Source organism: Methylopila jiangsuensis, assembly GCF_027922305.1.
Taxonomy (GTDB): domain Bacteria; phylum Pseudomonadota; class Alphaproteobacteria; order Rhizobiales; family Methylopilaceae; genus Methylopila; species Methylopila jiangsuensis.
This window is the reverse complement of the sequence record NZ_BSFK01000002.1, coordinates 56,926-137,960: the sequence shown is the minus strand read 5'-3', so window position 1 is coordinate 137,960 and position 81,035 is coordinate 56,926. Positions and strand designations below refer to the sequence as shown.

Annotated in this window: 64 protein-coding genes (1 of these 64 running past the window's edge); 31 read left to right on the top strand and 33 right to left on the bottom strand. The window is 71.1% G+C overall.

The window, feature by feature from the left end; genetic code table 11:
• Window positions 1-572 precede the first annotated feature (572 nt).
• On the bottom strand, window positions 573-1,691 hold the full coding sequence (locus tag PKE85_RS00600; protein WP_271202849.1) for a zinc-binding metallopeptidase family protein: 1,119 nt from the start codon (window positions 1,689-1,691) through the stop codon (window positions 573-575).
• Window positions 1,692-1,910: 219 nt separating this feature from the next.
• Between PKE85_RS00600 and PKE85_RS00595 the strand changes: the two genes are divergently transcribed.
• The 3 genes from PKE85_RS00595 to PKE85_RS00585 all read left to right on the top strand — a co-directional run bounded on the left by PKE85_RS00595 (window position 1,911) and on the right by PKE85_RS00585 (window position 8,831).
• Window positions 1,911-5,225, top strand: a complete 3,315-nt coding sequence (locus PKE85_RS00595; protein ID WP_271202848.1) for a transglutaminase family protein — start codon at window positions 1,911-1,913, stop codon at window positions 5,223-5,225.
• A 109-nt stretch (window positions 5,226-5,334) separates the two neighbouring features.
• Window positions 5,335-7,803: a circularly permuted type 2 ATP-grasp protein gene (locus PKE85_RS00590; protein ID WP_271202847.1), complete on the top strand. Its 2,469-nt coding sequence runs from the start codon at window positions 5,335-5,337 to the stop codon at window positions 7,801-7,803.
• Window positions 7,800-8,831: a transglutaminase family protein gene (locus PKE85_RS00585; protein ID WP_271202846.1), complete on the top strand. Its 1,032-nt coding sequence runs from the start codon at window positions 7,800-7,802 to the stop codon at window positions 8,829-8,831. Before PKE85_RS00590 ends, PKE85_RS00585 begins: the two co-directional genes overlap by 4 nt.
• On the opposite strand, the gene ubiG is transcribed toward PKE85_RS00585, so the two are convergent.
• Window positions 8,786-9,547: a bifunctional 2-polyprenyl-6-hydroxyphenol methylase/3-demethylubiquinol 3-O-methyltransferase UbiG gene (gene ubiG / locus PKE85_RS00580; RefSeq protein ID WP_271202845.1), complete on the bottom strand. Its 762-nt coding sequence runs from the start codon at window positions 9,545-9,547 to the stop codon at window positions 8,786-8,788. The two genes, PKE85_RS00585 and ubiG, sit on opposite strands and share 46 nt — an antisense overlap.
• A 118-nt stretch (window positions 9,548-9,665) precedes the next feature.
• Here ubiG and PKE85_RS00575 point away from each other — a divergent pair, with 118 nt between their 5' ends.
• The 6 genes from PKE85_RS00575 (at window position 9,666) to clpB (ending at window position 19,327) form a co-directional block, all read left to right on the top strand.
• On the top strand, window positions 9,666-10,922 hold the full coding sequence (locus PKE85_RS00575) for an aspartate kinase (protein ID WP_271202844.1): 1,257 nt from the start codon (window positions 9,666-9,668) through the stop codon (window positions 10,920-10,922).
• Between the two features lie 61 nt (window positions 10,923-10,983).
• Entirely contained in the window at window positions 10,984-13,260 is a 2,277-nt protein-coding gene (gene ptsP / locus PKE85_RS00570) for a phosphoenolpyruvate--protein phosphotransferase (protein ID WP_271202843.1), read from the top strand.
• Window positions 13,257-14,345, top strand: coding sequence for a peptide chain release factor 1 (prfA, locus tag PKE85_RS00565; protein WP_271202842.1), 1,089 nt, complete (start codon window positions 13,257-13,259; stop codon window positions 14,343-14,345). Before ptsP ends, prfA begins: the two co-directional genes overlap by 4 nt.
• Window positions 14,342-15,199: a peptide chain release factor N(5)-glutamine methyltransferase gene (prmC, locus tag PKE85_RS00560; RefSeq protein ID WP_271202841.1), complete on the top strand. Its 858-nt coding sequence runs from the start codon at window positions 14,342-14,344 to the stop codon at window positions 15,197-15,199. Before prfA ends, prmC begins: the two co-directional genes overlap by 4 nt.
• A gap of 354 nt (window positions 15,200-15,553) precedes the next feature.
• A complete protein-coding gene (locus PKE85_RS00555; protein ID WP_271202840.1) occupies window positions 15,554-16,447 on the top strand; it encodes a DUF4167 domain-containing protein in 894 nt (297 codons plus the stop codon).
• A 282-nt stretch (window positions 16,448-16,729) separates the two neighbouring features.
• Window positions 16,730-19,327, top strand: a complete 2,598-nt coding sequence (gene clpB / locus PKE85_RS00550) for an ATP-dependent chaperone ClpB (protein ID WP_271202839.1) — start codon at window positions 16,730-16,732, stop codon at window positions 19,325-19,327.
• Window positions 19,328-19,373: 46 nt separating this feature from the next.
• On the opposite strand, the gene PKE85_RS00545 is transcribed toward clpB, so the two are convergent.
• Both PKE85_RS00545 and PKE85_RS00540 read right to left on the bottom strand, forming a co-directional pair.
• Window positions 19,374-20,165, bottom strand: coding sequence for an SDR family NAD(P)-dependent oxidoreductase (locus PKE85_RS00545; protein WP_271202838.1), 792 nt, complete (start codon window positions 20,163-20,165; stop codon window positions 19,374-19,376).
• A complete protein-coding gene (locus PKE85_RS00540; protein ID WP_271202837.1) occupies window positions 20,162-21,478 on the bottom strand; it encodes a capsule polysaccharide biogenesis protein in 1,317 nt (438 codons plus the stop codon). The genes PKE85_RS00545 and PKE85_RS00540 overlap by 4 nt, the downstream gene beginning before the upstream one ends.
• 383 nt (window positions 21,479-21,861) lie before the next feature.
• Between PKE85_RS00540 and PKE85_RS00535 the strand changes: the two genes are divergently transcribed.
• From PKE85_RS00535 to PKE85_RS00525, 3 genes are all read left to right on the top strand, one after another.
• On the top strand, window positions 21,862-23,238 hold the full coding sequence (locus PKE85_RS00535) for a capsular polysaccharide export protein, LipB/KpsS family (RefSeq protein ID WP_271202836.1): 1,377 nt from the start codon (window positions 21,862-21,864) through the stop codon (window positions 23,236-23,238).
• A gap of 95 nt (window positions 23,239-23,333) precedes the next feature.
• The gene (locus PKE85_RS00530; protein ID WP_271202835.1) at window positions 23,334-24,701 is read left to right on the top strand and encodes an LTA synthase family protein; all 1,368 of its coding nucleotides are present in this window, start codon (window positions 23,334-23,336) and stop codon (window positions 24,699-24,701) included.
• A gap of 140 nt (window positions 24,702-24,841) precedes the next feature.
• Window positions 24,842-25,990, top strand: coding sequence for a polysaccharide biosynthesis/export family protein (locus PKE85_RS00525; protein ID WP_271202834.1), 1,149 nt, complete (start codon window positions 24,842-24,844; stop codon window positions 25,988-25,990).
• A gap of 34 nt (window positions 25,991-26,024) precedes the next feature.
• On the opposite strand, the gene PKE85_RS00520 is transcribed toward PKE85_RS00525, so the two are convergent.
• The 13 genes from PKE85_RS00520 to PKE85_RS00460 form a co-directional block, all read right to left on the bottom strand.
• Complete coding sequence (locus tag PKE85_RS00520) at window positions 26,025-27,044, bottom strand: TraB/GumN family protein (protein WP_271202833.1); 1,020 nt, start codon at window positions 27,042-27,044, stop codon at window positions 26,025-26,027.
• Window positions 27,041-28,003 carry a YncE family protein gene (locus PKE85_RS00515; protein ID WP_271202832.1) on the bottom strand — a complete coding sequence of 321 codons (963 nt, stop codon included), beginning with the start codon at window positions 28,001-28,003 and terminating at the stop codon, window positions 27,041-27,043. The genes PKE85_RS00520 and PKE85_RS00515 overlap by 4 nt, the downstream gene beginning before the upstream one ends.
• Entirely contained in the window at window positions 28,000-28,527 is a 528-nt protein-coding gene (locus PKE85_RS00510; RefSeq protein WP_271202831.1) for an SRPBCC family protein, read from the bottom strand. The genes PKE85_RS00515 and PKE85_RS00510 overlap by 4 nt, the downstream gene beginning before the upstream one ends.
• A gap of 8 nt (window positions 28,528-28,535) precedes the next feature.
• On the bottom strand, window positions 28,536-29,507 hold the full coding sequence (locus PKE85_RS00505) for a vWA domain-containing protein (RefSeq protein WP_271202830.1): 972 nt from the start codon (window positions 29,505-29,507) through the stop codon (window positions 28,536-28,538).
• Window positions 29,504-30,061 (bottom strand): hypothetical protein, encoded by a 558-nt coding sequence (locus PKE85_RS00500; protein WP_271202829.1) that lies wholly within the window; start codon window positions 30,059-30,061, stop codon window positions 29,504-29,506. Before PKE85_RS00500 ends, PKE85_RS00505 begins: the two co-directional genes overlap by 4 nt.
• The gene (locus PKE85_RS00495) at window positions 30,058-31,101 is read right to left on the bottom strand and encodes a vWA domain-containing protein (protein ID WP_271202828.1); all 1,044 of its coding nucleotides are present in this window, start codon (window positions 31,099-31,101) and stop codon (window positions 30,058-30,060) included. The genes PKE85_RS00500 and PKE85_RS00495 overlap by 4 nt, the downstream gene beginning before the upstream one ends.
• Window positions 31,098-32,003, bottom strand: coding sequence for a hypothetical protein (locus PKE85_RS00490; protein WP_271202827.1), 906 nt, complete (start codon window positions 32,001-32,003; stop codon window positions 31,098-31,100). The genes PKE85_RS00495 and PKE85_RS00490 overlap by 4 nt, the downstream gene beginning before the upstream one ends.
• Window positions 32,003-32,881 carry a DUF58 domain-containing protein gene (locus PKE85_RS00485; protein WP_271202826.1) on the bottom strand — a complete coding sequence of 293 codons (879 nt, stop codon included), beginning with the start codon at window positions 32,879-32,881 and terminating at the stop codon, window positions 32,003-32,005. Before PKE85_RS00485 ends, PKE85_RS00490 begins: the two co-directional genes overlap by 1 nt.
• Entirely contained in the window at window positions 32,878-33,933 is a 1,056-nt protein-coding gene (locus PKE85_RS00480) for an AAA family ATPase (protein WP_271202825.1), read from the bottom strand. Before PKE85_RS00480 ends, PKE85_RS00485 begins: the two co-directional genes overlap by 4 nt.
• Window positions 33,934-34,175: 242 nt before the next feature.
• Window positions 34,176-34,487: a methanol dehydrogenase gene (locus PKE85_RS00475; protein ID WP_271202824.1), complete on the bottom strand. Its 312-nt coding sequence runs from the start codon at window positions 34,485-34,487 to the stop codon at window positions 34,176-34,178.
• A 104-nt stretch (window positions 34,488-34,591) separates the two neighbouring features.
• Complete coding sequence (gene moxG / locus PKE85_RS00470; protein ID WP_271202823.1) at window positions 34,592-35,170, bottom strand: cytochrome c(L), periplasmic; 579 nt, start codon at window positions 35,168-35,170, stop codon at window positions 34,592-34,594.
• Window positions 35,171-35,223: 53 nt separating this feature from the next.
• On the bottom strand, window positions 35,224-36,075 hold the full coding sequence (gene moxJ / locus PKE85_RS00465; RefSeq protein WP_271202822.1) for a methanol oxidation system protein MoxJ: 852 nt from the start codon (window positions 36,073-36,075) through the stop codon (window positions 35,224-35,226).
• Window positions 36,076-36,250: 175 nt separating this feature from the next.
• Complete coding sequence (locus PKE85_RS00460) at window positions 36,251-38,146, bottom strand: methanol/ethanol family PQQ-dependent dehydrogenase (RefSeq protein WP_271202821.1); 1,896 nt, start codon at window positions 38,144-38,146, stop codon at window positions 36,251-36,253.
• Between the two features lie 481 nt (window positions 38,147-38,627).
• On the opposite strand from PKE85_RS00460, the gene PKE85_RS00455 reads away from it, so the two are divergent.
• From PKE85_RS00455 to polA, 6 genes are all read left to right on the top strand, one after another.
• Entirely contained in the window at window positions 38,628-39,113 is a 486-nt protein-coding gene (locus PKE85_RS00455; protein ID WP_271202820.1) for a hypothetical protein, read from the top strand.
• Window positions 39,110-40,564 (top strand): ATP-binding protein, encoded by a 1,455-nt coding sequence (locus tag PKE85_RS00450; RefSeq protein WP_271202819.1) that lies wholly within the window; start codon window positions 39,110-39,112, stop codon window positions 40,562-40,564. Before PKE85_RS00455 ends, PKE85_RS00450 begins: the two co-directional genes overlap by 4 nt.
• Window positions 40,561-41,202: a response regulator transcription factor gene (locus PKE85_RS00445; protein WP_271202818.1), complete on the top strand. Its 642-nt coding sequence runs from the start codon at window positions 40,561-40,563 to the stop codon at window positions 41,200-41,202. The genes PKE85_RS00450 and PKE85_RS00445 overlap by 4 nt, the downstream gene beginning before the upstream one ends.
• 103 nt (window positions 41,203-41,305) lie before the next feature.
• On the top strand, window positions 41,306-42,355 hold the full coding sequence (locus tag PKE85_RS00440) for an acyltransferase family protein (RefSeq protein WP_271202817.1): 1,050 nt from the start codon (window positions 41,306-41,308) through the stop codon (window positions 42,353-42,355).
• A gap of 150 nt (window positions 42,356-42,505) precedes the next feature.
• Window positions 42,506-42,895 carry a c-type cytochrome gene (locus PKE85_RS00435; protein ID WP_271202816.1) on the top strand — a complete coding sequence of 130 codons (390 nt, stop codon included), beginning with the start codon at window positions 42,506-42,508 and terminating at the stop codon, window positions 42,893-42,895.
• 166 nt (window positions 42,896-43,061) lie between these two features.
• A complete protein-coding gene (gene polA / locus PKE85_RS00430) occupies window positions 43,062-45,998 on the top strand; it encodes a DNA polymerase I (RefSeq protein ID WP_271202815.1) in 2,937 nt (978 codons plus the stop codon).
• A gap of 32 nt (window positions 45,999-46,030) precedes the next feature.
• On the opposite strand, the gene PKE85_RS00425 is transcribed toward polA, so the two are convergent.
• The 4 genes from PKE85_RS00425 to PKE85_RS00410 all read right to left on the bottom strand — a co-directional run bounded on the left by PKE85_RS00425 (window position 46,031) and on the right by PKE85_RS00410 (window position 49,857).
• Entirely contained in the window at window positions 46,031-47,806 is a 1,776-nt protein-coding gene (locus PKE85_RS00425) for a sensor domain-containing diguanylate cyclase (protein ID WP_271202814.1), read from the bottom strand.
• Window positions 47,807-47,981: 175 nt separating this feature from the next.
• Window positions 47,982-48,986 (bottom strand): TraB/GumN family protein, encoded by a 1,005-nt coding sequence (locus tag PKE85_RS00420; protein ID WP_271202813.1) that lies wholly within the window; start codon window positions 48,984-48,986, stop codon window positions 47,982-47,984.
• Window positions 48,987-49,054: 68 nt separating this feature from the next.
• Complete coding sequence (locus PKE85_RS00415) at window positions 49,055-49,471, bottom strand: type II toxin-antitoxin system VapC family toxin (protein WP_271202812.1); 417 nt, start codon at window positions 49,469-49,471, stop codon at window positions 49,055-49,057.
• Entirely contained in the window at window positions 49,468-49,857 is a 390-nt protein-coding gene (locus PKE85_RS00410) for a DUF7662 domain-containing protein (protein ID WP_271202811.1), read from the bottom strand. Before PKE85_RS00410 ends, PKE85_RS00415 begins: the two co-directional genes overlap by 4 nt.
• A 95-nt stretch (window positions 49,858-49,952) precedes the next feature.
• Between PKE85_RS00410 and PKE85_RS00405 the strand changes: the two genes are divergently transcribed.
• Complete coding sequence (locus PKE85_RS00405) at window positions 49,953-50,762, top strand: HesA/MoeB/ThiF family protein (RefSeq protein WP_271202810.1); 810 nt, start codon at window positions 49,953-49,955, stop codon at window positions 50,760-50,762.
• Window positions 50,763-50,825: 63 nt separating this feature from the next.
• Here the strand turns inward: PKE85_RS00405 and PKE85_RS00400 are convergent, their stop codons facing one another.
• The gene (locus PKE85_RS00400) at window positions 50,826-51,143 is read right to left on the bottom strand and encodes a hypothetical protein (protein ID WP_271202809.1); all 318 of its coding nucleotides are present in this window, start codon (window positions 51,141-51,143) and stop codon (window positions 50,826-50,828) included.
• A gap of 371 nt (window positions 51,144-51,514) precedes the next feature.
• Window positions 51,515-52,510, bottom strand: a complete 996-nt coding sequence (locus tag PKE85_RS00395; RefSeq protein ID WP_271202808.1) for a 2-hydroxyacid dehydrogenase — start codon at window positions 52,508-52,510, stop codon at window positions 51,515-51,517.
• Between the two features lie 181 nt (window positions 52,511-52,691).
• Here PKE85_RS00395 and PKE85_RS00390 point away from each other — a divergent pair, with 181 nt between their 5' ends.
• Window positions 52,692-53,255 (top strand): SH3 domain-containing protein, encoded by a 564-nt coding sequence (locus PKE85_RS00390; protein WP_428981298.1) that lies wholly within the window; start codon window positions 52,692-52,694, stop codon window positions 53,253-53,255.
• Window positions 53,256-53,423: 168 nt separating this feature from the next.
• Here the strand turns inward: PKE85_RS00390 and irrA are convergent, their stop codons facing one another.
• Entirely contained in the window at window positions 53,424-53,918 is a 495-nt protein-coding gene (gene irrA, locus PKE85_RS00385) for an iron response transcriptional regulator IrrA (protein WP_271202806.1), read from the bottom strand.
• Between the two features lie 235 nt (window positions 53,919-54,153).
• Here irrA and fabA point away from each other — a divergent pair, with 235 nt between their 5' ends.
• The 6 genes from fabA to ngg all read left to right on the top strand — a co-directional run bounded on the left by fabA (window position 54,154) and on the right by ngg (window position 61,892).
• Entirely contained in the window at window positions 54,154-54,660 is a 507-nt protein-coding gene (gene fabA, locus PKE85_RS00380) for a 3-hydroxyacyl-[acyl-carrier-protein] dehydratase FabA (protein ID WP_271202805.1), read from the top strand.
• A 117-nt stretch (window positions 54,661-54,777) separates the two neighbouring features.
• A complete protein-coding gene (fabB, locus tag PKE85_RS00375; RefSeq protein ID WP_271202804.1) occupies window positions 54,778-55,992 on the top strand; it encodes a beta-ketoacyl-ACP synthase I in 1,215 nt (404 codons plus the stop codon).
• Window positions 55,993-56,026: 34 nt separating this feature from the next.
• Window positions 56,027-56,869, top strand: a complete 843-nt coding sequence (fabI, locus tag PKE85_RS00370; RefSeq protein WP_271202803.1) for an enoyl-ACP reductase FabI — start codon at window positions 56,027-56,029, stop codon at window positions 56,867-56,869.
• Window positions 56,870-56,917: 48 nt separating this feature from the next.
• Window positions 56,918-58,174, top strand: a complete 1,257-nt coding sequence (locus PKE85_RS00365) for a beta/alpha barrel domain-containing protein (protein WP_271202802.1) — start codon at window positions 56,918-56,920, stop codon at window positions 58,172-58,174.
• 165 nt (window positions 58,175-58,339) lie between these two features.
• A complete protein-coding gene (locus PKE85_RS00360; RefSeq protein WP_271202801.1) occupies window positions 58,340-60,112 on the top strand; it encodes an N-acetylglutaminylglutamine amidotransferase in 1,773 nt (590 codons plus the stop codon).
• Window positions 60,113-60,161: 49 nt separating this feature from the next.
• The gene (gene ngg / locus PKE85_RS00355) at window positions 60,162-61,892 is read left to right on the top strand and encodes an N-acetylglutaminylglutamine synthetase (protein ID WP_428981297.1); all 1,731 of its coding nucleotides are present in this window, start codon (window positions 60,162-60,164) and stop codon (window positions 61,890-61,892) included.
• A gap of 12 nt (window positions 61,893-61,904) precedes the next feature.
• Here ngg and PKE85_RS00350 read toward each other — a convergent pair whose 3' ends face one another.
• From PKE85_RS00350 to PKE85_RS00340, 3 genes are read right to left on the bottom strand one after another with little or no spacing between them, the layout of a single operon-like run.
• The gene (locus PKE85_RS00350) at window positions 61,905-65,018 is read right to left on the bottom strand and encodes an efflux RND transporter permease subunit (RefSeq protein WP_271202800.1); all 3,114 of its coding nucleotides are present in this window, start codon (window positions 65,016-65,018) and stop codon (window positions 61,905-61,907) included.
• 4 nt (window positions 65,019-65,022) lie between these two features.
• Entirely contained in the window at window positions 65,023-66,276 is a 1,254-nt protein-coding gene (locus tag PKE85_RS00345) for an efflux RND transporter periplasmic adaptor subunit (RefSeq protein ID WP_271202799.1), read from the bottom strand.
• Window positions 66,273-66,902, bottom strand: a complete 630-nt coding sequence (locus PKE85_RS00340) for a TetR/AcrR family transcriptional regulator (protein WP_271202798.1) — start codon at window positions 66,900-66,902, stop codon at window positions 66,273-66,275. The genes PKE85_RS00345 and PKE85_RS00340 overlap by 4 nt, the downstream gene beginning before the upstream one ends.
• A 211-nt stretch (window positions 66,903-67,113) precedes the next feature.
• On the opposite strand from PKE85_RS00340, the gene PKE85_RS00335 reads away from it, so the two are divergent.
• Complete coding sequence (locus PKE85_RS00335) at window positions 67,114-67,812, top strand: tetratricopeptide repeat protein (protein ID WP_271202797.1); 699 nt, start codon at window positions 67,114-67,116, stop codon at window positions 67,810-67,812.
• Window positions 67,813-67,930: 118 nt separating this feature from the next.
• Here the strand turns inward: PKE85_RS00335 and PKE85_RS00330 are convergent, their stop codons facing one another.
• Window positions 67,931-68,635, bottom strand: coding sequence for an orotate phosphoribosyltransferase (locus PKE85_RS00330; RefSeq protein WP_271202796.1), 705 nt, complete (start codon window positions 68,633-68,635; stop codon window positions 67,931-67,933).
• 100 nt (window positions 68,636-68,735) lie between these two features.
• Window positions 68,736-69,062 carry a heme-degrading protein HmuQ gene (gene hmuQ, locus PKE85_RS00325; protein WP_271202795.1) on the bottom strand — a complete coding sequence of 109 codons (327 nt, stop codon included), beginning with the start codon at window positions 69,060-69,062 and terminating at the stop codon, window positions 68,736-68,738.
• 401 nt (window positions 69,063-69,463) lie between these two features.
• On the opposite strand from hmuQ, the gene PKE85_RS00320 reads away from it, so the two are divergent.
• Entirely contained in the window at window positions 69,464-70,144 is a 681-nt protein-coding gene (locus PKE85_RS00320) for a YggS family pyridoxal phosphate-dependent enzyme (protein WP_271202794.1), read from the top strand.
• Window positions 70,145-70,157: 13 nt separating this feature from the next.
• Here PKE85_RS00320 and galU read toward each other — a convergent pair whose 3' ends face one another.
• Window positions 70,158-71,030, bottom strand: coding sequence for a UTP--glucose-1-phosphate uridylyltransferase GalU (gene galU / locus PKE85_RS00315; protein ID WP_271202793.1), 873 nt, complete (start codon window positions 71,028-71,030; stop codon window positions 70,158-70,160).
• A gap of 268 nt (window positions 71,031-71,298) precedes the next feature.
• On the opposite strand from galU, the gene PKE85_RS00310 reads away from it, so the two are divergent.
• Window positions 71,299-72,504 carry a lytic murein transglycosylase gene (locus PKE85_RS00310; RefSeq protein WP_271202792.1) on the top strand — a complete coding sequence of 402 codons (1,206 nt, stop codon included), beginning with the start codon at window positions 71,299-71,301 and terminating at the stop codon, window positions 72,502-72,504.
• A gap of 52 nt (window positions 72,505-72,556) precedes the next feature.
• Window positions 72,557-73,915: an SGNH/GDSL hydrolase family protein gene (locus PKE85_RS00305; RefSeq protein WP_271202791.1), complete on the top strand. Its 1,359-nt coding sequence runs from the start codon at window positions 72,557-72,559 to the stop codon at window positions 73,913-73,915.
• A 4-nt stretch (window positions 73,916-73,919) separates the two neighbouring features.
• Here the strand turns inward: PKE85_RS00305 and bluB are convergent, their stop codons facing one another.
• Together bluB and PKE85_RS00295 are read right to left on the bottom strand one after the other, a co-directional pair.
• Window positions 73,920-74,567 (bottom strand): 5,6-dimethylbenzimidazole synthase, encoded by a 648-nt coding sequence (gene bluB, locus PKE85_RS00300; RefSeq protein WP_271202790.1) that lies wholly within the window; start codon window positions 74,565-74,567, stop codon window positions 73,920-73,922.
• On the bottom strand, window positions 74,564-79,369 hold the full coding sequence (locus PKE85_RS00295; protein WP_271202789.1) for an NAD-glutamate dehydrogenase: 4,806 nt from the start codon (window positions 79,367-79,369) through the stop codon (window positions 74,564-74,566). The genes bluB and PKE85_RS00295 overlap by 4 nt, the downstream gene beginning before the upstream one ends.
• A gap of 400 nt (window positions 79,370-79,769) precedes the next feature.
• On the opposite strand from PKE85_RS00295, the gene PKE85_RS00290 reads away from it, so the two are divergent.
• Window positions 79,770-80,552, top strand: a complete 783-nt coding sequence (locus tag PKE85_RS00290) for a lipo-like protein (protein ID WP_271202788.1) — start codon at window positions 79,770-79,772, stop codon at window positions 80,550-80,552.
• A gap of 5 nt (window positions 80,553-80,557) precedes the next feature.
• Here the strand turns inward: PKE85_RS00290 and PKE85_RS00285 are convergent, their stop codons facing one another.
• Window positions 80,558-81,035, bottom strand: partial view of a prephenate dehydratase gene (locus PKE85_RS00285; protein ID WP_271202787.1) — the 3' portion only. Its footprint extends 419 nt past the window's final position; the window shows 478 of its 897 coding nt (coding positions 420-897); the start codon falls outside the window, past its right edge — the gene reads right to left on this strand; the stop codon is at window positions 80,558-80,560.

The following is an 81,035-nucleotide window of genomic DNA, read 5'->3' as shown; positions in this document are numbered from 1 at the left end:
CCCGTCCGGAACAGGCGCCCCAAATCGACGCAAAAGCGCCTTCGCCTGATACTCATGTATGTTCATCGACGACTCCCCGTCGTTTCCGAAGGATGCGCGCAGCCCGCGCCGAAACGACCGCGCCGGCAGGCGCGGACGGCGGCCGACGCGGGCGACCGCAGCGAAGACGGTCGCGCCCGCGGCCAGGCCGCCCGGCGCTCCCGATGACGTTCTCGCGCCCGTGAGCCGAGGCCGCGCCGGAGGCGGGCTCGAAGCTCCCAAGCGGGCGCGACCGGCCCATGGTCCGACCCGTTGGCGCGTTTCCCGGCGCGGCCGCAATCCGCTTTTCGGCGAATACGGCCGGCGCGCAGAGCCTCGCGCCGCGATCCATCGGCTGCGTTTCTTGGGCCTCGGCGACGAGGCCGCCCACGCTGCGGCGGTTCGCCGCCTCAGCGCGACCGGCGGGGAGTTGGCATGCCAGAGCCCAGCCGTGTCAAGCGCGCAGGACGCCGCGACCGGGCGAAATCGTTCTTGCGCCGCAACATGTTAGCTGTTGCGGCGCGCAATCTTCGGGACAGGGGCGAGGCGCGGTATCAGGCGATCGCCTGCTCCGAGGGCTCCACCTGCGGCTCGGTCGGAGCCACGTCCGCCTGCACTCGGCCATGGACCAGATCGTGGATGAAGGCGAGCTTGCGGATCACCGCTTCCGACAGCACGAAGGGGTAGGCGTCCGCCGCGCCCATGGAGCGGTTGAGCGCGTTCAGCGCGCCTGCGAGCGCGATCCACGCCTCGACGATGCTCTCGATCGGAGTCGAGGCGGCGTAGGCGTTGAAGTCGATCTCGGCGGTCAGCGCGTCCTCCCGGTCGACGCGGGGGTCCACCTTGAAGCCCCAGGCCCGGCCGGTGTCGAGCGTGTCGGTGATGTGGAGGTAGTGCGCCCAGGTCTCGGCGAAGTCCTCCCACGGATGGGCGGCGGCGTAATGGGAGACGAACTCGTTCTGCCAGCCGGGCTTCGGCCCGTTGGCGTAATGGGTCTGCAGCGCCTCATTGTAGTCCTGGCTGTCGTCGCCGAACACCGCGCGGCACGGCGCCAGCAGGCCCGCGTCCCGCACCAGCCGGTCCCAGTACCAGTGGCCGACCTCGTGGCGGAAATGGCCGAGCAGGGTGCGATAGGGCTCGCCCATGGCGGTGCGGCGCGTTTCGCGCTCGGCGTCGTCCGCCTCGGCGAGCGCGATGGTGATCAGCCCCTCGTCGTGGCCGGTCATCACATGGCCGTCGGCGTTGGGATCCTCGCTCAGGAACTCGAAGCCGAGACCCTCCGGGTTCTCCGCACGGGTGACCAGCGGCAGCTTCAGCCGAATCAGCGAATAGAACAGGCGGCGCTTGGCCACCTCCATGTTGCGCCACAGCTCCACATTGGCGACGTCGGCGGTGTTGGGGACCACGAGGTTGTGGCGGCAGGCGAGGCAGAAGCCGTCCGCACCGTCGGCGGGAACCAGCCAGTTGCAGACGCCGTGCTCATAGTTCGCGCAGTAGCGCCACGGCCGGTCGTCGGCCTTGGCGCCGACGGACGCCCAGCCGCCGTCGGCGGGCTCCAGCGCGAGCATGACGTTGCTTTCCGGCTCGTAGCCGAGCGCGTGGTTGCAGCGCTCGCAGACCACGTTCTCGAAGAACACGACCTGGCTGCAGGACGGGCAGGCGAAGAGCTTCATGACGTTCCCCTCAAGGGCGGCTCGGCGCCCGCTTCATGTCGAACTGGCCCAAGAGCGCGCGAACGGCGGAAAGGTTCCCGGCTTTCCTCCGGCGCCGAGAGAATCAGCGCCTGTCGCCTGCATTTGAGGCGCCGCCTCGCGACGCGGCGCCCTCCCCTTGCTGCGCCGCCGGGGGCGGGTAAGCTGGCGCCGACCGAAACGTCAGGACGCTTTTCGCCGATGTCGATCCTCGCCGCGCTGCACCACGTCACGCATTACCAGTACGACCGGCCCGTGACGCTCGGTCCGCAGATCGTGAGGCTCCGGCCCGCGCCCCACTCCCGCACCAGGGTGCCGTCCTACGCGCTGAAGGTCACGCCCGCGAACCACTTCATCAACTGGCAGCAGGACCCGTTCGGCAACTACCTCGCCCGCTTCGTGTTCCCGGAGCCGGTGACCGAGTTCAAGATCGAGGTCGACCTGCTCGCCGACATGACGGTCTACAACCCGTTCGACTTCTTCGTGGAGGAGAGCGCGCAGAGCTGGCCGTTCGACTATGAGGAATCGCTCAAGGCGGACCTCAAGCCCTATCTGGAGACCGAGCCGCTCGGGCCGAAGCTGGAGGCCTTTCTGGCGGCGATCGACCGCAGCGAGACCCGCACGGTCGACTTCCTGGTCAACTTCAACCGCACGCTGTCGGACACCATCCGCTACCTGATCCGCATGGAGCCCGGCGTGCAGACGCCGGAGGAGACGCTGACGCTGCTGTCCGGCTCCTGCCGCGACACCAGCTGGCTGCTGGTGCAGACGCTGCGCCGCCTCGGCTTCGCCGCCCGCTTCGTCTCGGGCTACCTGATCCAGCTCAAGCCCGATCTGGTCGCCCTCGACGGCCCAGCGGGCACCTCCTACGACTTCACCGACCTGCACGCCTGGACCGAGGTCTACCTGCCCGGCGCGGGCTGGATCGGCCTCGACGCCACGTCCGGCCTGCTCACCGGCGAGAGCCACGTGCCGCTGTCGGCGACGCCGCACTACCGCACCGCCGCGCCCATCAGCGGGGCCGCGAGCTTCGCCGAGGTGGAGTTCGACTTCGACATGTCGGTCACCCGCGTCGCCGAGAGGCCGCGGGTGTCGTTCCCGTTCTCCGAGGAGAGCTGGGCGGCGCTGGACGAGCTCGGCGAAAAGGTGGACGCGGAGCTGAAGGCCCAGGACGTGCGCCTCACCATGGGCGGCGAACCCACGTTCGTGTCCATCGACGACTTCCAGTCGGCCGAATGGAACGCGGAGGCGGTCGGCCCCCAGAAGCGCGGCCTCGCCGACGACCTGATCCGCCGCCTGCGCGACCGCTTCGCCCCCGGCGGCTTCCTGCATTACGGCCAGGGCAAATGGTATCCGGGCGAGAGCCTGCCGCGCTGGACCTTCTCGCTCTACTGGCGGAAGGACGGCAAGCCGATCTGGAACAACGCCGACCTGATCGCGCGGGAGCGGCGAACCGCGCTCGCCAACCTGCCCGGCGCGGAGACGCTGACCCGTGAGATCGCCTCCCGGCTGGGCGTTCCGACCGAGAACGCGCTGCCGGCCTATGAGGATCCGTCCTACTGGCTGGTGCGCGAGGCGCAGCTTCCCGAGAACGTGGACCCCTCGAACCCGAAGCTCGAGGACGCGGAGGAGCGCGCCCGCATCGCGCGGGTGTTCGACCGCGGCCTGAACACGCCCACGGGCTACGTGCTGCCGATCCAGTCCTGGCAGGGGCACAGCGTGCGCTGGGCCTCGGAGCGCTGGTCCACCCGGCGCGGCAAGCTGTTCCTGTCGCCGGGCGACAGCGCGCTCGGCTACCGCCTGCCGCTGGGCGCCCTGCCCTATCTGTCGGCCGGGCAGTTCCCCTATTTCTTCCCGGCCGATCCGGTGCGGGAGCTTGAGCCGCTGCCCGACCCCTCCGAAATCGCGATCGCCCACCGCCAGCGCCGCATCACCACCCCCGACCAGCCCATGTGGCAGGCCCCGGCCACGATGCAGGACGAGATCATCGGCCATGTGCGCACCGCGCTCTCGGTGGAGCCGCGGGACGGCAAGCTCTGCGTCTTCATCCCGCCGATGGAGTCCATCGAGGCCTATCTGGACCTGCTGGGCGCCATCGAGGCCTCCGCAGAGGAGACCGGCCTGCCGGTGCAGATCGAGGGCTACGCCCCGCCGTTCGATCCCCGGGTGAACGTGATCCGGGTGGCGCCCGATCCGGGCGTGATCGAGGTCAACGTCCACCCGGCCGCGTCCTGGCGCGAGGCGGTGGAGATCACGTCCGGCGTCTATGAGGACGCGCGCCAGTCGCGCCTCGGCGCCGACAAGTTCATGATCGACGGCAAGCACACCGGCACCGGCGGCGGCAACCATGTGGTGGTGGGCGGCGCCACGCCGCTCGACAGCCCGTTCCTGCGCCGGCCGGACCTGCTGAAGTCGCTGGTGCTGCACTGGCAGCGCCACCCGTCGCTGAGCTACCTGTTCTCGGGCCTGTTCATCGGCCCCACCAGCCAGGCGCCGCGCATCGACGAGGCCCGCCACGACCAGCTCTACGAGCTGGAGATCGCCATGGCCAACGTGCCGGCGCCGGGCGAGGGCTGGCCGCCCCCGGCCTGGCTGGTGGACCGGCTGTTCCGCAACCTGCTGATCGACGTCACCGGCAACACCCACCGCTCCGAGATCTGCATCGACAAGCTCTATTCGCCGGACGGCCCCACCGGCCGGCTCGGGCTGGTGGAGTTCCGCGGCTTCGAGATGCCGCCGGACCCGCGCATGAGCCTCGCCCAGCAGCTCATGATCCGGGCGCTGATCGCCAAGTTCTGGAAAGAGCCGGCGGAAGGAGGCTTCGCGCGCTGGGGCACGCGGCTGCACGACCGCTTCATGCTGCCGGCCTTCGTCTGGGCCGACTTCCTGGACGTGCTGGCGGACCTCGGGCGCTCGGGCTATCCGGTTCGGGCCGAATGGTTCGAGGCCCAGTGGGAGTTCCGCTTCCCGTTCTGCGGCAAGATCGAGCGCGAGGGCGTCGGGCTGGAGCTGCGTCAGGCGCTGGAGCCGTGGCACGTCATGGGCGAGACCGGCGCCATAGGCGGCACGGTGCGCTTCGTGGACTCCTCCGTCGAGCGGCTGCAGGTGAAGCTGACCAACGCCGATCCGGCCCGCCACGTGGTCACCTGCAACGGCCGGCAGGTTCCTCTGTCGCCCACGGGAATCGGCGGCGAGCAGGTGGCCGGCGTGCGCTTCAAGGCGTGGCAGCCGGCGTCCGGCCTGCACCCGACCATCCCGGTCCATGCGCCGCTGACCTTCGACATCTACGACACATGGTCGCGGCGCTCCATCGGCGGCTGCGTCTACCACGTGGCGCATCCCGGCGGGCGGAACTACGACACGTTCCCGGTCAACGCCTACGAGGCCGAGGCCCGGAGACTGGCGCGGTTCGAGGACATCGGCCACACCGCCGGCTTCTATGTCCCCACCATCGAGACGCCGGACCCGAGCTTCCCGCACACGCTCGACCTGCGCCGTCCCGCCGGCCTGCGCTGACGCGCCTTACGGCCACGCCCCCGTCGACCGCGGGCGGGCGTGGCCGTTCGGCAATCGCCAAGCCCTGCGCGCTGCGTCATGATGCGGCCCCGACTGGAGCCTGCCGCCCGTGCCTGACACCGAAACCCTCGCGGCCCCGCCGCCGCCGGACGTCGCCGCCGTGCGCGCGCTGCTGAAGGGCTACGCCCCGCCGACGGGCATCTATGACGAGATGCGCGGGCCGGACGGGCGCATCCGGCCGCATTACCGCGAGATGATCGCCGCGCTGTCGCGCATGAGCGAGGAGGAGCGTGGCCGCCGCTTCGGAAGCGCCGAGCAGTATCTGCGCGAGGCCGGGGTGTTCTACCGGGTCTATGGCGGCGCGGAGGACAGCGCGCCGTCGCGGGTGTGGCCGCTCGCCCATCCGCCGCTGATTCTCGACCGCGCCGAGTGGTCGGAGCTGGAGGCGGGGCTGATCCAGCGGGCGCATTTCCTCGAGCGCCTGCTGGGGGACCTCTACGGCGAGCGCCGTATGGTGCGCGACGGCGTGCTGCCCTCCCCCATCCTCGGCCGCAACCCGGAGTTCCTGCGCCCGCTCGCCGATCAGGGCCTGTCGGGCCAGCCGCTGATCCGCTTCATCGCGGTGGATCTCGGCCGCGGGCCGGACGGGCGCTGGTGGGTGCTGGGCGACCGGACGCAGGCGCCGTCCGGCGCGGGCTTCGCGCTGGAAAACCGGGTCGCCAACACCCGCGCCTTCCCCGACCTGATCCGCAAGCTGAAGGTCGAGCGGCTGGCGGCCTTCTTCAAGGGCTTCCGCAAGGCGCTCTACGCCCTCGACGACGGGCGCGGCCTCAGGGTGGCGCTGCTGACGCCCGGCCCCCACAACGAGACCTATTTCGAGCACGCCTATCTGGCGCGCTATCTCGGCTTCCTGCTGCTGGAGGGCGGCGATCTGGCGGCCCACGGCCCTTCGGTCGCGGTGCGCACCGTGGACGGCGCCAAGCCGATCCGGGTGCTGTGGCGCCGTCTCGACGGCGATTTCGCCGATCCGCTGGAGCTCTATCCCCGGTCGCGCATCGGCTCGCCGGGACTGGTGCGCGCCATCCGCGAGGGCGCGGTGGAGATGGTGAACGCGCTCGGCTCCGGCATTCTGGAGACCCGCGCCCTGCTCGCATTCCAGCCGGCGCTCGCCCGCGCGCTGCTGGGCGAGGACCTGAAGCTGCCCACCGTCGCCACCTGGTGGTGCGGGCAGGAGGCGGAGCGCGCCTTCGTCTCCGAGAACCGCGACCGGCTCTCGCTCGCCGACGCCTTCCCCATTCCCTCCGGCGCCGCCACGGCGCGGCGCAAGCCGCTCGATCTCGGCATCGTGCGCTCGGCGTCCGAACGGCTGATCGACGCGCTCGACCACGACGGCGGCGTCGACGTGGTGGGGCAGGAGATCGTGGCGCTGTCCACCGCTCCGATGTTCGTCGACGGGCGGCTGCAGCCCCGGCCGGTGACCATGCGCGTGTTCCTGTCCCGGGACGCGGACGGCTGGCGCGTCATGCCGGGCGCCTTCGCGCGTGTCTCCAGCTCTCCGGACGCGCGCGCCATCTCCATGCAGGCGGGCGGCCATTCGGTGGACGTGTGGATCCTGTCCGACACCGAGGACGACAAGCCGGTGTCGCTGCTGTCGGAGCGGCCGGCGCAGTTCGCCCGCCGGCTGCCGAGCGCGCCGCCGTCCCGCGCCGCGGACAACCTGTTCTGGCTCGGCCGCTACGTGGAGCGGGCCGAGGCCGCCACCCGGCTCGCGCGCATCTACGCCGGCCGGCTGTCCGAGGTCGACGCCGAGGGCGCGATCGAGGCCTGTCTGCTGAAGACTCTGGTCGAGATCGGCATGGACGAGAAGGCCGCGCATCCCGCCGTCGGCCTGCTCGATTTCGCGGCCCAGGCCTTCGCCACCGCCTCCCGCATCCGCGACCGCTTCTCCCCCGACGGCTGGCGGGTGCTGGGCGAGATCGTGGACCTGATCGAGAGCCACAAGCCCGGCGACGACCCGCGCGCGCTGGCGGACCTGGCGAGCGGCGTGCTGACGCGGCTCGCGGGCTTTTCGGGTCTCGTGAACGAGAACATGTACCAGTTCACCGGCTGGCGCTTCCTGCAGTGCGGCCGCCGGGTGGAGCGCGGCCAGACCACCGCGGTGGTGGCCGCGGCGCTGACCAAGCCGAACCTGACCGAAGGCGGGCTCGAGGCGCTGCTGGAGTACACCGACAGCCGCGTCACCTACCGCCGCCGCTACTCCGTGGACCTGTCCCGCTCCACGGTGGTCGACCTCGCGGTGCTCGACCCGCTCAACCCGCGCTCGGTGGCCTATCAGGCCAACGCCTTCGACGCGCTGCTGCGGGAACTGCCGGGCCTGCGCCACGGCGAGACGCTGGACGAGGTGGCGCGCCGCTCCGCCCGGCTGAGGGTGCGGCTCGCCACCGGCGACCCGGAGGAGGCGACGATTCCGTTCCTGACCCGCATCGCCGGCGACTTCGGCGACATCTCCAACCTGATGTCGGAGCGCTATTTCAGCTTCGGCCCGCAGCTCGGCGTCGAGCGGCTGGAGGCGGAATGATCTACGACATCACGCTCAAGATCGCCTACGACTACCCGGATCAGGTCAAGGACGCCCGCCACATCCTGCGGGTGCGGCCGTCGTCGGAGCCGAGCCAGACCATCTGGGGCGCGGAGATCGACATCTCGCCCCGGCCCGACGAGCGGGTGCTGGACCTGGACTTCTTCGGCAACACGCTGGACCACGTGCTGCTGTTCCAGCCGCATCAGGCGCTCAAGATCACCATGCGCTCGCGGGTGGAGATCCACCGCGCCACGCCCAACCTCGAAGCGACGCCGACGGTGGCGGAGATCGCGCGCGCCGCTTTCGCCTCCCGCGACGTCTCGGGCCGGGGGCCGATGCACTATCTCGGCGACAGCCGCATCGCCCACGCCTCCGAGGCCATGACCGCCTACGCCGCCAAGCATGTGGCCATGGACGCGCCGATCGGCGTCGCCATGCTGGAGTTCGCCCGGACCATCACAAAGGACTTCGCCTACAAGCCCGGCGCCACCACGGTGAACACGCCGGTGGAGGAGGCTTTCGCCGCCCGCAAGGGCGTGTGCCAGGACTTCGCCCACATCATGATCTCGGCGCTGCGGGGCATCGGCGTGCCCGCGGCCTATGTGAGCGGCTTCCTGCGCACCATCCCGCCGCCCGGCAAGCCCCGGCTCGAAGGCGCCGACGCCATGCACGCCTGGGTCAAGGTCTGGCTCGGCGAGGAGCTGGGCTGGCGCGGCTTCGACCCCACCAACGCCATGGCGACCCGCGACGACCACATCGTGGTCGCGGTGGGGCGCGACTATTCCGACGTGGCGCCGATCGACGGCGTGCTCATCACCGCCGGTCCCCAGAAGACCCGCCACACGGTGGACGTGATCCCGCTCGGCGAGCCGCAGCCGATCCCTGCGCCGAAGACGGACGAGGACGAGGACGCGGAGACCGAATCGGCGGACGAGGCCGCGGTCGAAGCCGAATCGGACACCGAAGCGCCCGCCGAGGTTCAGGCGCCGCCCACGGCGCCCGGCCTGCCCGCCGCCAAGGCGTAGTTCACCGACACGTCGCCGCTGGTCCGCCAGCGATCCTTCAGCGGGTCGTAGCGGATGCCCTTGGGCGCCTCGGGCTCCAGCCCCGCGGCCCGCGCCGCGGCCGCAAGCTCGGCCGGCGTGACGAACCGGTCGTAGTCGTGGGTGCCGCGCGGCAGCCAGCGCAGCACATATTCCGCGCCCACGATCACCAGCGCATGGGCGAGCCAGGTGCGGTTGATGGTGGACAGCAGAACCAGCCCGCCCGGCCGGACGAGGCCGGAGAGCGTGGCGATGAAGCCGGGCGCGTCGTTGACGTGCTCCACCACCTCGGAGGCCACCACCACGTCGAAGCTCGCGCCTTCGGCCAGAAGCTGCTCGGCCGCGGCGACGCGGTAGGCGATGTCGAGGCCGGCGTCCTCCGCATGGACCCGCGCCACCGGAATGAGGTCGGCGGCCGGGTCGATCCCCGTCACCTCGGCCCCCAGTCGCGCCAGCGGCTCCGCCAGCACGCCGGCGCCGCAGCCCACGTCGAGCAGGGTCAGCCCGGCGAGCGGGCGCATGGCGCTGGGGTCGCGGCCGAACCGCGCGGCCGCGGCGTCGCGGAAGATGGCGACCCGGGCGGGGTTGAAGCGGTGCAGCGGCTTCATGGGCCCGTCCGGGTCCCACCAGCGGTCGGCCAGGGCGTCGAAACGGGCGACCTCGTCGCGGTCGAGGCTGGCGGCGTTCGGCGTCGTCATCGAAACATCGTCTCCGGCGTTGTGTCGGGAGAGGTCGGCGGCTATCTATACGCGCCTTTTTCGCCGATGGGCCTTCCGCTCCGTCGCCCCCGCCCGTTTTCCGAGACCGATCCGTTCGATGCCCCGCATAGTGATGAAGTTCGGCGGCACGTCCGTCGCGAACGTGGAACGCATCCGCAATGTGGGCGCCCACGTGAAACGCGAGATCGACGCGGGCAACGAGGTCGCGGTGGTGGTCTCGGCCATGGCCGGCGCCACCAACCAGCTCGTGGCCTGGACCCGGGAAGCCGGCGCCATCCACGACGCCCGCGAGTACGACGCCATCGTCGCCTCGGGCGAACAGGTGACCTCCGGCCTGCTCGCCATCGTGCTGCAGGGCATGGGCGTGCCGTCGCGCTCGTTCCAGGGCTGGCAGATCCCGCTGCGCACCGACGAGACCCACGGCTCGGCCCGGATCGAATCGATCGAGGGCGGGTCGCTGACCGCGCTGATGAGCGAAGGTCTGGTTCCGGTGATCGCGGGCTTCCAGGGCGTGGCACCCGACGGCCGCATCGCGACCCTTGGCCGCGGCGGCTCCGACACCAGCGCGGTGGCGGTGGCGGCGGCCATCGGCGCCGACCGCTGCGACATCTACACCGACGTGGACGGGGTCTACACCACCGATCCGCGCATCGTGCCGAAGGCCCAGCGCATGGAGCGCATCGCCTTCGAGGAAATGCTCGAGATGGCCTCGCTCGGGGCCAAGGTTCTTCAGGTGCGCTCGGTCGAAATGGCCATGGTGCACAAGGTCCGGCTGTTCGTGCGCTCGAGCTTCGACGCGCCGGACGCGCCGCAGGTGGGCCCCAACGGCCTGCCGCCCGGAACGCTCATCTGCGACGAGGACGAGATCGTGGAAAAACAAGTCGTCACCGGCATCGCCTACTCCAAGGACGAGGCCCAGATCACGCTCCGGCGCGTGAAGGACAAGCCGGGCGTGGCCGCGGCCGTGTTCGGCCCGCTGGCGGACGCGGCGATCAACGTCGACATGATCGTCCAGACCGTCTCCGACGACGGCAGCACCACCGACATCACCTTCACCCTGCCGAGCGGCGATCTGGCCAAGGCGTCGCAGATCCTCGAATCCCGCAAGGGCGCCGGCCTCGACTTCGAGGCGCTGAGCTCCACCGACGACGTCTGCAAGGTGTCGGTGGTGGGCATCGGCATGCGCAGCCACGCCGGCGTGGCGGCCAAGGCCTTCGAGGCTCTGGCGCAGAAGGGCGTCAACATCCGCGCCATCACCACCTCCGAGATCAAGATTTCGGTGCTGATCGACGCGGCCTACGCCGAGCTTGCCGTGCGAACGCTGCATTCGCTATACGGGCTCGACAAGGCCTGAACGCGGCGGGCCTGTCGGCGGCCCGAGGGCGGCCAGGACCCACCGATCCGGAGAGCGGAAGATGCGAGGCGCGTATGGCGGCCCGCGCGTGCTTTTGCGCCGGCTGCGCGAGGTCATGGCCGAGCCGGTGACGGCGCAGGAGCGGCTCGACCGCATTGTCGTCCTGATCGCGGCCAACATGGTGGCGGAGGTCTGCTCGGTCTACGTGCTGCGCGTGGACGGCGACCTCGAGCTGTACGCCACCGAGGGCCTCAACCGTGACGCCGTCCACCGCACCACCATGCGCAAGGGCGAGGGCCTCGTCGGCCTCGTCGCCGACGAAGCCGAGCCGGTCAACCTCGCCGACGCCCAGGCCCATCCCGCCTACTCCTACAAGCCGGAGACGGGCGAGGAGATCTACCACTCCTTCATGGGCGTCCCGATCCTGCGCTCGGGCAACACGCTCGGCGTGCTGGTGGTGCAGAACAAGGCCCACCGCTCCTATTCCGACGAGGAGATCGAGGCGCTCCAGACCACGGCCATGGTCATCGCCGAGATGATCGCCAGCGGCGAGCTGGCGCCGCCCGGCGGCGGCGTGGAGCCCGTGGGCCGTCGCCCGGCCCATGCGGGCGGCGCGCCCCTGTCCGAAGGCATCGGCCTCGGCCATGTGGTGCTGCACGAGCCGCGCGTGGTGGTGAAGAACCTCATCGCCGAGGATTCCGCCGCCGAGCTGAAGCGGCTCGACGCGGCGCTGGCGCGGCTGCGCGCCTCCATCGACGTGCTGCTGGACGAGGGCGACGTGGCCCGCGCCGGCGAACACCGGGACGTGCTCGAAGCCTTCCGCATGTTCGCCAACGACCGCGGCTGGGGCCGGCGGCTGCACGAGGCCGTGCTGACGGGCCTCACCGCCGAGGCGGCGGTGGAGCGCGTGCAGTCCGACACCCGCGCCCGCATGCAGCGCCAGACCGACCCTTACCTGCGGGAGCGGCTGCACGATCTGGACGACCTCGCCAACCGGCTGCTGCGGGAGCTGACCTCCCCCGGCCTCGGCATGGCCCCGGCCGTGGCGGAGCTGCCCGAAAACGCCATCGTCGTGGCCCGCTCCATGGGCCCGGCCGCGCTGCTGGACTACGACCGCTCGCGCCTGCGCGGCCTGGTGCTGGAGGAGGGCTCGGGCTCCAGCCATGTGGCGATCGTGGCCCGCGCGCTCGGCATCGCGGCGGTCGGCCAGCTCGAGAACGCCACCGGGCTGGTGGAGGCCGGCGACGCCATCATCGTCGACGGCGTCTCCGGCGAGGTCCATGTGCGGCCGACCCCGGACGTGGAGCGCGCCTACGCCGACAAGGTGCGGTTCCGCGCCCGCCGCCAGGAGCAGTACCGGGCGCTGCGCGAGAAGCCGACCCGCAGCCAGGACGGGGTCGACGTCTCGCTCTACCTCAACGCCGGCCTGCTGGTGGACCTGCCCCACATCGAGGAGACGGGCGCCGACGGCGTCGGCCTGTTCCGCACCGAGCTGCAGTTCATGGTGGCGACCTCGCTGCCGAAGACCGCGGCGCAGGAGGCGCTCTACCGCTCCGTGCTGGAGGCCGCCCGCGGCAAGCCGGTGACCTTCCGCACCCTCGACGTGGGCGGCGACAAGGTGCTGCCGTACATGAGCATGGAGTCGGAGGAGAACCCGGCGCTGGGCTGGCGCGCCATCCGGCTCGGGCTCGACCGGCCGGCGCTGCTGCGCACCCAGGTGCGCGCCATGCTGCGCGCCGCCGCCGGCCGCGAGCTGCGCATCATGTTCCCCATGGTCGCGGCGGTGTCCGAGTTCGACGAGGCGGTGGCGGTGGTGCAGCGCGAGCGCGCCCGCCTCGACGCCCACGGCCACCGGGCGCCCACCTCCATGAGCCTCGGCGTGATGGTGGAGGTGCCGTCGCTGCTGTTCCAGCTCGACGAGATCGCCCGCAAGGCGGACTTCCTGTCGGTGGGCTCCAACGACCTGATGCAGTTCCTGTACGCGGCGGACCGGGGCAACCCGCGCATCGCCAACCGGTTCGATCCGCTCAGCCGCGGCTTCCTGCGCTCGCTGCGCGCCGTGGCGCGGGCCGGCGCCAAGCACGGCACCCCGGTCACGCTCTGCGGCGAGATGGCCGCGCGGCCGCTGGAGGCCATGGCCCTGCTCGCGGTGGGCTACCGGGCCATGTCGGTGTCGCCGGCCGCCGTCGGCCCGGTGAAGACCATGCTGCTGTCGCTCGACGTGGCCGAGGCCGCCTCGGTGGTGGAGCCGCTGATCGACGCGGAGGACGGGCCGTCCTGCCTGCGCCCGGCGCTGCAGGCCTACGCCGCCAAACGGGGGCTTCCTGTCGAGCCGTGAACGTCGATCTTCCTGCCGAAAAGCTTGACGCGGTGCTGGAACGCTTCGCCGCGGTCGACCACGCGCTGTCCGGGACCACGGACGGCGACCGTCTGGCGCGCCTCGGCCGCGAGCGGGCGGAGCTGGCGCCCGTGGTGGAGGCCATCGAGCGGCTGCGCGCCATCGAGGCCGAGATCGCCGATCTCGACCATCTCGCCGACGATCCGTCCGGCGATCCCGAGGTGAAGGCGCTGGCGGAGACCGAGCTGGCCGAGGCGCGCGAGCGCCGCGACGCCGCCGCGAGCGCCCTGCAGCTCGAACTGCTGCCCAAGGACGAGGCCGACGGCCGCGGCGTCATCCTCGAGGTGCGCGCCGGCACGGGCGGCGACGAGGCCGCCCTGTTCGCGGGCGACCTGTTCCGCATGTACCAGCGCTACGCCGACGCCTGCGGCTGGAAGGTGGAGGTGCTGTCGACGAGCGAGGGCGCGGCCGGCGGCTTCAAGGAGATCGTGGCCGAGATCGCCGGCGACGGCGTCTACGGCCGGCTGAAGTTCGAATCCGGCGTCCACCGGGTGCAGCGGGTGCCGGAGACCGAAAGCTCGGGCCGCATCCACACCTCCGCCGCCACCGTCGCGGTGCTGCCCGAGGCGGAGGAGGTGGACGTGACGCTGGACGACGCCGAGCTGCGCTTCGACGTGTATCGGGCGCAGGGCGCCGGCGGCCAGCACGTCAACAAGACCGAATCCGCGGTGCGCGTCACCCACCTGCCCACCGGCATCGCGGTGGCGGTGCAGGACGAGCGCTCCCAGCACCGCAACCGCGCCCGGGCGCTCGCTCTGCTCCGGGCCAAGCTCTACGATCTGGAGCGCGAGCGGGTGGACGGCGCCCGCGCCGACGCGCGCCGGGTGCAGGTGGGCTCCGGCGACCGCTCCGAGCGCATCCGGACCTACAACTTCCCCCAGGGCCGGGTGACCGACCACCGCATCAACCTGACGCTCTACAAGCTCGATCAGGTGATGGAGGGCGAAGCCCTGAGCGATCTGGTGGACGCGCTCGCCGCCGAGCAGCGCGCCCGCCTGCTCGCCGCCGAGGACGCCGCGGCGTGACCACCACCCTTGGCGACGCCCTGCGCGCCGCCGCCGCCCGCCTCGGCGCGGCCGGGCTCGCAAGCCCCGGCTTCGACGCCCAGGCGCTGGCGCAGGAGGCCTTCGCCCTCGACCGCGCCGCGCTGCTGGCCCGCGCCCGCGACGCCGCGCCCGCGGACGCCCTCGCCCGCTTCGAGGCGCTCGTCGCCCGCAGGCTCGAGGGCGAGCCGGTGGGGCGCATCCGCGGCTTCCGGGAGTTCTGGGGCCTGACGTTCCGTCTCGCCCCCGACACGCTGGAGCCGCGCCCGGACACCGAGACCGTGGTGGAGGCGGCGCTGGCCGCGCTGCCCGACCGCCCGGCGCGCGCGCTCGATCTCGGAACCGGCTCCGGCTGCCTCCTGCTCGCCGTGCTGTCCGAGCGGAGCGAAGCGTTCGGCGTCGGCGTCGACCGCGCGGAAGGGGCGGCCCGGGCCGCGCGGGACAACGCAGCCCGGCTGGGCTTCGGCGGCCGCGCGGCATTCCTCGCCGGCGACTGGGCCGGAGCGCTGACGGGCGGCTTCGATCTGGTCCTGTCCAACCCGCCCTACATCCCCACCGCGGACATGGGCGGGCTCGAGCGGGACGTGCGCGCCTTCGACCCCCCCGCCGCGCTGGACGGCGGCGCGGACGGGCTCGACGCCTACCGCGCCATCATCGCGGATCTCGACCGGCTGCTGGCGCCGGGCGGCGTCGCCGTGCTCGAACTCGGGATCGGGCAGGAGGCGGACGTGACCCGGATCGCCGCATCGGCGGGTTTCGTTCCCGCCGGCGCCGCCCGGAAGGACCTCGGCGGCGTTCCCCGGGCGCTGACGCTGGAACGACGGTCCGACGTCTAAAAAAGCCTTGGAAAGTGAAGGGCGGAACGCTATGTTCCGGGTCGGAATCGTCCGACGCCCGCTTGCGTTGCATTGCGCAGGGACCGTGAGCGACGGACGGATAATTTTGAAGCTGCGACCGCGCCATGGCGTCGGGACGGCTTCGAAAGATCGACGCACCGCTTCGATCTCGCCTGCGTTGGCCCTCGCGGTTTCGCCGCATGGTCCGACGGCCGGGTCGCTCGCGCCATATGGCCGGGCGTTCTCCGGACGCCCCTTTCCTTCACCGGAACGGCGGCGGCGGGCGGCCGGCGGATCGGTCGGTCCCCCGGCTTTTGGGCCCTTCGAAACAGAACGAGTGCTGATTTGAACGCCATGAGGCAAGGACAGTCCAAGCGCCTTCGCGGCCGCAACCGCGGCGGTGGGGGCGGCGGAGGCGGCGGCGGCGGCAAGGGTCCGAACCCTTTGACCCGCTCGTATGAGTCGAACGGGCCGGACGTGAAGATCCGCGGCACCGCGGCGACCATCGCCGACAAATACGTGCAGCTCTCGCGCGACGCCCAGTCGTCCGGCGACCCGGTGGCGGCGGAGAACTACCTGCAGCACGCGGAGCACTATTATCGCCTGCTCGCCGCGGCCCAGGCCCAGTATCAGCCGCACCAGACCTTCGTGCGCGCCGACGCCGACGACTTCTCCGATTCGCTCGACTTCGACGACGAGCAGGACGGCGCGGAGCCTGCGCCCCAGCCCGTCGCGGCCCCGCAGGGCTTCAACGGCGGAGAGCGCCAGCCGCGGCACGTCAACGGAAACGGCAACGGCCAGCCCTACGCCGGCGCTCCCCGCGACGACGACCAGCAGCCGCGTCGGAACGACCAGCAGCCGCGCCGCAACGAGCGCAACCGCGAGCGGGGCGAGCGCAGCGGCGAACGCCGCGAGCGCGGACCTCGCCCGGACTGGCAGGAGCGCGGCGAGCGCGCGGACGACGCCAATGTGAGCGCGCTGCCCGCCTTCATCACCGGCGGGTCGTCCCAGCCGGCCTTCGTGACCGAGGCCCCGGCCTCCGTCACCGAGACGGCGCCGGAGCCCGCCGAGACCGTTGCGGTCGCCGCCGCCCCGGCGCCCGAGACGGCCGCCGCGGACGCGCCCCAGCCGGAGGCCGAGGATGCGTCGCCGCGTCCCCGCGCCCGCCGCCGCCGCTACGGCCGCTACAAGGACGAGGCCGGCGAGGCCGCGGCCCCCAGCGACGTGGAGCCGTCCGGCGCCGAGTGAGGCGCCGGCCTCTGGCCGACCTGAACGTCAAAGGCCGCCGGCGCGTCAGCCCGGCGGCCTTTTTCTTTGGTCCGGCTCCGGAGCGGAAATTTCGGACGCTCCCCTTTTGTGACCTGAAAGACACACCCATATGGAGCGCGAGGGGGAGGCCGGACCGGCGCTCCCGGGCGGCCGCTCGGCCGCCGGTCATTGAGGCGCCGAAGCGCGGGGGCCATAATCCCTGCGTTGTCCGCTCGGGCCCATGAGGGCGGCGGACGACGGCGCGCTCCAGAGGAGAGACGCATGAATCCGGAAATCTACACCGAACGCGTCCGGGGGTTCCTGCAGGCGGCGCAGACGGCGGCGACCAACGCCGGCCACCAGCAGCTTCTTCCCGAACATGTGCTGAAGGTTCTGCTCGACGACCCGGAAGGCCTCGCCTCCGGCCTGATCGAGCGCGCCGGCGGCCGGCCCGCCGACGCCCGCGCCGCGGTGGAGGCCGCCTTGCGCAAGGCGCCGCAGGTGAGCGGCTCCGGCGGCGGCAACCTCTATCTCGCGCCCGCCACCTCGCGGGTGTTCACCGCAGCGGAGCAGCTCGCCAAGAAGGCGGGCGACCAGTTCGTCACCGCCGAGCGGCTGCTGACCGCCTTCGCGCTGGAGAAGGACACCGACGCCGGCAAGGCGCTCGCCGCCGCGGGCGTCACCCCGCAGGCGCTGAACGCGGCGATCGAGGAGCTGCGCAAGGGCCGCACCGCGGACAGCGCCACGGCCGAGAACGCCTATGACGCGCTGAAGAAATACGCCCGCGACCTGACCGCCGTCGCCCGCGAGGGCAAGCTCGACCCGGTCATCGGCCGCGACGAGGAGATCCGCCGCGCGATCCAGGTCCTGTCCCGCCGCACCAAGAACAACCCCGTCCTCATCGGCGAGCCCGGCGTCGGCAAGACCGCCATCGTCGAGGGGCTGGCGCTGCGCATCGTCAACGGCGACGTGCCGGAATCGCTGCAGGACAAGCGCCTGCTGGCGCTCGACATGGGCGCGCTGATCGCCGGCGCGAAGTACCGCGGCGAGTTCGAGGAGCGGCTGAAGGCGGTGCTGTCCGAGGTGCAGTCGGCGGCGGGCGGGATCATCCTGTTCATCGACGAGATGCACACCCTCGTGGGCGCCGGCAAGGCGGACGGGGCCATGGACGCCTCCAACCTGCTGAAGCCCGCGCTCGCCCGCGGCGAGCTGCACTGCGTCGGCGCCACCACGCTCGAGGAGTACCGCAAGCATGTGGAGAAGGACGCCGCGCTCGCCCGCCGGTTCCAGCCCGTGTTCGTTTCCGAGCCCACGGTGGAGGACACCATCTCCATCCTGCGCGGCATCAAGGAGAAGTACGAGCTGCACCACGGCGTGCGCATCGCGGACTCGGCGCTGGTCGCCGCCGCCACGCTGTCGAACCGCTACATCACCGACCGCTTCCTGCCGGACAAGGCGATCGACCTCATGGACGAGGCCTCGTCGCGGCTCAGGATGCAGGTGGACTCCAAGCCCGAGGAGCTCGACGAGTACGACCGCCGCATCATCCAGCTCAAGATCGAGCGCGAGGCGCTGAAGAAGGAGACCGACGACGCCTCGAAGGACCGCCTGTCCAAGCTCGAGACCGAGCTCGCCGGCCTGCAGGAGAAGGCGGACGCCCTCACCGCGCGCTGGAGGAACGAGAAGGACAAGCTCGGCCGCGCCCAGAGCCTCAAGGAGAACCTGGACAAGGCCCGCATCGAGCTGGAGCAGGCCCAGCGCAAGGGCGACCTCGCCCGCGCCGGCGAGCTGGCCTATGGCGTGATCCCGAAGCTCGAGCGCGAGCTGAAGGAGACCGAGGACGCCGGCGGCGCCGGCTCCATGGTGCAGGAGGTGGTGACGCCCGACGCCATCGCTCAGGTGGTGTCGCGCTGGACCGGCGTGCCGGTGGACAAGATGCTGGAGGGCGAGCGCGCCAAGCTGCTGCGCATGGAGGACGAGCTGGCGAAGCGCGTCGTAGGCCAGGCCGAGGCGGTGCAGGCGGTCTCGACCGCGGTGCGGCGCGCCCGCGCCGGGCTGCAGGATCCGAACCGGCCGATCGGCTCGTTCATGTTCCTGGGGCCCACCGGCGTCGGCAAGACCGAACTGACCAAGGCGCTTGCCGCGTTCCTGTTCGACGACGACCAGGCCATGGTGCGCATCGATATGTCCGAATACATGGAGAAGCACGCCGTTGCCCGACTGATCGGCGCGCCTCCCGGCTATGTGGGCTATGAGGAAGGCGGCGCGCTGACCGAGGCCGTGCGGCGCCGGCCCTATCAGGTCGTGCTGTTCGACGAGGTGGAGAAGGCCCATCCGGACGTGTTCAACATCCTGCTGCAGGTGCTCGACGACGGGCGCCTGACGGACGGACAGGGCCGCACGGTGGACTTCCGCAACACCCTGCTGATCATGACCTCGAACCTCGGCTCCGAGTATCTGGTCAACCAGCCCGACGGCGAGGACACCGACGCGGTGCGCGATCAGGTGATGGGGGTGGTGCGCACGCACTTCCGGCCGGAGTTCCTGAACCGCGTGGACGACATCGTGCTGTTCCACCGCCTGAAGCGGGACCAGATGGGCGCGATCGTGGACATCCAGCTCGCCCGGCTGCGCAAGCTGCTGGAGGACCGCAAGATCACGCTCGATCTGGACGGAAGCGCGCGCGAATGGCTCGCCGAGAAGGGTTACGACCCGGCCTACGGGGCGCGGCCGCTGAAGCGGGTGATCCAGAAGTACGTGCAGGACCCGCTCGCCGAGCTGATCCTCGCGGGCGAGGTGCGCGACGGCCAGCATGTGCCGGTCTCGGCCACGGGCTCCGGCCTCGTGGTCGGCCCCCGGGCGGTCGCGGCTGCGGCGTAAGACGGACGAACGGCGGCTCCAGGGCCGCCGTTCTCAGCCGCCGTTCTCACATGGCGCGGTCGGGGGCGATCTCCACCGGCACCCGCGACAGCACGTAGCGCGACACCCGCCGGGGCAGCAGCCGGGACAGGCGGATCAGCGCCACCAGCGGCCAGGGGAAGGCGATGCGCTCGCAGCCCCTGGCCAGCCGCTTCAGGATCAGCGCCGCGGCGGCGTCCGCCGACATCTCGAACGGTTTCGGGCCGAGATAGCGGGCGCTCATGTCGCTGGTGACGAAACCGGGGCAGATCACCGACACGCCGACGCCGGACGGCGCGAGGAAATCCGCCAGCGCCTCGCCATAGACCAGCACGCCCGCCTTGGAGGCGGAATAGGCCGCCGTGTCGCCCACCGGCTGCAGCGCCGCGAGCGAACTCATCAGCGCGATGCGGCCATGTCCGCGGGCGCGCATGGGCTCGACCAGCGGCGCGACGGTGGCGACCGCGCCCTCCAGGTTGACCCGGAGCTGGCGCTGGGCGCTCTCGAAGCTCTCGGCGGCGCGGCCGTCGCCGAGCCCGCCGGAGACGCCGGCGTTGGCGATGACCAGATCGACCGGCCGCCGGGCGTCGAAGGCCGTGATGGCCGCCGCCAGCGCCGGATGTTCGGTGACGCTGAGCGCCGCGACCTCGACCTCGGCGCCCCGCGCGCGGCAGTCCTCGGCCACCTCGCCCAGGCGCGCGGCGTCGCGGCCGATCAGCAGCAGGGATACGTCCGGCCCGGCGCAGGCGCGGGCGAGCGCCGCGCCGATGCCCCGGCCGCCGCCCGTGATGACCACGGAGCGAAAGGGAGAAGCGCTCACTCGCCGGGCGCGGGCGCGGGGGCCGCCTCGTCCGCCAGCGGCGTCGCCCATTGCAGCGCGACCGCGCGGCGGGTCGACAGCGGCGCCAGCTCCTGCAGCCGCGCGATGACGTTGGCGACCGCGATCTCCACCGACTCGCGCGAGTAGAACCCGCCGTTGAGCTGGGTCTTGGCGATGACCACCTTGCGGAAGTCGCGCGCGAAGTCCGGGTCCGGCGCCTCGGGCGCGCTCCAGAACGATTCGAGCGAGCCCTGATGGGTCAGGCCCGGCATGTCGTAGATCGCTTGCCCCAGCGCGATGGTGGGGCGTCCCATGTCGATGGACTGGGTGCCCACCGTGCTGTTGACCACCACCACGCCGCGGGCGCCCTCCAGCAGCTTGGGCATGTCGCCGCCGTCGATGAACAGCAGCCGGTCGCCGAGGCCGGTGCGCTTGGCGGTCTGGGCGGTGACGCGGCGGCGGTTCACCAGCCCGTTGTCGAGCGGGTGCAGCTTCACCACCAGCCGCGCCTCCGCCGGCGCATGGGCCGCGAACGAGCGCGCCACAAGGTTCACCACCTCGGTCATGGCGCTGAACGGCGAGTGGATGCGGATCTGGTAGTCGCTGTCGAGCTGCAGCGGCAGCACGAAATAGGGCGCGCCGTCCCGCGTGAGGTCGGCCTGGGTCGCGGAGGCGCGGCGGGCCTCGGCCTTGCCGCGCACGATGCGGCCGAGCCAGCCCGCATATTCCACGTAAGGGTGGTGCGGGCGATAGCGCCGGTAGCCGGGGTAGAGGTAGGGGAAGAAGGTGTTGGCGGAGTTGTAGACCACGTCCCACAGGGTGCGGGTGCGCATGTCGCCGCGGATGTGCGCCGGGACCTGCGCCTCAGGCGCGGCCGCCGCCAGCGCGCGGACGCTGTCCGGATCGCGCGGCAGACTGGAGAAGCCGTTCACGCCGCCCGGCTCCATGGTGATCCAGTCCGGCCGGATGTAGCCTTCCTCGAACACATGCACCGCCACGCCGCGCAGCTGCGCGGTGGCGATGGCCACCCGGTGGTAGGGCCGCCCGTCGCCGAACAGCACCAGATCGGTGACGCCGCGCTCGTCCATGAAGCGCGAGAGATAGCCGCGCCAGTCCTCGTAGCGGCCGCGATAGTCGCAGGCGCCCGGGACCGACCAGAACAGCCGGTCGCCCAGATTGAGATTGATGCGCTCGACGCCGTAGCCCTTCCGCACGAGCGTTCGCCCGAGCCTGCGGAAGAACGGCGAGGCCAGACCCTGCAGGAACAGGAACGTCCGACCCGGCCGTGCGGTGTGCTCGCCGCGGTTGTTCATCCATCGCCCAGGACGGTCACATCCGAAAACCGGATCGCCGCCATTTCGTCTTTCAGCCCCACTCCGGCATGCTGCGCCCGCGAATGCGGCGGCAACGCGACGATTGAGTTTTATGAGCCATTGCCACATCGGCGCGACGCCGATAGCGCTTGCTTATGGCTCTGTCGCTTATCAACCGGATGCGCGGATTGAAACACACGGCCCCGAGAGTGGCAATCGTCTCCGCGCGCCTGACCCAAAAGCAGACCGATGTGGCGGCCGCGCTGGGACTGGCGGCGGAGCTTCATCCGAAAGCCGGAGACCGCTTCGCGGCGGTTGTGACCACACCCGGCGACCCTCGCGAAAGCGAAGCCGAAACCTTCGCAATCGCAACAGGGACGCACGTGGTTCGATTCGCGCCGGCGCCCTTGCGGCTCGCGCTGTTCGACGCCGCCGGCCGCCCCCTCGGCTACCGGATCACGGGCGCAACCGTGGGTTTTAAGCCGGACAGGGACATCGATCCCGCGGAGGCCCGCGACAATCTGCTCCGGCTGGCGCCGCCCGGCGAGTTGAGGATGGAGGCGGATTTCGACCCTTCCGAGCCGGGAATCGTCTGGCTCGACCCTTTTGATCGCCGAATCATTTCGGCGGCCCGGGCGCTGGAGATCGCCGCCGACGCGCTGCGCCACCGCGCCCGCACGTCGCGCCGCTCGGTGGGCTGCGGCGTCACCCGCTGGAAGCGCCCGGCGGTGGCGGCCCTGCTCGCCGGGCCGAACGGCCCTCCGCTGTTCGAGCCTTCCCCGGAGGCCGCCGCGCGCCGGGCGAACGCCTGCGGCGGGCGCGTGGTGGTCTGGGCCTCCCGCGGGCGCGACGCGGCGGAAGAGGCCGCGACAGCCGCGGGCGCGCCGCTCGCCCGGCTGGAGGACGGCTTCCTGCGTTCGGTGGGGCTCGGAGCGGCCTTCACGCCGGCGCTGTCGCTGGTTCTGGACGAGGCCGGCATCTACTACGACCCCTCGGTTCCGAGCGAGCTCGAAAACCTGCTGAACCACGCGGCGATTCCGCCCGCGCTCGCCGATCGCGCCGCCCGGCTGCGGGCCCGGCTCGTGGCGGAGAACGTCACCAAGTACAATGTGGGCGCTGCGCGCGGCCGGATCGTGCCCGAGGGCCGGCGCGGGGTGCTGGCGCCCGGCCAGGTGGAGGACGACGCCTCGATCCTGAAGGGCGCCGGCGCGGTGCGCACCAACCGCGACCTGCTCGCCGCCGCCCGCGCCCGCAACCCGGACGCCTTCATCGTCTACAAGCCCCATCCCGACGTGGTCGCGGGCTATCGCAAGGGCGCGGTGGCGGAGGCCGAACTGGCGCGGCTCGCCGACGCCGTGGTGGTCGACGGCGCCATCGCCGACCTCTACCCCCAATGCGAGGCGCTGGAGACCATGACCTCGCTGTCGGGCTTCGAGGCGCTCCTCCGGGGCCTGCGCGTCGTCACCCACGGCCAGCCGTTCTATTCCGGCTGGGGCCTGACCGAGGACCTCGCGCCCCATCCCCGCCGGGGCCGCGCGCGCACGCTGGACGAACTGGTCGCCGCCACGCTGATCCTCTACCCGCTCTATCACGATCCGGTCTCCGGCCTGCCCTGCGGGCCCGAGACCGCGCTCGACCGCATCGCGGAAGGCCGCGCCCGGGCCGCGACGCCGCTGGGACGGGCGCTCGCCCGCGCCCGCCACGCCTATGCGCTGGCCCGGCACCGGCTGCTGGGGCCGCTGGACCGGAGGCCGCGCTGACCGCCCTCGCCGCAGCCTTCCTGCTGTCCTTCGTCCTTGCGGTCGCGCTGGAGAGCGTTCCGCCGTCCGTCCGGCCGTTCCGGGCGCCGGCCGGCGTGCTGGCGCTCAGGCTCGCGATCCATCTCGGGCTGTTCGCCGCCGCCTTCGCGCTGTCCTGGCGGCCGTGGCATGCGGCTCTGGTCACGGTGGTCGCCGCCGGCCTGTTCGGCGCCGGCAGCCACATCAAGCACGGCATTCTGGGCGAACCGCTGGTGTTCTCCGACGCGGCGCTGGTGCGGCACGCCATCCGCCATCCAAGGCTCTATTACGCCGAGAAGCTGGCCCGCCCGCCCGCGCTGCTGACGCTCGCCGGCCTCGCGGTCGCCACCGCGCTGTGGTTCGCCGCCGAACCCGCGATCCTGCCCACCGGCGGAGCACCGTGGCTCGCCCTTCCCCCGCTTGTGGCCGCGGCGACGGCCTGGGCGCTGCTCAGGCCGGGCGTGGCCCGCTTCGCTGCGGGCGTGGTCTCCGACCCGGCCGATCCGGACGCGGACGTGCGCCGCTTCGGGCTGATCGCCACGCTGATCCTGCACGCGCTGGTCTGGCGCGCGGCCCAACGGCCGTCGGCGCAGGCCGGGGCGGTCATCGCCGCCCTGCCCGCCCCTCGCCCCGCCGCGCAGGGCCCGCGCCTCGTGGTGGCGATCCAGTGCGAGAGCTTCGTGGACATCGCGGCCCGCGGCCTCCCCGGCCCGGCTCTGCCCGCGCTCGAGGCGCTGCGGGCCGGCGCGCTCGCCTTCGGCCGCTGCCGCGCGCCGGCGGAAGGCGCCTACACCATGCGCAGCGAGTTCGGCTTCCTCACCGGACTGCCGTCGGAGACGCTCGGGCTCGACGCCCTCGACCCCTATCTGACCGCGCCCGCCTATCTCGGCCGCACGCTGCCGGAGCTGCTCCGGGCGTCGGGGCGGGAGACCCTGTTCCTGCACCCGTACGACCGGCGCTTCTTCGACCGCGACCTGCTGGTCCCGCAGTTCGGATTCGACCGCTTTCTGGACGGGCGCGCCTTCGACGACGCCCCGCGCTTCGGCCCCTATGTGGCGGACGCGGCGGTGGCGGAGGCGCTCGAACGCGAAATCGCATCCGCGACGGGTTCCGCCTTCCTGTTCGCCGTCACCATCGAGAACCACGGCCCCTGGGGGCCGGGCCGGCTGCCGGACACCGCCGACGCCGCGGAGCAGTACGCCCGCCACCTCGCGAACGCCGACCGCATGATCGGCCGGGTGGCGGCGGCGCTCAAGGCGGCGCCCGGCGGCGGGCTGCTGTGCCTCTACGGCGACCATGCGCCGGGCCGTCTGCTGCATCCCGACCTGCCCGACCGGCGGGCGACCGATTACCTGCTGTGGAGCACGGCGGGCGCGACGGAGGTCGCGAGCCGCCGGGACGTGAGCGTGGACGACCTGGGCCGCATGCTGCTGGCCGCCGTCTGATCCATGTGTCCCTCACGCCTCAGGGCGCCGGGGGAGATGTGGCGGCTTTGTGATGATTGAGGCGGTTAAGGCCTCGTTAGTTGGCACGCAACCTGTTCGGTGCTACCTCCGCCATCGGGGTTACGGTCAAGTGAGGACGCATGCGGTCCAGTAAGGTAACCGGCGTGGCCGCCGTCGCGGTCGCGACCGCGCTGTTGGGCGGCTGCGCCACTTTGCCCGCCTCAGGTCCCACGACCGAACAGATCGATCCGCCCAGCGTTTCGAACACCGCCATCAAGGACTACCTGCTGGTGGACCTGAACCAGCGCGTGGTCGACGTGCTGTCCCAGTACCGCGCCGCGCCGTTCTCCAAGCGTTTCGCCGCGCCCCAGCCCGCCCCCGGCCAGATCGTGGGCGTGGGCGACGTGCTGTCGGTGCAGCTGTTCGAGGCGGGCCAGGGCGGCCTGTTCTCCAGCGATCTCGGCGCCCGCGTGTCGCTGACCCAGCGGGTCGATTCCGACGGCTCCATCACGGTGCCCTACGCCGGCCGCATCTCCGCCGCGGGCGCCGGGCCGCAGACGGTGGAGAAGCGCATCGTGGCCGCGCTGGAAGGCCGCGCCATCCAGCCCCAGGCGCTGGTGCAGATCACCGAGACCGTGAGCCGCAGCTTCGTGGTCAACGGCGAGGTGGGCAAGCCCGGCCGCTTCCCCATCACCGCGGCCGGCGACCGGGTGCTGGACGCCATCGCCACCGCCGGCGGCGCCAAGAACGAGCTGTTCCAGACCCGCGTGACGCTGGTGCGCGGCTCGAGCCAGGCCTCCGCCATCATGAAGACGCTGGTGGACAATCCCGCCGACAACGTCTTCGTCCAGCCGGGCGACCGCGTCTACCTCACCAAGGACCCGGAGCTGTTCCTGGCCTTCGGCGCCGTGCCGCAGCCGGGCCCGATCATGTTCGATCTGGAGCGCATCTCGCTGCTCGAGGCGGTGGGCAAGGCCGGCGGCCTGATGGACCAGCGCTCCGATCCGGGCGCGCTGTTCGTGTTCCGCTACGAGCCGGCCTCGGCCGCCCGCGCCATCCGCCCGGATTACGACGGCCGCTTCGGCGAGCGCGTGCCCATGGTCTACCGCGTCAACCTGCGCGACCCGGCCGCCTATTTCTACGCCAAGGCCTTCGTGGTGCGGGACAAGGACGTGCTCTACGTCGCCAACGCCAAGCTGTCGGAGCTGCAGAAGTTCCTGCAGATCCTCGCCACCGCGCGCAACGTCGCCCAGACGGCGCAGACCGTGCAGAGGCTGTCGCAGCAGTGACGGACCGAGGCGGGCCGCGCCCTGCGGCCCGTTCTCACCAGACCCGGGTGACGGCGTAACCGTCGCGGCGCAGGCGCTCCACCAGCCCGTCGTCGCCGACCAGATGCAGCGCCCCCACCGCCATGAACACGCCGCCGTCCGCGAAAGCGTCGCGGGAGCGGTCGTGCATGCGCGCGTTGCGCTCGCCCATGACGCTGTCGAGATAGTCGAGCTGGGTGATCATGCGCGTTCCGCCCAGCGTGAACTCCCGGAGCGCCGCGGCGAGGAAGCCCATGCGGCGGTCGAGGTAGAGATTGACCGTGGTCTCGATGTAGTCCGCGAACGCCGGCCCGAGCCGCGCGGTGTCCACCAGCACCCGGAGCGCCAGATCCTCCGACGCGGAGGCCAGCGTCGCCATCTGCTCGTCGGCTCCCTCCAGCCCCTCCACCCGGACTCCGGCGGCGCGGGCGGCCTCCACCACCATCTGATCCACGTTGATCTCGCCTTGGTCGATGCGGGCGATCTCGCAGCTCGGGGCGGTGGCGAGCATGGCGAGGAACCAGGGCTCCAGCCGCTGCGCCGTGGTTTCGGGCACGCCGCGTGCGGCGAGCAGGTTGATGACGGCGCGGCGGTCCCGCTCCGGCACCCGGAACAGCGCCCCTCCCCCCGCCCGCACCGCGCGGCGTCCCGCCGCCATCTGGGCCTCAGCGGTCGCTTGCGGATCCGACACTTCCCTGGGCTCCACCAGCACGAGGCGCGCGCCCGCGATCGCCTCCGCCGCCGCTCGGGGCAGCGGCTTCAGCCGGTCGTCGGACAGATGGATGGTGCCGAACAGATGGGACGGCGGCAGGCCCGGCTTCTCCAGCCGCCACAGCAGCCCTTCCGCGTCGGGGGTGCGCCGGCCCGCGGCCTCGAAGGCCGCGTAGCGCGCCGGGTCCTCGTCCCGCAGGACGCCCACGAGGTCCGTGCCCTGGCAGCGGGCGGGCGCGGCGAACGCCGGCCCCGCCACAAGCACGGCGAGCGCGACGAGCGCCGGCGAAAGCCGCTTCGCGAGGCGCGAAGCGGCGCGCCTCATGGGGTGAGGACCAGCAGCGTGCGCGGCCCCTGCGCCGTCTCCCGCGTCTCCGTCACCTTGGCCTGATCGAGATCGATCAGCGACACGGTGTCGTCGAACCAGTTGGCGACCGCGGCCGTGCGGCCGTCCGGCGTGATGGCCACGCCTTCCGGATAGGACCCGACCTTGACGGTGGCGGTCACCGTCAGCGCCGTGGCGTCGATGAGGGAGACCGTGCCGTCGTGCTGGTTGGTGACGGCGAGACGGGCGCCGTCCGGCGTCACCGCGACGCCGTAGGGCATCTTGCCGACAGGGAGGCGCTTGATCTCCTGCCCGCTCTCCACGTCCACCACCGAAAGATCGTTGCTCTGGACGTTGGCGACGTAGAGCCGGCGCTCGTCCGGCGACAGCGCCAGCGCGAACGGCGCCCGGCCGACCTTGATCTGGCCGGTCTCGGTCATGGTGGAGAGCTCGACGATCGACACCGCGTCCGCCTCGCGCGCGGCCACATAGGCGCGGCGGCCGGCCTTGTCGAGGATCACCGCCGCGGGCGAGCGCCCGACCGAGGCCTGGTTCACCGATGCGCCGGTGGCGACGTCGATCCGGTGCAGCGCGTTGCCGGACCAGTCGGTGACGTAGACGTTCTCCTCCGTGGCGGCGGCGCCGAAGGGCGAGCCCTTGACCACGAAGGAGGCCGCGACCCGGCGGGTGACGGCGTCGAGCACCGACACCCGGCCCTTGTCGGGATGGGTGACGTACAGCGTGCGCCCGTCGGGGCCGACCGCGATCACGGCCGGCGTTTCGCCGATGGGCACGCGCTCGTCCTTTTCGCCAGCCGTCAGCGGCAGGAAGCCGAGGGTGGCCCCCGCCTGACTGACGACGGCGATCACGGGCTCCGCCGCCCGCGCCGCCGATCCGGCCGCGAACGCGGCGGCGACCGCGAGCGCGGCGGCGAGGCGGGCGGCGGAGCGGCCGGTCACTTGCCTTCGACCTTCGCCTTCAGGCCGTCGAGACCAGCCTTGAAGAACTCGGTCATGCCGGCGACCGCGGACTCGTCGTCCTTGCCCTCCGGCGGCTCGTTGGAGGTGTCGGCGCGGTAGAAGCGGCCCTGCCAGGTCACTTCCGAGCCGCCGTCCTTGGGCGCGACCGAGATGGTGGCGGAATAGGAGCTGACCGGCAGCACGTCGCCGGCGTCGCCGGACAGACGGTAGCCATAGAGCATCTTGCCCTCGTCATACTCGTCGAGGCCTTCGGTGATCTCGCCGGACTTGCCCTTGACCGAGAACTTGCGCTCGGCGCCCTGGCCGTTGGCCGGGCCGGAGCTCTTCTCGACCAACGTGTGCCAGGACTGGATCGCGCCGAAGTCCTTCAGCACGGCCCAGACCTTGGCCGGCTCGGCCTTGATCTCGACCTTCTCTTCGACCTTCTGCGGGGTGGGGCCATGGGCGTAGGCCGGCGCCGCCACGGCGAACGCGACGGCTGCGGCGGCGGCAGTGAAGCGCATATGAAACATCAGGACGACACTCCTTGAGCGTTAAGCGGGCGCCGTCGCCGCGGTCTGGCGACGAGCGACGTCCCGTAGAGAGCGGCCAACGCCAGAAGCGCGGCCGCGGCGGGGGCGGGCGAAAGATCGATCGGCACGGCGTGCGGGTGCGGGCGGGCGTTGGCCTCGATCGCGGCCGCCAGCTCGTCGCCGGTTCCGAGCCGGGCGTAGCCGAGCCCGGTCATCTGACCGAGCTGTCTCAGATAGGGCTCCTTGACCGAGGTCAGGTGCTCCTCGCCGGCGGGCATCTCGCCGAACGGCGCGTTGCGGGCGTTGTAGCCCGGCAGGTTCTCGGCCCCCTTGGGCGGACCGCCGAGGCGCGAGGCCTGGGGCACGTCCTCCATGGAGTAGAATCCGATCTCGCGCCCGAAATCGTTGAACTTGGGGATCGGCACCAGATCGGTTCCGCCGACGCCCACGATCAGGCCGCGGGCCTGCTCGCCGTCATAGGTCTGCTCCATGTCGGTCCTGAGCGGCGGCGCCTCCTGGCCATCGGTGAGGAACACCACGTCGGCGCCGGTGGGCCGCGTGGCGTCGATCGCCCGGAACAGGCCGGCGGAGATGCGGCTGTCGCCCTCCCAGCCCATGCGCCAGTCGAGCCCCTTGATGGCGCCGGAGATCGCCACGTAGTTGCGGCAGGTCTCCATGGGCTCGAACAGCAGGAAAATTCGCCGTTCGGTGAACACGCCGAGGCCGAAGCGCGAGCCGCAGGGCAGCCGGCCCGCGGCGGCCGCGAGGCGCTGCTTCACCGCCTCCAGCCGGCTCTGGGGCTTGCCGTCCGCGGTGACGTAATCGCGGGCGCTCATGCTGCCCGTGATGTCCACATAGGCGATGACGTCGTAGGTGGGGCGCTCGGCCTGCGCCTCCGGCTGCAGCGCGGCGACGACGGCGAGCGCGAGCGCGCCCCCGAGCGCCAGCGTGCGCAGGTCCGGTCGCTTCACGGCAGCCCCCGCGGCAGGCCGGGCAGGTCGGTCCAGAGCTTCTTCGGCTGGGCCTGGGTCTCCTCCTCGCCGCGCTCCACCTCGGGGAAGTCGCGCACCAGCCGCATCACCACGTCGAGATTGTAGCGCGCGTCCCAGAGGTCCGGGTCGGCGCGCAGCGCCTCCTTGTAGGCCTCCTTGGCCAGCCGCACCTCGGGAATGGCGAGGTCGATCTTGGTGGCCTCGATCGCGGCGATGGCGCGGCGGGCGCGGGCGTTGCCCACGTCGTAGTGGAACCGCGCCGTCACATGGCGCGACGCCCGATCGGTGATGCGGGTGACGAGGCCCTGCGCCTCGTCGATGCGGTCGCGCACCAGCAGATAATGCGCGCGCTGGAACAGCAGCACGCCGCTGGCGTCGTCCGGCGGGGTGACGTCGCGGTTGGCGACCATCTCGCGCTGGACCGCGGCCTCCTTCGACACGCCGTAGAGCCGCCAGCCGGTGACGCCGAGCGCGACCAGCGCCGCCAGCAGAAGAACCGGCGGGAGCAGGCTCTTGAACAGACCAAGCCTCATGACGCGGCCCTCCGCGGCTGCAGCGCGCCGTCGCGGCGGAGCGGGACGGGCGTTTCGTCGAGACGGCGCTCGGTGAGCTTGGCGCCGAGCAGCAGAAGCAGCGCCACGGAGGCGAAGGCGTAGAACACCCAGTCCAGATCCTGCCGCGGGATCGTCTCCACATAGGTGGTGGGGCGCTGCTCGAGCTGGTCGATCTCCTTGATCGCCGCCGAGACCTCCTGGGCGCTGTTGGCCTCGAAGGCGCGGTACGGCAGGCCGAGGCTCTTCAGGAAGATGTCCAGATGCCGCTCGGGATAGGTCTGCGGGCTGTCCGGCTCGCCGGGCGGCGGCTTGTCGTAGATGCCGCGCGCGCCCTGCGTGCGCAGGAACAGCCAGTAGAGCCGCACCGGGTTGCGCCGGGAAGCGTCGCGCAGCGCGTCCTGCACCCGGCGGTCGATCACCGCCGCGCCGTCGGACACCATCACGATGGCGCGGGATGTCTCGGTGGATTCGTCGTCGAACAGCGAGAAGGCCAGCGACAGGCCGCGGCCCACGTCGGTGTGCGCCAGACCCGGCCGGTCGATGGCCGCGATGGCCGCGCGCACCGCGTCGTGCCGGTCGGTCATGGGCGAGACCAGCATGGGCGCGGTGGAGAAGGCGGCCACCGCCACCCGGTCCGCGGGCCGCCGGGTGGCGAAATCGGTCAGAAGCCGTCGCGCCGCCGCGGACTTCGACTCCTCCGCGCCGGTCGGCGAGCGGTTGGCGAAGGTGGAGTCCATGCTGGATGAGCGGTCGATCAGCAGCACGATGTTGGCCCCGACGCCCCGGCGCTCCACCTGCTGGTCCCGGCGATGGGCGCCGGCGAGCCCGAGCACGATGAACGCGATCGCGAGCACGCCGAGCGTCTTGAGCGTGGCGCTGATCGCGCTCGACAGCGGATCGCGCGGCGCCAGCGCCTCGGACGGCGTGGCGGAGGCCCGCAGCGGCGAACCCGCCAGAGGCAGAAGCGCCAGAGGCAGAAGCAGCAGCACCCAGGGGTGATCGAAGCCGATCCAGGTCATGAGGCGCGCTCCGCCCCCGCGAGATCGCGCGCGAGCCGCGTCAGCGCATCGGCGGAAAGCCCCGTGGCGGCGGGCGCCGCGCCGCCGAAGAACACCCGGCGGGAGGCGTCGAAAAAGGCGCGGATGCCCGCCTCGTGCCGGGCGAACGCCGGGCGCTGGGCCAGAAACGCGCCCAGATCGTCGCCCAGCAGGCGCTTGCCCGCGGTGGCGTCGAACGCCCGGTGCAGGTCGATCAGCGCTTCGCGCCAGCCGGCCTCGCCCGTCGGGGCGCGCTTGGCCACCACCCGCGCGGCGCGGGTGAACGGCCGCGACGGCCGCGTATGGAACGGGGGCCAGGCCCGGCTCCAGGCCAGCAGCAGCAGCGCGAGCAGCGCGGCGCCCGCCGACCACAGCGCCGCGGTCTGCGCCGGGCGCAGGCTGATGCGTGGCGGAACGGCGTCGGGCCGGAGATCGTACTGGGTTTCGCCCGAGGTGGTGATGAGGGGGCGCAGCGGCGAGGTGATGTAGGCCCAGCCGCCGGCCTTGAACTCCTTGCGGCCGCCTTTCCCGTCCACCACCGACAGCGACATCTGCGGCACGGTCTCGGTGCGGGTCTCGAGCGCGGAGTAGAACGTCTGGTATTCGGCGGTGATCTCGTAGCGCACGCCGCCGCCGGGGGCCGCGCTCTCCGTGACGTCGAGCCGGCGCAGGTCGATGGCGTAGGTCAGCGCGCCGGTCTTCGGCAGCGAGGCCGGATCGAGCGTGTAGGGCGCGTCCGCCACGAAGCTGGTGCGCAGGGTGAAGACGTCGCCCAGCAGCACGCCGAACGGCTTCGGCCCGGAGGTGCGCACGTCCCGGACCTGGGCGGCCGCAGGAGCCGCCATGGCGAGGGCGAGCGCGAAAGCGAGAGCGGCGCGGCGCATCACACGCCTCCCGAAAGCAGGTAATCCGCGAAGGCGTCCGGCTCGAACCGGTCGACCAGATCGAAGGCCGGGCGGCCGTAGCGCCGGAACACGGCGTCGAGCCCGGCGCGGCGCGCCCGCGCCTCGGCGATCCAGCGCTCGCGCAGCGACTTGCGCATCAGCACCATGCGCCGCCGGCCGGTCTCCAGATCGCGGGTCTCCACCAGGCCGAAGCGCGGCAGCCGGTCCTCCACCGCGCTGGAGCGGACCACCACCGGGGCCACGTCGTGGCGCCACAGCCGCCCCATGAGCTCGGAGAGCTCCTCTTCCAGCATCAGGAAATCGGACACGACGAACACCAGCGCGCGCCGCTGGGGCAGCTCGTCGGCGGCCTCGATCAGGCTCGCGACGCCGCGCCCTTCGCCCACCTCGTCCACAAGCTTGGCCCAGACCTCGTCCGCGACGCCACGCCGGCGGGTGGGGCGGATGGCCAGATCCTCTCGGGCGTTCGGCCCGGCCGCGATCAGCGCGAACCGGTCCTGCCCGCGCACCGCCGCATGGGCCACGGCGGACACCAGCTCGGCCACGGGATCGTCGGCGCGGCCGCCGCGGCCGAAGGCCATGGAGCCGGACAGGTCCAGCAGCACGAACACGTCGATGCGGGCGCGATTCTCGAACCGCCGCACCTTGAGGCCGCCCAGCGGGTCCAGCAGCGAGGCGCGCATGTCGATGCGCCGGGCGTCCGGGATCTCCAGAATCGAGGCGTGCCGCAGGAAGGCGCCGTTGGCGCCCGCGCCCACCGCCCGGTGCGAGCCGGGAGCGACGCCCCGCGCGCGGCCGAACAGGCGGTACGGCAGATCCGCGCGGGGCGGGCCTGCCCGGCGGATGGCCTCGCTCACGGCGCCGGCACCCGTTCGAACACCTGGCGGCACAGTTCGGGCACGATGCGGTCGCGCCGCACCTCGTAGATCGGATCGAGGAAGATGCGGTGCGCCATCACCGGATTGAACACGGCGCGCACGTCCTCCGGCAGCACCATGTCGCGGCCCTCCAGCCAGGCGCGGACGCGGGCGGCGCGCACCAGCGCGCCGACGCCGCGGGGGCTGGCGCCGCCCTGCAGCAGGCGATCCATGTCCACGTTCGGGATCTCGATTCCCGCCGTCTTCGGCGCGCGCACCGCGTCCCACAGGCCGAGCACGTAAGACTCGAGCGCAGGCGCCGTGGCGATCGACTGCTGGATGGCGCGCCCGGCGTCGCCCAGACCTTTATGATCCAGCACGCCTTCTCTCAGGCTCTCGATCAGCCGGTCCACGTCGTGGAAGCGGGGATCGAACACCAGCTGACGCCGGACCTCCGGGTCCGCCGGGGTGTCGACCGCGATCTCCATCAGGAAGCGGTCGCGCGCGGCCGCGGGAAGCTCGAACGTCTCCTCCTTCTCCACCCGGTTGCGGTCGGCGAAGACCACCAGATGGGGGAAGAACCATTCCTTGCCGAAGGCGGTGACGCTGCGCTCGGCCATCAGGCGCAGCAGCAGCGAATGCACCTGCGGACGGGCGCGGTTGATCTCGTTGAAGAAGAACACGGCGAGGTCCTCGCCGTGGTGCAGCACCGGCCCGGGCTCGACGCGGGGCTTGCCGTCGTCGTCCACGTAGGCCGTGTAGAGCATGTCGGTCGGCATCAGGTCGACCGTGCCCTCGATGCGCTCGAACGGGCCGCCGAGCGCGCGCGCCACGGCGCGCAGGATGGTGGTCTTGCCGACGCCCACGTCGCCTTCGAGCAGCACATGGCCGCGGGCGAACAGGGCGATGGTCATGAGCCTGACCACCTCCGGCTGGCCGACGACCGCGCGTCCGACCTCGGCCTCGAAGGCCAGCGCCTGGTCGCGCCAGGCGTTCAGTTCGGGCGCAAGGCCCTCGACGCGGCGACCCGCCGCGAGGGTTGAAGTCGCCATCTGTCTACGAACCTCGGTCTCGAACGCGCCTGGAAAAGACGGCCGCCCGGCGATGTCACAGGACAACGCGCCGAAGCGGCCGCGAGGTGCGTGTCGTCATCCCGTAGGACGGCCGGAAGAGACCCGTCCAGACGACAAGAGGGAGCGATTGCGACAGCGTCGAACCGCACGGGATTCCTGATCTGAAGCGTCGGCCGGACCCGGTGACGATGTCGAGTCCGGACCCGGCCGACGGCGAAGCGTCAGTTCGCGCCGATCTTCTTGACGTCGTAGACGAACTTGCCGGTCTTGGCGAAGTTGTCAGCGCGCGCGGCGTTGCGCTCTTCCATCGCCTTGATCGAGTCGGACTGCTTGGCGACTTCCTTCGGGTCGTGCTTCGGGTCGTACTTCGAACCCTTGATTTCATTCTTGGCCGGGTAGCCGGGCTTCGGCTCCCAGCACACGCCCGGCTCCTTGCAGTTCGTGCCGTCATACGCGAGCGCCGGGGCGGCGACAGCGACGGTGGCGAGCGCAGCGGCCGCGGCGAGCCGACCGAAAGCGGCGATCTTGGACATGAGCTTTCCTCCTTGAGGTGTTGCAGTGCTTTCCAACCGAAAGGCGGTCCGCTTATGGCTGCGGACGCGCCTTTTCCCGCGCCGGCCCGCCGGCGGAGATTCTGTTACTCGCTGACCTTGCAGGTCTCCGGGGTCTTTTCCGGATCCGGCTTCGGCGCATGAGCATGGCCGTCATAGGGCTTGAAGCTCGCCTTCTGGTCGTCGTCGAGCCAGGCCGCGTCCTCGACGCCGTCCTTATAGAGATGGCGCACCCAGGACATGATCTGGAGCATCTGGTCCGGGTTCACGGCGCCGTACATCGGGCCCATCTGGCCGGACGCGCCGCCGAAGATGGTCTCGAACAGGCCCTTGTCCGTGTTGTTGTCCGGATAGGTCCAGTAGTTGTCGTTCAGGCCGGGCCCGATCTTGCCTTCCGCCACGTGGCCGTGACAGCCCGAGCACATGCTCAGGAACAGCTGTTCGCCGTTGGCGAGGCAGTTCGGCTCCTTGTTGTACGGGTTCTTGCCCGTCTGCAGGAACTCCTTGAAAGCCGGGGTGTCCTGGCCTTCTTCACCGGCGTCCGACAGGTTGAGCGGCTCGCCGGTGACGGTGTTGTGCAGCTCGATCTGCGCCATCGCTCCGGCCGCGCCGAGGGCGAGCGCGGCGGCGGCGAATCCCGCCATGAGCAGTTTGCGATTGATCATCCGAAACTCACTGAAAGGTGGACACGGGAGGTTCCGGACCCACGCCTCACGCTTCAGCCGTTGGGCTGGAGCGTCGGAATGCCTTCTTCGGCGATCGCGGCGTCGATCTCGGGTTTCGCCTTGTCGATCGCGGCGTCAAGCTCCTTTCGGAGCTCCGCATCGTCCTTGCGGACGCCGATCGCCTGGTCGAAATGCAGCGGAATCTTCATTCCGTCGGAACGTTCGAAGTCATCCTTGATCAGGGTGAGCTTCAGAGGCTTGGACGCGTTCTTCACATAGCGCGCCACGTCGGAGGCGAAGGCGATGGCCATGTCGGCGTCGCCGTTCACCACCTCGTTGACCAGCTTGTCCGCCGGCACCTGCGTGTACTTGTTGCGCTTGTCCTCGAAGTTCACCAGCGACAGGTTGTAGGACAGGTTGTTCTCATACTTGCCCGCGGCCTTGAGGATCAGCTCGGCCGGCGTGGAGAACCGCACGGCGAAATTCCTGAACTCGTCCCGGCCGGCGTCCTTCCAGTCCGACCCGATCTGCACGTCGGCCGGCGTCACGAAGGCGTAGCCGGTGCGGAAATAGGGCTTGGTGGCGAGAACCCGCTCGTCGTCGGCGTCCACGCCGAACACCACGTCGCAGGCCTTCTTGTCGAGATAGTCGCGCACCAGGTAGATCGCGGGCTTGTCGCTCCAGACGAACTCGGCCTCGCGGCCGGCGGCCTTGGCGATGATCTCGGCGATCTTGTTCTCGAACCCCTTGGCCTTGGCCTCGGAATAGGGAGCCTCGACGCTCGAGGCGCAGATGCGGAGCGGCTCCGCCGCGGCGGTCGGAAGGGCGGCTGCGAACGGGGCGGCGGCGAGAACCGCGCCTCCAAGCAGCGCCGCGCGCGCGCGGCCGTTCGAACGGAATGCCATCTGCATCGTCTCCCTGCGATCCCGGCCTGTGGTGCTTCTCCGGCGCCTGAGCGCTACGGGGCGGCCTTGAATCGTCGTTTTCAGCAGTCGTGCTTTTCTTTTCAGAAGGTCTCTCCGGCGGCGTTCGCCGCCGGAGAGATGAGCGCGTGAAGCCTGAAGGCCGATCCGCTCGGGATCAGTTGGCCTTCGGACCGGTCCATTCGCCGACGTTGACGTCGTCGTAGGGGTTCTTGCCGTTGAGCGAGAAGACCTGAACGCCGCCACCCATCTGGGTGTAGTGCTGCAGGTTCTTGAACGCGCCCACCGCGCCCAGACCCGCGGTCGGGTCGGTCAGGTCGAACACGAGGCCGACGCCCGCCCAGCCGCCGACGCCGTAGTAGATGGCGACGTACTGGTTGCCGTCATGCGTGTAGGTCATCGGATGACCGATCACGCCCGAAGGCAGACGGTACTTCCAGAGCAGGTCGCCCGTCTTGGAGTTGCGGGCCTTGATGAAGCCGTCCAGCGTTCCGTAGAACACCAGGTCGCCGGCGGTCGCGAGCGTGCCGCCCCAAACCGCGAAGCGCTCCATCTTCTCCCAGGCGTACTTGCCGGTGATGGCGTTGTAAGCCTTGATCTGGCCGAGGCCCTCGTAGCCCTGACGATCGCCCTTCGGGCCAGGGTACATCCACAGGGTCGCGCCGACGAAGAACTGACCCGCGCGGTACGGGAGCATGAAGGGCTCCCAGTCCATGCAGATGTGGTTGATGCCCATGTAGAACAGCTGCTTCTCGGGGTCGTAGCTGTCGTGGCCCTGGTTGTGGTAGCCCATGGCCGACGGGCAGATCTCGGTCGCCTTGTGGTCCATGCGGGTCGCGAACTCGGGATCGCGGACCGGGATGCCGGTCTTGAGATCGACCTGCTTCACCCAGTTCACGGTGTCGTCGAGCTTGTCGGCCGAGATGAGCGTGCCGTCCTCACGGTCGAGCGTGTAGACGATGCCGTTGCGGTCCGGATGGGTCAGCAGCTTGCGCAGCTTGCCGGTCTTGTCCTTCTGCTCGGAGAGCATCATGACGTTGACGCCGGCGTAGTCCCACTCGTCGTGCGGGGTCTTCTGGTAGCCGAACTTGGCCTCGCCGGTGTCGATGTCACGACCGAAGATGGTCATCGTCCACTTGTTGTCGCCCGGACGCATCGTCTCGTTCCACGGCGCCGGGTTGCCCGAGCCGTAGTAGAAGAGGTTGGTGTCCGGATCGTAGGCGTACCAGCCCCAGTTGGTGCCGCCGCCGATCTTCCAGGCGTCGCCTTCCCAGGTCTTGTTGGTGCCGAGGCCGAACTGGCCGTAGTGCGGGTTCTTGCTGTTGAAGTCCTTGGCGAGCTTGACTTCCTCGTCCGGACCCGTCGCGTAGGCGCGCCACTTCTGAGCGCCGGTCTTCACGTCATAGGCGGTGACGTAGCCGCGCACGCCGAGCTCGGCGCCCGAGGAGCCCACCAGGACCGAGTCCTTGATGACGTAAGGAGCGATGGTGAGGGTGGAGCCGACCTTGATGTCGGAGTTCTCCATCTTCCAGAACTCTTCGCCGGTCTCGGCGTTGACCGCCACGATGTGGCCGTCGAGCTGGGTCTTGAGGATCAGCGAAGGGGTCTTGCCGTCGCCGGGCCAGTAGGCCAGGCCGCGGTTCACGACGTCGCAGCAGGCCACGGCGCGAGCCGTCGGGGACTGCTTCGGCTTGTGCATCCAGTCGATCTTGCCCGGCTCATTGAGGTCGAGCGCGAAGGTGATGTTCGGGAACGGCGTGTGCACGAACATCTTGTCGCCGATCACGAGCGGCGTGCCCTCGTGGCCGTGCAGCACGCCCGTCGAGAACGCCCACGCCGGACGCAGCGTCTTCACGTTGTCGACGTTGATCTGCTTCGCGGTCGAGTAGTTGTTCGCGCTGTAGTTCTTGCCCGTCATCGGCCAGTTGGCTTCGCTCTTCGACAGCTCGACGAGCTTGTCGTTGGCGGCCGCCGGCAGGCCCGTCGCAGCCACGCCCAGGGCCGCGGTCGCGACGAGCGTGAACGCCGAAACGGACGTTCGAAGGTTGATCATGTGAAACCCCTTGCGTTTCCCATTCTTGTGGTGCGGCGCCGATCCTGGAGAGGACGGAGCCCCGCGGCGCGCTGCGACGCGTGACGGCCCGAAGTCGTGCGAATGAACCGTCAATTACTTGGCGCCTGACGCGCTTCTTGCGTTCTGCAGCGGGGCAACTCTTTCCCGAAGTTGGACGAACTGTCTCGGGCACCATTGGAAAAATGGTCCGGGAAGATTTTGCAATTTCATTGCCATTTTGCGGCGCCCGCGCTTTCGAAGCGCCCCAAACGCAAAAATCGGCGTTCGGCCAATTCACTAAGAGAAACGAGGACGCTAGAGCCTGTGGCCCCCGCCGACGGCTTTCGTCGGGGGTGCGTTCCGCCTCAGAGTGCATTAGACCAACGTTTAGGCGGGTTTCGCGCAAACGAAGAAGTCAAAAAGCGCCATGTCTCAACATTCGCTTATTAAATTCTCCAGCGCCACAGTTTTCGTGGTCGCGATGTTTTGTCTCACCGGTTGCGACGACCCCGCGCCGAGCGAGCCGCATCAGGACGTGGTCGCCGCTCTCACCCACGAGAAGGGCGCGCACCAGCTCCGCTGGCTGGAGATAAAGGACAAGATCGCGCCGGGCGCGTGGCTGGCGAGCCGGGAAGCCGGCCGCGAGATCGAACCCTCCGACCCGAACGCCGTCGCGATCCGCGACCTGATCGCCCAGGCCGACCAGCGCTACACCGAGGGTCCGCGCATGATCGCGAACCGTGCGGTGCAGGTGCAGGAGATGCTGTCGGAAAACGGCGTGACGGAGCAGCCGCGCTCCATCATCGCCGGGCTGGTGTCGATCGCCCCGGTCGGAGAGCGCGCCGGCTTCGGCGAGACCTGCCAGCATTACGTCACCGCGCGCATTCAGGGCATGAGTCGCGACGAAGCTCTCGCCGCTCTCGGCCGACAGCCCCTGCCCATGGCGAAGCCCGGCGACGAACAGTGACGCTCGCCGCGGCGGACGAGGGCGACGACGTCGTGTCGGGACCTGCGGCGCCGGCGTCGCGGCCGGCGCGCTCGCTGCGCCTGCGCATCCTCGCGATCGTGGCCGCGATCGACATCGCCTGCTGTCTCGCGGCCGTGGCGGTGACCGTGTTCAACGCCCGCGAGGCCACCCGCGTCGAGATCGCCTCGTCGCTCGAGATCGCCGAGCCTTTCGTGCGGGAGACCCTGCTGCGCATGCAGCGCGACGTGGGCCGCCTGCGCTCCATGGAGGACGTCAAGCTCGGTCTCACCGGCGTGCGCCATGTGCGGGTGCTGGCCTTCGACGCCGCGGGCCGCGAGGTCGGCTCTTCGGAGGTCCAGCGCCCGACGGACAGCGGCGAGATGCGGGCGCCGCGCTGGTTCGAGGCCCTGATCGCGCCCGCGCCGGAGCGGAGAGTGATCCCGGTCGCCATCAACGGCGAGAAAGCCGGCGAGGTGGTGATCCACGGCGAGGCCTCCGACGAGGTCGACGAGGTGTGGGAGGACCTGGTGTCGCTCGCCATCCTGTTCGTCACGCTGAACGTGATCGCGCTCGCGGCCTTTTCCGTGGCGCTGGGGCGCGTTCTGGCGCCGCTGCGCGAGCTGGCGGCGGGCCTGTCGGATCTGGAGCGCCGCCGTCTCGACCGCCGCCTGCCCCTGCCCCACAGCGCCGAGCTCGCCGTGCTGGCCGAGCGGTTCAACGCGCTCGCCGGGGCGCTCGCCGCGGAGCGCGCCACCAACCGCCGGCTGTCGCGGCGCATGGTGACGCTGCAGGACGACGAGCGCCGCCAGATCGCCGCGGACCTGCACGACGAGCTCGGCCCCTGCCTGTTCGGCCTGCGCGCCAACCTCGCCTCGCTGGAGCGCGACGTCACCGCCGCCCCCGCAGGCGCCCTGCCCGCCACGGCGCCGGAGCGGCTGCGCGCCGTGACGGAGATCTCGGCCCGCCTGTCCGACGCCAACCGCCGCCTGCTGCGGCGGCTGCGGCCGATCGCGCTGGGCGAAGCGCCGCTCGCGGAGGTGCTGGCGGGTCTGATCACGGACTTCGAGCGCCATCACCCGGAGCGGCGCTTCTCGCTCGAAGCCGCCGATCTCGAGGACGGCTATGGCGAGGCCGCCGACCTCACCGCCTACCGCTGCGTGCAGGAGGGCGTGACCAACGCGCTGCGCCACGGCCGCGCGCAGCGCATCGACGTCACCGTCGCGCCTGCGCGCGACGACGACGGCGGCCCCGCGCTGCTGATCCGCGTGCGGGACGACGGCGAGGGCGTCGCCTCGACCACGCCGCCCGGCCTTGGCCTCATCGGCCTGAGCGAGCGCCTGCAGGCCCTCGGCGGCCGACTTTCCCTGCGCAGCGCCCCCGGCCGCGGCGCGACGCTCGAAGCGCTCGCCCCGCTGGACCGGACGCCCGATTCCGGAGCCCGACCTGAATGACCTCCGCCCTGATCATCGACGACCATCCCATCGTGCTGGAGGGATGCCGGCGGGTGCTGCTGGACGCCGGCTTCGATCAGGTGCTGGAGGCGGGCACCGCGCTGTCGGGCTTCCAGATCTACCGCCGGGCGAAGCCCGACCTGATCATCGTCGATCTCGCCATCCGCGGCGCCGGCCTCGCCGGCCTGTCGCTGATCAAGCGCCTGCGGGTGCGGGACGCGGGAACGCCGATCCTGGTGTTCTCCATGCATGGCGACCCCGTGATCGCGAGCCGCGCGCTGAAAGCCGGCGCCACCGGCTTCCTGTCCAAGGACACCGGGCCGAAGACCTTCCTTGAGGCGATCGAGAAGGTGCGGCGCAACCAGCCCTACATCGGCCACGACATGGCGGTGCAGGTGGCGCTGCTCGGCTCCCGCCAGCGGCGCGAGCGCAGCGACCTCACCGCCCGCGAACTGCAGACGCTGGCGCTGCTGGGCGAGGGCAAGTCCTACGCCCAGATCGCGGACGGGCTCGGCGTCAGCTACAAGACTGTGGCCAACACCTGCTCCAGCCTGAAGGAGAAGCTGCGCGTCAGCACGCTGCAGGACCTGGTGCGCAAGGCGGTGCTGAGCGGCGCGGGGCTGAGCGACGGCGTTTAAGACAATCTTGCGCGCGACCGGCGATTCCGGCGGCTGTCTTTCACGTTTCTGAACCGGTTTTCACGGCACACTGGCGCGAGACTTCCGCCGGAGCCGGACCGCCATGAGCCACAGTCCCGTCGCATCCTCGCCCCGCCCGCGCGTCGACTGGGTCGACGTGGCCAAGGGCTTCTGCATTGTCATGGTGGTGATGATGCATTCGGTGCTCGGCGTCGAGAAGGCGGCCGGCGAAACCGGCTTCATGACCTATGTGGTCGCCTTCGCCCGGCCGTTCCGCATGCCGGATTTCTTTCTCATCTCCGGCCTGTTCCTGGCGCTCGTCATCGACCGCGACTGGCGGACCTATCTCGACCGCAAGGTGGTGCACTTCGCCTATTTCTACGTGCTCTGGCTGCTGATTCAGGGCGCGTTCAAGTGGCCGGGGCTGGCGCTCAGCGAAGGCCCCGGCGCGGTGGGCGAGCAGTTCCTGCTGGCGCTGATCGAGCCCTTCGGCACGCTGTGGTTCATCTACATCCTGCCGATCTTCTTCGTGTTCGCGAAGCTGGTGCGGCGGCTGCCGCCAGCGCTGGTGCTGGGCTTCGCCGCGGCGCTCGAGATCGCCCCGATCCACACCGGGTGGACCATACCGGACGAGTTCTGCGCGCGGCTCGTCTATGTGCTGCTCGGCTGGTACGGCGCGCCGTACATCTTCGCGCTGGCCGAGAAGGCCCGCGCCCATGCGGGTCTGGCGGTCGCGGGCCTGCTGGTCTGGGCTCTCGTCAACGGCGCCGCGGTGTTCGGCGGCGTGTCCGAACTGCCGGTGATCAGCCTGGCGCTCGGCCTGATCGGCGCCGCCGCGGTGGTGGCGCTCGCGGCTCTGCTGGCGGGCACGGTGGCGGGCGAACCGCTGCGCTACGCCGGCGAACGCTCGATCGCGGTCTATCTGGCGTTCTTCCTGCCCATGGCCGCCACCCGCGCCATCCTGCTCAAACTGGGACTTATTCCCGATATCGGCTGGATTTCTGTTATCGTCACGGTGGTCGCGGTGGTAACGCCGCTGGCGTTGGAGTGGCTGGTCATGCGCACGGGCCGGGGACGGTTCCTGTTCGTGCGCCCCGCCGCCTTCCACATCGACCGGCCCAAGGGCGACAGGCGTCTCCAGCCGGCGGAATGAGCGGCTGGCCCTTGGTCGATATGCCCAACCGCGACCGCTCGCCGCAGATGGGCTTTTTAACTAGAAAAAGTTCACGCCAGACCTGCCGTCAGTTGGTATGTACGCCCTATCGTAAACGTGAACGCCACGTTCGATTGAAGGGAGTACGCCATGAGGGCTTTCGCAAGCCTCGTCATCGGAGCCGCGCTGCTCGCCTCGCCGGCCTTCGCCGCCGAGGGTCCGTTCACCGAAGCGCAGCTCAAGAAGGGGCAGTCGGAGTACAACACCCACTGCCGCACCTGCCACGCCAAGGCTGGCTCCGGCGCGCTGGGTCCGGCGCTCGTCGGCGACACGTTCAAGGCCCACTTCGGCGGCCAGACGGCCGCGGACGTGCGGGGCTGGATCTTCGAGTTCATGCCGCAGACCGCGCCCAAATCGCTCAAGGACGAGCAGCTCGATCCGTTGCTGGCCTACATCCTGTCGCTGAACGGCTACACGCCGGGCGCGACCGAGCTGTCGGCCGAAACCGCCAAGTCGGTGACGATCGAAGAGGCGAAGTAAGCTCGCGCCGCCTCCGGCGGCGTCACGGGAAGGGCGGGAGCTCCAGGCCCCCGCGCAAGGCTCCGGCCCTTCCAATTCCTGCAGCCGAGGCGGGCCTCGGGTTTCCTTCCGGCCGCCGCGCCGTATAGTCCGGCCCGACGCCCTCCGGGACCAGGCCGAGACCCGCATGCCAAGCCGCCCTGTCGCCAAAGGCGACCACGTCGTCCTCGTGGACGGCTCGTCCTACATCTTCCGCGCTTTCCACGCGCTGCCCCCGCTGACGCGCCCGTCCGACGGGCTGCCGGTGGGCGCCGTGTCCGGCTTCTGCAACATGCTGTGGAAGCTGCTGCGGGACGCCGGCTGGGTCGACCCCACCCATCTCGCGGTGGTGTTCGACAAGTCCGAGACCACGTTCCGCAAGGACGTCTATCCCGCCTACAAGGCCAACCGGTCCGAGCCGCCGGAAGACCTGATCCCCCAGTTCCCGCTGATCCGCACCGCCACCCGGGCCTTCTCCATCCCGGCGCTGGAGCAGGGCGGCTTCGAGGCCGACGACCTGATCGCCACCTACGCCCGGCTGGCGGCGGAGGCCGGGGCCGAGGTCACCATCGTCGGCTCCGACAAGGACCTGTTCCAGCTCATCGGCGGCGGCGTGGTCATGCTCGATCCGGTCAAGGACAAGCGCATCGGCCCGGACGAGGTGTTCGAGAAGTTCGGCGTCGGGCCGGACAAGATGATCGACCTGCAGGCCCTCACCGGCGATTCGGTGGACAACGTGCCGGGCGTGCCGGGCATCGGCGCCAAGACCGCCGCCCAGCTGCTGGCGGAGTACGGCGATCTGGAGACGCTGCTGGCGCGGGCCGGCGAGATCAGGCAGCCCAAGCGGCGCGAGAACCTGATCGCCAGCGCCGATCTGGCGCGCCTGTCGAAAACGCTGGTGACGCTGGACCAGAACGTGCCGCTGGACACGCCGCTCGCCGATCTGGCGGTGGAGGCGCCCAATCCCGCCCGGCTGGTGGCCTTCCTCAAGGCCATGGAGTTCACCACCCTCACCCGCCGGGTGGCCGAGGCGACCGGCGTCGACGCCGCCGCCGTGACGCCGGACGCGGAGATGATGTCCGCCAAGCGCGGCTCAGCCTCCGGGGACGCCGCCGCATCCGGCCAGGCCGCCCCTGCGGACACCGGCGCGACCGGCGGCGCCCCGGCCTCGGAAGGCGCGACGCCCCGGGACCTCGCCGAAAAGCTCGTCGCCCGCGCCGCGGAAACGACGATCGACCGTTCGGCCTACGAGATCGTGCGCGACGCCGGCCGGCTCGCGGCGCTGATCGCGGAGGCGCGGGACATCGGCCGGTTCGCGCTGAGCCTGGAGACCTCGTCCATCGACCCGATGCAGGCGGAGATCGTGGGCCTGGCGCTTGGCCTCGCGCCCGGCCGCGCGGCCTATGTTCCCATCGGCCACCACGCCGGCGGCGACCTGCTGTCCGAGAGCGGCGACGCCGCGGCCGAGGCGCAGATTCCGGAGGCGGAGGCGCTGGCGCTGCTCGCCCCCGCGCTCGCGGACGATTCGGTGCTCAAGATCGGCCACAACGTGAAGCTGGCCTGCACGCTGCTGGCCGAGCGCGGCCACGGCCTCGCGCCTTATGACGACGCGCTGCTGATGTCCTATGTGCTGGACAGCGGGCTCGGCGGCCAGGGGCTCGACGAGCTGGCGCGGCGGCATCTCGGCCACGCGCTGATCACGCCCGACGAGGTGACCGGCTCCGGCCGCGCCCGGGTTCCGCTCGCCGAGGCGCCGGTGGACCGGGTGGCGCCCTACGCCGCCGAGCGGGCCGACGTGGCGCTTCGCCTCTGGAGCCTGTTCCGGCAGCGCCTCACCGCCGACCGCATGACCACCGTCTACGCCACGCTGGAGCGGCCGATGCCCTCCGTGCTGTCGCGGATGGAGCGCCGGGGCGTCGCCATCGACCGGGCCCTGCTGTCGCGCCTGTCCGGCGAACTCGCCCAGCGCATGGGCGCGCTGGAGGATGAGGTCCACACGCTCGCGGGGGAGCCGTTCAACCTCGGCAGCCCGAAGCAGCTCGGCGACATCCTGTTCGGCAAGATGGGGCTGCCCGGCGCGAAGAAGACCAAGACCGGCGCCTGGGGCACTGCCGCCAACGTGCTGGAGGAGCTGGCCGCCGCCGGCCACGACCTGCCCCGGCGCATTCTCGACTGGCGCCAGCTCTCCAAGCTGAAATCCACCTACGCCGACGCGCTGCCGACCTATCTGCACCCGCGCACCGGCCGGGTGCACACCAACTTCCAGCTCGCGGCCACCACCACGGGCCGGCTGTCCTCGACCGAGCCCAACATCCAGAACATCCCGGTGCGCACCGAGGAGGGACGCAAGATCCGCCGCGCCTTCGTGGCGGCGCCGGGAACGAAGCTGGTCTCCGCCGACTACAGCCAGATCGAGCTTCGGGTGCTGGCCCACATGGCCGACATCCCGCAGCTGACGCAGGCGTTCGAGGACGGGCTCGACATTCACGCCATGACCGCCTCGGAGATGTTCGGCGTGCCCGTGGCCGGCATGCCCTCCGAGGTGCGCCGCCGGGCCAAGGCGATCAATTTCGGCATCATCTACGGCATCTCGGCCTTTGGGCTCGCCAACCAGCTCTCCATCGGGCGCGAGGAGGCCGGGCAGTACATCAAGACCTATTTCGAGCGTTTCCCCGGCATCCGCGACTACATGGAGGCCGCCAAGGCCGCCGCCCGGGCCGACGGCTTCGTCACCACCATCTTCGGCCGACGCTGCCACTACCCCCAGATCAACGCCAGGAACCCGGCGGAGCGCGCCAATTTCGAGCGCGCCGCCATCAACGCGCCGATCCAGGGCTCCGCCGCCGACATCATCCGCCGCGCCATGATCCGCATGGAGGAGGCGCTCGCCGCCGCCAACCTCGGCGCGAAGATGCTGCTGCAGGTGCATGACGAGCTGATCTTCGAGGCGCCCGAGGCCGAGGTGGAGGCGACTCTGCCGGTGGTCACGCGGGTGATGGAGCAGGCGCCGCTGCCGGCGCTGGAGCTTCGCGTGCCGCTGAAGGTGGACGCCCGCGCCGCCGACAACTGGGAGGAGGCCCACTGAGCCGGCGCGCGCCGGAGCGCCGGCGACGCTCCCTACAGCGCGTTGCGGACGACGCTGCGGCCGCGCCCCGCGAGCTTGGCTTCATAGAGCGCGGCGTCGCTCGCCTTCAGAAGCTCCCCCGGGGTCATGCCCTCGCCGCGTCGGCGGACGATGCAGCCGCAACTGATGGCGAGACGCCCCAGCGGCGAATCCGCATGGGGAATGTTCAGCTCCGCCACGGCGCTCAGAAACCTGTCGAGCACGCCCGCGGGATCGGCCACGTCGTTCAGGGCGAAGGCGAACTCCTCGCCGCCGTAGCGGGCGACGAAATCCGACGTCCGGGCCGCCGACCGCAGCGCGCGGGCGATGGCGCGCAGCGCCGCGTCGCCTTCGGGGTGGCCATAACGGTCGTTGAACGCCTTGAAATGGTCGACGTCCGCCATCCCGACGCAGACGATCTCCCCGGCCGGCCCCTCGCCCCCGCAAAGCTTGGCCAGCACCATGTCGAGATGGCGCCGGTTCGGAAGCCCCGTGAGCGGATCCTCAAGGCTCTGGCGGGTCAGCGACATCTTCTGCCGCAGGAGCGTGCGGTTCGCGTCCCGCAGCGCCAGCTCCCCGCGCCGGGCCTCCGTGACGTCCATCACGAACCCGACGGCGCGGCGCGGCTCCCCGGCGTCCGACTGGACCAGGGCGACGGAGCGCACCCAGCGGATCTCCCCGTCCGGCCGCACGATTCGGAACGTCACCGCGTAATCGCGCCGGTCCGCCACCAGTTTGGCGGCGGCGCGCCGAACCTCGGTCGCCCGTTCCACATCTTCGGGATGGACCAGAAGCCGGAACTCTTCGACCGAACGGATCGGCGATCGGGGATCGCGTCCCATGATGCGGTGCCAGACGTCGTCGCATATCAGATCGTCGTTCAGGATGTCGTAGTCCCAGATGCCGAGCCCCCCGACGCGGACGGCGGCGGCGAGCCGCTCCTGGCTCTGGCGAAGCGCGTCATAGGCGTCGTGTTCGGCGGAGACCTCGCGTGAAACGCACAGGATCGCGGCCGGCGCGCCGTCGGCGCCGAGGATGGGCGACAGCATGTTGTCCCAATGCTGCGGCTTCTGGCCCGGCAGGCGGCTGCGCCCGGGGAACCGGCTGGACAGCCCCTCCCGAGCCGCCTTCAGGGCGCTTTCGGCGACCTCCCAGACGTCGCTCGGCAGCAGCGGCAGCCAGGGCATGCCGAAGGGCGAATCGTCGGGCAGCCCCAGGGCGCGGCGCCCCGCCCGGTTCATGTGGATCAGCTCGCCCTCCAGCGAGATCAGCTTGATGCAGTCCACGCTGACATCGAGCATGTCCGCCTGGATCGACGCCCGGCGCTCGAGGTCGATCTCCCGCAGCTTCATGGCGTGGATGTCAAAAGCGAGACAGAGCGCGGCGTCTTCGCAGGCGTCATCCGGCCTTTTCTGCAGGCTCAGAAGAAACCAGCGATGCCCGCCCGCCCTGTCCGCCAGCCGGCACGGGATTTCCGTCGCGCTCCCGGCCCCGTCGAGGGCGTGGAGATGGCTCATGGCGACGTAGCGGTCCACCGGGTGGATGAGGCGCAGCCAGGAGGCGCCGGCGTCGTCGCCATGATCGGCGAACGCGCGCCAGGCGGCGTTCATGCGCCGCACGCCGCCGGACCGGCCGATCACGCAGGCCGGGCTCTGGAGAAGATCGACGAGATCCGCGCCGCGTCTGCCGGACGGCGGCGGATCCTGCGGGCGCGCCGCGGCGGCGCCCGTCTCCGGAAAGGAGTGGTCCGCCCCATGGCGGTCGCGACGATCCTCGTCCGGATGCGGCATTCCAGATCCTTCAGGTGAGGCCATCGGACGGTCTGGACCCGCCTCCCTCACCCGTCTCCCGTCTTTATAGGCGGCAGTCTCGTCCGGTAAATTGTCACAGAACACTCCCGGCGCGACTTCGCGCGCTCCTCCCTCCCCACTGCGGAGACGCCCTGCATTTTTTGGGGCGCCGACGTCACCAGACCCGGGTGACCGTGTAGCCCGCCTTGCGGTAGAGTTCGACCAGCCCCTTCTCGCCCGGCAGGTGCAGCGCGCCGACCGCCACGAACGCGCCGCCCTTGTCGATCAGCGCCTCGGAGCGCTCCGCCATCCGCGCGTTGCGCCGGTCCACCAGCTCCTCCATGAAGGCCGCGTAGGCGGTGACGTCCATCAGCGGCCCGACCACGTCGCCGGTCATGGCGAGATACCAGCCCACCTTGCGCTCCCGGTAGAGCCGCAGCACCGTGGCGCGCAGGTCCTCGCTGGCGTTGGGGCTCGCCACCACGTCGCGGATCATGCGGCGGGCGTCGTCCTCGGGCATGCTCGCCACGATCCCGAGCTGCTCCGCCACCGTCTCCAGCCCGACGATGCCCGCGCCCTGCTCGCGCCCAAGCGCCTCGACGCGGGAGTCGATGGTGGGCTTGCCCGCCCCCATCTGCTTCACCTCGCAGGCGGGCAGTTGCAGCGCCACGCTGAGGAACCACGGCTTCAGCGTAGTGGCGAGCGAGGCCGGCAGGCCGCTCGCCGTCAGGCGCCTGCCCACCTCCTCCTTCTGGGCGTCGGTGAAGCCGGCGAGCCCGCCGCCGGAGAGGTCGAGCCCATTCCTGGTGACGAAGGCGATGGTTTCGGCCTGGGTGGCGGCGCCGTTGGCGTTCTCGATCTCCACCGCGACCGTTGTCGCGGTCCGAAGCGCCTCCCGCACCGGGGCGGCCAGCGCCACCAGATCGGCCTCGGTGGTGTGCATGGTGCCGAACAGGTAGGACGGCGCCGCGGCGGACCCGGCCTTGGGCGCCACCTTCCACAGCAGGCCCTCGCCGTTCGGCACCCCTTGCGCCCGCGCCACGAACCCCGCATAGGCCTCGCCGCCCTCCGCCGCGGCCTTGGCGAGCAGGTCCTGCCCGCCGCACGCCTCCTCGGCGAACGCGCCGAAACCGGAGAACGCCAGCAGGCCGGCGGCGAAGGTGAGGCGCAGCAATGACATGATGACGGCTCCGTCTGGGGAGCGCAGGATGCGCTCTCTCCCGCTTTCAGGACGTTAAAGGGGCTCCGTCAGCACGCCGCCGTGCGCACATGCCCCTCTTCGCCATAACCCAGCAGCAGGCGGTCGCGCGTGACCAGCGGACACGCCAGCACACGCGCGGTCGCCGCCATGATGCGATCCACCGGGTCGTTGGGCGGTCGCCCTGGAAGGAATGACGACGCGATCAGGATGTCAGGCGACAGCGGGGCGGCCTTCACCCCTGCTGTCGCCATGAACGCCGCGAACCAGTCCTCGGGGCGGCGGGACAGCACGATCCGGCCGCGCGCCGCCAGCAGCCCCACCTCCCAAGCCGTCATCGGCGACACGAACACCGGCGCGCCGCTCTTGAGCGTGGTCTCGATCAATCTTAGCGCGCTCTCGGCGATGTCGGCGCCTTCGGCCACCCAGATCACCGCGCAGGTGTCGAGCAGAACGCCTGTCTTCACGACATGCCCGCCAGCCCTGTGGGCGCGGTCAGATCGACGCCGTCGGCGAGGCGGAGCTCGCCCTTGAGGACGCCGAACAAGACGGTCCGTCCGCCCTGGACGGGACCGGACGGCGCCTTGGACGCGGGCGGCTCCGGCGTCCGGGGGTCGCGGCGGAACACCAGGCGCCGCCCTTCCATGTCGACCTGCTCGGTCCGGAAGCCCGCGGCAAGCCACGCATGCGTCATAACATTGTTTGTTGGATTGTTGCTCCACCACGCGCGATGGGCGCTCGCGCTGCGGGGGAGCGGAACGCCGATTACGCGCTCCAGCTCTTCAAACGACATGCTGACGTAAGAATTTTTCTGGCTCTTGAGGTGAGATGTCAGGGCTTGGTACTTGGACATGGCCGCCTCCGTTTGGGCTCTGACGAACAAACAAACACTGTTTCTTTTTCCTGTCAAGCTTGCTTTCTCGACCAGCGTCGGCGCTTATGCCCGTCATGTCGCTCACCCCCGAAGAACTCGAACGTTACGCCCGCCACATCGTGCTGCGGGACGTGGGCGGCCCGGGGCAGAAGAAGCTTGGGAGCGCGCGCGTCCTGCTGGTCGGCGCCGGCGGGCTGGGGAGCCCGCTCGCGCTCTACCTTGCGGCGGCCGGGGTCGGGACCATCGGGATCGTCGACGACGACGTGGTGTCGCTCTCGAACCTGCAGCGGCAGGTGCTGCACGGCACGCCGGACGTGGGGCGGCTGAAGACCGACTCCGCCCGCGACGCGCTCGCCCGCGTCAATCCCCACGTGGCGGTGGAGGCCCACGCCACGCGCCTCACCGCCCACAACGCCGCCGAGCTGATCGCGGCTTACGACATCGTGGCCGACGGCTCGGACTCCTTCGCCACCCGCTATCTGGCGGCCGACGCCTGCGCGCTCGGCGCGCGGCCGCTTGTCACCGCCTCGCTCGGAACCTTCGACGGCGCCATCACCACGCTGCGCCCTCACGAGACCGGGCCGGACGGAACGCCCAACCCCACCTGGCGCTGCCTGTTCCCCGAGCCGCCGCCGCCCGGAACCGTCGCGCCTTGCGCCGAAGCCGGCGTTCTGGGGGCGCTCGCCGGGCTGATGGGCTCGCTGATGGCGATCGAGGTGATCCGTGAGATCGTCGGCTTCGGCCAGGGCCTGGTCGGCCGCCTGCTGGTGGTGGACGCCCTCTCCCTAAGGTTCGAAACCATCTCCTACGGCTGGGACCCGGACAACCCGATCACGGGACGTTCGCCCACGCTGCGGGACCTGTCCCATCACGTCCGGCCATAGTCCTTAGCGCCGGCTCGCGTCAGGCTGCGAACCGCGCCGGCCCCAGACCTTCCGTGATCGCCTTCAGCGACGCCACGTGAACGCGGAGGCCTGCCGGCGCACCACCTTGAGCGCGCCGTCCGCCGTCCTGATCGCGAGGTAGCAGGACTCCCGCCGCGCCGAACCGAGCGTCATGCAGAAGCCGTCCTCGTCCACCCGCCAGGCGCCGCCCGTGGCGGAGCCGGCGCGGCCGCCGCTGCGCGTCACCTTGCCGTCGGCTCCGAAGACAAGGGTGGAGGTTCCGCCGCGCGGGCCCGTGGTGGTCACCGTGCGCCCGTCGAGCCAGCCGGACTTGAGCTCGTCCGGGCTCACCAGCTCCGCCGCCACGGCTCCCGAGGCCAAGGCGGAAGCCGCCCAAGCCGCAATCAGTCCAAGAACGAGAACGAAACCACGCATCTGCCGCCCCCACCAGCGTTCATGACATGTTCCTAGAACAAATCATGCACGACCGTTTGGGCGAGTCAATACGCCGCGCGGGCCACGCCCAAGGCAGGGAAGAAAGCTCGAAACGTCCGAAGGGAGAATGCGCCTAGCCCTTAAGCGCTCAGGGCCGCGCCAGAAACCGGATCGCTCGTGGCGCGGCTCCGATCCTGTCCGGCAAAGCCGGACGTCCGCGACGTTTTCACGTGCGGAGCCTTACGGCCCGAATCGTGGATGCCGCGAGCGAAGGCGCGGGCATGACGGCGCGTGGAGGCGTTTTGGCGCGCGCCGCGTCAGAGCATCGCGGGGACGACGCGGTCCGGCGGGCGGTGGCCGTCCATGAAGGTCTTGATGTTGACGATGACTTTCTCGCCCATGTCGATGCGGCCTTCGAGCGTGGCGGAGCCCAGATGCGGCAGCAGCACCACCTTGTTCTGGCGGGCGAGCTTGACCAGCTTGGGGTTGACCGCAGGCTCGTTCTCGAACACGTCGAGCGCGGCGCCGGCGAGCTCGCCGGCCTCCAGCATGCGGGCGAGCGCCATCTCGTCGATCACCTCGCCGCGGGCGGTGTTCACCACATAGGCGTCCTTCTTCAGCAGCTTGAGCCGCCGGGCGGAGAGCAGGTGGTAGGTCGCGGGCGTGTGCGGGCAGTTGACCGAAACGATGTCCATGCGGGCCAGCATCTGGTCGAGGCTTTCCCAGTAGGTCGCCTCCAGCGCGTCTTCCAGATGCGCCGCGACCCGGCGGCGGTTGTGGTAATGGATCGACAGCCCGAAGGCCTTGGCGCGCCGCGCCACCGCCTGCCCGATGCGGCCCATGCCGACGATGCCGAGGCGCTTGCCCCAGATCCGGCGGCCGAGCATCCAGGTGGGCGACCAGCCGGACCAGTCGTGGTCGTCCGGGATGACGCGGGCGCCCTCGGCGATCCGGCGCGGCGCGGCCAGGATCAGGCCCATGGTCATGTCGGCCGTGTCCTCGGTCAGCACGCCCGGCGTGTTGGTGACGGTGACGCCGCGGTCGGTCGCGGCCTGCACGTCGATGTTGTCGACGCCGTTGCCGAAGTTCGCGATCATCTTGAGGCTGGGTCCGGCCTGCTCCAGCACGGCGGCGTCGATGCGGTCGGTCACGGTCGGCACCAGCACCTCGGCCTCGCGCGCGGCCTCGATCAGCGCCTCGCGCGACATGGGCGCGTCGTCGTGGTTGAGGCGCGCGTCGAACAGCTCGCGCATCCGGGTCTCGATCATGTCCGGAAGCCGGCGCGTGACGACGACGAGCGGGCGCTTCTTCATGACCCTCGACCTTTCTTCAGACCCGGCACGGTTAATCCATCGTCAAGCCGAACGAGGGATGCTGCGTGGAACGACCCCGCCGCGCCGGCCGGGACGGCCGCCCGGCCAGGGGCTCAAGCCGTCTCTACCAGACGGCGGGCGGAACGCAAGACGACGACGGATGTCGGCCTTCCTCGGGAGCATGACCATGGCGCGATTCTCTAAAGGCCTGCGGGCCGCGGCCGCGGCGCTGGCGGCGCTTGGCGCGCTGGCGCCGGTCGCGGCCACGTCCCAGGCCGCCCGGCCGGGCGAGGCCGGCCTCATGATCGGCCCCATGTCCGGCCTGCCGGTGCCGCGCTTCGTCAGCCTGAAGTCGGCCAAGGTCTATGTGCGCCAGGGGCCGACCAAGGAGCATCCGGTCGCCTTCGTCTACCGCCGCGCGGGCGAGCCGGTGGAGATCATCGCGGAATACGACAACTGGCGCCGCATCCGCGACTCGGAGGGCGCGGAAGGCTGGGTGTGGCACAGCCTGCTGTCCGGCCGCCGCACCGCGCTGGTGACGCCCTGGGCCAAGGACCAGTCGGCGATGCCGATCCATGTGCGCGCGGGCGCCCACGAGCGTCTGTCCGCCCGGCTGGAGCCCAAGGTGCTGGTGACGGTGCGCGCCTGCGACAGCCAGTGGTGCCGCGTCGAGGGCGAGGGCTTTGAAGGCTTCATCGAGCAGAACCGGCTCTGGGGCGTCTATCCGGGCGAGCGGTTCGACTGAGGCCCGGAACGATCCGCCGACAGAAAGAAAAAGGCCGCCTCAGGGGCGGCCTTTTTCTTTCAATGACGCGAGACGTCCCGCTCAGAGTCGGTTTGGAAACTGTCTCAGCGCGCGATTTAAACTCACGTCATGCCAGAGACAAGCGCGGGCATGACGCCAAACAGGCTCTCAGGCCTTGCGGCGCAGGCGCACCACCACGTCGACGCGGGCGATCTCCATGCCGGCCGGGATGTCCGGCAGCTTGTCCACGGAGACGTGGGCGCCCGGAATGTCCATGAGCTGGTTGTCGTCCTCGACCAGGAAGTGGTGATGCTCGGTGACGTTGGTGTCGAACCAGGTCTTGGAGCCGTCCACCGCCAGTTCGCGCAGCAGGCCCACTTCCGTGAACTGGTGCAGGGTGTTGTAGACGGTGGCGAGCGACACCGGCACGCGGGCGCGCATGGCCTCCTCGTGCAGGATTTCCGCCGTCACGTGCCGGTCGCCCTTGGCGTAGAGCAGGCGGCCGAGCGCGATGCGCTGCCGGGTGGGCCGAAGGCCGGCGTCGCGCAGGAGCGCGCCGACGTCGCGGGCGACGCAGAGCGAAGGCCGCAGCCCGCAATCCGCAGTCGGAGCCTGCGTGGCGGCGGGCGCGGCGGCGTGGTGGAGCACGGTCACTTCAGGCATCGGCGGTCTCAACACACTCATGCGGCTATGGGGGCGCCCGGCGGACAAGGGAACCCCGGCGCTTGGGACTGGACGCTTTTAGTTGCAAGTCACTCGCTAAAATAGCCTGTCGCAGCGCGGGAGGCAACCTCTCCCGATGGAAGCGCTTTTCGCCCTCGCGCCATGTGTGCTAGGGAGGCCGCGCCGTGCATCCGCGCGGCGCATGACCGCATCAAGAGGACGTCGACGAACCGACATGACCGAGCGCAAGGCCAGTTACGATTACGAAGAGCTTCTGGCCTGCGGCCGCGGCGAGCTGTTCGGCGCCGGAAACGCCCAGCTTCCCGCGCCCCCCATGCTGATGTTCGACCGCATCTCGGAGATCTCCGAGACCGGCGGCGAGAACGGCAAGGGCTTCATCCGGGCGGAGCTCGACGTGCGTCCCGATCTCTGGTTCTTCCAGTGCCACTTCGTGGGCGATCCGGTGATGCCGGGCTGCCTCGGCCTCGACGCGCTGTGGCAGATGACCGGCTTCTACCTCGGCTGGCTCGGCTCGGAAGGCCGCGGCCGGGCGCTCGGCACCGGCGAGATCAAGTTCACCGGCCAGGTGCTGCCCACGGTCAAGAAGGTCGTCTACGGCGTCGACTTCAAGCGCGTGGTGCGCGGCCGGCTGGTGCTCGGCATCGCCGACGGCTGGCTTCAGGCGGACGGCGAGACCATCTATCAGGCGAAAGACCTCAAGGTCGGCCTGTTCAAGTCCTGACCCTTCGGTCGGACGTCGTTTAAGCCATACCGGGCCCCGAGGCCCCGCCGGCGCCTTGAACCGCGCCGCGGACGGCCCCGCCGAACGCCTCAAGGCCCCGCTGCTGGAGGAACTCCCATGAGGCGCGTCGTCGTCACCGGCATGGGCATCGTGTCGTCGATCGGAAACTCCACGCAGGAGGTTCTCGCCTCCCTGCGCGAGGCCCGGTCGGGCATCACCCGCGCGGAGCAGTTCGCCGCCCACGGCTTCAAGTGCCAGGTGCAGGGCGCGCCGACCATCGACCCCGCCGAGGTGGTGGACCGCCGCGCCATGCGCTTCCACGGCGGCGGCAGCGGCTGGAACCACATCGCCATGGAGCAGGCGATCCGGGACTCCGGCCTCGAGGACGGCGACGTCTCCAACGAGATGACCGGCATCATCATGGGCTCGGGCGGTCCCTCCACCAAGGTGGTGGTCGAGGCCGCGGACATCACCCGCGAGAAGGGCGGCCCGAAGCGCATCGGCCCGTTCGCGGTGCCGAAGGCCATGTCCTCCACCGCCTCGGCGACCCTCGCCACCTGGTTCAAGATCAAGGGCGTGAACTACTCGATCTCCTCCGCCTGCGCCACGTCGAGCCACTGCGTCGGCAACGCCGCGGAGATGATCCAGTGGGGCAAGCAGGACGTGATGTTCGCCGGCGGCTGCGAGGAGCTGGACTGGACGCTGTCCAACCTGTTCGACGCCATGGGCGCCATGTCGAGCAAGCACAACGACACGCCGGAGACCGCCTCCCGCGCCTATGACAAGACCCGCGACGGCTTCGTCATCGCCGGCGGCGCCGGCGTGCTGGTGCTGGAGGAGTACGAGCGCGCCAAGGCCCGCGGCGCAAAGATCTACGCCGAGCTGACCGGCTACGGCGCCACCTCCGACGGCCACGACATGGTGGCCCCGTCCGGCGAGGGCGCCATGCGCTGCATGCGTCAGGCGCTGAAGACCGCCCGCGGCCCGATCGACTACGTCAACCCGCACGCCACCTCGACCCCGGTCGGCGACGCCAAGGAGATCGAGGCGCTGCGCGCGGTGTTCGGGGACAAATGCCCGCCGATCTCGGCCACCAAGTCGCTCACCGGCCATTCGCTGGGCGCCGCCGGCGTGCAGGAGGCGATCTACTCGCTGCTGATGATGCAGAACGGCTTCATGGCCGAAAGCGCCAACATCACCGAGCTCGACCCCGACTTCGCCGACATGCCGATCCTGCGCGAGCGCAAGGACGACGTGACGCTGAACGCGGTGATGTCGAACTCCTTCGGCTTCGGCGGCACCAACGCCACGCTGGTGTTCGAGCGCGTCTGACGCCGCGCGGGCGCACTTAAAATCGGAGGGCGCGATGGTCGCCGGACTTCTTTCGGGCAAGCGCGCCCTCGTCATGGGCGTGGCCAACGACCACTCCATCGCCTGGGGCTGCGCGAAAGCCCTCGCCGAGGCCGGCGCCGAGATCGCCTTCACCTACCAGGGCGACGCTCTGGCCAAGCGCGTGCGGCCGCTGGCCGAGAGCATCGGCTCGGACATCGTTCTGCCCTGCGACGTGGAGGACCTCGCCTCCGTGGACGCGGTGTTCGCCGCGCTGAAGGAGCGCTGGGGCGGGCTCGACCTGTTCGTCCACTCCATCGGCTTCTCCAACAAGAACGAGCTGAAGGGCCGCTACGCCGACACCACCCGCGAGAACTTCGCGCGCACCCTGCTGATCTCGGCCTTTTCCTTCACGGAGAGCGCCAAGCGCGCGGCGGAGCTGATGACGGACGGCGGCGCCATGATCACGCTGACCTATGGCGGCGCCACCCGCGTCATGCCGAACTACAACGTCATGGGCGTGGCCAAGGCCGCCCTCGAGGCCTCGGTGCGCTATCTGGCGGCCGACTTCGGCCCGCAGGGCGTGCGGGTGAACGCCATCTCCGCAGGCCCGGTGCGCACGCTCGCCGGCGCCGGCATCTCCGACGCGCGGCTGATGTACGAGCACCAGCGCCGCCACGCGCCGCTGCGCCGCCCCATCACCATCGAGGACGTGGGCGGCTCCGCACTCTATCTGCTGTCGGACCTGTCGTCGGGGGTCACCGGCGAGGTGCATTTCGTGGACGCCGGCTTCAACGTCATCTCCATGCCGCGCACCGAAAGCCTCAAGGTCACGGTCGCGGCCGAAGACGCGGCGGACAAGGCCGGCGCGGGCGAGTGACCGCAGGCGAATGACGCCGGCCGGCGTCGGATGCGGAGGGCGCGGGACGTGACCGACTTCGACCCGGACTTCGTTTCCGCCCGCGCCGACGCCTACTTCAAGAAGACCGCCGCGATCGTGGCCGAGAACGGCGACGCCCGCGTCACCTACGCCGTGTTCCTGCGCTCCGACGCGGTGGCGGCGCTCGATCCGGCGGTCGCCTTTCTGGAGGCCGCCTATCCGTCCGGCGCGGACATCCCGCTCGCCGTAGAGCGGCTGGCGGCGGAAGGCGCAGTGACGCCCTCGGGCAAGCCGCTGCTGTACGTCACGGGCTCGCTCATCGCGCTCGCGCCGCTGGAGACGCTGCTGCTGCAGCGCGTCGGCTTCGCCTGCGTCTCCGCCTTCAACGCCTTCGCCATGTGCCGGGCGCTGCCCGCCAGCGCCTTCCTCGCCATGGAGGCGCGCCACACCACCGGCGACGACATGCACCTGGCCGCTTCCTATGGCGCGGCGGTGGGTTCGCGCACCGCGCGGCTGATGGGTGCCAGGGGCTTCGTCGGAACCTCCACCGACCTCGCCGCGCCGCTGTTCGGCGCGGAGCGCGGCCTCGGCACCATGCCGCACGCCCTCATCGGCTACGCCAAGGCGCTCATGCTGCGCGACGGCCGCGATCCGGCGGTGGAGAGCGCCACGCTGGAGGCGGCCAAGCTCTACGCCGCCCGCTTCCCCGAAGAGGACGGCTACACCGTGCTCGTGGACTATGACGGCCGCGAGGTCGCGGACGCGCTCGCGGTCTGCCGCTGGTTCTTCGGCCCCGGCGGGCCGGCGGCGTCGGGCAGGACGCTGGCGTTCCGGCTCGACACCCATGGCGGCCGGCATCTCGAAGGCCTCGACTGGGACGAGAGCGTGCGCACGCTGCTGAAATGGACGCACCGCGCCACGCCGGGCGAGGTGGCGAAGCTGGCGCTGGCGGGGCTCGACCTGGAGGAGCTGGACGGCCTGTCGTCCGACGAGATCCGCGACAAGATCCTGTTCGGCACCGGCGTCACCGCCGCGGCCGTCATCTTCTTCCGCAAGGCGCTGGACGACGCCGGATTCAAGGCCGCGCGCATCGTCGCGTCTTCGGGATTCGACACGCTGAAATGCCGCGTGTTCGGCAATCTCTCAGCCCCCGTGGACGTGGTGGGCACCGGCTCGTTCCTGCCCTCGAAGCTGTCCCGCGCCTACGCCACCGCCGACATCGTGCGCTACGAGCTGCCCGAGGGCGACGGCTGGCGGGCGTTCGATCTGGTGAAGGTCGGCCGGGAGTACCTGAAGCTCGGCTGAACCGGTTCCACCGCCGCTTTTCGTTCTTTTGCGGCGCGAAAGACTCGCTTTTCGGCGCGCGCGCGTTAGCTCCACCGCCAGACACCCCATCGAAGAGAGCCGCGCCCGCCGTCCGGACGGGCGGCGACGACGCGCGGCCCGACGACAAAGGACGACGACCGGACCATGTGCGGAATCTGCGGCGAAGCGACTTTTCTCGGCCAGCCGGCCTCGGTTGAGGCGGTGGCGGCCATGGCCGGATGCATGGTTCCCCGCGGCCCCGACGCGGAGGGCATCGTCGCCCGCGGCCGGGTGATCCTCGGCCACCGCCGGCTGAAGATCATCGACCTGAGCGAGAAGTCCGAGCAGCCGATGGTGGACCCGGAGCTGGGCCTGACCGTCGTGTTCAACGGCTGCATCTACAACCACAAGGAGCTGCGCGCGGAGCTCCAGGCCAAGGGCCACCGCTTCTTCTCCGACGGCGACACCGAGGTCATCGTCAAGGGCTGGAAGGAGTGGGGAACGGCGCTGCCGAAGAAACTGTTCGGCATGTTCGCCATCGCCATCCACGAGCGCGACAGCGGCCGGGTGATCCTGATCCGCGACCGGCTCGGCATCAAGCCGCTCTATGTGTCGGAAGGCGCCGGCCGGCTGCGCTTCGCCTCCTCCCTGCCCTCGCTGCTGGCGGCGGGCGGGGTGGACACGTCGATCGACCCGGTGGCCTTCAACGCCTACATGACGTTCCACTCCGTCGTGCCGGCGCCGCGCACCATTCTTTCCGGCGTGCGCAAGCTGCCGCCCGCGACGCTGCGCATCTACGAGCCCGACGGCCGCACCAAGGAGGAGGTCTACTGGACCGTCTCCTACGAGCGCTCCGCCGCGGACGTCGCCCGGTCCTTCGGCGAGTGGCGCGAGGCGCTGCATGACAGCCTGCGCACCGCCGTCGCCCGCCGCATGATCGCGGACGTGCCCGTGGGCGTGCTGCTGTCCGGCGGCGTGGATTCCTCCGTCGTGGTCGCCCTGCTGGCGGAGCTCGGCCACACCTCCGTCGAGACCTTCTCCATCGGCTTCGAGGCCCGCGGCGGCGAGGAGGGCGACGAGTTCAAATACTCCGACATCGTGGCCGAGCGCTTCGGCACGACGCACCACAAGATCCGCATCGAGGAAAGCCGCCTGCTCGACGCCCTGCCGGGCGCCATCGACGCCATGTCCGAGCCGATGGTCAGCCACGACTGCGTGGCGTTCTACCTGCTGTCGGAGGAGGTGCGGAAGCACGTCACCGTGGTGCAGTCCGGCCAGGGCGCGGACGAGATCTTCGCCGGCTACCATTGGTATCCGCCGCTCGCCGCCTCCAACGACCCGGCGGGCGACTACGCCCGCGCCTTCTTCGACCGCGACCACGAGCGCTACCTCGCCCATGTCTCGCCCGACTACGCCGGCGCCGACAGCGCCCGCGCCTTCGTGGAGGAGCATTTCGCCACGCCGGGCGCCGACGACGCGGTGGACAAGGCGCTCCGGCTCGATTCCACCGTCATGCTGGTGGACGACCCCGTGAAGCGGGTCGACAACATGACCATGGCGCATTCGCTGGAAGCCCGCGTGCCGTTCCTCGACCATGAGCTGGTGGAGCTGGCCGCCCGCATGCCGGCGGAGCACAAGCTCGCCGACGGCGGCAAGGGCGTGCTGAAGGCGCTCGCCCGCGAGATCGTGCCGCCGGAGATCGTGGACCGGCCCAAGGGATATTTCCCGGTGCCGGGCCTGAAGTATCTCGAAGGCCGCACCCTCGACATGGTGCGCGGCGCGCTCGACAGCGAGAAGGCGCGCGGGCGCGGCCTGTTCCGGCGCGAGTATCTCGACACGCTGTTCGAGAACCCCACCGCCCACATCACGCCGCTTCGGGGCTCGGAGCTGTGGCAGTGCGCCCTGCTGGAGCTGTGGCTGCAGCGGCACGGCGTCTGAGGCTTACGTCCGGACGCGATCTGACGAGTTAAGGGGAGGCCAGCGACCCATGGCCATGGCTGTCGAACGTCTTGAATCCTCCGGCGCGGGGAGCGCGACGCCGGGCGGCGCGCCCCTGGCGGACGCCATCGTGGACTGCGGCTGGGGCCGGCTGCTGTTCGCGCAGACCTTCGCCGAGCCCGCGGCGCTCGCGGAGGCGCTGCGGGACGAGGGACCGGACCGGCGCGACATCGCGGTCTATGTGGACGACCCGCATGTGCTGCTGGCGCAGGCGCCGCTGGAGCTGTTCCTCGACCCGAGCCACATGTTCCGTCTCCCCCTCGACCGGATGGAGCCGTCCAAGCGCGGCCAGCGCGCGTTCCAGGTGCGGCGGCTGGAGAGCGCGGTGGAGATCGACGCGGTGAACCGCATCTACGCGGCCCGGCACATGGTCTGCGCGCCCCGCGACTTTTACGAGCGTGAGCGCGACAGCGAGGTGGTGATCCATCTGGTGGCGGTCGATCCCCGCAGCCACGAGGTTCTGGGCGCCGTCACCGGCGTCGACCATGTGGCCGCCTTCGGCGATCAGGATCAGGGCTCGTCCCTGTGGTGCCTCGCGGTCGATCCGCAGGCCCGGCACCCCGGCGTCGGCGAGACGCTGGTGCGCCGCCTCGCGGAGCTGTTCAAGCAGCGCGGCCGGGCGTTCATGGACCTCTCGGTCATGCACGACAACGACCTCGCCATCGGGCTCTATGAGAAGCTCGGCTTCGCGCGGGTGCCGACCTTCTCGGTCAAGCGCCGCAACTCCATCAACGAGCGCCTGTTCGTGGGCGAGCCCGGCGTCGAGGGGCTGAACCCTTACGCCAAGCTGATCGTGGACGAGGCCCGCCGCCGGGGCATCGGCGTCGAGGTGGTGGACGCGGAGGGCGGCTTCTTCCGCCTCACCCATGGCGGACGCTCCATCCTGTGCCGGGAATCGCTGTCGGAGCTGACCACCGGCGTCGCCATGTCCATCTGCGACGACAAGGCGGTGACGCGCCGCACCGTGGAGCGCGCCGGCGTGGTCGCCCCCGACCAGATCGAGGCCGGCGACCGGGAGGCGCTCAACGCCTTCCTGCTCAGGCACGGCGCGGTGGTGGTGAAGCCCGCCCGCGGCGAGCAGGGCCGCGGCATTTCCGTCGGCCTCAGGACGCTGGAGGAGATCGAGGCCGCCATCGGCCAGGCCAAAGCCTTCTGCGACCGGGTGGTGGTGGAGGAGATGGTGGAGGGCCACGACCTCCGCCTGATCGTGATCGACTTCAAGCTGGTGGCCGCCGCGACCCGGCGCCCCGCGCAGGTGGTGGGCGACGGCCGCTCCACGCTGCTGAAGCTGATCGAGGCCCAGAGCCGCCGCCGTTCGGCCGCCACCGGCGGCGAGAGCGCCATCCCGCTCGACGCCGAGACCGAACGCTGCGTGCAGGCGGCCGGCTACCGCATGGACGATGTGCCCGCCGAGCACGAGACGGTGGTGGTGCGCAAGACCGCCAACCTCCACACCGGCGGCACCATCCACGACGTCACCGGCGTGGTGCATCCGCGCCTCGTGGAGGCGGCGGTGAAGGTGGCCCGCGCCATCGACATCCCCGTGGTGGGCGTCGACTTCATGGTGAAGTCGCCGCGGGAGCCGGACTACGCCTTCATCGAGGCCAACGAACGCCCCGGCCTCGCCAACCACGAGCCGCAGCCCACCGCCGAACGCTTCGTGGACCTGCTGTTCCCGCTGTCCGTGCCGGCCGCCGTGCGGCGGATCGGACTGGGGTGACGTTCGCCCCGGTCACGCCGCGGGCCGGGGCAGCGCCGGCGCCTCCGGCTCGTCGCGGGGGCCGACGAAGCGGCCGAAGACGCGGGCGAACAGGCGGCTGAGGTCGTCCATGATGGTGTAGACGGCCGGCACGAACACCAGGCTGAGCACGGTGGAGGCCAGCAGGCCGCCGATGACCGCGATCGCCATGGGGGCGCGGAACGATCCGCCCTCCCCCAGCGCCAGCGCGGACGGGACCATGCCCGCCGCCATGGCGATGGTGGTCATCACGATCGGCCGGGCGCGCTTGCGGCCCGCGTCCACCAGCGCGGTGGTCCGGTCGACGCCCTTCTGGGTCTCCTCGATGGCGAAGTCCACCAGCAGGATGGCGTTCTTGGTCACGATGCCCATGAGCATCAGGAAGCCGATCACCACCGGCAGGCTGACGGAGTTGTTGGTGGCGAGCAGCGCCAGCAGCGCGCCGCCGATGGACAGCGGCAGCGACATCAGGATGGTGACCGGCTGGGCCACGTCCGCGAACAGCAGCACCAGCACCGCGAACACCAGCAGCACGCCCGCCGCCATGGCGATGGCGAAGCCCGAGAACACCTCCTCCATGATCTCCACGTCGCCGAAGGGCTTCAGCGTCACGCCCTCGGGCAGGCTTTTGGCCGCGGGCAGCGCCATGACGGCGGAGAGCGCGTCGCCCAGCGCCACGCCGGGCGCCAGGTCGCCCTCGATGGCGATGCGGCCGTCGCGGTCGTAGCGCTCGATGCTGGTGGGGCCCTGTCCGAAGGCGATGTCGGCCACCGCCGACAGCGGCGCGTCGCCGCCGCCGTCCCGGCGCACGCTGAGCGTCTCGAAGGTGGAGAGGTCGGCGCGGGCGGCCTCGTCGAGCTGCACCCGGATGGGCACCTGCCGGTCGCCGGCGGAGAACTTGGCGAGGTTCTGCTCCACGTCGCCGATGGTGGCGATGCGCACGGTCTCGGCGATCTGCGCCGCGGACACGCCGAGCTCCGCCGCCTCGTCGAGCTTCGGCGTGATGCGGATCTCCGGCCGGTCGATGGCGGCGGTGGACACCACGTTCAGGAGCTGGGGCGCGCGGTCGCGCACCTGCTTCTCCAGCGCCACCGCGGCCCGCTCCACCGCCGCGCCGTCCGAGCCCGAGACGATCAGCGCGAACTCGCGCTGGCCGGCGTCGTTGCCGAAATTGGTGCGGATGTCGGGAATGCGCGCCAGTTCGCCGCGGAACGCGGCCTCGAACTGCTTCTGGGTCAGGGCGCGCTCGGAGCGGGGCTTCAGGTTGATCACCAGCACGCCCTTGCGCACCTCGCCGGAGCCGCTGGACGCCGGGCCGGCGGAGGCGCCCGATCCGATCGAGGCGTAGACCGAGGCCACCTCCGGCCGTTGCTTCAGCATCACGGCGATGCGGTTCGCCACCGCCTCCGACTGGGCGAGGGTCGAGCCCGGCGCGAGCTCCATGTTGAGGATGGAGCGCGAGGTGTCGTTCTCCGGCAGGAAGCCCGACGGCAGCAGCGCGGACAGCGCCAGCGAGCCCACGAACAGGCCGATGCCGAGCGCCACCGTGACGAAGCGCCAGCGCACCGAGGCCGAGACCAGCCGCGTGTAGGCGCGCATGATCAGGCCGTCCCTCTCGTCGTGAACGGCGTGCGGCCGCAGGAAGAAGGCGGCGAGCAGCGGCGTGATCAGCCGCGCCACCAGCAGCGAATAGGCCACCGCCACCGCCACCGTGATGCCGAACTGCTTGAAGTACTGGCCCGCGATGCCGCCCATGAAGCTGACGGGCAGGAACACGGCGATGATGGTGGCGGTGGTGGCGACCACCGCCAGACCGATTTCGTCCGCCGCTTCGATCGACGCCCGGTAGGGCGACTTCCCCATCCGCATGTGGCGGACGATGTTCTCGATCTCCACGATGGCGTCGTCCACCAGGATGCCGGTGACGAGGGTGATGGCGAGCAGGCTGACGCCGTTCAGCGAGAAACCCAGCGCCTCCATGGTCCAGAAGGTGGGCAGGATCGACAGCGGGATCGCCAGCGCCGAGATCAGGGTGGCGCGAAAGTCCCGCAGGAACAGGAACACCACCACCACCGCCAGCACGGCGCCCTCGATCAGGGTGTGCATGGCGGAGGTGTAGTCCGCCTTGGTGTAGCGCACCGTGGTGTCGATGGGCGTCACCGTCACGTCGGGATGGGCGGCCATGAAGGCCTTCAGCCTGGCGTCCGCGGCCTCGGCCACGGTCACGTCCGAGAAGCCCTTGGCGCGGTAGATTCCGAAGGCGACGATGGGCTTGCCGTCGAGCCTGGCCGAGATGCGGGGCTCCGCCGCGCCGTCGGTGACCGTGCCGAGGTCCGACAGCCGCGCCTCGCGCCCGCCGGGCAGAACGATGCGCGCCTCCGCCAGCTGGTCCACCGTGAGGGCGCCGGCCAGCGTCCGCACCGTCTGCTCCTGCGCGCCCACCTCGCCGCGGCCGCCCGCGAGGTCCACGTTGGTGGCCCGGAGCTGGGCGTTGACGTCGGCCGCGGTGACGCCCAGCGCCTGCAGCCGCGCCGGATCGAGCGCGACGCGGATCTCCCGGTCCACGCCGCCCTCGCGCCTCACCTGCGCCACGCCGCGCACGCCCTGCAGCGCGCGGATGACCTTGTCGTCCACGAACCAGCTCAGCTCCTCCGGCGTCATGGCGGGCGCGGAGGCGGCGTAGGTGGCGATGGCCATGCCCTCGATGTCGATGCGCTGGATCAGCGGCTCCTCGATCGACTGGGGCAGGTCGGTGCGGATCTTGGTGACGGCGTCGCGCACGTCGTTGACCGCGCGGTCCACGTTGGTCTCAAGCTGGAACTCGATCACCGTCAGGGACAGGCCGTCGCTCACCGCCGAGGTGATGTGCTTCACGCCCGGCAGGCCCGCGACCGTGGTCTCCACCCGTTTGGTGACCTGGATCTCCAGCTCGCTCGGCGCCGCGCCGGACTGGGTGATGGCCACCGAGACCAGCGGCAGGTCGATGTTGGGCATCCGCGTCACCGGCAGCGACGCGAAGGAGAACAGGCCGATCACCGTCAGCACCGCGAACAGCACCAGCGGCGGGATCGGCTTGCGGATCGACCAGGCGGAGACGTTCAGCGCCATGGGCTCAGTTCTCCGTCGCGGCCTGCTTCTGCGGCCGGGCGGGCGCCTCGGGCGCGACCGCGAGCACCCGGTCGCCGTCGCGCAGGAAGCCGCCGGCGCGGGCCACCAGCGTCTCGCCGGCCGTCACGCCGTCCGCGATCTCCACCCCGTCCGCGTCGCTGACGCCGAGCGTGACCGGCAGCTCCGCCACCACGCCGTCGCGCACCGCGAGCACGCGCGCGCCCTGCGCGCCGTAGAGCACCGCCGAGCGCGGCGCGGCCAGCGCCTGCCGCCGGGCGGTCTCCACAGCCGCGCGGGCGAACAGCCCGGCCCTGAGGTCCGGCTCGTCGGGGAGCGCCACGCGCACGAGGCCGAGCCGGGTCACGGCGTCCACCACCGGCTCCACCAGCCGCACCCGGCCCCAGACCGGATCGGGCAGGCCCGCGACCTCGACCCGGACCGGCTGGCCGGGCTTCAGCCCCGGCAGGCGGGTTTCGGGCACGCGGGCCACCAGTTCGATCGCGCCGTCGCGCACCAGCCGGAACAGCGGCTCGCCGCCCATGCCGACGATCTGGCCGACCCGGGCCGTGCGGGCGGACACCACGCCCGCCGCCGGCGCCTTCACCTCGGTGCGGGCGAGCCGCAGCTCGATCTCGCGCCCCTGCGCCTCGGCCAGCGCCTTGTCGGCCTCCGCCAGCTTGAGCGCCTCCCCTTGCGCGCGAAGGCGGGCGACGGCGACCTGCGCCGCGGTCTCCCGCGCCTGCAGCGTCTCGCCGGTGACGTTGCCCGAACTCTTGAGCTGCTGCGCCCGCTTCAGCGCCGCCTCGGCCTCGACCCGCGCGGCGTCCGCCTCGGCGATGGCCGCTCCGGCCTGGGCGACGGCGGCGTCCGCTTTCGCGACGGTGGAGCGGTTCTGCGCCAGCGCCACGTCGAGCATGTCGCGATCGAGCCGGGCGAGCGTCTGGCCCGCCTCCACCCGGTCCCCGGTCTCCACCAGATAGGCCTCGAGCCTGAGCCCGTCGATCTGGGCCCCGACCAGGATCTCGTCCCGCGCCGCCAGCGTGCCGGTGAGCGCGAGCTTCTGCACGATCTCCCGCCGGATCACGGGCGCGACCGTGACGGCGATCGCGCTCGGCCGCGCGGTCGCCGACGCCTCCGTCGGCGTCGCGGGACCGGCCGGCAGCAGATCGTCCCGGAACGCGTAGGCCGCGACGCCGGCGGCGATCAGCGTCAGGGCGAGGGCCTTGGGCCAGAGGCGGCGGGGTCGGGACGGGGTCACTGGCCGGGCTCCGGCTGGGCGGCGAGGAAGCGGCGCACCGAACGCTCGAACATGGGCGTCAGGCCGGAAAGATCGGCGCCGGGATCGAGCACGAGGCGGGTGGCGAGTCCGTCGGCCAGCGCGCTCAGCAGCCGCACCGCCTCCACCGCGTCGAGGGCGGGGTCGATCTGGCCCAGGTCCTGCCCGCGCCGCACCACCTGCACCAGAAGGCCCTGGATCTCCTGCTCGCAGCGCTCGTGGATGGCGTGGATGTGCGGGTTGCGCACCGCCTCCGCGCAGAGTTCGGCGTAGATCGGCAGGCCTTCGGTCTGCAAGGCCCCGGACATGAAGCGGACGCCCGCCTCCACCAGCGCGCCCACCACGTCCTCCGCCTGCAGCAGCGGCGCGAGCAGCTCCGGGACCTCGGCCCGGTCGCGCTCCACGATGGCCTCGATGATCGAATCCTTGGACGGGAAGTAGCGGTAGAGCCCGCCCGGGCTCATGCCCGCCTCGGCGCAGATCTGCTGCATGCTGGCGGCGTGGAACCCGCTGCGGGCGAAGCAGGCCACCGCCGCGTCCAGGATGCGGCGGCGCTGGTCGTCCGCTCGGCGGGCGCGCGGCGCGGAGGCGGATTCGGCGAGGGACATGCGGCGCAGCCTCAAGGAGACGAGAGCGAATGCTCGTTCGCATTTTTCATAGCGCAGCGCCGAGGGCCGCGCAAAGGGATTCCGCGCGAGCTCCGGAACGACTGCGAGACATTGGCGGGAAGGCTTTGTTAACCAAGTCTTAGGGTTAACGGATCATGACTGGGGCGACGCGGGAAGGCCGCGCAAAAACGCCGGTTCTGAGGACCAATCCATGCGGAGCAGCGCGCGCGGTCTGTTCGTCGGACGCTCCGTCGTCCTGCTGCTGGCGGCGTCAGCGCTCGCCGGCTGCATGGCCGACAGGGACGTGACCGGGTCGGTGATGCGCGCCAGCGCCTCGCGCGAGGTTTCGACCGCCGACCGGGAGGTCCAGCTTCGCCGCATGGCCGCGACCTATGCGGCGGCGTACGAGAAAACCCCCAACGACGCCGGCGCCGCTTACGCCTATGGCGTGACGCTGCGCGCGCTCGGCCAGCGGGCGCAGGCGCTGGCGGTGCTGGAGAGCGCCAGCATCCGTCACCCGGAGCAGCGCCAGATTCTGGCCGCCTACGGCCGCTCGCTGGCGGACGCCGGCCGGTTCGAGGACGCGCTGAAGGTTCTGGGCAAGGCCCATCTGCCGGAGCAGCCGGACTGGCGCATCCTGAACGCGCAAGGGGCGATCCTCGACCAGCTCGGCCGGCCGGCCGAGGCGCGGCGCTACTACGAGGCCGCGCTGAAGATCGCCCCGGGCGACCCGTCGATCCTGTCCAATCTCGGCCTGTCCTACGCGCTGGCGGGCGAGCCCGACAAGGCGGAGGCGGTGCTGCTGCAGGCGGCGGCGAGTCCGAAGGCCGACGACAAGGTGCGCGCCAACCTCGCCATGGTGCAGGGCCTGAAGAGCGCCGGCCCCGCGAAGAAGGCGTCGAGAGGGTAAGGGCTTTCGCGATCGTTCCGCATGGCCCGTCATGCCCGAGCGTGGTCATCGGGCATGACGGGAGTTTGAAGCGCGCGCTGCGGCGATCTTCAACCAGACTCTTCGCTTTCCCGCCCGTTCAGCTCGCGCCGAACGAGGCCTTTCCGCCATGGGCGGCGGACCATTCGGCGGGCTTGTTCAGGAAGGCTTCCACGTCGGCGAGCTTGCCGGCGTCGAACTTGCCGTCCTCCTTGGCCACCGCCAGCACGTCCCAGAAGGTGGCGAGCTCGTGCAGCTTCACGCCGATCCGCTCCATGGTCTGGCGGCTCTCGGGGAAGATGCCGTAGTGGAAGATGACGAAGGCGTGCTCCACGATCTGGCCCGCCTCGCGCAGCGCCTCGGCGAAGGCGACCTTGGAGCCGCCGTCGGTGGTGAGGTCCTCCACCAGGATGGTGCGCTGGCCGTCCACCACCGCGCCCTCAATGCGGGCGTTGCGGCCGAAGCCCTTGGGCTTCTTGCGCACGTAGAGCATGGGCAGCATCAGCCGCTCGGCGATCCAGGCGGCGAAGGGGATGCCGGCGGTCTCGCCGCCCGCCACCGCGTCCAGGCTCTCGTAGCCCGCCTCGCGCAGGATGGTGGCGGCGGCGTCGTCCATGAGCTGCTTGCGCAGCCGCGGGTAGGAGATCAGCTTGCGGCAGTCGGTGTAGACCGGGCTCGCCCAGCCCGAGGTGAAGATGAACGGCTCCTCGGGGCGGATGTGGATCGCGCCCACCTCCAGCATCATGCGCGCCACGCGGCGGCCGATGGCGTCGCGCGAGGCGAGGGGGGCGGAAGCGTCAGTCATGGCGGTCTCCGGCGCGGGGCGCGCGCGTGTTGGGCGGGATGCGGCGTCAGGCCGATCCGTTAGCGCGAAACCGCGCCGGAGGAAACGCCGGCGGCGCGGTTCAGGCCGCGGCCCGGGCCGGCTCCTCGATCACCGCCTCGAAGCCCTCGAACTGGGGGTGGCCGGCGTAGAGCGGCTTGTTCTGGCCCGCGTTGCGGTGCGCCTTGCGGAAGGCGTCGGAGCGGGTCCAGTTCTCGAAGTCCTCGCGGGAGCGCCACACGGTGTGCGAGGCGTAGAGCACCGTGTCGCCCTCCGCCGCCCCGCGCAGCAGATGGAACGCCACGAAGCCCGGAACCTCGTCCAGATGCCGGTCGCGCTCGCGCCACACGGTCTCGAACGCCTCGGCCTCGGCGGCGAACACCTTGAAACGGTTCATGGCCACGAACATCGCTCGTCCTCCTCATCGGTCCGCGTCAAAACGGCTCCCGTTCTATGTCGCAGAACGCGAGCCGTCTCGCAAAATGCGACGCGATTTGCGAGAGCCGCTCCAGCGCAACCCTCTATTTTGTGGTCCCGCCATGCTCCCGCCCCAATAGCTGGGGTTAAAGCCGCTTCACCACGTTTGGCAAAGCCCTTGCTGGTGTGGAGTCAGCCGGATCAGGTTGATGCGTACCGGCGTCTGTTCGGGCGGAAGGGGGGACGTCTCCAACCCCACGCGATCCCCTCTTCCGCGCCGACATCTCCCGTTTCCCCAACGCCCCGCTCTTGACGCCGCCCTGCGAAGCCCGGCACTCGCTGGGGCGTGCGGCGCGCCGTTTGGGCGCCGTCTTCAGGATACGGAGAGCCCCCATGACCGAGCCGGACACGGCGCCCGCCCGCCTCGCCTATGTGCGCGCCGCGCTCGCCAAAGCCGAGCGCGCCGCAGGGCGGCCCGCTGGCGACGTGACGCTGGTGGCGGTGTCCAAGACCTTCGACGCCGACGAGATCGCGCCCGTGCTCGACGCCGGGCAGCGGGCGTTCGGCGAGAACCGGGTGCAGGAGGCCAAGGCCAAGTGGCCCGGCCTGAAGGAGCGCTACGACGGCGTCGAACTCCATCTCATCGGGCCGCTGCAGTCCAACAAGGCGGCGGAGGCGGTGGCGCTGTTCGACGTGATCGAGAGCGTGGACCGGCCGAAGATCGCCGAGGCGCTGGCGAAGGAGATGGCGGCGCAGGGGCGCTCCCCCCGCCTGTTCGTGCAGGTGAACATCGGCTCCGAGCCCCAGAAGGCGGGCGTGGCGCCGGAGGAGGCCGACGCCTTCCTCGCCCGCTGCCGGGACGACCTCGGCCTGACGATCGAGGGGCTGATGTGCATCCCCCCCGCGGACGAGCCGCCGGCGCCGTTCTTCGCGCTGCTGGACCGGATCGCCGCGCGCAACGGCCTCGCCGGCCGCTCCATGGGCATGAGCGCCGACTTCGCGGACGCCGTGCCCTTCGGCGCCACCCACGTGCGGGTGGGCAGCGCCATCTTCGGGACCCGTCCGAAAGCCTGACGGGTCGGCCGGTTCAGGCCAGCAGGGCGGACAGCTCCTTGCGCACGTCGGCGCCAAGGTCGTCGCGCTCGAGCGCGTAGGCGAGGTTCGCGGTCAGGAAGCCGATCTTGGAGCCGGTGTCGAACACCCGGCCCTGGAAGGCGAAGCCCGAAAACGCCTGATCCTTGGCCAGCGTCAGCATGGCGTCGGTGAGCTGGATCTCGCCGCCGGCGCCCGCCTCCTGGCGCGCCAGCAGGTCGAAGATCTCGGGCTGCAGGATGTAGCGGCCGGAGATGGCGTAGTTGGACTGGGCCGTGCCGGGCTTCGGCTTCTCGACCATGGAGGTCATCTTGAAGCCCTTGCCCACCTTCTCGCCGGCGCCGACGATGCCGTACTGGTGCGTCTGGTCGTCGGGCACCTCATAGGTGGCGACCACGTTGCCGCCGGCCTCGCGGTAGACGTCCATCATCTCGGCGAGGCAGCCGCGCACGCCCTGGTGCAGCATGTCCGGCAGCAGCAGCGCGAAGGGCTCGCCGCCCACCAGATCGCGCGCGCACCACACCGCGTGGCCGAGGCCGAGCGGCTCCTGCTGGCGGGTGAAGCTGGTCTGGCCCGCGCCCGGCAGGTCCTCCTTCAGCAGCCGCAGCGCGTCGGTCTTGCCGCGGCGCTCCAGCGTGGCCTCGAGCTCGAACTGCTTGTCGAAATGGTCCTCGATCACGCCCTTGTTGCGGCCGGTCACGAAGATGAAATGCTCGATGCCCGCCTCGCGCGCCTCGTCCACCACATGCTGGATGACCGGCTTGTCGACGACCGTCAGCATCTCCTTCGGCACCGCCTTGGTGGCCGGCAGGAACCTTGTGCCGAGGCCGGCGACGGGGAACACGGCTTTGCGGATCGGACGGGGCATGAGATCTCCGGATCAGTGGTTTGGCCGGCCCGCGGAACGACGGATCGCCGAGGCCGGCGCGCGGATTTTGGAACGCCCGCTTCCCGCGTAAAGGCTTTGCCTCCGAAAGGCCAGCGCCGGCGCCGCTCACGGGCTCGGGAAGGCGCGGGCTTACGCAGTTAACCAGATGCAAACCATGGCGCGCGCTTTCTGAAGGCCGTATTCTCATGCCTCCTCAGGGGCCTTTAAGTCCGGGCGGCGCGCCCGCCGGGCATAAGGAGACCGAGCCATGACCGTGCGTCGCCGCACCTTCTGGCGGACCGCCGCCGCCCTCCTCCTCGCGTCCGCGACGGCGGCGCCGGCCATGGCCGGGCCGAACGACGCCCGCTTCTCAGCCTTCGTGCGGCAGCTGAAGCCGCAGGCGGTGGCGGCCGGCGTCAGCCCCGCGCTTTACGACCGCGCCTTCCGCGGCCTGACGGTGGACGAGGAGGCGATCGCCAAGTCGAAGTACCAGCCCGAGTTCAAGACCACGATCGCGCAGTATGTGGACACGCGCGTCTCCGACACCCGCATCAACGCAGGTCGGCAGAACCTCGCCCAGTGGTCCGACACGCTGGCGCGGATCGAGCGCGCCTACGGCGTCGACCGCTCGGTGGTGCTGGCGGTGTGGGGCATCGAGACCAATTACGGCGCGACCACCGGCAACCACAACGTGATCGCGGCGCTGGCGACGCTCGCCTGCTGCCAGACCCGCCGGCCGGAGTTCTTCCGCCGGGAGCTGATCGGCGCGCTGCAGATCCTGCAGCAGGGCCATGTGGCGCCGGAGAACATGAACGGCTCCTGGGCCGGCGCCATGGGCCACACCCAGTTCATGCCGACCAGCTTCAAGGCCTACGCCGCCGACGCCAACGGCGACGGCCGCCGCGACATCTGGGGCTCGATCCCGGACGCGCTGGCCTCCACAGCCAACTATCTCAAGAAGCACGGCTGGCGCTCGGGCGAGACCTGGGGCTACGAGGTGATCGTCCCCCGCGGGACCAAGGCCGGCGCCCGCAGGACGCTCGCCCAGTGGCAGGCGGCGGGCGTGCGCCGGGTGGCGGGAACCGGCTTCCCCAACGGGGCGTCGCCCGCCACGCTGCTGCAGCCGGGCGGCCCCAACGGCCCGTCCTTCCTGATGCTGAACAACTTCCGCGTCATCAAGCGCTACAACAACGCGGATTCCTACGCCCTCGCCGTGGGGCATCTGGCCGACCGCATCCGCGGCGGCGGCCCGTTCGTCACGCCGTGGCCGAACCACGACAAGCCGCTCGACGAGACGGAGCGGCTGGAGCTTCAGGCGCTGCTGCTGCGCCGCGGCTTCAACATCGGCGAGCCGGACGGCAAGATCGGGCCCGCCACCCGCGACGCCATCACGTCGTACCAGCAGGCGCAGGGCCTTGCGCCCGACGGTTACGCGGGCGTCTCGCTGCTGCGCCACCTGCGCCGGGCGCGGTGACGGGCGGCGCGCCCGCGGGACAGGCCGGACAGGGCGTGATAGCCTGATCAGCATGATACGGCTCCCCCGGATCGTCCGCGTCGTCCTGAGCCTCCTCCTCGCCGCCGCGGGCCTCGCGGCGGCGGCGCCCGCGTCTGCGCAGGAGGGCTACTACCGGCGCTCCTACGACGACGGGCGCGCCTACGAGCGGGTCTATCGCGAACCCCGCTACGGCCGCCGCGTCTACGAGGACGAGGACGACCGCGCCTTCCGGCAGCGCATGCGCGCCTATCAGCGCGAGCAGGCCTACCGCCGGGAGGCGGCCCAGCGGCGGGGCTACGACCCGCGGCGGCGGGCGGAGCCGGACCGCCCCAACTTCATCCAGCGCCTGTTCGGCCGCCGGACCCAGCCGGACCCCGGCGCCTGGAGCGCCCGCACCGACCCGGGCGCGGTCGAGGTCCGGCCGCGGCCGAACCGCGTGCGCCGCAAGCCGGCCGCCCCTGCGCCCGTGGAGGCCGCGCCGACGCCCGCGCCGGAGATCGCGCAGCCGGCGGCGCCGGCGGTCGCCCCGACCACCTTCGTGGCGGTGATCGGCGACAGCATCGCCGACGGCCTGGCGACGGGGCTCGGCGACGCCTTCGCCGACGCTCCCGAGCTTGGCGTCAAGCGCTACGTCAAGGCCAACGCCGGGCTGGTGCGGACCGATTACCACGACTTCGTCGCCGCGGCGCGGGAGGCGGTCTCGGCCGGCCCCCTCGCCTACGCCGTCATCGACGTGGGCGTGAACGACCGCCAGCCCTTCCTCGACGCCCGCGATCTGGCGCCGCTGTCGCCCGGCTGGAAGCGGCTCTACGTCGCCCGGATCGACGCCCTGCTGGCCCCCTTCCGGGAGAAGAACGTGCCCGTCTACTGGGTCGGCCTCGCCCCCAGCGAAAGCGTCCGGGCGAGTTCCGACCACATCGCCCTCAACGCGCTGGCGCGGGAGCGGGTGGAGGCCGCCGGCGGAACCTATGTGGACGTCTGGGAAGGCTTCGTGGACGAGAACGGCGACTACGCCGCGGTCGGCCCCCAGCTCGACGGCCGCACCGGCCGGCTCCGGCTCGACGACGGCGTGCATTTCTCCAAGGCCGGCGCGCGCAAGCTCGCGCATTACGTGGAGCAGGAGCTGCGCAAGACCTTCAAGCCGAAAGCGCCCGCCGAGGCCTTGGCGGCGGCGCCTGCGGACGGCGGTCTCGGCGCGCCACCGGAGGCCGCCCGGCCGAAGCCGCTCGCCGGCCCGCTGGTGGTGCTCACCGCCGGCCCCCGCGCCTCGGAAGGCGGCGCGCTGCTGGACGCCGCGCAGAAGGGCGACCGCCCCGCGTCCGAGCGCCGGGAGGCGCCCGAAGCCGCACCGGGCCGCATCGACGACCACCGCTGGCCGCCCACGCCGTGACGCCTCAGCGCACGCTCAGCACCGTGTCGAGGCTGACGCGCTCCTGCCAGCCGGCGCGGACCAGCTCCGGATCGTCGTGCTCCTCCTGGGGGAGGCCCAGACAGAGATAGGCGATCAGCCGCCACGCCGCGGGCGCGTCCAGCAGGGCGTGGATGCGATCGGGATCGAGGATCGACACCCAGCCGAGGCCGATCCCTTCCGCGCGGGCCGCGAGCCACAGCGTCGCCACCGCCCCCACCGCCGAATAGGCCAGCGTCTCCGGCATGGTGGCGCGGCCGAGGCCGCAGCCGAGCTCCGTCTCCCCGTCGCAGAACACCGCGAGATGGACCGGGGCCTCCCTCATGCCTTCGAGCTTCAGCGAACGGTAGAGCGCGGCGCGCTCGCCGTCATAGCTCTCCGCCGCCGCGGCGTTGGCGGCGAGGCAGTTCTCCCGCGCCGCCCGGCGCAGCTCGGGGCTCTCCACCAGCACGAACCGCCAGGGCTGGCTGTTGCCCACCGAAGGCGACAGAACGGCGAGCCGCAGCAGCCGGCGCACCGTCTCGGGCGCGACCGGATCGCTCCGGAACCGCCGCACGTCCCGCCGCCACGCGATCAGCTCGGCGAGCCGGTCGCGGAAGGCGGCGTCGAATACGGGGGCGGCGTTCGACGTCACGCCGTCTCCCGCGCCAGATCGGCCAGCAGGCTCGCGGCCACCGACAGCCGGGCGAGCGTGACGCCCGAGCCCGCGATCTCCGCCACCGCCTTGCGCACCCGGCCTGCGTCCGGCGAGGCCTCCGCCCAGACCGCCACCGCCTCCGGCCCGGAGGCGCCCGGCGCGGCGTTCAGCGCCGCGACCGCCATGGCGCGGGCGGCGAAGCCGATCTGGTCGCGGGCGCGGTCGAGCGCCAGACGCTCGTAATAGTCGGTGGCGGTGATGGCCTGCGCGGCGAGGATGACGCGGCCGAGCTGGAACAGGTCCGCCACCGCGAACAGGGTGGCCGCCGCCTCGCCGATGGGACGGCCCGCCTTCTCCGCCACCAGCACGGCGTCGGGCGCGCCTTCGAGCGCGAGCAGACCGGACAGGCGCACGGCCAGCGCGTGGGGGACGCCGGCGCGGGCGAGCTCCGTGGCGCGGGCCGAACGGCGACCGGCGGCGTCGGGGCCGAGCGCGGCGTCAAGGTCGGCGGCCACCGCCTCCACCCCGTCGCGAAACCGCTCGGCGGTCGCCGCCACGTCGCTCTCCACGTCCACGTTGCTCAGGAACCAGATCATGCGGCGCAGCAGCAGGTCGCTCAAGCCGTCGTAAAGTTCGAGTTGCAGCGCCCCGGGCACGCGGTTGTCGAGCGCGTCGATCTCCGCCTTCAGCCCGTCGAGATCGTAGGCGCGGGCCACCACCGCATAGGCCGCGGCGATGCGGGCCGGCGGCGCGCCGGTCTGGTCCGCCAGCCGGACCGCCAGCGCCGGGCCGCCGTGGTTGATCATGACGTTGGCGAGCGCCGTCGCCACGATCTCCCGCCGGAGCCGGTGATTGAGGATCGCGTCGCGGAACCGCTCGCGCATCAGGGTCGGGAAATAGCCCAGGAGGATGGCCTCGAACGCGGGATCGTCCGGCGCGCCGGACGCAAGCAGATCGTCATAAAGCGCGATCTTGGCCCAGGCCAGCAGCACGGCGATTTCGGGCCGCGTCAGCGGGTCGCCGGCCCGGCCGCGCTCGGCGAGCGCGGCGTCGTCCGGCAGGACCTCCACCGCGCGGTTGAGCAGCCCGCGCGCCTCCAGCGCCTGCATCAGCCGGGTCTGGAACCCGGCCTCCTCCACGCCGGAGCGCTGGGCGAGCGACAGCGCCAGCGTCTGGTCGTAATTGTTGGCGAGCACCAGCGCCGCCACCTCGTCGGTCATCTCCACGAGGATGCGGTCGCGCTGGTCCCGGGCCAGCGCGCCGTCGCGCAGCAGCCCGGCGAAGGCGATCTTGACGTTCACCTCCACGTCGGACGTGTTCACGCCGGCGGAGTTGTCGATGGCGTCGGTGTTGATCCGCACGCCCTTGCGGGCCGCCTCGATGCGCCCCTTCTGGGTGACGCCGAGATTGGCGCCCTCCCCCACCACCTTGACCCGAAGCTCCGAGGCCGCCACCCGCACCGCGTCGTTGACCCGGTCGCCCGCCTGCTCGTCGGTCTCCGAGCCGGCCCGCACATAGGTGCCGATGCCGCCGAACCACAACAGGTCGGCGGGCGCCTTCAGGATGGCGCTGATCACCTGCTGCGGCGTGGCGCTCGGCCGGTCGAAGCCGAGCGCGGCGCGGACCTCCTCCGACAGCGGGATGGTCTTGAGCGCGCGGGAGAACACGCCGCCGCCTTTGGAGATCCTGGCGCGGTCGTAATCGGCCCAGCTCGACCGGGGCAGCGCGAACAGCCGCCGGCGCTCCTCGAACGAGACCGCGGGGTCCGGGTCGGGATCGAGGAAGATGTCCCGGTGGTCGAAGGCCGCGATCAGCCGGATCTTCTCCGACAGCAGCATGCCGTTGCCGAACACGTCGCCGGACATGTCGCCGACGCCGACCACGGTGAAGGGCGTGGCCTGGATGTCCACGTCCATCTCGCGGAAATGCCGCTTCACCGCCTCCCAGGCGCCGCGGGCGGTGATGCCCATGCCCTTGTGGTCGTAGCCGGCCGAGCCGCCGGAGGCGAAGGCGTCGCCCAGCCAGAATCCCCGCGCCTCGGCGATGCCGTTGGCCGTGTCCGAGAAGGTGGCGGTGCCCTTGTCGGCCGCCACCACCAGATAGGGGTCGTCGCCGTCGTGGCGCACCACGTCGCGGGGCGGGACGATGTCGTCCTTTTCGAGGTCGTCGGTCACGTCCAGCAGCGCGTTGATGAACAGCGTGTAGGCGGCCGTTCCTTCCGCGAGCCACGCGTCGCGGGGACCGGCGGGCAGGCGCTTCGGCACGAAGCCGCCCTTGGCGCCCACCGGCACGATGACCGCGTTCTTCACCTGCTGCGCCTTCACGAGACCGAGCACCTCGGTGCGGAAGTCCTGCGGCCGGTCGGACCAGCGCAGGCCGCCCCGCGCCACCTTGCCGAAGCGCAGATGCACGCCCTCCACCCGCGGCGCGCTGACGAAGATCTCGTAGAGCGGCCTCGGCTCGGGCAGGTCCTCCACCTTGCGGCTCTCGAACTTGAAGGCGAGCGTGGCCCCCTCGTCCCCGGCCCGGTAGGCGCTGGTGCGCTGGCAGGCCTGGATGAGGTTGAGGAACTTCCGGACGATGCGGTCCTCGTCGAGGCTCTCCACCGCGCCGAGCGCCTCCTCGATCCCGGCCGCGATCTCGGCCTCGCGCGCGGCGCGGTCGCCCTCGAACGCCGGATCGAACCGGACCCGGAACAGCGCGGACAGCTGCCCCGCGATCGCTGCGTGCCGGGTCAGCGTGGCCCACATGTAGTCCTGATCGTACGGCGCGCGGGCCTGACGGAGATAGCGCGACAGGGCGCGGATCAGCGCGATCTCGCGCAGGTCGAGGCCCGCCTCCAGCGCCAGCGCGTCGTAGCCGTCGCTGTCCACCGTCATGTTCAGCGCCGCAAGCAGCAGCGCCTCCAGCCTATCGTCCAGCTCCGGCGTCAGCGCGATCGCGCCGCCCTGGGCCCGCTCCAGCGCCATGTCGTGGATCCAGACCCGGCCGTCCTCGCCCCGCCCCGCCGGCTCGCTGCGGTAGGAGCGTTCGTCGATCACCCGGAAGCCCATGTTCTCCAGCAGCGGCACCCGGCGCGACAGCGGCACGGGCGCGCCGCGGGCGAACACCTTGAGCCGGAGCCCCGCCTCGTCGTCGCGCACGTAGAAGTCGACCGCGAAGGGCGCCTCCGCCGACAGGCGCTCCATGTGGCCGATGTCGGTCACGGCCTCGGCCGCGCCGGCGCGGGCCTCGTAGCCGCGGCCGAAGGCGTGGCCGTAGACCTGCGCCAGCCGGCGCGCCTCACCGCCGGGCCGGGCGCGGGCGAGCTCGGCCTTCAGCCGGTCCGCCCAGGTGGCGACGAGGGCGGCGAGCTCCGCGTCCAGCGTCTCCGCATCGGGCTCCGGAACGTCGCGGCCCTCGAGCCCGATGATGAACTGCACCCGCGCCAGCGGCCCTTCCGGGAAGCCCGGAGAATAGGCGGTGACATGGCCGCCGAAACGTTCGGCCAGATGCGCGCCGATGCGCACGCGAACGGCCGTGTCGTAGCGCTCGCGCGGCACGTAGACGAGGACGGAGACGAAGCGGTCGAAGCGGTCCCGCCGCACGATCGCCTGCACCCGCGGCCGCTCCATCAGGTTCAGGATGCGGAGCGCGGTGTCGTAGAGCGTGTCCGCGTCGGTCTGGAACAGCTCGTCGCGGGGATGCGCCTCCAGCGCCGCGGCGAGCGACTTGCCGGAGTGGCTGTCCGGGTCGAAGCCCGCCCGCCGGGTGACCAGATCCACCTTGCGGCGGATGAAGGGCGTGGACCGCGCCGGGCGCGTCAGGGCGGTTGGCGCGAACAGGCCCACGATCCGCAGCTCGCCGGTGACGCGGCCCTGCGCGTCGAAACTCTTCACGCCCACGTAGTCCAGATGCCGGCGGCGGAACACCCGCGAGCGCACGCTCGCCTTGGTGACGATCAGCGGCTTCGGCTCGTGGAAGAAGGCGCGGATCTCGGGCGTGAAATGCACCAGCTCCCCGCCCCGCTGCAGCACCCGGGCGGCGGGATCGCGCAGCAGGCCGAGCCCGGTGTCGATCAGGGGCTCAAGCCGCTCATCCTCGCCTTGGCCCTCGAAGGCGTAGGCGCGCACCCCCAGCAGCACGAAATCATCCGTCAGCAGCCAGTCGAGAAATTGGGCCGCCTCCGCCAGATCCTCCACGTTCAGCGGCGGCGTCTCCCGGAGGGCGGCGACGGCGGCGCGGACCGCCCCGCGCATGGCCTCGTGATCGCCCTGAGCGACGCGCACGTCGGCGAGCACCCGGTCCAGCGCCGCGGCCAGCTCCGCCCGCGCCTCATCGCCGTCGACGCGGTCCACATGCAGGTGGATCAGGCTTTCCCGCGGCGTGTCCTCCAGCTCGACGCGGTTGGCGTCGCCGAGGAAGCGCGTGAGCCGGCCCTCGGCGTCGCGTTCGGCCGCAAGGATCGGATGCAGCACCAGCCGCGGCGCGATCCCGCGCTCGGCCAGCTCCGCCACCACGCTGTCCACCAGATAGGGCATGTCGTCGTTGACGATCTCGATCACGGTGGTCTCGCCCGCAGGGCCGAGATCGGGATCGGACAGGCGGATGTCGTGGGCGCCCGGCCTCCGGCTTTCGAAGTGCCGCCACGCCCCGCGCGCCAGGGCCGCGAGCGCGGCGGCGTCGAGGGTCGCGAGATCGGCGGCGCCCGCCTGGGCGAACAGCGCCTCCACGAAGGCGGTCGGCGGGCCGTCGCCGCCGGCCGCGGCCTCCCCCGCCTCGGCGATCCGCTTGATCCGGATGGCTTCGCTCCGCGGCATGCCTGCCTCCCGTTCTGGCTCTCGGCCGGAGGGGGCCGAGCTTCGCGGGAAAGCTAGCGCTCGGAGATCGCCCGGCGATGACGCCGCAGCGTTTCGTGACCGGCTGGGGGCTCCGAGCAAAAGCGGCATGAGAACAAATCACGCCGGCCCGATTCGGAGATGATTCGTTCGCACGAGAACGAATCGGAGCCGAATCGGGACGTCTCCTTTCGTTCTGATTTTAATCAAAAATTATCAAATACTGTTATGCATCGGTTAACCACGAAGTCAAAACCGACACCTTGGGCGCGAGACGCAACCGTATGGCAACCCGCCCGCGGGTAACCTGCTTCTCTTTTGATCATTAGGCCCGAACGTCTCACACGGGCGGTCTCCGGGACGGACAGGCGCGCAAGGATTCATGGGCTGGCTGGAAAACGCCGCGGGGCGGCGTCTCATCACCTACCTGATCACGGAGACGCGCCCGGCGCCGCAGCACATCTGCGACCTCGCCACCCTGCGCGCCACGCTTCAGGTGGGCGACGTGATCCTGATCGCCGGCCGGTCGCGGGTGTCGTCGGTGATCCGGCGCATGACGTCGTCGATCTGGTCCCACGCCGTGCTCTACGTGGGCGACCTGCTGGAGACGGCGGAGCCGGACGGCGAGCGCCACACGCTGGTGGAGATGGAGCTCGGCATCGGCTGCGCCTCGGCGCCGCTGTCGAAATACGCCCGCGAGCACATCCGCATCTGCCGCCCGCACGATCTCGACCTGCACGAGCGCGAGCAGGTGGCGCGCTACTGCATCCTGCGGCTCGGCTACGAGTACGACGTCAAGAACGTGCTCGACCTAATGCGCTATCTGGCGCCGGTCCCGTTCGTCTCGGCGCGGATGCGGCGGCGGATGCTGGCGCTGGGGTCGGGCCTGCCGACGCGGGCCATCTGCTCCTCGCTGATCGCCCGCGCCTTCGAGCGGGTGCGCTACCCGATCCTGCCGGACGTCGAGACCCTGTCCGACGAGGGCCTGCGGCGCGAGATCCTGCACATCCGGCACCACTCGCTCTACATGCCGCGGGACTTCGACATCTCGCCCTATTTCCAGATCGTGAAGCCGGCGCTGGCGCAGGGCTTCGACTACCGCAAGGTGGTCTGGGCCGAACGGCGCGCCCGGCCGCGCGGGCCGCAGCCCGCCCCGGCGGAGTGAGGCGTTCAGCCCGCCCGGCGCGGCGCCTTCCGCACCACCGACTGGGCCTCGATCGCCCGCGCCGCCACCCGGAAGTCGTGGGCGGGATAGACGCCGAGGATCGCGAGTTCGGTTGAGAAGAACTTCAGCTCCTCCAGCGCCCGCTTCAGCGCCGGATCGCGGGGATGGCCCTCCACGTCGGCGTAGAACTGGGTGGCGGTGAAGCCGCCGTCGAGCTGGTAGCTCTCCAGCTTCGTCATGTTGACGCCGTTGGTGGCGAAGCCGCCCAGCGCCTTGTAGAGCGCGGCCGGGATGTTGCGCACCTTGAACACGAAGGTGGTGACGGTGAGTCCCGCCCCCGCCGGCGCCCAGCGCTTCTCCCGCGACAGCACCACGAACCGGGTGGTGTTGTTCTCGAAATCCTCGACGTTGCGGGCCAGAATCTCGAGGCCGTAGACGCTGGCCGCGAGCTCGGAGGCGAGCGCGCCGCGCGCCGGATCGCCG

Bases quoted from the DNA above. Each gene is read 5' to 3' on its own strand.
- PKE85_RS00600 (WP_271202849.1), bottom strand. From the start codon at position 1,691: ATGAAGCTCTTCGCCTGCCCGTCCTGCAGCCAGGTCGTGTTCTTCGAG.
- PKE85_RS00595 (WP_271202848.1), top strand. From the start codon at position 1,911: ATGTCGATCCTCGCCGCGCTGCACCACGTCACGCATTACCAGTACGAC.
- PKE85_RS00585 (WP_271202846.1), top strand. From the start codon at position 7,800: ATGATCTACGACATCACGCTCAAGATCGCCTACGACTACCCGGATCAG.
- ubiG (WP_271202845.1), bottom strand. From the start codon at position 9,547: ATGACGACGCCGAACGCCGCCAGCCTCGACCGCGACGAGGTCGCCCGT.
- PKE85_RS00575 (WP_271202844.1), top strand. From the start codon at position 9,666: ATGCCCCGCATAGTGATGAAGTTCGGCGGCACGTCCGTCGCGAACGTG.
- ptsP (WP_271202843.1), top strand. From the start codon at position 10,984: ATGCGAGGCGCGTATGGCGGCCCGCGCGTGCTTTTGCGCCGGCTGCGC.
- PKE85_RS00555 (WP_271202840.1), top strand. From the start codon at position 15,554: ATGAGGCAAGGACAGTCCAAGCGCCTTCGCGGCCGCAACCGCGGCGGT.
- clpB (WP_271202839.1), top strand. From the start codon at position 16,730: ATGAATCCGGAAATCTACACCGAACGCGTCCGGGGGTTCCTGCAGGCG.
- PKE85_RS00540 (WP_271202837.1), bottom strand. From the start codon at position 21,478: ATGAACAACCGCGGCGAGCACACCGCACGGCCGGGTCGGACGTTCCTG.
- PKE85_RS00525 (WP_271202834.1), top strand. From the start codon at position 24,842: ATGCGGTCCAGTAAGGTAACCGGCGTGGCCGCCGTCGCGGTCGCGACC.
- PKE85_RS00520 (WP_271202833.1), bottom strand. From the start codon at position 27,044: ATGAGGCGCGCCGCTTCGCGCCTCGCGAAGCGGCTTTCGCCGGCGCTC.
- PKE85_RS00510 (WP_271202831.1), bottom strand. From the start codon at position 28,527: ATGCGCTTCACTGCCGCCGCCGCAGCCGTCGCGTTCGCCGTGGCGGCG.
- PKE85_RS00500 (WP_271202829.1), bottom strand. From the start codon at position 30,061: ATGAGGCTTGGTCTGTTCAAGAGCCTGCTCCCGCCGGTTCTTCTGCTG.
- PKE85_RS00495 (WP_271202828.1), bottom strand. From the start codon at position 31,101: ATGACCTGGATCGGCTTCGATCACCCCTGGGTGCTGCTGCTTCTGCCT.
- PKE85_RS00490 (WP_271202827.1), bottom strand. From the start codon at position 32,003: ATGCGCCGCGCCGCTCTCGCTTTCGCGCTCGCCCTCGCCATGGCGGCT.
- PKE85_RS00480 (WP_271202825.1), bottom strand. From the start codon at position 33,933: ATGGCGACTTCAACCCTCGCGGCGGGTCGCCGCGTCGAGGGCCTTGCG.
- PKE85_RS00475 (WP_271202824.1), bottom strand. From the start codon at position 34,487: ATGTCCAAGATCGCCGCTTTCGGTCGGCTCGCCGCGGCCGCTGCGCTC.
- moxG (WP_271202823.1), bottom strand. From the start codon at position 35,170: ATGATCAATCGCAAACTGCTCATGGCGGGATTCGCCGCCGCCGCGCTC.
- moxJ (WP_271202822.1), bottom strand. From the start codon at position 36,075: ATGGCATTCCGTTCGAACGGCCGCGCGCGCGCGGCGCTGCTTGGAGGC.
- PKE85_RS00460 (WP_271202821.1), bottom strand. From the start codon at position 38,146: ATGATCAACCTTCGAACGTCCGTTTCGGCGTTCACGCTCGTCGCGACC.
- PKE85_RS00455 (WP_271202820.1), top strand. From the start codon at position 38,628: ATGTTTTGTCTCACCGGTTGCGACGACCCCGCGCCGAGCGAGCCGCAT.
- PKE85_RS00445 (WP_271202818.1), top strand. From the start codon at position 40,561: ATGACCTCCGCCCTGATCATCGACGACCATCCCATCGTGCTGGAGGGA.
- PKE85_RS00440 (WP_271202817.1), top strand. From the start codon at position 41,306: ATGAGCCACAGTCCCGTCGCATCCTCGCCCCGCCCGCGCGTCGACTGG.
- PKE85_RS00435 (WP_271202816.1), top strand. From the start codon at position 42,506: ATGAGGGCTTTCGCAAGCCTCGTCATCGGAGCCGCGCTGCTCGCCTCG.
- polA (WP_271202815.1), top strand. From the start codon at position 43,062: ATGCCAAGCCGCCCTGTCGCCAAAGGCGACCACGTCGTCCTCGTGGAC.
- PKE85_RS00425 (WP_271202814.1), bottom strand. From the start codon at position 47,806: ATGCCGCATCCGGACGAGGATCGTCGCGACCGCCATGGGGCGGACCAC.
- PKE85_RS00420 (WP_271202813.1), bottom strand. From the start codon at position 48,986: ATGTCATTGCTGCGCCTCACCTTCGCCGCCGGCCTGCTGGCGTTCTCC.
- PKE85_RS00410 (WP_271202811.1), bottom strand. From the start codon at position 49,857: ATGTCCAAGTACCAAGCCCTGACATCTCACCTCAAGAGCCAGAAAAAT.
- PKE85_RS00405 (WP_271202810.1), top strand. From the start codon at position 49,953: ATGTCGCTCACCCCCGAAGAACTCGAACGTTACGCCCGCCACATCGTG.
- PKE85_RS00395 (WP_271202808.1), bottom strand. From the start codon at position 52,510: ATGAAGAAGCGCCCGCTCGTCGTCGTCACGCGCCGGCTTCCGGACATG.
- PKE85_RS00390 (WP_428981298.1), top strand. From the start codon at position 52,692: ATGACCATGGCGCGATTCTCTAAAGGCCTGCGGGCCGCGGCCGCGGCG.
- irrA (WP_271202806.1), bottom strand. From the start codon at position 53,918: ATGCCTGAAGTGACCGTGCTCCACCACGCCGCCGCGCCCGCCGCCACG.
- fabA (WP_271202805.1), top strand. From the start codon at position 54,154: ATGACCGAGCGCAAGGCCAGTTACGATTACGAAGAGCTTCTGGCCTGC.
- fabB (WP_271202804.1), top strand. From the start codon at position 54,778: ATGAGGCGCGTCGTCGTCACCGGCATGGGCATCGTGTCGTCGATCGGA.
- fabI (WP_271202803.1), top strand. From the start codon at position 56,027: ATGGTCGCCGGACTTCTTTCGGGCAAGCGCGCCCTCGTCATGGGCGTG.
- PKE85_RS00360 (WP_271202801.1), top strand. From the start codon at position 58,340: ATGTGCGGAATCTGCGGCGAAGCGACTTTTCTCGGCCAGCCGGCCTCG.
- ngg (WP_428981297.1), top strand. From the start codon at position 60,162: ATGGCCATGGCTGTCGAACGTCTTGAATCCTCCGGCGCGGGGAGCGCG.
- PKE85_RS00350 (WP_271202800.1), bottom strand. From the start codon at position 65,018: ATGGCGCTGAACGTCTCCGCCTGGTCGATCCGCAAGCCGATCCCGCCG.
- PKE85_RS00340 (WP_271202798.1), bottom strand. From the start codon at position 66,902: ATGTCCCTCGCCGAATCCGCCTCCGCGCCGCGCGCCCGCCGAGCGGAC.
- PKE85_RS00335 (WP_271202797.1), top strand. From the start codon at position 67,114: ATGCGGAGCAGCGCGCGCGGTCTGTTCGTCGGACGCTCCGTCGTCCTG.
- PKE85_RS00330 (WP_271202796.1), bottom strand. From the start codon at position 68,635: ATGACTGACGCTTCCGCCCCCCTCGCCTCGCGCGACGCCATCGGCCGC.
- hmuQ (WP_271202795.1), bottom strand. From the start codon at position 69,062: ATGTTCGTGGCCATGAACCGTTTCAAGGTGTTCGCCGCCGAGGCCGAG.
- PKE85_RS00320 (WP_271202794.1), top strand. From the start codon at position 69,464: ATGACCGAGCCGGACACGGCGCCCGCCCGCCTCGCCTATGTGCGCGCC.
- galU (WP_271202793.1), bottom strand. From the start codon at position 71,030: ATGCCCCGTCCGATCCGCAAAGCCGTGTTCCCCGTCGCCGGCCTCGGC.
- PKE85_RS00310 (WP_271202792.1), top strand. From the start codon at position 71,299: ATGACCGTGCGTCGCCGCACCTTCTGGCGGACCGCCGCCGCCCTCCTC.
- PKE85_RS00305 (WP_271202791.1), top strand. From the start codon at position 72,557: ATGATACGGCTCCCCCGGATCGTCCGCGTCGTCCTGAGCCTCCTCCTC.
- PKE85_RS00295 (WP_271202789.1), bottom strand. From the start codon at position 79,369: ATGCCGCGGAGCGAAGCCATCCGGATCAAGCGGATCGCCGAGGCGGGG.
- PKE85_RS00290 (WP_271202788.1), top strand. From the start codon at position 79,770: ATGGGCTGGCTGGAAAACGCCGCGGGGCGGCGTCTCATCACCTACCTG.